Origin of the sequence: Pseudomonas sp. HMSC057H01, assembly GCF_001836405.1 — a bacterium.
Taxonomy (GTDB): Bacteria; Pseudomonadota; Gammaproteobacteria; order Pseudomonadales; family Pseudomonadaceae; genus Pseudomonas; species Pseudomonas aeruginosa.
On sequence record NZ_KV828379.1, the window covers coordinates 190,696 to 303,882 of the forward strand.

At 67.0% G+C, this 113,187-nt stretch carries 99 protein-coding genes (2 of these 99 cut by a window edge); 29 read left to right on the forward strand and 70 right to left on the reverse strand.

Translation table 11 applies throughout. The features are described from left to right. The 3 genes in view from HMPREF2581_RS01335 to HMPREF2581_RS01345 are tightly spaced (at most 10 nt apart) and all read right to left on the reverse strand, a layout consistent with a single transcriptional unit that may run on beyond the window. Positions 1-1,353, reverse strand: the 5' portion of a protein-coding gene (locus HMPREF2581_RS01335; RefSeq protein ID WP_003092447.1) for a GldG family protein. It extends 495 nt beyond the left edge of the window; 1,353 of the gene's 1,848 nt are visible here — the first part of the coding sequence; the start codon lies at positions 1,351-1,353; its stop codon lies beyond the left edge, outside the window. A 10-nt stretch (positions 1,354-1,363) separates the two neighbouring features. Beyond that, a complete protein-coding gene (locus tag HMPREF2581_RS01340) occupies positions 1,364-2,098 on the reverse strand; it encodes an ABC transporter permease (RefSeq protein ID WP_003092451.1) in 735 nt (244 codons plus the stop codon). Further along, positions 2,095-3,018, reverse strand: a complete 924-nt coding sequence (locus HMPREF2581_RS01345) for an ABC transporter ATP-binding protein (protein WP_003138001.1) — start codon at positions 3,016-3,018, stop codon at positions 2,095-2,097. Before HMPREF2581_RS01345 ends, HMPREF2581_RS01340 begins: the two co-directional genes overlap by 4 nt. 283 nt (positions 3,019-3,301) lie before the next feature. On the opposite strand from HMPREF2581_RS01345, the gene plsB reads away from it, so the two are divergent. From plsB to HMPREF2581_RS01360, 3 genes are all read left to right on the forward strand, one after another. Next, complete coding sequence (gene plsB, locus HMPREF2581_RS01350; protein WP_003092456.1) at positions 3,302-5,806, forward strand: glycerol-3-phosphate 1-O-acyltransferase PlsB; 2,505 nt, start codon at positions 3,302-3,304, stop codon at positions 5,804-5,806. 142 nt (positions 5,807-5,948) lie between these two features. Then, positions 5,949-6,347, forward strand: a complete 399-nt coding sequence (locus tag HMPREF2581_RS01355; RefSeq protein ID WP_003137983.1) for a YbaY family lipoprotein — start codon at positions 5,949-5,951, stop codon at positions 6,345-6,347. Between the two features lie 136 nt (positions 6,348-6,483). Then, on the forward strand, positions 6,484-7,164 hold the full coding sequence (locus HMPREF2581_RS01360; RefSeq protein WP_003092461.1) for a DUF4197 domain-containing protein: 681 nt from the start codon (positions 6,484-6,486) through the stop codon (positions 7,162-7,164). 40 nt (positions 7,165-7,204) lie between these two features. On the opposite strand, the gene mexK is transcribed toward HMPREF2581_RS01360, so the two are convergent. Both mexK and mexJ read right to left on the reverse strand, forming a co-directional pair. Then, positions 7,205-10,282, reverse strand: coding sequence for a multidrug efflux RND transporter permease subunit MexK (gene mexK / locus HMPREF2581_RS01365; protein ID WP_003137981.1), 3,078 nt, complete (start codon positions 10,280-10,282; stop codon positions 7,205-7,207). Positions 10,283-10,286: 4 nt separating this feature from the next. Then, positions 10,287-11,390, reverse strand: a complete 1,104-nt coding sequence (gene mexJ, locus HMPREF2581_RS01370; RefSeq protein WP_003129909.1) for a multidrug efflux RND transporter periplasmic adaptor subunit MexJ — start codon at positions 11,388-11,390, stop codon at positions 10,287-10,289. 95 nt (positions 11,391-11,485) lie between these two features. Between mexJ and mexL the strand changes: the two genes are divergently transcribed. After that, on the forward strand, positions 11,486-12,124 hold the full coding sequence (gene mexL / locus HMPREF2581_RS01375; RefSeq protein WP_003098648.1) for an efflux system transcriptional repressor MexL: 639 nt from the start codon (positions 11,486-11,488) through the stop codon (positions 12,122-12,124). Positions 12,125-12,130: 6 nt separating this feature from the next. On the opposite strand, the gene HMPREF2581_RS01380 is transcribed toward mexL, so the two are convergent. The 9 genes from HMPREF2581_RS01380 to ppc all read right to left on the reverse strand — a co-directional run bounded on the left by HMPREF2581_RS01380 (position 12,131) and on the right by ppc (position 21,409). Then, entirely contained in the window at positions 12,131-13,408 is a 1,278-nt protein-coding gene (locus HMPREF2581_RS01380) for a cytochrome P450 (protein WP_003137978.1), read from the reverse strand. Between the two features lie 28 nt (positions 13,409-13,436). Continuing rightward, positions 13,437-14,222 (reverse strand): class I SAM-dependent methyltransferase, encoded by a 786-nt coding sequence (locus tag HMPREF2581_RS01385; protein ID WP_003137977.1) that lies wholly within the window; start codon positions 14,220-14,222, stop codon positions 13,437-13,439. A 55-nt stretch (positions 14,223-14,277) separates the two neighbouring features. Continuing rightward, complete coding sequence (locus tag HMPREF2581_RS01390) at positions 14,278-14,973, reverse strand: extensin-like domain-containing protein (RefSeq protein WP_003137975.1); 696 nt, start codon at positions 14,971-14,973, stop codon at positions 14,278-14,280. A gap of 4 nt (positions 14,974-14,977) precedes the next feature. Continuing rightward, on the reverse strand, positions 14,978-15,802 hold the full coding sequence (locus HMPREF2581_RS01395) for an isocitrate lyase/PEP mutase family protein (protein ID WP_003129903.1): 825 nt from the start codon (positions 15,800-15,802) through the stop codon (positions 14,978-14,980). Between the two features lie 72 nt (positions 15,803-15,874). Beyond that, positions 15,875-16,741 (reverse strand): DUF72 domain-containing protein, encoded by an 867-nt coding sequence (locus HMPREF2581_RS01400; protein WP_003129902.1) that lies wholly within the window; start codon positions 16,739-16,741, stop codon positions 15,875-15,877. Between the two features lie 18 nt (positions 16,742-16,759). Further along, a complete protein-coding gene (locus HMPREF2581_RS01405; RefSeq protein WP_003098661.1) occupies positions 16,760-17,107 on the reverse strand; it encodes a hypothetical protein in 348 nt (115 codons plus the stop codon). A gap of 73 nt (positions 17,108-17,180) precedes the next feature. Next, the gene (gene tsaB, locus HMPREF2581_RS01410; protein ID WP_003092483.1) at positions 17,181-17,861 is read right to left on the reverse strand and encodes a tRNA (adenosine(37)-N6)-threonylcarbamoyltransferase complex dimerization subunit type 1 TsaB; all 681 of its coding nucleotides are present in this window, start codon (positions 17,859-17,861) and stop codon (positions 17,181-17,183) included. Positions 17,862-17,964: 103 nt separating this feature from the next. Further along, a complete protein-coding gene (gene adk, locus HMPREF2581_RS01415) occupies positions 17,965-18,612 on the reverse strand; it encodes an adenylate kinase (protein ID WP_003092485.1) in 648 nt (215 codons plus the stop codon). 160 nt (positions 18,613-18,772) lie between these two features. Next, a complete protein-coding gene (gene ppc / locus HMPREF2581_RS01420) occupies positions 18,773-21,409 on the reverse strand; it encodes a phosphoenolpyruvate carboxylase (protein WP_003137972.1) in 2,637 nt (878 codons plus the stop codon). Positions 21,410-21,616: 207 nt separating this feature from the next. Here ppc and HMPREF2581_RS01425 point away from each other — a divergent pair, with 207 nt between their 5' ends. Beyond that, positions 21,617-21,961 (forward strand): hypothetical protein, encoded by a 345-nt coding sequence (locus HMPREF2581_RS01425; protein ID WP_003092488.1) that lies wholly within the window; start codon positions 21,617-21,619, stop codon positions 21,959-21,961. Between the two features lie 8 nt (positions 21,962-21,969). Here HMPREF2581_RS01425 and cadR read toward each other — a convergent pair whose 3' ends face one another. Then, positions 21,970-22,440 (reverse strand): Cd(II)/Pb(II)-responsive transcriptional regulator, encoded by a 471-nt coding sequence (gene cadR / locus HMPREF2581_RS01430; protein ID WP_003092490.1) that lies wholly within the window; start codon positions 22,438-22,440, stop codon positions 21,970-21,972. A 113-nt stretch (positions 22,441-22,553) separates the two neighbouring features. Here cadR and HMPREF2581_RS01435 point away from each other — a divergent pair, with 113 nt between their 5' ends. The 3 genes from HMPREF2581_RS01435 to HMPREF2581_RS01445 all read left to right on the forward strand — a co-directional run bounded on the left by HMPREF2581_RS01435 (position 22,554) and on the right by HMPREF2581_RS01445 (position 26,422). Next, the gene (locus HMPREF2581_RS01435) at positions 22,554-24,782 is read left to right on the forward strand and encodes a heavy metal translocating P-type ATPase (protein WP_003137970.1); all 2,229 of its coding nucleotides are present in this window, start codon (positions 22,554-22,556) and stop codon (positions 24,780-24,782) included. 401 nt (positions 24,783-25,183) lie between these two features. Further along, entirely contained in the window at positions 25,184-25,588 is a 405-nt protein-coding gene (locus HMPREF2581_RS01440) for a DUF4398 domain-containing protein (RefSeq protein ID WP_003092495.1), read from the forward strand. 48 nt (positions 25,589-25,636) lie between these two features. Next, positions 25,637-26,422, forward strand: coding sequence for a lipotoxin F family OmpA-related lipoprotein LptF (locus HMPREF2581_RS01445; protein ID WP_003092499.1), 786 nt, complete (start codon positions 25,637-25,639; stop codon positions 26,420-26,422). Between the two features lie 75 nt (positions 26,423-26,497). On the opposite strand, the gene HMPREF2581_RS01450 is transcribed toward HMPREF2581_RS01445, so the two are convergent. From HMPREF2581_RS01450 to HMPREF2581_RS01535, 18 genes are all read right to left on the reverse strand, one after another. Beyond that, positions 26,498-27,019, reverse strand: coding sequence for an O-acetyl-ADP-ribose deacetylase (locus tag HMPREF2581_RS01450; RefSeq protein ID WP_003137969.1), 522 nt, complete (start codon positions 27,017-27,019; stop codon positions 26,498-26,500). Beyond that, positions 27,016-27,339, reverse strand: coding sequence for a PA3694 family proteiin (locus HMPREF2581_RS01455; RefSeq protein ID WP_003092509.1), 324 nt, complete (start codon positions 27,337-27,339; stop codon positions 27,016-27,018). Before HMPREF2581_RS01455 ends, HMPREF2581_RS01450 begins: the two co-directional genes overlap by 4 nt. Then, on the reverse strand, positions 27,336-28,241 hold the full coding sequence (locus HMPREF2581_RS01460; protein WP_003110625.1) for an alpha/beta hydrolase: 906 nt from the start codon (positions 28,239-28,241) through the stop codon (positions 27,336-27,338). The genes HMPREF2581_RS01455 and HMPREF2581_RS01460 overlap by 4 nt, the downstream gene beginning before the upstream one ends. Next, positions 28,238-28,984, reverse strand: a complete 747-nt coding sequence (locus HMPREF2581_RS01465; protein WP_003092512.1) for a TIGR00266 family protein — start codon at positions 28,982-28,984, stop codon at positions 28,238-28,240. The genes HMPREF2581_RS01460 and HMPREF2581_RS01465 overlap by 4 nt, the downstream gene beginning before the upstream one ends. Positions 28,985-29,052: 68 nt before the next feature. Then, a complete protein-coding gene (locus HMPREF2581_RS01470) occupies positions 29,053-30,348 on the reverse strand; it encodes a flavohemoglobin expression-modulating QEGLA motif protein (RefSeq protein WP_003092515.1) in 1,296 nt (431 codons plus the stop codon). Between the two features lie 8 nt (positions 30,349-30,356). Further along, positions 30,357-30,908 (reverse strand): hypothetical protein, encoded by a 552-nt coding sequence (locus HMPREF2581_RS01475; RefSeq protein ID WP_003137968.1) that lies wholly within the window; start codon positions 30,906-30,908, stop codon positions 30,357-30,359. Between the two features lie 96 nt (positions 30,909-31,004). After that, positions 31,005-31,718 carry a TetR/AcrR family transcriptional regulator gene (locus HMPREF2581_RS01480; protein ID WP_003092520.1) on the reverse strand — a complete coding sequence of 238 codons (714 nt, stop codon included), beginning with the start codon at positions 31,716-31,718 and terminating at the stop codon, positions 31,005-31,007. A 211-nt stretch (positions 31,719-31,929) separates the two neighbouring features. Further along, positions 31,930-33,435, reverse strand: a complete 1,506-nt coding sequence (gene lysS, locus HMPREF2581_RS01485; RefSeq protein WP_003092523.1) for a lysine--tRNA ligase — start codon at positions 33,433-33,435, stop codon at positions 31,930-31,932. Positions 33,436-33,615: 180 nt separating this feature from the next. Next, positions 33,616-34,711, reverse strand: a protein-coding gene (gene prfB / locus HMPREF2581_RS01490) for a peptide chain release factor 2 (protein ID WP_010895661.1) whose coding sequence is annotated in 2 segments (ribosomal slippage) — positions 33,616-34,638 and positions 34,640-34,711 — 1,095 coding nt in all. Because the reading frame shifts where the segments join, the coding sequence is not laid out codon by codon here. A gap of 122 nt (positions 34,712-34,833) precedes the next feature. Next, positions 34,834-35,877 carry a Wsp signal transduction system regulator diguanylate cyclase WspR gene (wspR, locus tag HMPREF2581_RS01495; protein ID WP_003092531.1) on the reverse strand — a complete coding sequence of 348 codons (1,044 nt, stop codon included), beginning with the start codon at positions 35,875-35,877 and terminating at the stop codon, positions 34,834-34,836. Positions 35,878-35,984: 107 nt separating this feature from the next. After that, positions 35,985-36,992: a Wsp signal transduction system protein-glutamate methylesterase WspF gene (gene wspF, locus HMPREF2581_RS01500; protein ID WP_003092534.1), complete on the reverse strand. Its 1,008-nt coding sequence runs from the start codon at positions 36,990-36,992 to the stop codon at positions 35,985-35,987. Further along, on the reverse strand, positions 36,989-39,298 hold the full coding sequence (wspE, locus tag HMPREF2581_RS01505; RefSeq protein WP_003137967.1) for a Wsp signal transduction system sensor histidine kinase WspE: 2,310 nt from the start codon (positions 39,296-39,298) through the stop codon (positions 36,989-36,991). The genes wspF and wspE overlap by 4 nt, the downstream gene beginning before the upstream one ends. Further along, positions 39,295-39,984, reverse strand: coding sequence for a chemotaxis protein CheW (locus HMPREF2581_RS01510; protein WP_003103738.1), 690 nt, complete (start codon positions 39,982-39,984; stop codon positions 39,295-39,297). Before HMPREF2581_RS01510 ends, wspE begins: the two co-directional genes overlap by 4 nt. After that, on the reverse strand, positions 39,977-41,245 hold the full coding sequence (locus HMPREF2581_RS01515; protein ID WP_003137966.1) for a CheR family methyltransferase: 1,269 nt from the start codon (positions 41,243-41,245) through the stop codon (positions 39,977-39,979). The genes HMPREF2581_RS01510 and HMPREF2581_RS01515 overlap by 8 nt, the downstream gene beginning before the upstream one ends. Continuing rightward, positions 41,242-41,757: a chemotaxis protein CheW gene (locus HMPREF2581_RS01520; protein WP_003137965.1), complete on the reverse strand. Its 516-nt coding sequence runs from the start codon at positions 41,755-41,757 to the stop codon at positions 41,242-41,244. The genes HMPREF2581_RS01515 and HMPREF2581_RS01520 overlap by 4 nt, the downstream gene beginning before the upstream one ends. A gap of 4 nt (positions 41,758-41,761) precedes the next feature. After that, positions 41,762-43,390, reverse strand: coding sequence for a Wsp signal transduction system chemoreceptor WspA (wspA, locus tag HMPREF2581_RS01525; RefSeq protein WP_003092544.1), 1,629 nt, complete (start codon positions 43,388-43,390; stop codon positions 41,762-41,764). Between the two features lie 266 nt (positions 43,391-43,656). Next, the gene (locus HMPREF2581_RS01530; RefSeq protein ID WP_003109626.1) at positions 43,657-45,276 is read right to left on the reverse strand and encodes an MFS transporter; all 1,620 of its coding nucleotides are present in this window, start codon (positions 45,274-45,276) and stop codon (positions 43,657-43,659) included. 108 nt (positions 45,277-45,384) lie between these two features. Beyond that, positions 45,385-47,058 (reverse strand): GMC family oxidoreductase, encoded by a 1,674-nt coding sequence (locus HMPREF2581_RS01535; protein WP_003137963.1) that lies wholly within the window; start codon positions 47,056-47,058, stop codon positions 45,385-45,387. A 171-nt stretch (positions 47,059-47,229) separates the two neighbouring features. On the opposite strand from HMPREF2581_RS01535, the gene HMPREF2581_RS01540 reads away from it, so the two are divergent. Beyond that, complete coding sequence (locus HMPREF2581_RS01540) at positions 47,230-48,135, forward strand: LysR family transcriptional regulator (protein ID WP_003092552.1); 906 nt, start codon at positions 47,230-47,232, stop codon at positions 48,133-48,135. Between the two features lie 36 nt (positions 48,136-48,171). Here HMPREF2581_RS01540 and HMPREF2581_RS01545 read toward each other — a convergent pair whose 3' ends face one another. Continuing rightward, the gene (locus HMPREF2581_RS01545; protein ID WP_003137961.1) at positions 48,172-48,867 is read right to left on the reverse strand and encodes a tellurite resistance TerB family protein; all 696 of its coding nucleotides are present in this window, start codon (positions 48,865-48,867) and stop codon (positions 48,172-48,174) included. 321 nt (positions 48,868-49,188) lie between these two features. Between HMPREF2581_RS01545 and HMPREF2581_RS01550 the strand changes: the two genes are divergently transcribed. The 3 genes from HMPREF2581_RS01550 (at position 49,189) to HMPREF2581_RS01560 (ending at position 52,940) form a co-directional block, all read left to right on the forward strand. Beyond that, entirely contained in the window at positions 49,189-51,051 is a 1,863-nt protein-coding gene (locus HMPREF2581_RS01550; RefSeq protein ID WP_003137959.1) for a flavin monoamine oxidase family protein, read from the forward strand. Positions 51,052-51,374: 323 nt separating this feature from the next. Further along, positions 51,375-52,016: a two-component system response regulator TtsR gene (locus tag HMPREF2581_RS01555; RefSeq protein ID WP_003092560.1), complete on the forward strand. Its 642-nt coding sequence runs from the start codon at positions 51,375-51,377 to the stop codon at positions 52,014-52,016. Positions 52,017-52,136: 120 nt separating this feature from the next. Further along, positions 52,137-52,940: a PA3715 family protein gene (locus HMPREF2581_RS01560; protein ID WP_003137956.1), complete on the forward strand. Its 804-nt coding sequence runs from the start codon at positions 52,137-52,139 to the stop codon at positions 52,938-52,940. A gap of 78 nt (positions 52,941-53,018) precedes the next feature. Here the strand turns inward: HMPREF2581_RS01560 and HMPREF2581_RS01565 are convergent, their stop codons facing one another. Continuing rightward, positions 53,019-54,725 (reverse strand): WG repeat-containing protein, encoded by a 1,707-nt coding sequence (locus HMPREF2581_RS01565; protein WP_003137954.1) that lies wholly within the window; start codon positions 54,723-54,725, stop codon positions 53,019-53,021. 210 nt (positions 54,726-54,935) lie between these two features. Here HMPREF2581_RS01565 and HMPREF2581_RS01570 point away from each other — a divergent pair, with 210 nt between their 5' ends. Next, on the forward strand, positions 54,936-55,277 hold the full coding sequence (locus HMPREF2581_RS01570) for an FKBP-type peptidyl-prolyl cis-trans isomerase (RefSeq protein ID WP_003092567.1): 342 nt from the start codon (positions 54,936-54,938) through the stop codon (positions 55,275-55,277). 86 nt (positions 55,278-55,363) lie between these two features. On the opposite strand, the gene HMPREF2581_RS01575 is transcribed toward HMPREF2581_RS01570, so the two are convergent. From HMPREF2581_RS01575 to HMPREF2581_RS01585, 3 genes are all read right to left on the reverse strand, one after another. Next, positions 55,364-56,605: an MFS transporter gene (locus HMPREF2581_RS01575; protein ID WP_003137952.1), complete on the reverse strand. Its 1,242-nt coding sequence runs from the start codon at positions 56,603-56,605 to the stop codon at positions 55,364-55,366. Between the two features lie 147 nt (positions 56,606-56,752). Beyond that, on the reverse strand, positions 56,753-56,914 hold the full coding sequence (gene armR / locus HMPREF2581_RS01580) for a MexR antirepressor ArmR (protein ID WP_003109634.1): 162 nt from the start codon (positions 56,912-56,914) through the stop codon (positions 56,753-56,755). 7 nt (positions 56,915-56,921) lie between these two features. Then, positions 56,922-57,347, reverse strand: coding sequence for a hypothetical protein (locus HMPREF2581_RS01585; RefSeq protein ID WP_003129878.1), 426 nt, complete (start codon positions 57,345-57,347; stop codon positions 56,922-56,924). A 202-nt stretch (positions 57,348-57,549) separates the two neighbouring features. Between HMPREF2581_RS01585 and nalC the strand changes: the two genes are divergently transcribed. Next, positions 57,550-58,191, forward strand: coding sequence for an efflux system transcriptional repressor NalC (gene nalC / locus HMPREF2581_RS01590; RefSeq protein ID WP_003137949.1), 642 nt, complete (start codon positions 57,550-57,552; stop codon positions 58,189-58,191). Positions 58,192-58,203: 12 nt separating this feature from the next. Here the strand turns inward: nalC and HMPREF2581_RS01595 are convergent, their stop codons facing one another. The 11 genes from HMPREF2581_RS01595 to HMPREF2581_RS01645 form a co-directional block, all read right to left on the reverse strand. Next, positions 58,204-58,554 (reverse strand): hypothetical protein, encoded by a 351-nt coding sequence (locus HMPREF2581_RS01595; RefSeq protein WP_003137947.1) that lies wholly within the window; start codon positions 58,552-58,554, stop codon positions 58,204-58,206. 187 nt (positions 58,555-58,741) lie between these two features. Continuing rightward, the gene (locus tag HMPREF2581_RS01600; RefSeq protein ID WP_003109636.1) at positions 58,742-59,848 is read right to left on the reverse strand and encodes an NADH:flavin oxidoreductase/NADH oxidase; all 1,107 of its coding nucleotides are present in this window, start codon (positions 59,846-59,848) and stop codon (positions 58,742-58,744) included. A 169-nt stretch (positions 59,849-60,017) separates the two neighbouring features. Next, positions 60,018-61,514, reverse strand: a complete 1,497-nt coding sequence (lasB, locus tag HMPREF2581_RS01605; RefSeq protein ID WP_003092588.1) for a M4 family elastase LasB — start codon at positions 61,512-61,514, stop codon at positions 60,018-60,020. Positions 61,515-61,800: 286 nt separating this feature from the next. Then, positions 61,801-63,516 (reverse strand): single-stranded-DNA-specific exonuclease RecJ, encoded by a 1,716-nt coding sequence (gene recJ, locus HMPREF2581_RS01610; RefSeq protein WP_003092592.1) that lies wholly within the window; start codon positions 63,514-63,516, stop codon positions 61,801-61,803. 43 nt (positions 63,517-63,559) lie between these two features. Next, on the reverse strand, positions 63,560-64,099 hold the full coding sequence (locus tag HMPREF2581_RS01615; RefSeq protein WP_003092594.1) for a YaeQ family protein: 540 nt from the start codon (positions 64,097-64,099) through the stop codon (positions 63,560-63,562). Between the two features lie 106 nt (positions 64,100-64,205). Beyond that, the gene (locus tag HMPREF2581_RS01620) at positions 64,206-64,898 is read right to left on the reverse strand and encodes a phospholipase D-like domain-containing protein (protein WP_003092598.1); all 693 of its coding nucleotides are present in this window, start codon (positions 64,896-64,898) and stop codon (positions 64,206-64,208) included. 18 nt (positions 64,899-64,916) lie between these two features. Then, a complete protein-coding gene (locus HMPREF2581_RS01625; protein WP_003137944.1) occupies positions 64,917-70,157 on the reverse strand; it encodes a DNA repair ATPase in 5,241 nt (1,746 codons plus the stop codon). Between the two features lie 149 nt (positions 70,158-70,306). Further along, positions 70,307-72,373 (reverse strand): flotillin family protein, encoded by a 2,067-nt coding sequence (locus HMPREF2581_RS01630; protein ID WP_003137942.1) that lies wholly within the window; start codon positions 72,371-72,373, stop codon positions 70,307-70,309. 35 nt (positions 72,374-72,408) lie between these two features. Further along, positions 72,409-73,050, reverse strand: coding sequence for an OB-fold-containig protein (locus tag HMPREF2581_RS01635; protein WP_003092607.1), 642 nt, complete (start codon positions 73,048-73,050; stop codon positions 72,409-72,411). A 55-nt stretch (positions 73,051-73,105) separates the two neighbouring features. Further along, positions 73,106-73,801, reverse strand: coding sequence for a PspA/IM30 family protein (locus HMPREF2581_RS01640; RefSeq protein ID WP_003137939.1), 696 nt, complete (start codon positions 73,799-73,801; stop codon positions 73,106-73,108). 14 nt (positions 73,802-73,815) lie between these two features. Next, on the reverse strand, positions 73,816-74,436 hold the full coding sequence (locus HMPREF2581_RS01645; RefSeq protein ID WP_003092612.1) for a biofilm formation regulator BacA: 621 nt from the start codon (positions 74,434-74,436) through the stop codon (positions 73,816-73,818). A 304-nt stretch (positions 74,437-74,740) separates the two neighbouring features. Here HMPREF2581_RS01645 and HMPREF2581_RS01650 point away from each other — a divergent pair, with 304 nt between their 5' ends. Then, positions 74,741-75,970, forward strand: a complete 1,230-nt coding sequence (locus HMPREF2581_RS01650) for a CaiB/BaiF CoA transferase family protein (protein ID WP_003137937.1) — start codon at positions 74,741-74,743, stop codon at positions 75,968-75,970. Positions 75,971-76,156: 186 nt separating this feature from the next. On the opposite strand, the gene HMPREF2581_RS01655 is transcribed toward HMPREF2581_RS01650, so the two are convergent. After that, positions 76,157-76,441, reverse strand: coding sequence for a DUF3509 domain-containing protein (locus HMPREF2581_RS01655; RefSeq protein WP_003092618.1), 285 nt, complete (start codon positions 76,439-76,441; stop codon positions 76,157-76,159). Between the two features lie 306 nt (positions 76,442-76,747). Here HMPREF2581_RS01655 and HMPREF2581_RS01660 point away from each other — a divergent pair, with 306 nt between their 5' ends. Then, positions 76,748-77,758, forward strand: a complete 1,011-nt coding sequence (locus HMPREF2581_RS01660) for a poly(ethylene terephthalate) hydrolase family protein (protein WP_016254282.1) — start codon at positions 76,748-76,750, stop codon at positions 77,756-77,758. Between the two features lie 53 nt (positions 77,759-77,811). Here the strand turns inward: HMPREF2581_RS01660 and thrC are convergent, their stop codons facing one another. The 4 genes from thrC to xerD all read right to left on the reverse strand — a co-directional run bounded on the left by thrC (position 77,812) and on the right by xerD (position 82,543). Then, positions 77,812-79,221 (reverse strand): threonine synthase, encoded by a 1,410-nt coding sequence (thrC, locus tag HMPREF2581_RS01665; protein WP_003092622.1) that lies wholly within the window; start codon positions 79,219-79,221, stop codon positions 77,812-77,814. Positions 79,222-79,273: 52 nt separating this feature from the next. Next, positions 79,274-80,578 carry a homoserine dehydrogenase gene (locus HMPREF2581_RS01670; protein WP_003100657.1) on the reverse strand — a complete coding sequence of 435 codons (1,305 nt, stop codon included), beginning with the start codon at positions 80,576-80,578 and terminating at the stop codon, positions 79,274-79,276. 213 nt (positions 80,579-80,791) lie between these two features. Beyond that, positions 80,792-81,520: a bifunctional protein-disulfide isomerase/oxidoreductase DsbC gene (gene dsbC, locus HMPREF2581_RS01675; RefSeq protein WP_003092626.1), complete on the reverse strand. Its 729-nt coding sequence runs from the start codon at positions 81,518-81,520 to the stop codon at positions 80,792-80,794. A gap of 126 nt (positions 81,521-81,646) precedes the next feature. Then, complete coding sequence (xerD, locus tag HMPREF2581_RS01680; protein ID WP_003092629.1) at positions 81,647-82,543, reverse strand: site-specific tyrosine recombinase XerD; 897 nt, start codon at positions 82,541-82,543, stop codon at positions 81,647-81,649. A gap of 214 nt (positions 82,544-82,757) precedes the next feature. On the opposite strand from xerD, the gene HMPREF2581_RS01685 reads away from it, so the two are divergent. After that, positions 82,758-84,593, forward strand: a complete 1,836-nt coding sequence (locus tag HMPREF2581_RS01685; protein ID WP_003137934.1) for a cation:proton antiporter — start codon at positions 82,758-82,760, stop codon at positions 84,591-84,593. Positions 84,594-84,705: 112 nt separating this feature from the next. Further along, on the forward strand, positions 84,706-85,392 hold the full coding sequence (locus HMPREF2581_RS01690; RefSeq protein ID WP_003092633.1) for a cyclic di-GMP-binding domain-containing protein, MshE-related: 687 nt from the start codon (positions 84,706-84,708) through the stop codon (positions 85,390-85,392). Between the two features lie 69 nt (positions 85,393-85,461). On the opposite strand, the gene HMPREF2581_RS01695 is transcribed toward HMPREF2581_RS01690, so the two are convergent. The 6 genes from HMPREF2581_RS01695 to ffh all read right to left on the reverse strand — a co-directional run bounded on the left by HMPREF2581_RS01695 (position 85,462) and on the right by ffh (position 89,573). Beyond that, complete coding sequence (locus tag HMPREF2581_RS01695; RefSeq protein ID WP_003092635.1) at positions 85,462-85,887, reverse strand: acyl-CoA thioesterase; 426 nt, start codon at positions 85,885-85,887, stop codon at positions 85,462-85,464. Positions 85,888-86,038: 151 nt separating this feature from the next. After that, positions 86,039-86,389 (reverse strand): 50S ribosomal protein L19, encoded by a 351-nt coding sequence (rplS, locus tag HMPREF2581_RS01700; RefSeq protein WP_003092637.1) that lies wholly within the window; start codon positions 86,387-86,389, stop codon positions 86,039-86,041. A gap of 41 nt (positions 86,390-86,430) precedes the next feature. Then, entirely contained in the window at positions 86,431-87,189 is a 759-nt protein-coding gene (gene trmD, locus HMPREF2581_RS01705) for a tRNA (guanosine(37)-N1)-methyltransferase TrmD (protein WP_003137931.1), read from the reverse strand. Positions 87,190-87,195: 6 nt separating this feature from the next. Further along, positions 87,196-87,723 (reverse strand): ribosome maturation factor RimM, encoded by a 528-nt coding sequence (gene rimM, locus HMPREF2581_RS01710; protein ID WP_003092640.1) that lies wholly within the window; start codon positions 87,721-87,723, stop codon positions 87,196-87,198. A gap of 15 nt (positions 87,724-87,738) precedes the next feature. Then, positions 87,739-87,990, reverse strand: a complete 252-nt coding sequence (gene rpsP / locus HMPREF2581_RS01715) for a 30S ribosomal protein S16 (RefSeq protein ID WP_003109644.1) — start codon at positions 87,988-87,990, stop codon at positions 87,739-87,741. Positions 87,991-88,199: 209 nt separating this feature from the next. Beyond that, positions 88,200-89,573, reverse strand: coding sequence for a signal recognition particle protein (gene ffh, locus HMPREF2581_RS01720; RefSeq protein ID WP_003092645.1), 1,374 nt, complete (start codon positions 89,571-89,573; stop codon positions 88,200-88,202). 300 nt (positions 89,574-89,873) lie between these two features. Here ffh and HMPREF2581_RS01725 point away from each other — a divergent pair, with 300 nt between their 5' ends. The 3 genes from HMPREF2581_RS01725 to HMPREF2581_RS01735 all read left to right on the forward strand — a co-directional run bounded on the left by HMPREF2581_RS01725 (position 89,874) and on the right by HMPREF2581_RS01735 (position 93,596). Continuing rightward, the gene (locus HMPREF2581_RS01725) at positions 89,874-90,674 is read left to right on the forward strand and encodes a cytochrome C assembly family protein (protein WP_003092649.1); all 801 of its coding nucleotides are present in this window, start codon (positions 89,874-89,876) and stop codon (positions 90,672-90,674) included. A gap of 12 nt (positions 90,675-90,686) precedes the next feature. Then, on the forward strand, positions 90,687-91,979 hold the full coding sequence (locus HMPREF2581_RS01730; RefSeq protein ID WP_003111904.1) for an HlyC/CorC family transporter: 1,293 nt from the start codon (positions 90,687-90,689) through the stop codon (positions 91,977-91,979). 303 nt (positions 91,980-92,282) lie between these two features. Beyond that, positions 92,283-93,596, forward strand: a complete 1,314-nt coding sequence (locus tag HMPREF2581_RS01735) for an MFS transporter (RefSeq protein WP_003092654.1) — start codon at positions 92,283-92,285, stop codon at positions 93,594-93,596. 7 nt (positions 93,597-93,603) lie between these two features. On the opposite strand, the gene HMPREF2581_RS01740 is transcribed toward HMPREF2581_RS01735, so the two are convergent. From HMPREF2581_RS01740 to HMPREF2581_RS01760, 5 genes are read right to left on the reverse strand one after another with little or no spacing between them, the layout of a single operon-like run. Further along, positions 93,604-94,353: an SGNH/GDSL hydrolase family protein gene (locus HMPREF2581_RS01740; protein WP_003137927.1), complete on the reverse strand. Its 750-nt coding sequence runs from the start codon at positions 94,351-94,353 to the stop codon at positions 93,604-93,606. Between the two features lies 1 nt (position 94,354). After that, positions 94,355-95,536 (reverse strand): formate-dependent phosphoribosylglycinamide formyltransferase, encoded by a 1,182-nt coding sequence (gene purT, locus HMPREF2581_RS01745; protein ID WP_003092658.1) that lies wholly within the window; start codon positions 95,534-95,536, stop codon positions 94,355-94,357. Positions 95,537-95,573: 37 nt separating this feature from the next. Then, positions 95,574-95,768 carry a DUF1289 domain-containing protein gene (locus HMPREF2581_RS01750; RefSeq protein WP_003092660.1) on the reverse strand — a complete coding sequence of 65 codons (195 nt, stop codon included), beginning with the start codon at positions 95,766-95,768 and terminating at the stop codon, positions 95,574-95,576. Then, entirely contained in the window at positions 95,765-96,289 is a 525-nt protein-coding gene (locus HMPREF2581_RS01755) for a gamma carbonic anhydrase family protein (RefSeq protein ID WP_003092662.1), read from the reverse strand. The genes HMPREF2581_RS01750 and HMPREF2581_RS01755 overlap by 4 nt, the downstream gene beginning before the upstream one ends. A 37-nt stretch (positions 96,290-96,326) precedes the next feature. Continuing rightward, positions 96,327-96,938: a CoA pyrophosphatase gene (locus tag HMPREF2581_RS01760; RefSeq protein WP_003092664.1), complete on the reverse strand. Its 612-nt coding sequence runs from the start codon at positions 96,936-96,938 to the stop codon at positions 96,327-96,329. A gap of 140 nt (positions 96,939-97,078) precedes the next feature. On the opposite strand from HMPREF2581_RS01760, the gene HMPREF2581_RS01765 reads away from it, so the two are divergent. From HMPREF2581_RS01765 to nagE, 7 genes are all read left to right on the forward strand, one after another. Next, a complete protein-coding gene (locus HMPREF2581_RS01765; protein WP_003092665.1) occupies positions 97,079-97,633 on the forward strand; it encodes an NUDIX hydrolase in 555 nt (184 codons plus the stop codon). 62 nt (positions 97,634-97,695) lie between these two features. Next, entirely contained in the window at positions 97,696-98,196 is a 501-nt protein-coding gene (locus HMPREF2581_RS01770) for a L,D-transpeptidase family protein (RefSeq protein WP_003092667.1), read from the forward strand. Between the two features lie 242 nt (positions 98,197-98,438). Further along, the gene (locus HMPREF2581_RS01775; protein WP_003092669.1) at positions 98,439-99,182 is read left to right on the forward strand and encodes a GntR family transcriptional regulator; all 744 of its coding nucleotides are present in this window, start codon (positions 98,439-98,441) and stop codon (positions 99,180-99,182) included. Positions 99,183-99,198: 16 nt separating this feature from the next. Next, positions 99,199-100,290, forward strand: coding sequence for an N-acetylglucosamine-6-phosphate deacetylase (nagA, locus tag HMPREF2581_RS01780; protein WP_003137924.1), 1,092 nt, complete (start codon positions 99,199-99,201; stop codon positions 100,288-100,290). Next, the gene (locus HMPREF2581_RS01785) at positions 100,287-101,309 is read left to right on the forward strand and encodes an SIS domain-containing protein (protein WP_003137922.1); all 1,023 of its coding nucleotides are present in this window, start codon (positions 100,287-100,289) and stop codon (positions 101,307-101,309) included. The genes nagA and HMPREF2581_RS01785 overlap by 4 nt, the downstream gene beginning before the upstream one ends. A gap of 16 nt (positions 101,310-101,325) precedes the next feature. Further along, the gene (gene ptsP, locus HMPREF2581_RS01790; RefSeq protein WP_003137920.1) at positions 101,326-103,854 is read left to right on the forward strand and encodes a phosphoenolpyruvate--protein phosphotransferase; all 2,529 of its coding nucleotides are present in this window, start codon (positions 101,326-101,328) and stop codon (positions 103,852-103,854) included. Between the two features lie 24 nt (positions 103,855-103,878). Next, entirely contained in the window at positions 103,879-105,591 is a 1,713-nt protein-coding gene (nagE, locus tag HMPREF2581_RS01795; protein ID WP_003104812.1) for an N-acetylglucosamine-specific PTS transporter subunit IIBC, read from the forward strand. A gap of 201 nt (positions 105,592-105,792) precedes the next feature. Here the strand turns inward: nagE and HMPREF2581_RS01800 are convergent, their stop codons facing one another. The 3 genes from HMPREF2581_RS01800 to purL form a co-directional block, all read right to left on the reverse strand. Next, positions 105,793-106,110: a YqfO family protein gene (locus tag HMPREF2581_RS01800; RefSeq protein WP_003092679.1), complete on the reverse strand. Its 318-nt coding sequence runs from the start codon at positions 106,108-106,110 to the stop codon at positions 105,793-105,795. A gap of 179 nt (positions 106,111-106,289) precedes the next feature. Continuing rightward, complete coding sequence (locus HMPREF2581_RS31505) at positions 106,290-106,568, reverse strand: CDGSH iron-sulfur domain-containing protein (RefSeq protein ID WP_003158782.1); 279 nt, start codon at positions 106,566-106,568, stop codon at positions 106,290-106,292. Positions 106,569-106,574: 6 nt separating this feature from the next. After that, the gene (gene purL, locus HMPREF2581_RS01805) at positions 106,575-110,471 is read right to left on the reverse strand and encodes a phosphoribosylformylglycinamidine synthase (RefSeq protein WP_003137917.1); all 3,897 of its coding nucleotides are present in this window, start codon (positions 110,469-110,471) and stop codon (positions 106,575-106,577) included. A gap of 286 nt (positions 110,472-110,757) precedes the next feature. Between purL and mltF the strand changes: the two genes are divergently transcribed. Next, entirely contained in the window at positions 110,758-112,227 is a 1,470-nt protein-coding gene (gene mltF / locus HMPREF2581_RS01810; protein WP_016254283.1) for a membrane-bound lytic murein transglycosylase MltF, read from the forward strand. A gap of 13 nt (positions 112,228-112,240) precedes the next feature. On the opposite strand, the gene HMPREF2581_RS01815 is transcribed toward mltF, so the two are convergent. Together HMPREF2581_RS01815 and HMPREF2581_RS01820 are read right to left on the reverse strand one after the other, a co-directional pair. After that, complete coding sequence (locus tag HMPREF2581_RS01815) at positions 112,241-112,825, reverse strand: DUF2239 family protein (protein ID WP_003137912.1); 585 nt, start codon at positions 112,823-112,825, stop codon at positions 112,241-112,243. 125 nt (positions 112,826-112,950) lie between these two features. Then, positions 112,951-113,187: the 3' portion of an aromatic amino acid transport family protein gene (locus tag HMPREF2581_RS01820; RefSeq protein WP_003092694.1), read on the reverse strand. It continues 1,020 nt past the right edge of the window; 237 of the gene's 1,257 nt are visible here — the last part of the coding sequence; its start codon lies beyond the right edge, outside the window — the gene reads right to left on this strand; it ends in the stop codon at positions 112,951-112,953.

A 113,187-nucleotide genomic window follows, 5' to 3' on the forward strand; every position in this document is an offset into this window, starting at 1 on the left:
CACCTGGACCCACATGCGATCGCTGAGCAGGTCGGTATCGGCCACGACGATGACATTGATGTTGCGCGCCTCCTTCAGGCCTTCGCGATGCCCCTCGATGCCCTCCGCGAAGGCACTCTTCGCCGGCCCCTGGATACGGGCGGCGAGAGTATGCCGCCGGCCGCTCGGGCGCAGCTCGCGCATCAGATCGCCGGGGTCGCGCAGCAGGCCGAAGCGCGAGGCATCGAACGGCATCGCCTGGGCCGAGCTTTGCAGCAAAGGCGTGAAGCTGGTGCTCGCTCCGGGGAGCCTTTCGAGGATGCCGGGCGTCGCCAGGGTCAGGCTTTCCAGGCCGGCAGTGGCGATGTCGTCCTGGTCCAGCGCCTCGCGCGGCAAGCTGAGCCAGGCCGGATGCCGGGCCGGACGCTGGTCCCGGCCAAGACTGATGGACATCGCATAGGCGCCGTCGCCGAGCACCTTGCCCGGCAGCAGGCGCAGCCCCCAGGCCTCGAACAGCGGCGCGAGGTCGGACGACTTGTCGCCATCCAGCGTAGCGGCGAAATCGCTGCCGCTGTCGGCCTCGCTGAAGGGGTCGACGAACGCCAGCAGCTTGCCCCCGCGCAGGACGAACTGGTCGATGGCGTATAGCGTCTGCTCGGGTAACTGCTTGGGATGCACCAGCAGCAGCACCGAGACCTCCGGCGGGATTTCCGTGGCATCGCTCTTGAGGCTGCGCAGGTCGAATTGCTGGCGGATTTCCTCCATGACCATCCACGGCGAGGTCGGCTGCCGGCTGGCCATGTCGAAGCCGCCATTGAGCGGCAGCGACGACATCAGGCCTACCACCGGCCGCTGCGGCTGTGCCAGGGTCTGCACCAGGCGGCTGATGTCGTATTCGAGGAACTCCTCCTGATCGAGCGGGAAGAAGGGTATGACCTGGACTCCGTCCAGGGCGTTGCTGCCGGCCAGGCCGAAGTACAGGTTGTCGCCGCCCTGCTGCAGGGGAATTCCTTGCAGGCCGAACTCGGTGGCCTTGTCCTCGTTCTCGGAGAACGGCTCGGGATCGATCACCTGCAGGCGAATCCTGCCGTTCGCCTCGCGCTCGTAGGCGCGCAGCAGTTCCTCGACGCGCCTGGCGTAGTTGCGCAGCGGCACCAGTTCCCGGGCACCGCTATCCGAATAGAAGAAGTACAGGTTGATCGGCTCGTCGAGGCCGGCCAGGATCCGCTTGGTGCCGGGGCTGATGGTGTAGAGCTTCTGCTCGGTCAGGTCGAGCCGCGCGCCGCTGAACAGCAGGCCGGAGACCATGTTGAAGGCCAGGAACGCCAGCGCGATCAGCAACAGCCCGGCGCCAGAGGACAACACGCGTTTCATCGACTCCCCCTCATTCGGCTTTCTTCAGGTCGACCGCCACCGCCGTGGCGGCCAGCCAGGCGACGATCAGGCTGACGAAATACAGCAGGTCGCGCAGGTCGATGACGCCCTTGCTGACGGCATCGAAGCGGGTCAGCAGGCTCAGCGAGGCCACCGCATCGAGCAACCACTGCGGCGCCCACTGGCTGAACGCATCGAGCACCAGCGGAAAGCCGCTGAGCATGAACAGGAAGCAGGCGGCCACGGCGAGGATGAAAGCGATCACCTGGTTCTTCGCCAGGGCCGACATGCACGAACCGATGGCCAGGTAGCCGCCGGCCAGCAGCCAACTGCCCAGATAGCCGGCGAGAATCGCACCGTTGTCCGGCTCGCCCAGGTAGTTCACCGTGAGCACCATGGGGAAGGTCAGCAGCAGCGCGATTCCGGCGAACGCCCAGGCGGCCAGGAACTTGCCGGCCACGGCTTCGAAGCGGGTCAGCGGCAGGGTCATCAGCAGCTCGATCGAGCCGGACTTGCGCTCCTCCGCCCACAGGCGCATGGCCAGCGCGGGAACCAGGAACAGGTAGAGCCAGGGATGGAAGGCGAAGAAGGAGGCCAGGTCGGCCTGGTTGCGTTCGTAGAAGTTGCCCAGGTAGAAGGTGAACACGCCCGCCAGGACCAGGAAGATCACGATGAACACATAGGCCAGCGGCGTGGCGAAATAACTCGCCAGCTCGCGCTTGAAGATCACCGGCAGTTGCTTCATGCCTCCGTCCCCCGGGTCAGGTTGCGGAATACCTCGTCGAGCCGGCCGCGCTCCACGTCCAGTTCGCGGATCCGCCAGCCGCGCTCGGCGACCAGCCCGCTGACCTGGGGAAAGATCACCGCGCCCGGCTGCGCCAGGACGGTCAGGCTGCCTTCGGCGGGGTTCTCCTCGATGCCCGCCACGCCCGGCAGCACCGCCAGCGCCACGGTATCCAGGGGGTCGTCGCTGTAGAGCGTCACCGCCTGGTGGTAGCGCGAGCGGCTGGCCAGCTCCAGCGGCGTGCTGTCCGCCAGCAGCCGCCCGCCGCCGATCACCAGGGCGCGGCTGCACAGCGCCGAGACTTCCTCGAGGATATGGGTGGAGATGATCACGATGCGCTCCTGCGCGAGGCCGCGGATCAGTTCGCGGACCTGGTGCTTCTGGTTCGGATCGAGCCCGTCGGTGGGCTCGTCGAGCACCAGCGCCCGCGGTTCGTGGAGGATCGCCTGGGCCAGGCCGACACGCCGGCGGAAGCCCTTGGAGAGGGTTTCGATGGTCTGCCGGCGCACCTCATCCAGTTCCAGCAGCCCCAGTGCCCGGGCGACCCGCTCGCGCTTGCCGGCACCACGGTAGCCACGGATCTCGGCGATGAAATCGAGGAAGCCCTGCACGGTCATTTCCGCGTAGCAGGGCGAACCTTCCGGGAGGTAGCCGATCAGCCGCTGCGCCTGCAGCGTGCGGCTGCGGATGTCGAAGCCGAAGATGCTCGCGGTGCCGGCGCTGGGCGCCAGGAAGCCGGTGAGCATCTTCATGGTGGTGGACTTGCCGGCGCCGTTCGGACCGAGGAAGCCCAGTACCTCCCCCGTCGCCACCTGGAAGGACAGGTCGTCCACCGCCACCCGCGAGCCGAAGCGTTTGCCGAGGTTTCTTGTTTCGATCATGGTCCCCTACCTGTTCCGGCGGCCGCCGCCATGTCCGGCCAGGGCCGCGAAAAACGCGCAGGGACTATAGCCGAAGCGCCCCGCCGCCTGGCAATACGGGGCATCGGGAGAACCTTGGCAAAACGTGACAGAACCCGAACGTTTGCCGAAGGTTCTACATTCGCAACCTGTTCGCCGCCGTTCGCCGTAGGACGCGTTGCGTTCTTTTGCGGCCCTCCGGGGATTGCGGCAAACTAGCCGCGCCCGTCACGCCGGGTCCCGATCAACTGCCAGTAGACACCGTATGCCCCGCTACCCTTTCCGCCGCTTTGGTTTTGGCGCCCTGCGCCGCCTGCTGTACCTCTGGGTACGCTCGGAAACCATCAACCAATCGGCCTTCACCCTGAAGATCGACCGCAGCAAGCCGGTGCTTTACGTGCTGCAGCAGCCTTCGGTCAGCGATCTCGCGGTGGTGGATACCGAATGCCGCAAGGCCGGGCTGCCGCGTCCGGTGATGCCGGTAGCGGTAGGCGACGCCATCGAGCCGGCGGCGTTCTTCTACCTGACGCCCGAACCCGACTGGCTGGGCCGCCAGGACAAGCGCGGCGCCTCGCCGACCCTGGTGCGCATGCTCGCCGCGGTCGGCCAGAACGGTCTCGACGACGCGCAGATCATTCCGGTCAGCGTGTTCTGGGGACAATCGCCGGACAGCGAATCGAGCCCCTGGAAGCTGCTGTTCGCCGACAACTGGGCGGTCACCGGGCGCCTGCGCAAGCTGGCGCGCATCCTGATTCTCGGACGCAAGACCCGCGTGCAGTTCTCCGCGCCGATCCACCTGCGCGAGCTGGTGGAACAGGGCAAGGGCCACGAACGCACGCTGCGCATGGTCAACCGTATCCTCCGGGTGCACTTCCGCAACCTGAAGACCGCGGTAATCGGTCCCGACCTGTCGCACCGCCGCAACCTGGTCAAGGGCCTGCTGCGCGCGCCGCTGGTACGCCAGGCGATCAACGAGGAATGCGAGAGCGAACGGATATCCCAGGAGAAGGCCGAAGGCATCGCGCTGCGCTACGCCAATGAAATCGCCTCGGACTTCTCCTATCCGGTGATCCGCTTCCTCGAAGTCATTCTCAGCTGGTTCTGGAACAAGCTGTACGAAGGGGTCAAGGTCAACCACATCGAGCGGGTGCAGGACGTGGCCCAGGGCAACGAGATCGTCTACGTGCCCTGCCACCGCAGCCACATCGACTACCTGCTGCTCTCCTACCTGCTGTTCCGCAACGGCCTGACCCCGCCGCACATCGCCGCCGGGATCAACCTGAACATGCCGGTGATCGGCTCGATCCTGCGCCGCGGCGGAGCCTTCTTCATGCGCCGCAGCTTCAAGGGCAACCAGCTCTACACCGCGGTGTTCAACGAGTACCTGCACACCCTGTTCTCCCGCGGCTTCTCCACCGAGTACTTCGTCGAGGGTGGCCGTTCGCGCACCGGGCGCATGCTCCACCCACGCACCGGCATGCTCGCCATCACCCTGCGCAGCTTCCTCCGAGACTCGCGCCGGCCGATCGTCTTCGTACCGGTCTACATCGGCTACGAACGCGTGCTGGAAGGCCGCACCTACCTCGGCGAACTGCGCGGCGCGACCAAGAAGAAGGAGTCGATCTTCGACCTGTTCAAGGTGGTCGGCGCCCTGAAACAGCGTTTCGGCCAGGTCTGGGTGAACTTCGGCGAGCCGATCCATCTCGACCAGTTCCTCGACCGCCACCAGCCCGACTGGCAGGACCAGGACCTCGGCCCGGAATACCGCCCCGACTGGCTGCCGCAGACCACCAACCTGCTGGCCAAGGACGTCGCTCGCCACCTCAACGACGCGGCGGCGATCAACCCGGTCAACCTGGTCGCCCTGGCGCTGCTCTCCACCAGCCGCCAGGCCCTCGACGAAAGCGCCCTGGCGCGAATCCTCGACCTCTACCTGGCGCTGCTGCGCAAGGTGCCCTACTCGCCCAGCGCGACCCTGCCGGACGGCGACGGCCAGGCCCTGATCGAGTACGTGAAGAGCATGAACCTGCTGGCCGAGCAGAAGGACGCGCTGGGCCGCATCCTCTATCTCGACGAACAGAACGCGGTGCTGGCGACCTACTACCGCAACAACGTCCTCCACGTCTTCGCCCTGCCGGCGCTGATCGCCAGCTTCTTCCAGAGCAACTCGCGGATCAGCCGCGAACAGTTGCTGCGCTTCGCCCGCGCGCTCTATCCCTACCTGCAGGCGGAACTGTTCATCCGCTGGAGCCTGGACGAACTCGACGCGGTGATCGACCAGTGGCTGGCGGCCCTGGTGGAGCAGGGCCTGCTGCGCCAGGAGAACGACACCTTCATCCGCCCGGCGCCAAGCTCGCGGCAATACGTGCTGCTGATCCTCCTCGCTCGTTCGGTGACCCAGACCCTGCAGCGCTTCTACATGGCCATCGCCCTGCTGCTCAACGCCGGGCAGAACGCCCTGACCGCCGAGGAACTGGAGAACCTCTGCACCGTGATGGCCCAGCGCCTGTCGATCCTGCATGGCCTGAACGCCCCGGAGTTCTTCGACAAGAGCCTGTTCCGCCACTTCATCCAGACCCTTCTCGACCTGCGTGTGCTGCGCAAGGACGAGGCCGGCAAACTGAGCTACCACGAACTGCTCGGCGAACTGGCCGAAGGCGCCGCCAAGCGCGTGCTGCCGGCGGAGATCCGCCTGTCGATCCGCCAGGTGGCGCTGGAGCGTCCCGCCGAGGAAGCCGCCGCCGAAAGCAACGACGCAGCCGCCAACTGAGACCCGGCGCCCGCCCTGCGAGGGGCGGGCGCCGCTCCGCTGAAATATCCTGCGACCTTTCCCTGTTCCGGCCCGGCAACCTATGCTGGTTTCCCGGGTCAGAGGCCCGCTCGTTTTTTGTTCCGTCTGAAAGGAGGCTCCCATGAAAAAACTGCCATTGCTGCTCGCCGCCAGCGTCCTCGCCGGCTGCGGTACCCAGCAATCGACTTCGAACGCCAGCTTCGAGGGTGAGGTCTTCTACCGCGAGCGTATCGCCCTGCCGCCCTCGGCGCGCCTGAGCGTGAGCCTGGAAGACGTGTCGCTGGCCGACGCCCCTTCGGTGCAGTTGGCCAGCCAGACCCGCGAGATCACCAGCCAGGTGCCGCTGGCGTTCCACCTGGAGTACGACCCGAAGCAGGTCAAGCCGGGCCACAGCTACGCGGTGAGCGCGCGCATCGAGCTGAACGGCCGCTTGCTGTTCATCAACACCACCCGCCACTCGGTGAAACTCGACGGCAGCGACCCGCAGCCCTATCGCGTGCAGGTCGAATCGGCGCGCTGAAGCACACCGCGGCAAGCCGCCGGTGCGAATCGGCGGTTCCCTCCAGTACACTCCACCTCCTATTCGCTACCGGTTGCCGATCCACCTCACGACGAGCGGCCGGATACCCCGTACGTTCCACATCAAGGACGCTGTCATGTTCCGACTCACTGCCCTCTGCGCCGGCCTGCTGCTCTCGGCCAACGCCCTCGCCCTGTCCCTCGCCGACCTGTCGCAGAACGACGCCTCCAGCGGCCTGAAGGACGCCCTGACCCAGGGCGCGCAGATCGCCGTCCGCCAGCTTGGCCAGCCGGGCGGCTTCAACAACAACCCGGACGTGCGCATCGAACTGCCCGGCAAGCTGGGCAAGGCGGCGAAGCTGATGAAGCAGTTCGGCATGGGCGCCCAGGTCGACCAGCTCGAGGCGAGCATGAACCGCGCCGCCGAGGCTGCCGTGCCGCAGGCCCAGGGCCTGCTGGTGGAGGCGGTGAAGAAGATGACCGTGGCCGACGCCAAGGGCATCCTCAAGGGCGGTGACGACGCCGCCACCGAATACCTGGACAAGTCCAGCCGCGAACAGCTGCGCGCGAAGTTCCTGCCGATCGTCAAGCAGGCCACCGACGAGGTCGGCCTGGTCAAGCAGTACAACGCCTTCGCCAGCCAGGCGGCGACCCTTGGGGTGGTCGATGCGAAGAGCGCCAACGTCGAGGGCTATGTCACCGAACAGGCCCTCGACGGGCTCTTCGAGATGATCGCCAAGCAGGAGAAGAGCATCCGCCAGAACCCGGCGGCGGCCGCCACCGGCCTGGCCAAGAAGGTCTTCGGCGCGGCCAGGTGAGTCGACGGACGGGGCGCGATCGCCCCGTCCCCTTCTCCCGTCAGGCCCGCGCCTCGTCCTTCTTCACACGGAACCAGGCGGCATAGAGCGCCGGCAGGAACAGCAGGGTGAGCACGGTGGCGACGATCAGCCCGCCCATGATCGCCACCGCCATCGGCCCGAAGAATACGCTGCGCGACAGCGGGATCATCGCCAGCACCGCCGCCAGCGCGGTCAGCACGATGGGCCGGAAACGCCGCACGGTAGCCTCGATGATGGCGTGCCAGCGATCCAGTCCATGGCTGATGTCCTGTTCGATCTGGTCCACCAGGATCACCGAGTTGCGCATGATCATGCCGGCCAGGGCGATGGTCCCGAGCATCGCCACGAAGCCGAACGGCTGGCGGAACAGCAGCAGGAACAGGGTCACGCCGATCAGGCCCAGCGGTGCGGTGAGGAATACCATCGCCATCCGCGAGAAGCTGCGCAACTGCACCATCAGCAGGCTCAACACCACCACGATGAACAGCGGCACGCCAGCGTTCACCGAACTCTGGCCCTTCGCCGCGTCCTCCACCGTTCCGCCCACCTCCAGCAGGTAGCCGTCCGGCAGCTCGGCGCGGATCGGTTCCAGGGTCGGGGCGATCTGCGCGACCAGGGTCGCCGGCAGCGAATCGTCGTAGATATCGGCGCGCACGGTGACCGTCGGCAGGCGGTTGCGGTGCCAGATGATCCCCTCTTCGAAACCGTATTCGAGCGTGGCGATCTGCGACAGCGCCACGCTCCGGCCATTCTCGGTCGGCACCGCCAGGCTCGGCAGCAACGACAGGTCGCGACGCTCCTGCTCGGTGCCGCGCAGGAGGATCTCGATCAGCTCGTTGTCTTCGCGGAAGAAGCTCACATGCGAACCGGTCAGCGCGCTCTGCAGGAACTGCGACAGGCTGGCGGTGCTCACCCCCAGGGCACGGGCGCGCTCCTGGTCGATGCTCAGGTACACCACCTTGCTCGGCTCTTCCCAATCCAGGTGCACATTCACCACGTGCGGGTTCTCGCGCATCCTGTCGGCGACCTTGCGCGCCAGTTCGCGAACCTGCGGGATGTCCTCGCCGGAAACCCGGAACTGCACCGGATAGCCCACCGGCGGCCCGTTCTCCAGGCGACTGATGCGGCTGCGCAGGTGCGGGAAGTCCTCGTTCATCCGCTCGATCAGCCACTTGCGCAGCGCCTCGCGGCTCTCCAGGTCCTTGGCCAGCACCACCACCTGGGCGAAGCTGGCCGCCGGCAACTGCTGGTCCAGCGGCAGGTAGAAGCGGGGCGAGCCGGTGCCGACGTAGGCCACGTAGTTGTCGATGCCGTCATGGCCCTGCAGCATTTTTTCCAGGCGCTGGACTTCCTCGCCGGTCGAGCGCAGCGAGGCGCCCTCGGCCAGCTTGATGTCCAGCAGCAGCTCCAGGCGCGCCGAGGGCGGGAAGAACTGCTGCGGCACCAGGCGGAACAGCAGCAGCGCGCCGACGAAGGCGGCGAGGGTCAGGACGATCACCGTCTTGCGGTAGCGCACGCACCACTCCACCAGACGCCGGAAGCGCTGGTAGAAGGCCGTTGCATAGGGATCGTAGCCGTCGGCGCTGCCGCCGTGCTTCTGCGCGTGCAGCCTGGCCAGGTCCGGCAGCAGCTTGGCCCCCAGGTAGGGAACGAAGACCACCGCGGCGAACCAGGAGACCACCAGGGCGATGGTCACCACCTGGAACAGCGAGCGGGTGTATTCGCCGGTGCCGGACTGCGCGGTGGCGATCGGCAGGAAGCCGGCGGCGGTGATCAGGGTGCCGGTGAGCATCGGGAAGGCGGTGCTGGTCCAGGCGAAGCTGGCCGCCTTGAGGCGGTCGTAGCCCTGCTCCATCTTCACCGCCATCATCTCCACCGCGATGATCGCGTCGTCCACCAGCAATCCCAGCGCCAGCACCAGGGCACCGAGGGAAATCTTGTGCAGGCCGATGCCGAAGTAATGCATGGCGGCGAAGGTCATCGCCAGCACCAGCGGGATCGACAGCGCCACCACCAGGCCTGTGCGCAGGCCGAGGGAGAAGAAGCTCACCAGCAGGACGATCACCAGCGCCTCGGCCAGCACCCGGATGAACTCGCCGACCCCAGTACGTACCGCCGCCGGCTGGTCGGACACCTTGCGCAGTTCCAGTCCGGCCGGCAGCGACTGCTGCAGGCGGGCGAACTCGGTTTCCAGGGCCTTACCCAGCACCAGGATGTCGCCGCCCGGCTTCATCGCTACCGCCAGGCCGATGGCGTCCTCGCCCATGAAGCGCATGCGCGGCGCCGGCGGATCGTTGAAGCCGCGGCGAACCTCGGCCACGTCGCCGATGCGGAAGGTGCGGTCGCCGACGCGGATGGGGAAGTCGCGGATCTCCTCCACCGAATCGAAACGCCCGGAAACGCGCAATTGCACGCGGTCGCTGGCGGTCTCGAAGAACCCGGAGGAGGCCACCGCGTTCTGTTCCTCCAGCGCCTTCTGCACCGCCGCCAGGGGCAGGCCGAGGGTGGCCAGCTTGGTGTTGGACAGGTCGATCCAGATCTTCTCGTCCTGCAGGCCGATCAGTTCGACCTTGCCGACGTTCCTGATCCGCTGCAATTGCAGTTGCAGGCGGTCGGCATAGTCCTTCATCACCGCATAGTCGAAGCCCTTGCCGGTGAGCGCATAGATGTTGCCGTAGGTGGTGCCGAACTCGTCGTTGAAGAACGGGCCCTGGATGCTTTGCGGCAAGGTGGCGCGAATGTCGCTGATCTTCTTGCGGATCTGGTACCAGAGTTCGGGGATCTCGCTGGAATGGATGTCCTCGCGGGCCATGAAGGTCACCTGCGAGACGCCGGGGCGGGAGAAGGACACGATGCGATCGTAGTCGCCGGTTTCCATCAGCTTCTTCTCGATACGCTCGGTGACCTGCCGGGCCACCTCTTCGGCGCTGGCACCCGACCAGTTGGTCTGCACCACCATGGCCTTGAAGGTGAACGGCGGGTCTTCGCTCTGCCCCAGCTTGCTGTAGGACAGCGCGCCAACCGCGCCAAGCAGGATCATCAGGTACAGGACGATCTGGCGATTCTGCAACGCCCAGGCGGAAAGGTTGAAGGACATGCGACTACTCCTTGGCCGCCAGTTTCACCGTGCGGTTGGCCCGGTCGATCGGACGCACCTGCTGCCCTTCGCGAAGCACCTGGACCCCGGTGGCCACTACCCAGTCGCCAGCCTTCAGGCCTTCGAGCACCGGCACCCGGTCCTCGGCATAGGGACCGGTGCGCACCGGCTGCCGGCGCAGGGTCGAGCTGCCCGGTTCGACCACCCAGACGAACGCCTGGCCGGCCTCTGCGGTCAGCGCCGACAAGGGAACCGATAACGGCACCGCCTCGGCGGCGGCGACGTAGACCCGGGCGCTCTGGCCCAGTTCGGCCGGAGTCGCGCGGTCGTCGAAGGCCACCCGGGCGGCGAAGGTACGCGATTGCGGATCGGCCGCGGGCGAGAGCTCGCGGATATGCCCGGCGAAGCGTCTGTCGCGTTGCGACCAGAGTTCGACCGACACCGGCTGGCCGATGCGGAAACGTTCGAAGCTGTGTTCCGGCAGGCCGATCAGCACCTCGCGCTCGCCGTCGGCGGCCAGGCTGAAGACCGTCTGCCCGGCCGCCACCACCTGGCCCACCTCGACGCGCCGGCTGGCGATCACGCCATCCTGGGGCGAGCGCAGCACGGCGTAGCCGGCCTGGTTGTCGGCGACGTTGAATTCGGCGCGGATCTGCTTCAACCGCGCCTCGCCGGCGCGGTAGCTGTTCTGGATGTTCTCGAACTGGGAATGGCTGACCAGGTTGCGGTCGAGCAAGGTGCGGTAGCGCCGGTACTCGGCGCGCACGGTCTGCAGGTTGGCCTCGGCGGCACTGACCTGGGCCCGCGCCGCCTCCAGTTGCAGGCGCACGTCCTGGGGATCGAGTTCGGCCAGGGGCTGGTCCTTCTTCACCCGCTCGCCGACTTCCACCAGCCGGCGGATGACCTTGCCGCCGATGCGGAAGGCCAGCTCAGGCTCGTGGCGGGCGCGGATCTCGCCGGGAAAGGCCTGGCTCACCTCCCCCGCCGGCTGGGGCTGGACGACGATCGCCGGACGCGCCGCGGCTGGCGGCGGCGTGCCGTTGCCGCAGGCGGCGAGGAACAGGGAGGAAAGCAGGGACAGGGCGACGAGCGGGATATGGCGGTACATGTGACACCTTCCGCAAACTGCGTTCGAGTTCTTATACTGGGCGGTATAGTAAAAATACAGAACCCATCAGTCCAGTATTTCAATTGTATAAGCGCATGTCAGAACCCACCTCCTCCGTCGGTCCCGGCCGGCCCAAGGACCCGGCCAAACGGGAAGCCATTCTCGAGGCGGCCAAGCGCCTGTTCCTCTGCAACGGCTACGACGGCAGCAGCATGGAAGCCATCGCCTCGGAAGCCGGCGTTTCCAAGCTCACCGTCTACAGCCACTTCACCGACAAGGAAACCCTGTTCAGCGAAGCGGTGAAGGCCAAGTGCGCCGAGCAGCTTCCCGCCCTGTACTTCCAGCTGGCCGAAGGCGCGCCGCTGGAAAAGGTCCTGCTGAATATCGCCCGCGGCTTCCACCGGCTGATCAACAGCCACGAGGCGATCGCCCTGACCCGCCTGATGGCCGCGCAGGCCGGGCAGAACCCCAAGCTTTCCGAGCTGTTCTTCGAGGCCGGGCCGAAGCAGGTGATCGACGAGATGGAACGCCTCCTCGAGCAGGCCCGCCGCAGCGGCAAGCTGGCGTTCCCGGACGCGCGACACGCCGCCGAACACTTCTTCATGCTGGTCAAGGGCTGCGCCAATTACCGTCTGTTGATCGGCTGCGCCGAACCGCTGGACGAGGCCGAAGGCGAGCGGCACGTGGAAGAAGTGGTGGCGCTGTTCCTGCGCGCCTTCGCCGCGGGCGGCTGACGCGGCTCAGGCGCGACGGCGGAAACGCACCCGCGCTCGCTGCGGACGCAGGGAAAACCAGCCGCGCGGCGCCAGGTCGCCGTCGTGCATGATGTCCCAGTGCTCGACCCAGTAGGCCAGCGCCGCCGCCAGATCGATCATCGCCATCGCGGTGCCGGGGCAAGCGCGGTCGCCGAGGCCGAAGGGGAAGTAGGCGCCACGCGGCCAGCGCGCCGGTTCGAGGAAGCGCTCGGGACGGAACTCCAGCGGCGCCTCGAACCAACGGGGATCGCGCTGGGTGATCCAGCTCGAGACCATGGTCACGTCGCCGCGCTTCAGCCGCTGGCCGAACACCTCGATGTCCGCCGTCACCTGCCGCGGCGCCAGGCCGTAGGCCGGCGGGTACAGGCGCAGGCACTCCTGCAGGACCGCCCTGAGCAGCGCGCAATCGCGCAGGTCGGCGACCGAGCGGATCGCCGTCCAATTCACTCCCGCCAGCTCGGCGCGTAGCCGCGCGAGCAACTCGGGACGCTGGGCCAGCAGCAACAGGCTCCAGGTCAGGGTCACTCCAGTGGACTGGTGGGACGCCATGAGCAGGGTGCAGAGTTCATCGCGTAGGTCCGCCAGCGGCCGCGGCGAGCGCTCCGCCACCTCGCCCACCGCCTCGCGCAACTGGCCCAGCGCCCAGCGCTTGCGCGGACACAGTTTGCTCGGGAACCAGTGGCCCAGCGGCAGGCCGGTGCTCATTTCCAGCAATGCCACCCGCGACAGCAGGCGCACCGCCTTGGCGATCCGATAGGCCGACGGTTGCAGGTCGACGTCGAACAGCGCGTGACCGCTGAGGGTGACGCTGAACGCAGCCATTTCCAGGTCGAGGTCGTATTCGCGCCCCTCCTCCACCCGCTCGCTCCACTCCGCGGCCAGGCGGCGAACCTCGCTGGCCGGCGGCGGCGCCAGGTGCGGCCGTACCTCCTTGCGCCGGGCCTGGGCGGGGGCGCCCTCACGCATCATGAAGCTGCGCCCGTTCCACTGTTTCAGCATGCACAGCGCCGGCTGCCAGCGTTGCAGGTCATCGCGGCGATCGACCATCAATTCCTGCACCGCCTGCGGATGGAACAGGCACCAGAGGCGCTGCGGGCCCATGCGGGCGACCGCGAGGTCCGGCTGCGCGACGTGCATCTTCTGCAACCAGGCCAGCGGATCGCGCTGCATCTCCAGCCAGTGGCGGGCGCCGGCACGCCCGTCGTTGGCCCAGGGCAGGTGCGCCAGGCGCCGGCGAATCGGACAATCGATGGTCTGCTGCATGCTCGCCGCCTCCCTGCGGTGTCGACACTCAGCCCTTGCCCAGGGCCTTCTTCGGATAGATGTCGTAGCGGCTGGACTTGCCTTCCAGGCTATAGCCGGGCTTGGGCCCTTCGATGATCGGCGCCTTGCGCGGGCGCTTCACCACCACCCGGTGGCTGGCCAGGGCCAGGGCCGCCTGCAACAGCGCCGGAGCGTCGAGATCGTCGCCCACCAGCGGCCGGAACAGACGCATTTCCTTCTTCACCAATGCGCTCTTGTCGCGATGGGGAAACATCGGGTCGAGGTAGACCACCTGCGGCGCCTCGCCGTCCCAGGCGCGCATCAGGTCCGCCGAGTTGCCGCCGAGCAGACGCATCCGCGCGGCGATCGGCGCCACGTCGGGATCGCGCCCGGCGCGCTCCAGGCCATCCTCGAGCAGGGCGGCGATCAGCGGCTGGCGCTCGACCAGGGTTACCTCGCAACCCAGGCTAGCGAGGACGAACCCATCCCGGCCCAGGCCGGCCGTGGCATCCAGGACGCGCGGGCGGATGCCTGGCTGGACGCCGACCGCCTTGGCGATCATCTGCCCGCTGCCGCCGCCGAACTTGCGCCGGTGGGCGCTGGCGCCTTCGACGAAATCGACCCGCACCGGACCGGGGGAGTCCGGCCCCAGTTGCAAGACCTGCAAGCCCTCCTCGCCGACCTGCACGGCGAACTCCGCCTCGTCGTCCGCCGCCAACGGCAGGCCGAGCCGCTCCGCCCAGCGCCGCGCAGCCTCGGCGCAATCGGCGGACAGGGCTTGGACATGCAGGCGAGGAGCGGTGGAATCGGTCATGGTCGGGCAATCGTCGTGGAAAGCGCGGATTTTGCCAGAGTTGGCCCGCGCGCGCTCACCGGCAGACCTTCCATAGGCCCATGTCGAGGTGGAAGTGATCCCGGTGGGCGGCATTGTAGTCGGGCCCCAGCACCGCATTGAAACTGGCGCAGGCGCCGTCCCGCACGCGGCGCAGGAAGCGCCCGTCGGCGCCCTGGTCGGCCCAGTCCGTGGCCAGGCGGATTCGCCTCCCGCCGGCCAGGCGGAAGCCGCTGATGTCCAGGGCATTGGCCGAAGCATGCTGGCTGCGCCGGCCGTTCTCGCGGTTGTAGACGTTGCGGCAGGCGAAGCTGCCGATATGCTCGACCCGCGTCAGCGGCTGGCCATAGATATCCAGGGCTGCCAGTTGCAGCACGTGGCGCTCGAACAATGCATAGCTCACTGCCAACGGGCAACTGGCGAGGAAGCTGCTGCTCAACTCCAATGCCGCCCCACGCACGCGCAGGCTGTTGCTCAACGGGCAGGTAGCCGATGGCGGATCGTCGGCGACCCGCTGGTAGCGCAGTTGCGAGGTGGCCAGGGCGGCGTCACAGAGGCTCCGGTCGTCGGCCAGCCGCCATAGCTTGTAGCGGGTCAGCAGGTTCGGCGGTTCGCGCACGTCCAGCGGCAGCCAGGGATTCCAGCGCGCCGGCAGATCGAGCCACTGGTAGCGCAGGGCGCCGACGGCCCCCGCCAGCAGCAGCAATGGCAGCAACCAGGCCAGGCGGCGCACGGGTTCAGCGGAACAGGTCGTTGATACGGTCGAAAGGCATCGCCGCACGGGTCGCTTCCAGGTCGCGCCGCGCCAGCGCCTGCGCCGCCTCATGGAAAGCGCCGAAGGCGACCCGGGCAAGGTTCGAGCCCAGGCTCACGCGCTTGACGCCGAGGGCTTCCAGCTCGTCCAGCGACAGCTCCAGGCGCGGCGAACCGACCAGTACGTTGACCGGCTTCGGTGCCACCGCTTCGAGCACCGCGACGATCTGTTCGCGGCGGTTCAAGCCAGGCGCGTAGAGCACATCGGCGCCGGCATCGGCATAGGCGCGCAGGCGCCGCAGGGTGTCGTCGAGATCCTCGCGACCATGCAGGAAATTCTCCGCGCGGGCGCAGAGGGTGAACGGGAATGGCAACGCACGGGCCGCCTCGACCGCGGCAGCGACCCGCTCCAGCGCGGCGGAGAACTCATAGATGGGCTGTCCGGCGCGCCCGCTGGCATCCTCTATGGAACCACCGACCAGGCCGGCCTCGGCGGCCAGGCGGATGGTCGTGGCGCAGTCTTGCGGAGCATCGCCGTAGCCGTTTTCCAGGTCGGCGGCGACCGGCAGATCGGTGGCGGCGACGATCGCCCGGGCGTTTTCCAGCGCCTCGGTCCGGCTCACCGCGCCTTCCGCATCGCGCCGGCCCAGAGAGAACGCCAGGCCGGCGCTGGTAGTGGCAAGGGCGTCGAAGCCGAGGCTGGCGAGCATCTTCGCCGAACCGGCATCCCAGGGATTGGGCAGGACCAGCATGCCGGGCCCCTGGTGCAGGTCGCGGAAACGTTCGGCGCGTTGGCGTTGGCTGGTCATGGCGGCGGGCTCCGTGGCGGGGAAAGGACTCCCTAGCCTAGGCGCAGGCCGGCGGAGCGTCGAGCGCCGCGCTCAGAGCAGGCCCAGTTGCTCCACTTCCGGGGCCGGGATCGGCTCGGGTAGCGCCGGCAAGCCTGGCAGGCGCTGGCCCAGCAGCGCATGGAAACGCTGGGCCTGCTGGGCCGCCAGGTGATTGTCGGGGGTATGCAGGAATACGTATGGAGTCAGGCCGGCCTCGATCCAGTCGGCCACCTTGTCGACCCAGGGCAAAAGGAACACCTCGTTGGCCGGCAGGTCGGGACCGCCGATGAAACGCACCTGTGGCGTATCGCTGAAGGCCGCCGGACGGATCGGCAGGCGCGGCTTCTTCGACTGGGCGTGGAGCACCGCCGGATCGTCCGAACGGCAACTGAACAGCGCCCGCGAATCCAGGCAGATGCGCTCCACGCCACGCTCGCGCAGGTGGCGGTTGAGCAGGCGCTCGTCCTCGCCTTTGTCGAAGAACGCCGGGTGGCGTACTTCCACGGCAATCCGTCGCGGACTCAGCTCATCGAGGAAATACAGCAGTTCGCCCAGGCGCTGCGGGGTGAACGCCGCCGACAGTTGCAGCCACAGCGGGCTGACCCTTTCGCCAAGCGGCGCCAGCAGTTCGAGGAAGTCGTCGGCGGCCCCGAGCCGTTCGCGCAGGTCGCCTTCGTGACTGATATCGCGGGGAAACTTGGCACAGAAGCGGAACCCCGCCGGCATCGTCTCGGCCCAGCGCCGCACGGTTTCCGCCGAAGGCCGGGCATAGAAGGTGGTATTGCCCTCGACCGCGTTGAAGATGCCGCCGTAGTGTCCGAGGTAGTCGGCGGAACGCAATTCGCGCGGATAAAAGCTGCCGCGCCAGGCCGCCTCGTTCCAGGATGGACAACCGAGGAAATAAGGAAGGGAAACCACGGGAGCGCGCGGAGCCGCTCAGGCGTAGAGGTCGAGGCCGAGGACATCCTCGGCGCCGGCGTCGATGTTGAGGCTGGCGGTGGAGTTGTAGCTGGCCAGGGCCATCGCCGCATGGCTGCTTACCGGGCGCTGGAACGCCAGCAGGTCGCGGGCGCTCACCGGCAGGCTGTCGCCGCCCGCCGAACTGGCCTGGACCTTGCGCGCCTGCGGCGCCTGCTCGAAGCCCTGGCTGCCGGAAACCGGCGCCGGCTGCTCGCGCCGCGCCTCGACCTCGCGCTGCACGTCGCGATACGGCGTGACCGCGGAGCCCGGTCGGGCGCTGCGCTCCAGCGGCAACGAAGAGGAAGAAAGTCCGTCGATACGCATGATCAAAACCCGGGGAAGTCTCCACACTCTAGCCAGCCCCGAAAGGCTTGGCAATTACCGCTACGCGGCATTTTCAGGGCGCTTTTTTCGGCGTCGCCACGTTGTCGCGCAGGTACACCGGCAGCGCCTGTTCCGCCTCCACGCCTTCGCCGCGCGCCCAGGCGAAGCCGGCCAGGCTGAGCAAGTCCTCGGCATGCGGCAGCAGGCTCGCGTCCAGCGCGGCCGGGCGCTGCGGCATGCGCTCGACGTAGCCCCAGCCGGTGCCGGCGCCGAACCAATCCGCGGCAGCGGCGTCCCACGGTACGGCGACCCGCTCGGGCGGCAGTACCGCTTCGCTGCCGGCCAGGCGCATCTCGCCCTGTTGCAACTGGTAGCAACCCCAGTAGACCTCGTCCATCCGCGCGTCGATGGCCGCGGCGACCCGCTCCGCACCCTGCTCGCGGTAGGCCCGCTGGGCCAGGATCGCCAGGTCGGAGACCGCCAGTACCGGGCGCTGCAGGGCGAAGGCCAGACCCTGGACCACGCCGATGGCGATGCGCACGCCGGTGAAGGCGCCCGGACCGCGCCCGAAGGCGATGGCGTCCACCGCGGACAGGGCGACGCCGGCCTCGTCGAGCAGGTCGCGGACCATCGGCAGCAGGCGCTGGGCGTGCAGGCGCGGGATCACCTCGTAGTGACTGAGCGCCCGCCCCTCGTGGAGCAGGGCGACGGAGCAGGCTTCGGTGGAGGTATCCAGGGCCAACAGAGTGGACATCGACGGTTCCGCGTGGTGAAAAAGACGCCGATTGTACCAGCCTTCTCCGCCCCGGAAACGCCGACGGCCCGCAAGCGGGCCGTCGGTGCTACAGCGCTGCGGATCAGCTCAGGGCCGAAAGCACTTTCGCGGTGATCTGCTCGACCGAGCCGACGCCGGCGATGCTGTGGTATTTCGGGGTGCCTTCGGCGGCCGACAGCTTCTGGTAGAAGTCGACCAGCGGCTTGGTCTGCGAATGGTAGACCGACAGGCGGTGACGCACGGTCTCTTCCTTGTCGTCCTCGCGCTGGATCAGCTCTTCGCCGGTAACGTCGTCCTTGCCGGCGACCTTCGGCGGGTTGTGCTCGGTGTGGTACACGCGGCCGGAGGCCGGATGCACGCGACGACCGGCGATACGCGACACGATCTCCTCGTCGTCGACGGCGATCTCGACCACATGGTCGATGGTCACGCCGGCGTCCTTCAGCGCTTCGGCCTGCGGGATGGTCCGCGGGAAGCCGTCGAACAGGAAGCCCTTGGCGCAATCGGCCTCGGTGATGCGTTCCTTGATCAGGGCGATGATGATGTCGTCGGATACCAGGCCGCCGCTGTCCATCACGCCTTTCACCTGCTGGCCGAGCGGGCTGCCGGCCTTGACTGCGGCGCGCAGCATGTCGCCGGTGGAGATCTGCGGAATGCCGAACTTCTCGGTGATGAACCGTGCCTGGGTGCCTTTGCCGGCACCGGGTGCCCCGAGCAGAATCACACGCATCGATATGCTCCTTAGAATTGGTAAGCGAAAGTCTGGATCCGCCTCGTGGGGCCAATCTCGTATTTGCAGGAAACGGCACTGTATGGCGCCGAAAAGGCTGTCCAAGATACACAGCGCCCCCCCACCGCACAAGACACCGAAAGTTGCCCCCCGCCTTCCCTCATCCGGTGTTGCGCAGTCCGGCGGCGACCCCCGCGACCGTCACCAGCAGCGCCTGCTCCAGGCCGCCGCAGGCGTCGCCCTGGCAGCGCCGCGAACGGGCCAGAAGCTCAGCCTGGAGCAGGTGCAGCGGGTCTAGATAGCTGTTGCGCACGCTGATCGACTCGCGGGTCTCGCTGGCGTGGGCGAGCAGCAGCGACTGCCCGGTCAGTCCCAGCACCACGCGCACCGCCTGCGACAATAGGTCGCGTAAACGACGCCCCAGCGGACGCAGCTCGAGCGGCACTAGACGTTCGTCGTAGAGCCGCGCGATATCCGCGTCGGCCTTGGCCAGGACCATTTCCAGCATGTCGATGCGGGTGGTGAAGAACGGCCATTGCTCGCGCATCTGCCCGAGCAGCGCGCCCTCGCCACGCTCGATGGCGTTCAGCAAGGCGGTCTCCCAGCCAAGCCATGCCGGCAGCATCAGGCGCGTCTGGGTCCAGGCGAAGATCCAGGGAATCGCCCGCAGGCTCTCCACCCCGCCTTCGCGGCGCTTGGCCGGGCGGCTGCCCAGCGGCAGACGGCCCAGTTCCTGCTCGGGCGTGGCCAGGCGGAAATACTCGACGAACTGCGGATCGTCGCGCACCACCCTGCGGTAGGCCAGCAGCGCGTCCTTCGCCAGGCGGTCCATCTGCGCGCGCCAGGCCGGCTCGGGAGCCGGCGGCGGCATCAGGGTCGCCTCCAGCACTGCGGCGAGGTAGAGATTGAGGTTCTGTTCGGCGATGTCCGGCAAGCCGAACTTGAAGCGGATCATCTCGCCCTGTTCGGTGACCCGGAAGCGCCCGGCCACCGAACCCGGTGGCTGCGACAGGATCGCCGCGTGGGCCGGCCCGCCGCCGCGGCCGACGGTGCCGCCGCGGCCATGGAAGAGCAGCAGCTCGACCTCTTGCTGGCGGCAGATCTCCACCAGTTTCTCCTGCGCCCGGTACTGCGCCCAGGCCGCCGTGAGAGTACCGGCGTCCCTGGCCGAATCGGAGTAGCCGATCATCACTTCCTGCACCCCGGAGAGCCGCGAACGGTAGCCCGGCAGCGTCAGCAGGCGCTCCATGCAGGGGCCGGCGTTGTCCAGGTCGTCGAGGGTCTCGAACAGCGGCACCACGCGCATCGGCCAGTCGACGCCGCTTTCCTTGAGCAGTAGTTGCACTGCCAGCACGTCGGACGGCTGGCCGGCCATCGAGATCACGTAGGAACCCAGCGACGCCGGTGGCGCGGCGGCGATCGCCCGACAGGTGGCGAGCACCTCGGCGGTATCCGCCGAAGGCTGGTAGTGCGCCGGCAGCAGGGGGCGGCGGCTGTTCAGTTCCTCGAGAAGGAATTCCAGGCGGGTCTTCTCGTCCCACTCGTCGTAGCTGCCCAGCTCCAGGTACTCGGTGATCTCGCTCAGCGCGGCGGCATGGCGGGCCGAGTCCTGGCGCACGTCCAGGCGTACCAGGAACAGGCCGAAGGTGGCGGCGCGGCGCAGGCAGTCGAGCAACGCGCCATCGGCGATCACGCCCATGCCGCAGGCGTGCAGCGACTCGTGGCACAGTTGCAGCGGCTCGACCAGGTCGCGGTTGTGCTCCAGGACGCCCTCCGCGGCCGGCACCTCGCCGGCCAGGGCCTGGTGGGTCCAGTTGCGGGTCACGCGCAGGCGCTCGCGCAATTGCTTGAGCAGGGCGCGATAGGGCTCGGCGCTATCGCCGACCCGCGCCAGCAGCTGCGGCGAGGCCTGCTGCATGGACAGCTCGGCGGCCAGTCGGTCGATATCGCGCAGGTACAGGTCGGCGGCCATCCAGCGCGCCAGCAGCAGGACCTCGCGGGTCACGCTGGCGGTAACGTTGGGATTGCCGTCGCGGTCGCCCCCCATCCAGGACGCGAAGCGCAGCGGCGCGGCGGTCAGCGGCAGGCGTTCGCCGGTGCTGCGCAGGAGTACCTCGTCGACGTGCCGAAGGACGTTCGGCAAGGCCTGCCAGAGAGAATGCTCGATCACCGCGAAGCCCCATTTCGCCTCGTCCACCGGGGTCGGCCGGACCTTGCGGATCTCGTCGGTATGCCAGGCCTCGGCCACCAGCCGCTGCAGGCGCTGCTGGATGCGACTGCGCTCCTCCGGCAGCAGGTCGGCATGGTCCTTGGCCGCCAGCTGCGCGGTGATCGCATCGTATTTCTGGATCAGCGTGCGCCGCGCCACCTCGGTGGGATGGGCGGTCAGCACCAGTTCGATCTCCAGCCCGGCGAGCTGGCGAGCCAGTTGCCCGGGGGCATGCCCGGCGTCCTTGAGACGCCCCAGCAGCTCTTCCAGCACCAGGTTCTCGAAGGGTTCCGGCTCGTTCGGCCGGCGCCGGCGGATACGGTGGTATTGCTCGGCGATATTGGCCAGGTTGAGGAACTGGTTGAAGGCCCGCGCCACCGGCAGCAGTTCGTCTTCCTCGAGCCCGTCGAGGGTAGCGGTGAGCTGCTGGGCGCCCTCCGCGGAACCGCGGCGGGCAGCCTTGGCGCCCTTGCGGATCAGCTCGATCTTGTCGAGGAACCGCGGGCCGTACTGCTCGCGGATGGTGTCGCCGAGCAATTCGCCCAGTTGGTGGACGTCCTCGCGCAGGCGCGCATCGATTTCCGGCATGACCTGTCTCCACTGCGGGTGGGAAACCAGCTTGGCTCAGGCGCCCCCGCGCTTACAAGCCCGCAGGGTGCCAGTACGGCGCCGCCGGGCCGGAAGCGAGGCTGCCGGCGCCGATCGGGTCTAGTCTGAAGGAAGTGCCCGCACCGAGGCACGGCCCCACGAGGGCACCCCCAACACGCCCGCCACGACCGGGCTGAAGAGGTCAGCATGAAGATCCGTGAGCTTGTCCGCCATTGGGAACACACCGCCAAGGGCCGCATGGCCCGCAACCACTACAGCATCCCGCTGGACGTCGAAAGCGCCGCGCGCCTCGCCGCGCTGCACGAGATGTATCCGCGGCGCAGCGTCGAGGAACTACTGGGCGAGCTGGTCGGCGCCGCCCTGGAAGAACTGGAGGCGAGCTTTCCCTACGTGAAGGGGAGTCAGGTGGTGGCCACCGACGAACAGGGCGATCCGCTCTATGAGGATGTCGGCCCTACCCCACGCTTCCTGTCGCTCTCGCGCAAGTACCTGCACGAACTGGTCGCGCAACAGGACACCTCCAGTCACTGAGCGCGACTTCAGCCATGCCGGCGGTGCACGCCGGGAACGTGCATGTGCCCGGCCTCGGCGCATTCCTCGGGGATAGGCGACAGCGGCGCGGGCTGCTCCAGTTCGCGGAGGATGCCGCAGGCCTGGCTGTTGCCGGCGACCGTACAGCGTGAGCCGAGATCCTGCAGTTGCTCGCGCAATGCCTGGAGTTCGGCGATGCGCACCTCGACGTGATGCAGGTGCTCGTCGATCAGCCGGTTGGCGGTGCCGCAATCCGCCTCGGGACGGTCGCGCAACGCCAGCAGGGTACGGATTTCCTCCTGGGTCATGTCCAGCGAGCGGCAGTGACGGATGAACGACAGGCGCTCGACATGCGCCAGGGTGTATTGCCGATAGTTGCCTTCGCTACGCGCGGGCTCGGGCAACAGGCCTTCGCGCTCGTAGTAGCGGATGGTCTCCACCGGGCAACCGGTTCTCTTCGCCAGCTCACCGATCTTCATGCCAACCCTCCTCCAATCGCCGACGCGGCTACCCGAATTGGCAGTACCGCTTGACTCTGTAGTTGCTACAGGGTGTGCAATCGCACCCAACACGTCAAACGGGAATTGTTTCCATGAGCCACGAACACGCCGACACTTGCTGTCACGGTCACGGTCACGGTCACGGACATGATCATGGGCACCGCCACGCGCCTCGCCCGGCGGTGGCCGCCATCGGAACCCTGGCCGGCAACGCCGAGTTGCGCTGGAGCGACCTGCGCATCGAAGCGATGGACTGCCCGACCGAGGAACGCCTGATCCGCGACGCCCTCGGTCGCCAGCCGGCAGTGGAGTCGCTGGAATTCAACCTGATGCAGCGCCTGCTGCGCGTCCAGCATCGCTTCGACAGCGTCGAGCCGCTGCAGAAGCTGATCGCCGGCCTCGGCATGCAGGCGGTGCCGCTGGATGCCGGCGAAAATACCGACGGCCCCTCGCAAGCGCCGGCGAAGCCCTGGTGGCCGCTGGCCCTGGCCGGCGCGATGGCGCTGGCCTCGGAGATCGTCGAATGGTTCGGCCTGGCGCCGGACTGGGTGGTCGCCGGCCTCGCCCTGCTGGCCATCCTCGGCGCCGGCCTGCCGACCTACCGCAAGGGCTGGATCGCACTGAAGAACCGCAACCTGAACATCAACGCCCTGATGAGTATCGCCGTGACCGGCGCCGTGCTCATCGGCCAGTGGCCGGAAGCGGCGATGGTCAGCGTGCTGTTCGCCATCGCCGAGTTGATCGAGGCGAAGTCCCTGGATCGCGCGCGCAACGCCATCCGCGGCCTGCTGCAACTGGCTCCGGAACAGGCCACCGTGCTGGTCGGCGGCGAATGGAAGGAACTGCCGGCCAAGCAAGTGGAACTGGAAGCCACCGTGCGCGTGAAGCCCGGCGAACGCATCGCCCTCGACGGCGAGGTGACCAGCGGCCGCTCCAGCGTCAACCAGGCGCCGATCACCGGCGAAAGCCTGCCGGTGGAGAAGGAGGTCGGCGAGCCGGTGTTCGCCGGCAGCATCAACGGCGAGGGCGCGCTGGAGTACCGCGTCACCCGCCGCGCCGACGACAGCACCCTGGCCCGGATCATCCACGCCGTGGAGGAAGCCCAGGGTTCCCGCGCACCGACCCAGCGTTTCGTCGACAGTTTCGCCCGCGTCTACACCCCGGTGGTATTCCTCATCGCCCTCGCCACCGCGGTGCTGCCGCCGCTGCTGTTCGGCGGCGCCTGGCTGGACTGGATCTACCGCGCCCTGGTGCTGCTGGTGATCGCTTGTCCCTGCGCGCTGGTGATCTCCACCCCGGTGACCATCGTCAGCGGCCTTTCCGCCGCGGCGCGCCTGGGTATCCTGATCAAGGGCGGGGTGTTCCTCGAACTCGGGCGCAAGCTGTCCTGGGTCGCCCTCGACAAGACCGGCACCATCACCCATGGCAAACCGCAACAGACCGACTACCTGCCGATCGCGGAGGCTGACGGGACGGATGCACGCCTGCTCGCCGCCAGCCTGGCCGCGCGTTCCGACCACCCGGTATCGCGCGCCGTGGCCAACGCAGCGGAAGAAGACGGCCTTGCCCTGGGCGTGGTCGAGGACCTCGCCGCCCTGCCGGGACGAGGCGTCAGCGGACGCATCGACGGCGTCCTCTACCACCTCGGCAACCATCGCCTGGTGGAGGAACTGGGCCTCTGCTCGCCGGCCCTGGAAGAGCGCCTGGACGCCCTGGAGCGCCAGGGCAAGACGGTCATCGCGCTGTGCGATCCGCAGCGCGTGCGGGCCCTGTTCGCCGTCGCAGACGGGGTCAAGGACAGCAGCCGCGAGGCGATCCGCGAGCTGCACGCGCTGGACGTGAAGACCCTGATGCTCACCGGCGACAACCCGCACACCGCAGCCGCCATCGCTGCCCAGGTAGGCATCGACGCAGCTCGCGGCAACCTCCTGCCGGAGGACAAGCTGCGTGAAGTGGAAGCGCGCCAGGCCGACGGCTCGCGGGTCGGCATGGTCGGCGACGGGATCAACGACGCGCCGGCCCTGGCCCGCGCCGACATCGGCTTCGCCATGGGCGCGGCGGGCACCGACACGGCCATCGAGACCGCCGGCGTCGCGCTGATGGACGACGACCTGCGCAAGTTGCCGCAATTCGTCCGGCTGTCGCGCACCACCCACGCGATCCTGGTCCAGAACATCACCCTGGCCCTGGGCATCAAGGCGGTGTTCCTCGCCCTTACCCTGGCCGGGGAAGGCACCCTGTGGATGGCGGTATTCGCCGACATGGGCGCCAGCCTGCTGGTGGTGTTCAACGGTCTGCGACTGTTGCGCAAGCGTTTCTGAAAGGCCCCACTGGCCTCCTCCAGCCCCACTCAGGTGGGGCTTTTTTCTGCCCTGGGAAAAGCACAAGCAGGCGATGGCATACCTGCTGGGAACGCTGCCGTGGTTGCCCGCTTCACGGTCGAAAGCCCCGTACGACGAGCTTTCATGACGAGCGACGGCGTTCCGCGACCACGCCGGAAGCCGACTGTTCAGTCAGAAAATTTCAGATTTTTTTTTGAACCCCTGAACCAGCGGGGGAGTCACTAAAAGTACATGGCCAATCGCCAAGCCCCTGAAACAGAGGCCTGGCAGAGGCTTGCTCAGTGAGCAGGAAGAAAAGACCGGAGGGCCGGAAACGCGCCCACGGTAATGGCCAGAGATGAAAGCCAAGGAATCAGCATCCCTGTCAGAGGAAATTTCCCATGGAGCAAAAAGCGATGAGCAAGCAACACACCGGTTCCCTGCGTGGCCTCAAGCTGGCCCTGCTGGCCGTAGGCAGCAGCCTGGTCCTGGCCGGCTGCGCCGGCAACCCGCCGACCGAGCAGTTCGCCGTGACCGAGTCCGCGGTGAATAACGCGGTAAGCGCCGGCGGCCCGGAATATGCCCCGGTCGAGATGAAGTCCGCCCAGGACAAGCTGAGCCAGGCGCGCATCGCCATGAACGACAAGGAATACGACCAGGCCAAGCGCCTGGCGCAGCAGGCCGAGTGGGACGCCCGGGTCGCCGAGCGCAAGACCCAGGCCGCCAAGGCGCAGAAAGCCGTGAAGGATGCCCAGCAGGGCGTCATGGAACTGCGTGAGGAAGGCATGCGCGATACGCAGCACTAAGCCGGATTCCGCCCTTCTTTCGTCGATTCGTGATTAAGGATGACCCCTATGCGTAAGTACATTGCCCTCCCCGCCGTATCCCTGCTGGCCCTGGCGCTGGCCGCCTGCTCCACGCCGCCGAACGCCAACCTGGAACAGGCCCGCAGCAACTTCTCCGCGCTGCAGTCGCAGCCCGACGCGACCAAGGTCGCGGCCCTGGAAACCAAGGACGCCGGCGACTGGCTGGCCAAGGCCGACAAGGCCTACCAGGATGGCGAAGACCAGCGCGACGTGGACCAACTGGCCTACCTGACCAACCAGCGCATCGAACTGGCCAAGCAGACCATCGTCCTGCGCAATGCCGAGGCGCAGCTGCAGAACGCCTCCGCCCAGCGCGCCCAGGCCCGCCTCGACGCGCGCACCGCGCAACTGGACAAGCTGCGCAGCCAGCTGAATGCCAAGCAGACCTCGCGCGGCACCATGGTGACTTTCGGCGACGTGCTGTTCGATCTCGACAAGTCCGACCTGAAGCCCGGCGCCATGCGCAACATCCAGCAACTGGCCGAGTTCCTCCAGCAGAACCCGGAGCGCCAGGTGATCGTAGAGGGCTACACCGATAGCACCGGTTCCGCCAACTACAACCAGCGCCTGTCCGAGCGTCGTGCCGACTCGGTGCGCATGGCCCTGCTCAGCCGCGGCATCAGCCCGGAACGCGTAGCCACCCGTGGCTACGGCAAGGAATATCCGGTGGCCAGCAACGGCACCAGCTCCGGCCGTGCCATGAACCGTCGGGTGGAAGTCACCATTTCCAACGACGCCAAGCCGGTCGCGCCACGCTCCTCCGTCAGCGGCTGATAAGCCCTACGGAAGCCCAAAAGCCCCGCCATCCGGCGGGGCTTTTTCATGGGCGGGGCTTGAGCTTTCCAGGTATCAGCGGGCCACAGGCCGCTCGCCGAGTAAGCGCTGGTAGCGCTCGGCCATCGAGCTATCGAAGGCAACCAGGACGATTTCCTCCAGGCTGCTGTGCGCCGGGCGTTGCCGGCAGACCTCTTCGACGGCGATGGCCGCGGCCTGCTCCAAGGGATAGCCGTAGATGCCGCAGCTGATGGCGGGGAACGCGACGCTGGCCGCCCCGGCCTGCTCGGCCAGAGCCAGGCTGCGCCGGTAGCAGCTGGCCAGCAGCTCCGCTTCGCCGTTGTCGCCGCCGCGCCAGACCGGGCCGACGGTGTGGATCACGTGGGCCGCCGGCAGACGGAACCCGCGGGTGATCTTCGCCTCGCCGGTCTTGCAACCGTGCAGCAGGCGGCAGGCCGACACCAGCTCGGCGCCGGCGGCGCGGTGGATGGCGCCGTCGACCCCGCCCCCACCGAGCAGCGAGGAGTTCGCCGCGTTGACGATGGCATCCACCGCAAGACGGGTGATGTCCCCCTGCCAGACGCGGACCTCGGTCATTTCACTTCCTGCGGGACTTCCTGTCCGGCGCAGCGCACGGCGTGCTTCCTGTTGTCCACCAGCACGCCGGAAAGGCCCTTCTGCTCGGTGTCGAACAGCACCAGGACGCCATCGATGCACTGCGCGACCTGCTTGGCCGGCTCCAGGGACAGCTTCACATCTTCGCCGGGCAGGCTCTTCAGCATGGTGAAGTCGGCCAGCAACAGGGCGTCCTGCGGCTTGGCGAAATGCAGGTAGCCGTAGTACCAGAGCACGCCGACGGTGACGAAGATGGTACCGATGCCGGTCAGGATGCAGGGGAGTACGTTACGGTCGCTCATGGATTGCCTTCGGGTTTCGCGGATTCGCGGTTCGGGATTTCGGCCAGCCGGCGCAGGCCGGTGAAGCCATGGGGATCGTCGAGGAAGCGCAGCATCACTTCCTGCCAGGTCGCTTCGGCGAAGGTCTGCACGTGGCCGCCTCGGGTCAGTTGCAGGACCTTCGGCGGCCGCGCCTGGCGGTACAGGGCGATGCCGTTCTCGAGGGGCACAATGGTATCGTCGATACTGTGAAAGAACAGCATGGGTGCGCCAGAAAGCCGCGCCACCGAATGGATGGCGCTGTCGTCGTCGGGCACCAGCCAGGACAGCGGCACCTGCAGCGGCCAGGTCAGCCAGGAACCGTCCAGCATGTGCCGGGCGATGCCGCGGTAGCTCGCCGGTACCCCGTCGAACACCAGCGCCTTGAACTGGCCCTGGCGCTGCGGATGCTCGACCAGGTAGTGGATCGCCAGCGCGCCGCCGAGACTCTGCCCCAGCAGCACGCGCTCGGTGCCCTTCACCTCCGGCGCCTGGTCGAGCCAGGCGAACGCCGCGTCGATGTCGCGGTAGACCTCCGGCAGTCCCGGCTCGCCCTCCGACTGGCCGTAGCCGCGATAGTCGAGCATCAGCACCTGGTAGCCCTCGGCGGGCAGCCACCAGGTGCCGCCGAGGTGCCAGGACAGGTTGCCGCCGTTGCCGTGCAGGTAGAGCACGGTGCCTTTCACCGGCACGCCTTTCTTCGCCGGCAGCCACCAGGCACGCAGGCGCACGCCGTCGGCGGTGGTCAGGGTGACGTCGCGGTACTCCAGCCCGGCGCGCGCCGGGGTGATCTGCACCACCGGCTCGGGATAGAACAGCAGCGAACTGCAACCACCGAGGAACAGCGCGCCGAGTACCAGCAGCGGGATCAGCAGGCGCTTCATCCGTTGTTGGTCCTTACCTCTTCGCGGGCGCGAAAGGTGGCGTCGTAGATGCGCCCGGCCAGGCGCGAGAACGGCAGGCTCTGCAGCCAGACGGTGCCGCTGCCCTTGAGGGTGGTCAGCAGCAATCCTTCGCCGCCGAACAGCATGCTCTTCAGGCCGCCGGCCAGTTGCACGTCGTAGTCGATGCCATCGGTGAAGGCCACCAGGCAACCGGTGTCGACCCGCAGCGTCTCGCCATTCAACTGGCGGCGGATCAGCGTACCGCCGGCGTGGACGAAGACCAGGCCATCGCCCTCGAGCTTCTGCAGGATGAAGCCCTCGCCGCCGAAGAAACCGGCGCCCAGGCGCTTGGCGAAGGCGATGCCGACCCGGGTGCCATAGGCCGCGCAGAGGAACGAGTCCTTCTGGCAGAACAGGCGCCCGCCGACATCGTCCAGGTCCACCGCCACCACGCTGCCCGGATAGGGCGCGGCAAAGGCCACGTGCTGCTTGCCCTGGCCTTCGTTGGTGAAGTGGGTCATGAACACCGACTCGCCACCGAGCTTGCGTTTGCCGGCGCTCCACAGCTTGCCCAGCAGGCTGCCGTCGGAGCCGTCGCCCATCCGCGCGGTGAAGCGGATGTCGCCGGTCATGTAGTTCATCGCCCCGGCCTCGGCGATCACGGTTTCCCCGGGATCGAGTTCGATCTCCACGGTCTGCATGGATTCGCCGAGGATGCGGTAGTCGAGTTCGTGGCTGGCCATCGCCGTTCTCCTTGCTTGCCGGCCGACCGCCCGCGCGCACCGGGAAAGACCGGCACGGCGGGGAACGGTCAGAGAATGTTTGCGTAGTCCGCTTCGATGCGGTCCAGGCTGAGGTGGTTGAGGAAGTTCGAGAAGCACATCCAGGCCGACAGCGCGTTGAGGTCGCGGAACTGCGGCGGCAGGTACTTCGGCGGCGCCACCAGGCCCTCGTCCACCAGTTGGCGCAGGGTGCGCATGTCTTCCAGGGTGGTCTTGCCGCAGAACAGCAGGGGGATCTGTTCGAGCTTGCCCTTGCGCACGGCGAGCTGGATGTAGTTGTAGATGAGGATGAAGCCCTTCAGGTAGGACAGGTCCTTGGTGAACGGCAGGCCATCCGGGGTCGAGCCGCGGAAGACCCGGCTGGCGTTCTGGTAGCTGTCCTCCAGGCTGTAGCCCTGCTCGCGATAGAAGTGGAACACGTCGAGGAAATCGGCGCCCTCCTCGGCCATGTGGATCGCCCGGGTGCGATTGGTCAGCTTGCGCAGGCGGGTCGGGTAGGAGGCGAAGGCGATCACCTCCATCAGGATCGCCAGGCCTTCCTGGGTCACGGTGGAGGACGGCGGCCCCTTGGCGAGGAAGGTGCAGATCGGCTGGCTCAGGCCGTTCAGGGTGGTGCCGACGTGCACCAGGCCCTCGTGGACCTCCAGCGCGCGCACGTCGCGCTCGTTGAACAGGGCGTCGGCGCGCACCTTGATGTAGTCGGCGCCGGCCGCCGCGTCGGCGACGATGCCGTCGGACTCGAACACGCGGATGGTGCCCTCCTCCTCGCCGAACACGGTGTTCAGCCGCGCCTGGAGGATCGGCACGACCTCCTTGGCGGTCAGGGTCTTGGGTTCGTCCTTGAGATCGCCGCGGTCGGCGATGTTGTTCAGGTAGTCGGAGAGCATCAGGCCGAGGTCGGCCAGGGTCGGATCACCGGCATGGAAGGCGTCCGAGGCCGAGCCGTAGAGTTCCTGGGAGATCAGCCCGAGGTCCGGGGTGCCGCGCGCCTCGAGCATGCGGATGACCATCCGGTATTCCTTGCACATCCGCCGCATGATCTGCCCGACCGGGTTGAACTGGCCCAACTGGCGGGTGATGTCGCGCTCGATGTTCTGGAATTCCTGCTTCTTGGCGCTGGCGTCGAAGGCCAGCGGGCGGCTGTCGTAGTAGCCGCGGTCGACCTTCGGCGCATGCTTGCCGCGGCCCTTGAGGAAGTCCTGGCGGATCCCGTCGTCCCATTTGATCGCATCCAGCACGCGGATCGGCGTCTGCGCCTCGACGATGCGATCGGACAGGGAGCGGATGATCTTCTGATAGTCGTTCTGCGCCTTGCGCTGGCTCATCGGCAATCTCATTGGGTGACCCGCTGGAAGCGGGCGGCCTCGACGAACACGTCGGAGTTGGCGGGATCGTTCAGGTAGTCGAAGACCTTCGCCAGCGGGCTGCGCACCAGCGCGCCCTTGCCCTGCTCGCTGTCGACGGTCTCGCCGTCGAGCTGGCCGGCGCCGAGGTCCTCGACGATGCGCTCGACGTCGAGGTTGTAGATCACCAGTTCGTCGCCGTCGGTGATCTCGAAGCCGGCGATGACGAAGTTGCCGCCCAGGCTCTTCGGCAGGCCGGCCGACAGGTACCAGCGCTTGCCCTGGTGGGAGACGGTGAAGCCGTAGTCCTCCAGGCTCTCGGTGTTGTCCTTGCTGTCCACGTAGCTGACCGCGCGGTAGACATTGCTGCCGGAACGGGTGATCTCCAGGAATTGTTCTTCCTTCCACTCGTTCTCGCGGCTCCAGGTCCCGAGCAGGTGGCTCGGCGCCGCCTCGCGCGGCGGTATCGGCTCCTTGAAGGTGACCAGGCAACCGCCCAACAGCAGGAAACTCAGGACCACCAGGCAACGCCAGGCTTTCATCACACGCTCCTTAGGAACCCTCCGCAACCTGCGACCGGCTGGCCGAGGGAAGGTTCGGGTATGAAAAACCCCGCCATGGCGGGGTTGACGCTCAGGTCACAGGCCCATGACCAGATTCAGGTACCGTCTGAGTATGGCGCGCATTTCGTCCACGGCCAGTTGCTCGACCCCGTCCACGAGGCCCTGATATTCCATCTGCAGAATAATCGACGTCAACACCTTGGCGTCCTGCTCGGGCTGCCCGGAACCGAGCACCTGGAAGAAATGCACGGCGCCGAGGGAGAGAATCCGCTGGTGGGCATCGGCCAGTTCGCGCAGGCGCGGGTTGAGCAACGCCTCCTGGCGGAAGGCCTGTTCGGCCAGCAGGTGCTCGCGGCGCTCGGTGAGCTGGACCTGGACATACTGCACGGCCAGCTCGACGATCCGTTCCACCAGCGAGCCACGGGCGCCGGGGTCGTCGGCCAGCACCGCGGCCATCTCCTGGAGGTCGCCCTCCACGCTGCTCCAGAACGCCGACAGCGCCTCTGCGTTGCGCTCGACGAAGAGGGCGAAGGTGTCGGTGATGAGATCGTCGATGTCCTTGAAGTAGTAGGTGGTGGCCGACAACGGCACCTGGGCCTCGGCGGCCACCGCGCGGTGGCGCACGGCCCGTACGCCGTCGCGGACGATCAGGCGCATGGCGGCATCGAGAATCGCCTGGCGCCGCTGCTCGCTGCCCTGGCGGCTGGCCTTGCGGCCCTGGTAACGAACGCTTTCGGCTACCGCGCTGGCGGCCTGCGCGGCGCTGTCTCTGGGAGCTACTCGGGACACGGTGTTTCCTCCGCTCGCGGACGATGGGGCATTGTTCGGACTTTTTCGCGTGGAATCAATCGGCCGCTACCGGGGAATCTCCGATCCCACCCGCACCTCCCGTGGTCAGCCGGCGGATCGGCGGCTATCGGCCCCTGGCCCGGCGGCCGGGACACCGCGCGGCCATGAAAAAACCGCCCGAAGGCGGCTTTTCCATGGACTGTTGCGGCGCTCAGGCCTGCGGGCGCATGTGCGGGAACAGGATCACGTCGCGGATCGACGGCGAGTTGGTCAGCAGCATCACCAGGCGGTCGATGCCGATGCCTTCGCCGGCGGTCGGCGGCATGCCGTATTCCAGGGCATTGATGAAGTCGGCGTCGTAGTGCATCGCCTCGTCGTCGCCGGCGTCCTTCTCCTTGACCTGCAACATGAAGCGCTCGGCCTGGTCCTCGGCGTCGTTCAGCTCGGAATAGGCATTGGCGATCTCGCGGCCGCCGATGAACAGCTCGAAGCGGTCGGTGACGCTCGGGTCTTCGTCGTTGCGGCGGGCCAGCGGCGAAACCTCGAAGGGGTAGCGGGTGATGAAGTGCGGCTGCTCCAGCTTGTGCTCCACCAGTTCCTCGAAAATCATCACCTGCAGCTTGCCCAGGCCTTCGTGGCCGAGGACCTTGGCGCCGGCCTTCTTGGCGATGGCCCGCGCCTTCTCGACGTCGTTGAGGTCGGCGGCGCTGATCTCCGGGTTGTACTTGAGGATCGAATCGAACACCGACAGGCGCACGAACGGCTCGCCGAAGTGGAAGACCTTGTCGCCGTAGGGCACGTCGGTGGTACCGAGTACCGCCTGGGCCAGTTCGCGGAACAGTTCCTCGGTCAGGTCCATGTTGTCTTCGTAGTCGGCGTAGGCCTGGTAGAACTCGAGCATGGTGAACTCGGGGTTGTGCCGGGTCGAGACGCCTTCGTTACGGAAGTTGCGGTTGATCTCGAAGACCTTCTCGAAACCGCCGACCACCAGGCGCTTGAGGTACAGCTCCGGGGCGATGCGCAGGAACATGGCCATGTCCAGCGCGTTGTGATGGGTCTCGAACGGCTTGGCCGCGGCACCGCCGGGGATGGTCTGCAGCATCGGGGTCTCCACTTCGAGGAAACCGCGCTCGCTGAGGAAACGGCGGATGTGGGCGATGACCTGGGAGCGCACGCGGAAGGTGTGGCGGGTTTCCTCGTTGACCATCAGGTCGACGTAGCGCTGGCGGTAGCGCTGCTCGGTGTCGGTCAGGCCATGGTGCTTGTCCGGCAGCGGACGCAGCGACTTGGTCAGCAGGCGCACGCTGGTCATGTCGACGTACAGGTCGCCCTTGCCCGAGCGGGCCAGCACGCCTTCGGCGCCGATGATGTCGCCCAGGTCCCAGGTCTTGATCTCGGCCAGGGTTTCTTCCGGCAGGGTCTTGCGGTTGACGTAGACCTGCAGGCGCTCGCTGCTGTCCTGGAGGACGATGAAGGAACCGCGGTTGAGCATGATCCGACCGGCCACCTTGACCGGGATCGCTGCGGCTTCCAGCTCTTCCTTGGTCTTGTCGGCGTACTGTTTCTGCAGGTCCGCGAAGTAGGCGTCGCGGCGGAAGTCGTTGGGGAAGGCGATGGCCCGGGCTTCGCGCACGGCGGCAAGTTTTTCCTTGCGCTGGGCGATCAGCTTGTTTTCTTCCTGTTGCAGTTCGTGCTGGTCGAGTTGTTGGTCGCTCATGGTCTTGGTGGTTCCTGGTTAGGCTCTCTTGCCTGTGGAAACGGATTGCGCAACAGGGGCGAAAAGCGTAGCGAACGCCGGCCAGGCAAGGCGGGAAATGGCGAGGACACGGAGTTCACGATCGTAAAAAACGAGCAGTCCGAACCATTTTCCAACGCGGCCTGGCCAGGCGCAGCAGCTTTACAGCCCCTGTTTGAGGCTGGCTTCGAGGTACTCGTCTAGATCGCCGTCGAGCACCTTGTCGCAGTCGCTGCGTTCGATACCGGTACGCAGGTCCTTGATCCGCGACTGGTCGAGCACGTAGGAGCGGATCTGGTGGCCCCAGCCGATGTCGGACTTGGAGTCCTCCAGGGCCTGGGACGCAGCGGTACGCTTCTGCATTTCCAGCTCGTACAACTTGGCCCGCAGCATCTTCATCGCGGTGTCCTTGTTGGCGTGCTGGGAGCGTTCGTTCTGGCACGCCACCACGGTATTGGTCGGCACGTGGGTGATCCGCACCGCCGAATCGGTGGTGTTCACGTGCTGACCGCCCGCGCCGGAGGAGCGGTAGGTATCGATGCGCAGGTCGGCCGGGTTGATCTCGATCTCGATGTTGTCGTCGATTTCCGGCGATACGAACACCGCGGTGAACGAGGTGTGGCGACGGTTGCCGGAGTCGAACGGACTCTTGCGCACCAGGCGGTGCACGCCGATCTCGGTGCGCAGCCAGCCGAACGCGTACTCGCCCTTGATGTGCACGGTGGCGCCCTTGATGCCGGCGACCTCGCCCTCGGACAGCTCGATGATAGTGGCGTCGAAGCCGTGCTTGTCGGCCCAGCGCAGGTACATGCGCAGCAGCATGTTGGCCCAGTCCTGGGCCTCGGTGCCGCCGGAGCCGGCCTGGATGTCCAGGTAGGCGTTGTTCGGGTCCATCTCGCCGCTGAACATGCGGCGGAACTCCAGCTTCTCGAGGATCTCGCGCAGACGCTCGACTTCGTTGGCAACGTCGTCGACGGCGCCCTCGTCGTCTTCCTCGACCGCCATGTCCAGCAGGTCGCGGGAATCGGCCAGGCCGCTGGTCAGGTCGTCCAGGGTTTCCACCACCTGCGCCAGCTGGGCGCGCTCGCGGCCGAGGTTCTGGGCGTATTCGGGGTTGTTCCAGACGTTGGGGTCTTCGAGCTCGCGGTTTACTTCGACCAGGCGATCATGCTTCTGATCGTAGTCAAAGATACCCCCGAATGGTCTGGGTGCGCTCGGAGAGGTCCTTGATGCTGTTGAGGATCGGGTTGATTTCCATGGCTGGCGCTCACTCGCGGGAAAACGTCGAAAAGCTGCGAAGTATACTGTACTTGCGCCCTGCGGGCAGTACGCCGGCCTCTATTTAATGCCGGCCGGCGACGCATGGCCGCCGCGCGCCACTCAGCCCGCCGGGGCTGGCGGCACCGGCTGTTCCATCAGGCCAACCTGGTTGCGGCCATTGTTCTTGGCCTGGTAGAGCGCCTGGTCGGCCATCTCGATGAGAACCCGGAAGGTCTGTCCGCCGCCGCCCGGCACCAGGGTGCTGACGCCGATGCTGACGGTCAGGTACGAGCCCGGGCGTGGCTGGTCGTGGCTGATCTGCAGGCTCTCCACCGTACGCCGGACCTTTTCCGCCAGCAGCCGCGCGCCGCCCGGCGAGGTGCCCGGCAGGACCATGGCGAACTCCTCGCCGCCATAGCGCGCCGCCAGGTCCGAGGAGCGACTGCAGCCCTCGCGGATGGCCCCGGCGACCTGGCGCAGGGCCTCGTCGCCGGCGACGTGGCCGAAGGTGTCGTTGTAGCTCTTGAAATAGTCCACGTCGATCATCAGCAGCGACAGTTGCGACTGCTCGCGCAGCGAGCGGCGCCACTCCATCTCCAGGTATTCGTCGAAGTGACGACGGTTGGAGAGCCCGGTCAGGCCGTCGGAGTTCATCAGCCGCTGCAGCACCAGGTTGGTCTCCAGCAACTGCTGCTGGCTCTCGCGCAGCGCCCGATAGGCCTCGTCGCGTTGCTGCAGGGCGATGTACGAACGCGAGTGGTAGCGGATCCGCGCCACCAGCTCGATGGCGTCCGGCAGCTTGACCAGGTAGTCGTTGGCGCCGGCGGCGAACGCCGCGCTCTTCACCGTCGGCTCTTCCTTGGTCGACAGGACGATGATCGGGATGTCGCGGGTCGCCGGGTTGCCGCGGTAGGCGGCGAGCAGCGTGAGGCCGTCGACGCCGGGCATCACCAGGTCCTGGAGGATCACCGTCGGCTTGATCTGGTTGGCCACCGCCACCGCCTGCTGCGGATCGGAACAGAAGTGGAAGTCGATGCCCGCCTCGCTCGCCAGCGAGCGACGCACAGCCTCTCCGATCATGGCCTGATCATCGACAAGCAGTACCATGACCGCGCCGTCCAGAGGGGCGCCCAGGTCGGTCTTGCTCTCATGAGGGTTGTGCATGTTTCTCTCCGGGACCGGGGCCCCTCGTATCAAATTGAATGCTGTTCCACGCACCGCCACGGCGGGCGCCGGCGCCTACCCTGGCGCCTGGCCGGACTCGCGCCCGGCTAATCGAATACCTCCGCCAGGCGCGGGGCGATCTTTTCCAGGGAAAGGATCTGCACCGCGGCATCGATCGCCGCCGCGGCCTTCGGCATCCCGTAGACCGCGCAACTGGCCTGGTCCTGGGCGATGGTGAGGAAGCCGCGCTCGCGCATCTGCTTGAGGCCCTGGGCGCCATCGCGGCCCATGCCGGTCAGCAGCACGCCCACGGCATCGCCACGCCAATAATTCGCCACGCTCTCGAAAAACACGTCGATGGACGGCCGGTAGACGAAAGAACGCGGTTCGGCGGTGTACACCAGCGAACCGTTGCGCAGCAGGCGGATGTGATTGTTGGTCCCCGCCAGCAGGATCTGCCCCGGTATCGGCGGCTCGCCATCGCGCGCCAGGCGCACCGGCAGCTTCGATTCGCTGGCCAGCCATTCGGCCATGCCGGCGGCGAATACCTCGTCGACATGCTGCACCAGCACCACCGCGGCATTGAAACTGGCCGGCAGTTGCTTGAGCAACACCGCGAGCGACGCCGGACCGCCAGCCGAGGCGCCGATCGCCACCAGACGCTGGCGCGCCCCGCCGGCCTTCGGCGGCACCACCTGGACCTTGCCACGGTTATCGCGCTGGCCGATCAGCCAGCCGACGTTCTGAATCTTGCGCAACAACGGCGCCGCCGCCGTTTGCGGGTTGCCGATGCCCAGCGCCGGCGTGTTCACCGCATCGAGCGCCCCATATCCCATCGCTTCGAAAACCCGGTGCACATTCTGCTCGATATCGACGGTAACAATCACGATCGCGCAAGGACTTTCCGCCATGATCCGACGAGTTGCCTCGACGCCGTCCATCACCGGCATGAGCAGGTCCATCAGCACCACGTCGGGCGTATCGGCGGCGCACTGGGTCACCGCCTCGGCACCGTTGCTGGCGACCCAGACGATCTGGTGCTGCGGCTCGAAGGCCAGCGCGCGGCGCAGCGCCTCGACGGCCAACGGCATGTCATTGACGATTCCGATCCTCAACCCTGTGCTTCTCCGATCAGGACGACGACGGCATCCAGCAAGGCCTCATCGTGGAAACTGGCCTTCGCCAGATAATAGTCGGCGCCGGCGTCGAGACCGCGCCGACGGTCCTCCTCACGATCCTTGTAGGACACCACCATCACCGGCAGCGACTGCAGGCGGCTGTCGCGACGCACCAGGGTGACCAGTTCGATACCGTCCATGCGCGGCATGTCGATATCGGTGATGAGCAGGTCGAAATGCTCCGAGCGCAGGGCGTTCCAGCCGTCCATGCCATCCACCGCCACTGCCACGTCGTAGCCGCGGCCGAGCAGGAGCTTGCGTTCCAGCTCACGCACCGTGAGCGAGTCGTCGACCACCAGGATGCGCTTGCGTTGCGCCCCGCCGGCCTGCCGCCGGCTGCGATCGATGCGCTCCAGGCGGCCGCTGCTGAGCAACTTGCCGACCGAATGCAGGAGGTCCTCGACGTCCAGGATCAGCACCGGCGAACCGTCGTCCAGCAAGGCGCCGGCGGAAACGTCGCGCACCTTGCCCAGGCGCGGATCGAGAGGCATCACCACCAGGGTACGCTCGCCGACGAAACGCTCCACGGCGACGCCGTAGACCGCATCGCGGTCGCGCACTACCACTACCGGGATAGCCCCTTCGGTGCGGCTGCTCTCGGGCCGCTGCAGCAGTTGCGCAGCCGAGACCAGGCCGACATGGCGACCCTCGTACCAGAAGTGCTGGCGCCCTTCGAGCTGGATGATCTCCTCCGCCTCCAGCTCGCACATGCGCTCGATGTGCGCCAGCGGAAAGGCGTAGGCCTCCTCGCCGATCTCCACCACCAGGCTGCGCACCACGGACAGGGTCAGCGGCACCTCGACGTGGAACAGCGTGCCCTGCCCCTGGCGTTGCTCCATGCGCACGCCGCCACGCAACTGGCGGACCATGTGCTGCACGGCGTCCAGTCCGACGCCGCGACCGGACACCTCGGTGACCTGCTCGCGCATGCTGAAGCCGGGCAGGAAGAGAAACGCCAGGAGTTCCTCCTCGCTCAATTGCGCCGCGGTCTCGGCGGTGGCGAACTGGCGATTGAGCACGGTCTCGCGCAGGCGCTGCAGATCGATGCCGCCGCCGTCGTCGCTCAGTTCCAGGACCAGCATGCCGGCGTGGTGGCGGGCGCGGATGGTGATCCTGCCCTCGGCCGGCTTGCCGGCGGCGAGGCGGGTTTCCGGCGCCTCGATACCGTGATCGACGGCATTGCGCAGCAGGTGGGTGAGCGGCGCTTCGAGTTTTTCCAGGACATCCCGGTCGACCTGGGTGCTTTCGCCCTCGACCAGCAGGCGCACCTGCTTGCCCAGCGAGCGGCCCAGGTCGCGAACCATCCGCGCCTGGCCGCTAAGGACGTCGGCGAACGGTCGCATCCGCGAGGCCAGCGCCGCGTCGTAGAGCACCTGGGCGCGCTGGCCGCCCTGCCAGGCGAACTCGTCGAGATCGGCGATGTGCTGCACCAGCATCTGCTGGCATTCGCCGATCAGTTGCCGCGCCTCGCCGAGCATGGCCTGGGCCTGCGGGTCGAGGGCGGTTTCCTGGACCGTCTCGCGTACCACGTCGAGCGCGCGGCTGGCGCTGGACTGCAGGCGACGCAGGCGTTGCAGGGAATCGGCCAGCGGCTTGATGCGCTGGAACTCCACCAGCGACTTGCTGGAGATATCCAGCAGCCGGTCCAGGCGCTCGGCGGTGACCCGCAGGACCCGGCTGCGGCGCTCCTCGGCCTGTTCGCCGCCCGCCTGCCCGGCGGGCTCCTCGTCGTTGTCGTCGCTGGCGGCCGCTGACGCCGCTGGCGGCGCCTCGGGGGCCGCTTCCGGCAGGCCGGGAGTCGTCGCCGGCAGCTCCGCGCGGGCCAGCGGCAGGCCGCTGCGCACCAGGCCTTCGAGGCGCTGCACCAGACCGTCGATCTCTTCCCGCCCGGCGTCTTCGGCCCAGCCTGCGTCGCCGGCGGGCGGGGTGCCGATACGCAGCAACAGGTCGCAGCCCTGGAGCAACGCATCGATATGTTCCGATTGCAGGAGCAGGCGTCCGTCCTGCGCCTCCACCAGGCAATCCTCCATGACGTGCGCCACGCGCACGCCGGCGTCCAGCCCGACGATCCGCGCCGCGCCTTTCAGCGAGTGCGCGGCGCGCATGCAGGCTTCCAGTTGGTCGGCCTGGGTCGGGCTGCGCTCCAACGCCATCAGGCCGGCGTTGAGCACCTGGGTCTGGGCCTCCGCCTCGAGCCGGAACAGCTCGAGCAGCGACGCGTCTCTCATCTGGTCCGGGGTCATGCCAGGCTCCGCGCTACGGCTTGCAGGAGAGGGCCTTCGTCGAGCAGGGTGATGCTCCGCTCACGCCATTGCAGCACGCCGGCCACGTGCCGGCGCGAGGCCTGGCCGTCGGCGTGGTTGGGCGGCAGTATCCGCGCCAGCGGAATCGCATGGATGCCGTCGACTTCCTCCACCGGCGCCACCACCGGACCGCCGGCGGCGGAAATGATCAGCATGCGCGGAACCACCCGGCGCTCGCTGACCGGCGCGGCGCCGGGTTCGAGATCCAGCAGTTCGCCGAGGGAAAGGCAGGCGACCAGCGCGCCGCGCACGTTGGTCACCCCTTGCAGGGCGCGCGAGCGCTGGTGCGGCAGGGAATGGATAGGATTCATCGGCGCCACTTCCACCAGGCTGCCGGTGGCCAGGCCGAACCACTCTTCGCCCAGGCGGAACACCAGGATCGAACGCGTCTCGCCGAGGTCGCTCTGTTCGCGCTGGCTGTCCATCGTTTCGGCGCTGTCGAGCTGGTCCTGGCGCAGGGCGATGCGGTCCAGCAAGTAGGTCGCCGCGGCAGCGTAAACCTCGCAGTTGCGGCAATGGACATGCTCGGCCAGGCGTTCGCAGGACTTGTCGCCATGCACGCCGATGCGGTTCCAGCAGTCATCCACCTGTTGGGTATCGAGCAAGGTCAGGCTCGCCTCAACCATCTTTGTTCACTCCACGGGCCGCACGTTGCTGCAGGCGCCGGGCGCCGGCATGGTCGCCGCGAGCGGCGAGCAGCGCCGCCAGGTGCGCCAGCGCCTCGGCGTGCTGCGGCTCCAGGTACAGGGCCTTGCGGTAGAAATCCTGGGCTTCCTGCTCCTGCCCGGCGACATCGCTGAGCAGCCCGAGCCAGTAGAAGACCGTGGCCGACGGCCCACGCGCGGCCAGTTGGCGCTCGCAGGCGGCGCGCGCCTCGCGGTGCTGGCCGGCATCCGCCAGGCGGGCGATTTCGTCGAACTCGCCGACGGGACTGGCGAGGGGCTGGCCGCTGGCTGGCGGAACCAGGCTGGACAGCCGCTGGCGCGGTTTCGCCGGTGGCGGCGGCGAAGGCCGAATACTCGCACGCTCCACGGCGGCGGCAACGACCGGGCGCGCTCCGTCGCTCACCGCTTTGGGCCGCGCGCCGCGGGGCGCCTCGCTGGTCCGGCGGAACACGAAAGACAGCGGCACGCCGATCGGCTGCATGCCATGCTGGCTGAGCAGGCTCGCCTCGGCTGGTCCGATGAACATCGCGCCGTCCGGCCGCAACAGGCGCTTGAGCACCTCGACCACCTCGCTCTGGGTCGGGCGGTCGAAATAGATCAGCAGGTTGCGACAGAACACGAAATCGTAGGGTGCCTCGCCCGCCAGTAGCCCGGGATCGAGCAAATTGCCGCAGCGGAAGCGCACCTTGCGGCGAACCTGCTCGGCCAACTGGTAGCCATCGGCAACCTCGCTGAAATGGCGGTCGCGAAACCCCAGTTCATCGCCGCGAAAGGAATTCCTGCCGTACACCCCGAGGCTGGCGCGCTCGATCACCCGAGCGCTGACGTCCAGGGCGTCGACCTCGAACAGGTACTCGGAGAGCCCGGCATCGAGCAAGGCCATGACGATGGAATACGGCTCCTCGCCGGTGGAACAGGGCAGGCTGAGGATCCTTAGCGCGCGTCCGCCGCCCAGGCTCGGCAGGCGCTCGAAGGCCAGCCTGGCGAGGGTGGTGAACGACTCCGGGTAGCGGAAGAACCAGGTCTCCGGCACCACCACCGCTTCGATCAGCGTCTGCACCTCGCCCGGCGAGCCGTTCAGGCGCATCCAGTATTCGTCCTCGTCGTGCAGCGCGAGGCCGCTCATGCGCTGGCGTACCGCGCGCTCGATCACCGCGCTGCCCACCGAGCTGGCATCCAGGCCGATCCTGCTCTTGAGCAGGCGTTCGAAGCGATCGTTCATGCCGCCCCCTCGCCGCACTCCGGCGGGAACAGCAGGGCGCGCACTTCGTCGGGCAGCAATGCCTCGACCCGCACCCATTGCACCAGTCCCCGTGGTCCTTCATAGACCGGGCCGAGATAGCGGGCCCCGCCGTTGTCCAGGCCATAGTCGCGGAACGCCGACGGTTCGCAGCGCAGGGTATCGGTGGCCTGTTCGAGGATCAGTCCGAGCCAGACCGGCTCTCGGTCCTGGCGGGCGCGGTATTCGACCAGCACGATGCGCGTGCTGGTGCGGGCCAGCGCCGCGCGGCCGAAGGCCATTGCGCAGAGGTCGAGCACCGGGACCAGGACGCCGCGATGGGAGAACACCCCGGCGACCCATTCCGGCGCCTCCGGAATGCGCTTCAGGCGCAGCAGCGGCAGCACTTCGACCACTTCGCGGGCATCCAGGGCATAGCGGTCGCCTTCCATGCGGAACAGCAGGAACAGCTTGCTGGTGCGTCGATGATCGCCGGTGGAGCGGGACACGGTCACAGCCTCAGACTTTGAAGCGGGATACGCCGTTGCGCAGCCCGTTCGCCACCAGGTTCAGCTCATCGATGGCGAAGCTGGCCTGGCGCAGCGACTCCACGGTCTGCCCGGTGGCCTCGCCCAGTTGCACCAGCGCCTGGTTGATCTGCTCGGCACCGGTCGCCTGGGCCTGCATGCCCTCGTTGACCATCTGCACCCGCGGCGCCAGCGCCTGCACCTGCTGGATGATCTGCGACAGTTGCTCGCCGACCTGGCCGACCTCGGCGATACCGCGGCGGACCTCCTCGGAGAACTTGTCCATGCCCATCACCCCGGCCGATACCGCCGACTGGATCTCGCGCACCATCTGCTCGATATCGTAGGTGGCGACCGCGGTCTGGTCCGCCAGCCGGCGCACCTCGGTGGCCACCACGGCGAACCCGCGGCCGTACTCGCCGGCCTTCTCCGCCTCGATGGCGGCGTTCAGCGAGAGCAGGTTGGTCTGGTCGGCGACCTTGACGATGGTGGTGACCACCTGGTTGATGTTGCCGGCCTTCTCGTTGAGGATCGCCAGCTTGGCGTTGACCAGGTCGGCCGCGCCCATCACGTGGTGCATGGTTTCCTCCATGCGCGCCAGGCCCAACTGGCCGGAACCGGCCAGGGTCGAAGTCTGCTCGGCGGCGCCGGAGACTTCGCTCATGGTCCGCACCAGGTCGCGCGAGGTGGCGGCGATCTCGCGAGAAGTGGCGCCGATCTCCGTGGTGGTCGCGGCGGTTTCGGTGGCGGTGGCCTGCTGCTGCTTGGAGGTCGCGGCGATCTCGGTGACCGAGGTGGTGACCTGCACCGAAGAACGCTGGGCCTGCGACACCAGGCCCTTGAGTTCCTCGGCCATGCCATTGAAACCGGTCTCGATGGCGCCGAACTCGTCGCGGCGGCCAAGGTTCAGGCGCGCGGTGAGGTCGCCGCCGGCCATCAGGTCGAGGCTGCGGACGATCTTCTGGATCGGCTGGGTGATCGCCCGCAACAGCAGGAACCCGCAGATGCCGGCTACCACCACCGCCAGCAACAGGGTCACCAGCATGCTCAGTTCGGCGTCGTCCACCGCGTTGACGATGTTCTCCGAGGCGCGATCGGCGATGTCCTTGTTCAGCTCGATCAGCTCGTTGAGGTACTTGCGACCGTCGCGCCAGTGCTCGGTCAACGGGCCGGCGACGAGCTTGCCGGCTTCTTCGAAGCGTTTCTCGCGATACAGCTCGAGCACCTTGTCGTGCTGCTCCAGGTAGGCCTTGCGCACACCCAGGAAACCGGCGAGCAGTTCGTGGTCGCGGGCCTCGTCCGGGTTCATGGTCTTCTGGTAGGAGGCGATCTGCTGGTCCAGGCGCTCCTCGCTGGCAAGGATGCTGTCAGCCTCGGCCTTGCTCAGCTCGTGGTCGTCGGTGACGCCGAACAGTTCCTGGGTCTGCAGGTAGTTGTCGGTCCACGAACTGCGTACCAGGGTGATGAAGTACATCCCCGGCATGGCGTCGTCCTGGACACGGTAGGCGCCCTTTTCCACCGTCAACATCTTCACGTACGCAGTAGCGGCCATCAGCAGCATGATCGCGATGATCACGGCGAAACTTGCCAGGATTCGCTGGCGAACAGTCCAGTTCTTCACATTTTTCCCCAAGACTCGAGTCCGGATTCGTTCCTGCCGCCACAACGGCCCGTCAATCGCGCGGACTGTATAGGCCGTCCCCGGCACCGGCAAGCAGCGCCATAGGGTTTTCCCGCTATTGTAGGCGCTGGAAAGGCGTTTTTTGACGCCAGAAGTGTGGCAGAAAGACAAAGAAAGAAAACTGGCAAGCCAGACTTTTCTGAGAAGACAGGCACATCACGGAGGGAATGAGCGCCCCGTCCCCATGCCGGGAACGGGGCGCGCTTTCACCGGTGGATATCGGTATGGCGGGTTTCGCGGAGGAACAGCAAGGCGCAGACCAGGCTGCCGCCGGTGATCAGCACCGGATACCAGAGGCCGTAGAAGATGTCGCCGGTGTACACCACCAGGGCGAACGAGACCGTGGGCAGGAAGCCGCCGAACCAGCCGTTGCCGATGTGGTACGGCAGGGACAGCGAGGAATAGCGGATGCGGGTCGGGAACAGTTCGACCATCAGCGCCGCCAGCGGGCCGTAGCAGAGGGTGGAGATCAGTACCAGGGCGAAGATGATGGCGATCACCATCGGCTTGTTCACCTGGCTACCGTCGGCCTGCTGCGGGTAGCCTGCCGCCTTCACCGCGGCCGCCATCGCTTCGGCGTCGAAGCCGGCGATCTCGGTTTCGCCGACCCGTATCCTGACGTCGCTGCCGGCGGGCGCCGCCACCGTCGAGTAGGGCAGGCCGGCCTTGACCAGGAAGGTCTTGACCTTGTCGCAGGGGCTGTCGAAGGTCGCCTTGCCCACCGGGTCGAACTGGAAGGTGCAGGTCGCCGGGTCGGCCACCACGCTGATCGGCGACTGCCGGCTGGCCTGGTCGATGGCCGGATTGGCGTAGTGGGTCAAGCCCTTGAACAGCGGGAAGTAGAACAGCGTGGCGAGCAGCAGGCCGGCCAGCAGCACCGGCTTGCGGCCGATGCGGTCGGACAGCCAGCCGGCGACGATGAAGAACGGCGCGCCAAGCACCAGGGCGACGATCAGCAGACCGTTGGCGGTGCCGCCATCGACCTTGAGCACCTGGGTGAGGAAGAACAGCACGTAGAACTGCGCCGTGTAGAAGGTCACCGCCTGGCCGGCATTGATGCTGAACAGCGCGGTCAGCACCACCTTGAGGTTGCCCCACTGGGTGAAGGACTCGCGCAGCGGCGCCTTGCTGACCTTGCCCTCCGCCTTCATCTTGAGGAACGCCGGCGACTCGCGCATGGACAGGCGGATCCAGGTGGAAATGCCCAGCAGGACGATGGACAGCAGGAATGGCAGGCGCCAGCCCCAGGTCTCGAACTCGTCGCCGGTCAACTGGCGGCAAGCCAGGATCACCAGCAGCGAGAGCAACAGGCCGAGGGTCGCGGTGGACTGGATCCAACTGGTGTAGCTACCGCGCTTGTTCGCCGGGGCGTGCTCGGCGACGTAGATCGCCGCGCCGCCGTACTCGCCGCCCAGGGCCAGGCCCTGGAGCATGCGCAAGGTGACCAGGATGATCGGCGCGGCGACACCGATCGAGGCATAGGTGGGCAGCAGGCCGACGGCGAAGGTCGACAGCCCCATCAGCAGGATGGTCACCAGGAAGGTGTACTTGCGCCCGATCATGTCGCCCAGGCGGCCGAACACCAGCGCGCCGAAGGGCCGCACCAGGAAGCCGGCGGCGAAGGCCATCAGGGCGAAGATGAAGGCGGTGGTGTCGTTGACGCCGGCGAAGAACTGCTTGCTGATCACCGCCGCCAGGGCGCCGTAGAGGAAGAAGTCGTACCACTCGAAGACCGTGCCCAGCGAGGAGGCGAAGATCACCTTGCGCTCCTCCTGGGGCGTGGTCGCAGGCACTGTGTAGGAAGGGGTCGTTGCGTACTCGGTCATTGCGGCTCTCCCGCCCCTTGTGGGGGCTCTTATTGTTGTCTGCCATTTCCGTTTTCAGCGTCGACCGCTGCGGCGCCGGGCGCCACGCGATACGGGGTGTAGCGATCCTCAGGCCTCCACCGCCTCCTTGCCGCCGGTAGCCATGGCGCTTTCGACGACCTGCGGCGCGGCCTCGCGGCGGCGCTCGGCGAGAATCATCTGCGCCGCCTTCTCGGCGATCACCAGCACCGGCGAACAGGTGTTGCCGGAGGTCAGGCTGGGCATGATCGAGGCATCGGCGATACGCAGGCCGGGGATTCCGTGCACCCTCAATTGCGCATCCACCACCGCTTGCGGCCCCTGGCCCATGCGGCAGGTGCCGGCAGGGTGGAAGATGGTGGTGCCGATCTCCGCCGCGGCGCGCTGCAGATCCTCTTCGCTGCGGTATTCCGGGCCGGGCTTGTACTCCTGCGGACGGAAGGCGGCCAGCGCCGGCGCGGCGGCGATGCGGCGGGTCAGGCGTATGGCGTCGGCAGCGACCTTCAGGTCGCGCGGATCGCTCAGGTAGTTGGGCTGGATCGACGGCGCCTCGCCCGGGTCGAGCGAGCGGATGCGCACCGTTCCCCGGCTGTGCGGACGCAGGTCGCAGACCGACGCGGTGAACGCCGGGAAGGCATGCAGCGGCTCGCCGAAGCGATCCAGCGAGAGCGGCTGGACGTGGTATTCGAGGTTGGCCGAGGGCTGCTGCGGATCGGAGCGGGCGAAGGCGCCCAGTTGGCTCGGCGCCATCGACAACGGCCCGCTGCGGCTCGCCAGGTAGCGCAGGCCCATGCCCAGCTTGCCCCATAGGCTGCCGGCGATCTGGTTGAGGGTGGGAACGCCGTCGACCTTGTAGATCATGCGCAGTTGCAGGTGATCCTGGAGGTTACCGCCGACCCCGGGCAACTCGTGGACGACCCCGGCACCGAGCCGCTCCAGCAGGTCCCGCGGGCCGATCCCGGAGCGTTGCAGCAGGCACGGCGAACCGATCGCGCCAGCGCTCAGGACGATCTCGCGGCGCGCCTCGAAGCGCTGCTCGCGGCCCTGCCAACGGACCGACAGGGCCCTGGCGCGGCCGTCCTCGAGGAGCACCCGCTGGACTTCGGCATGGGTCAGAACCGTCAGGTTGGCGCGCTGGGCGATGCCGCGCAGGAAGCCTTTCGAGGCATTCCAGCGCACCCCGCCGCGCTGGTTGACCTGGAAGTAGCCGCAGCCTTCGTTGTCGCCACCGTTGAAATCCTCGACGCTGGCGATTCCGGTCTGCGCCGCCGCCTGCTGGAAGGCATCGAGCAGCTTCCAGGAGAGCCGCTGGCGTTCTACCCGCCATTCGCCGCCGGCGCCGTGCATTTCGCTGGTCCCGGCGAAATGGTCCTCCATCCTGCGGAACAGCGGCAGCAGCTCTCTCCAGCTCCAGCCCGGATTGCCTTCGGCCACCCACTGGTCGTAGTCGCGGGCCTGGCCACGCATGTAGATCATGCCATTGATCGAGGAGCATCCTCCGAGCACCTTGCCGCGCGGGTACTTCAGGGAACGACCGTTGAGCCCGGGGACCTCGTCGGTGTCGAAGCACCAGTCGGTACGCGGGTTGCCGATGCAGTAGAGGTAGCCGACGGGAATGTGGATCCAGGGATAGTTGTCCGGACCGCCGGCTTCCAGCAGCAGGACACGGTTGGCAGGGTCGGCGGAAAGCCGGTTGGCCAGCAGGCAGCCGGCAGGTCCGGCGCCGACGATGAGGTAGTCGTAGGTATCCAGTACCTCGGGCATGGCGAGCCTCGTCTTGTCGTTCTTGTGATGGGCCGTCGGACCTGCGGATGACCGGCAAGTCTCGAACGGCTTGAGGCTAGTCGTTCATTCGCGATAAAAAAACAAACGTTTCGGGGCAGCTATTGTTCGTTTTCTAACAACGCCCCCTCGGCCCGGCAGAAGGCGCTCCCCATGTTCGACTGGAATGACCTGCGTTTCTTCCTCGAGTTGCAGCGCAGCGGTCGCCTGCTGACCGCCGCCAAGCGTCTCGGCACCACTCACGCCACGGTGGCCCGGCACATCGAGAACATCGAGCGCGACCTCGGCACCCAACTGTTCGCCCAGCACACCGGCGGCTACCAGTTGACTCCGGCCGGCCAGGCGCTGCTCAAGCACGCCGAGGCGATGGAGAACACCGCGCTGCTCGCCCAGGAAGAAATGAGCCAGAGCATCTCGCCGCTGGGGCAGATCCGCATCGGCGTCACCGAAGGCCTCGGCAGCGTCTTCCTCGCTCCGCGCCTGGCGCAATTGATGCGCCACTACCCGGGCCTGGAGGTCGAGCTGGTCTCGGTGCCGCGCTTCGTCAGCATCACCAACCGCGAAGCGGACATCGCCATCTCCCTAGACCGGCCGAGCGCCGACCTGGTGATCACCCGCCTGCTGACCCGCTATCGCCTGGCGTTGTTCGCCAGCCCCGCCTACCTGGAACAGGCGCCGCCGCTACGCGACCGCGACGACCTCGGCAGGCACCAGTGGATCGGCTACGTCGACGACCTGCTGTTCAGCCAGGAACTGATGTTCCACCACAGTTTCTGCCGCCACCCGCAGGTCGTGTTCCGCAGCACCAGCGTGGTCGCCCAGCAGCAGGCGGCACAGGCCGGCATCGGCCTGGCGATCCTGCCGCACTTCATGGGTAGCCGCGATCCGTTGCTGGTACCGGTGCTACCCGAGGAAAGCATCCAGCGCGAGTACTGGATGAGCACTCGGCGGGAGCTGCACCGCTCGGTGCGCCTGCGGGTGGTCTGGGACTTCCTGCTGGAGCTGTGCCAGCGCGAGCGGGAGGTTCTGCTCGGCCCTTCGGCGACGCCGCCGCCATGATGGCGGCGGTTATCCGCGGAGCGACGCTCCGCCGTCTCAGGCCAGGCGCTGCAGCGCCTGTCTGGCCTGGTTCTCCAGCTCCAGCTTGAACGACGGCTCCAGGCGCAGCTGCCGCGCCAGCTCCTCGAGGTAGGAGCGCTCCATGAAGCTTTCCTCGTCGACCATCAGCAGGCTGGCCAGGTACATCTCCGCGGCGATCTCCGGGGTGCTCGCGGCACGGGCGATCTCGGCCGGATCCAGCGGCTTGTTCAGCTCGCGCTCCAGCCAGCCCTGCACCTCGCGGTCGCTGGTCAGCTTGGCCACCTCGCCTTCGATCATCTGCCGTTCGCGCTCGTCGATGTGGCCGTCGGCCTTGGCCGCACCGACGATGGCCTGGAGGATCGCGTGGCTATGCACTTCGGCCTGGGCTTCCGGCAGGCGGTCGACGGTCTGCGGCTGCGCCTGCGGCGCGGCGCCGCTCTGTTGCTGCTGCCAGTTGTTGTAGGCCTTGTAGGCGATCACCCCGAGCGCGGCAAGGCCGCCGTAGGTGATCGCCTTGCCGCCGAACTTGCGCGCCTTCTTGTTTCCCAGCAGCAGGCCGATGGCGCCAGCCGCCAGGGCTCCGCCGCCGGCGCCGGAAAGCAGGCTGCCGAGCTGTCCGCCACCGCTGGCGCCGGGCTTGCCGCCGGTCTTGTTCTGCAACATTTCCTGCCCGGACTTGAGCAATTGGTCGAGCAAACCACGGGTATTCATGAGGAGCCTCCAGGACGTTCGGTAACAACCGGATTCGACCGACTCTAGCCCTTCGCGTCCGCGCTGCCCGCCGGGAGTTTGCTTCGAGATATTGCCGGCCTCCGCGGACACCGTGGCAAAGCGCGACGCATGTCACATTTCTCCAGATAGAGGCCTAGTGCCAGCAGAAAGCCCTTCGACGCGCCGGCATGGCCCTCTAAACTCCGCGCCCGCCCGCGACTGCGGGTCGGCGTCCGACGCCAGCCGCTCCGCGCGCATTCGCAACAGCAAACTGTGAACATGGCTCCCCCGAGCCACCCACTGCCTCGCAAAGGACTTCCCATGACCATCTCCCGCCGCGACTTCCTGAACGGCGTAGCCCTGACCATCGCCGCAGGCCTGACCCCCGCCGAGATCCTCCGCGCTGCCCCCGGCGGCCGCTACTATCCGCCCGCGCTCACCGGCCTGCGCGGTAGCCATCCGGGCGCCTTCGAAGTCGCACACCAGATGGGCTGGGAGAAGAAGACCTTCGATGTCGACCACCTGCCGATCGAAGAGGAATACGACCTGGTGGTGGTCGGCGGCGGCATCAGCGGCCTCGCCGCCGCCTGGTTCTATCGCGAACGGCACCCCGCGGCGCGCATCCTCGTCATCGAGAACCACGACGACTTCGGCGGCCATGCCAAGCGCAACGAATTCCAGGCCGGCGGGCGCACCATCCTCGGCTACGGCGGCAGCGAGTCGCTGCAATCGCCGAACGCCCTCTACAGCGAAGACGCCAAACACCTGCTGAAACGCCTGGGCGTCGAGCTCAAGCGCTTCGAGACAGCCTTCGACACCGACTTCTACCCCGGCCTGGGCCTGTCCCGCGCGGTGTTCTTCGACAAGGCCAGCTTCGGCGTGGACAAGCTGGTCAGCGGCGACCCGACGCCGATGGTTGCCGACGAGGTCCCCCGCGATCGTCTCAATGCCCGCTCCTGGCGCGCCTTCATCGGCGATTTCCCGCTGAGCCGCGAAGACCGGGAGGCGCTCATCGCGCTGTACGAATCACCTCGCGACTATCTTGCCGGCAAGAGCGTGGAAGAAAAGGAAACCTACCTGGCGAAGACCAGCTACCGCGACTACCTGCTCAAGAACGTCGGGCTCTCGGAAACCTCGGTGAAGTACTTCCAGGGCCGCAGCAACGACTTCTCTGCCCTCGGCGCCGACGCCCTGCCGGCGGCTGACGCATACGCCGCCGGCTTCCCCGGCTTCGACGCCCTCGGCCTGCCGCAACCCAGCGAGGAGGCCCAGGCGGAAATGGACGAGCCGTACATCTACCATTTCCCCGACGGCAACGCCTCGCTGGCTCGGCTCATGGTGCGCGACCTGATCCCCGCGGTGGCGCCGGGCCGAGGCATGGAGGACATCGTCATGGCCCGCTTCGACTACTCGAAGCTGGACCTCGCCGGGCATCCGGTGCGCCTGCGCCTGAACAGCACCGCCGTCAGCGTGCGCAACCGCGCCGGCGGCGTCGATGTCGGCTACAGCCGCGCCGGCCGCCTGCACCGGGTACGCGGCAAACACTGCGTGATGGCCTGCTACAACATGATGGTGCCGTACCTGCTGCGCGACCTCTCCGAGGAGCAGGCCCACGCGCTGAGCCAGAACGTCAAGTTCCCGCTGGTGTACACCAAGGTATTGCTGCGCAACTGGCAGGCCTGGAAGACCCTCGGCATCCACGAGATCTACGCGCCGACCCTGCCCTACTCGCGGATCAAGCTGGACTTCCCGGTCGACCTCGGCAGCTACCGGCACCCGCGCGACCCGCGGCAGCCGATCGGCGTGCACATGGTCTACGTGCCGACCACCCCGAACGCCGGCATGGACGCCCGCACCCAGGCTCGCGTAGGCCGCAGCAAGCTCTACGCGATGAGCTTCGAGCAACTGGAAAAGGACATCCGCGACCAGCTCCAGGCCATGCTCGGCCCGGCCGGCTTCGACCACCGTCGCGACATCACCGGCATCACCGTGAACCGCTGGTCGCACGGCTACTCCTACTTCATGAATACCCTCTACGACGACGAGGCGGAAAGCGAAGCGCTGATGGAACTGGCGCGAAGCAAGGTCGGCAATGTCACCATCGCCAACTCGGATGCGGCCTGGGATGCCTACGCCCATGCCGCCATCGACCAGGCGGTGCGGGCAGTCCGCGAATTGGGTTGAAGGACGGCGACGGCAGCGGGACCCGCGCTGCCGTCGCGCCCTTCCGATGTCCAGCAAGACTGACAGAAATGTACTGACAGAGATTTCAATCCCTACTCCACGAAAGCCGTTCAAAGACCCTATGTTTCTCGGCCTCCCCTCGAAATAACCTAGGGAAAACACATAGGAAATTTCCTACTAGCATTCAGAAAAGTCCTGATTAAACCGACAGACACCATCGCTAGAATTCGAGCCCGTCCGGAGCTGCCTCCTGGCGGATTATCCGCCTGTCGGCGTTGCCGGTAGCCGCTGCGGAAACCTCCACCTCGATCGGGTTCGATTTCATGAAAACACGCGTCATCCTCGTCGACGACCACGCCCTCACCCTGATCGGCATGCGCTATCTGCTGAGTGCGTACGACGACCTGCGGATCGTCGCCCAGGCCCAGGACGCCGATGGCTTGCTGGCGCAGCTCGAAGCGCACCCCTGCGACCTGCTGATCACCGACCTGATGATGCCCGGCAGCCAGCAGGCCGACGGCTTGCGCCTGGTGCAGAAGGTCCGGCGGCGCTATCCGGACCTGCCGATCATCGTCGTCACCATGCTCGGCAACCCGGCACTCGTTTCATCCCTGCTCAAGCTGGGCATTCACGGCCTGGTGAGCAAACGCGGCATGCTCGACGATCTGCCCAAGGCGATCCGCCACGCCGGCCGTCGACCATTCATCTCGCGCTCCATCGCACACCTGCTGGAAGTGGGCGAAGCCGAGCACGGCAAGCCGCTGGCCAGCCTCGAACAACTCACCCCGCGCGAAGTGGAAGTGCTGCGCCTGTACGGCAGCGGCCTGGCGGTCGGGGAAATCGCCATCCGACTGTGCCGCAGCAAGCAGACCATCAGCGCGCAAAAGAGCAGCGCCATGCGCAAGCTTGGCCTGGACAGCAATGCCGGACTCTTTATCTACATCCGGGAAAACGGCCTGGCCTGAGCAGCGCGGCCGCGATATGTCCGCCCCGCCAGCCCGCTTCGCAAGGTCCGCGCAGCAGCTAGAATGTCCCGCAGCGCCGGGCGTCTTCCGTGCCCGCCTCCGCCAAAGGACTCTTTTCACATGGACCGTAACCGCCGCCTCTCCGCCCGACTCTGCCTCCTGCTGCTGGGACTCGCCAGCCAGGCCGAAGCCCGCGAACCGCAGCCCTGCGCGTCGCGACTGCTTGACGCCGTAGCCAGGCAGGTCGGCCACGATGGCTGGATAGCCCCTTCGTACGAATCTTCCGGTCCGTTCCTCGCCGTGGCCTGCAAGCCCTGGCCGGACGACCCCGCGCAGACGGTGATCGCCATGGCCTACCTGGATCCGGGCGACACCGCCGTGGAAGGCGAACGCCACCCGCATCTGCTATTGGCCAAGGCCGACAGCCGCAGCGGCAGGCTGCTCGAACGCTACGACAGCGACTTCGAAGAAGACGCGTCCGTCGCCGTCGGCAGCGACAGCCTCTGGCTGGACACCGCGCGCTATCGCCTGAGCCCGACGGTGCGCGCCTTCGGCGTGGTATTCCATAGCGTGGCGCGTGGCGCCAGTTGTCCGGAAGCCGGCTTCGACAACCTGCTGACCCTGGTGGTGCCGGCCGGCGACGGCAAGCTGCGGCCGGTGCTCAATACCTACCTGGATCAGTGGAGGACGCTGAAAGGCTCGGTCTGCTCCGCCGAGCCCGGGTTCGAACAGGAAGTCTCGCACCTGACCCTGGAACTCGGCCGCGGACGCTCCAACGGCTTTGCCGACCTGGTCGTCACCTCGCGGGTCAGCGACGGCGAAACGGAGAACGGCAAACCCTTGCGCACGGTGAAGCGCACGCTGCGCTACGACGGCGAGCGCTACCCGTTCGAGGAGTATTCGGACTTCTGGCACCGCCAGTGAGGGAAGGCCGTGGCCACCAGCCACGGCGAAACAGCGGAACCGCGCGCCCGCCGCAAGGGGCGGACGCGCGCAGGGAACTCAGCTCTCGCTGGTTTCCTCGCTCTCTTCGGCGGGCGCCGGCTCCTGCTCCGGCTCGCCTTCGTCGCCCTGCTCGTCGTCCGACTGGCAATACGGCGTCGGGTCCTGCGGCCAGATCGCCTTGCCATTGCCGTCGAGCAACTGTTCGGCGCCGCAATCGGTGGTGGCCACGGTGAAGCGCGGCTTGCCGTTCAGGTCGTACAGTGCGCGCAAGGTTTCCGTCGCCTCGTCGCCAGTGCCGCTGACTTCGTAGCCCAGGATGTAACCCTGCTGCGGATTCACCTCCAGCTTCTGCCAGAGCGCCGGAACCAGCGTGCGTCCCTGGCGATCGAGCAACACGGTGTGGGCAGCGTTGTCCATACCGTCGAGAGCTTCCAGGAAACGACCGTCATACGCAGACTGGATGCTGATCAGTTCGCCCGGCTCCAGCAGCATCTTGCCGCTGCGGTCCATCAGGCCCACCACCGGCACCTGGCTTTCCGAACCCATGAAGCTGACGGTCTTCTGCGGCCCGCCCTTCTTCGCCACGACGAACAGGTCGTTGCCCAGCGCGCCGATCTGCGCATAACCCGGCTTCACCCACTCGCTGCCTTCGTCGAGGTTGAAGATGCCGAAGTCGGCGCTGAACAGGCCGGTGCTCACGCCGACGGCAGCCAGCCCGGGCACGTCGACGGTGTAGCCAAGCGCGGTGAGGCCGGCGCTGTCGGCCGAATCGTACTGCGGCTGCACCTTCCAGGCGCCGCTGCGATCGATCAGGCCGTACTTGCCCGACGAGCCATCTTCCATGCGCTGCTGGGCCAGCCCGCCCTGCTTGCCGAAGGCGCCGCAACCGGCGAACTGGGCGGCGATCACCACCTTGCCCTGGTAGTCGAGGTAGCCACAGGGGCTGTCGTACTTCTCGCGGAACGCCACCAGGCCGTTGGCCGGGGTGCCCAGGTAATCGTAGCTCTTGCCGTCACCGACCACGTCGCCCTTGGCATCCACCAGTTGGGAGCCCTTGCCGATGACGCTGGCGCTCATCACGCCGTCGTGGAGGTCGCCCAGGCTCTCGTAGGCCACGGCCTTCTGTTCGCCGGTGGCGAGGTTGATGATCCACTTCTCCTCGCCACGCTCGGCGCTGATCAAGCCGCCGTGTTCGGCGACGCTGCCGTTGACCAGGGTGGTGTCGTAGAGCGCCTCGGTGAGCTGCTTGCCCTTGGCATCGAGGATGCCGCGCTTGCCATCGATCTCGTAGATGATGAATTCGTTGGCACTGTTGGGGTAGATGTCGTCGAAACGCGGCGCCTGGACTTCCTTGCCCTGGCCGTCGACCACGCCGTACTTGCCGTCGCGGACGAAGCCATAGAGGTCGGGGGTGAGCAGCGACAGGGCTTCGCCGATATCGTCGCGCAACACCTTGCCGTCCTTCGCCTGGATCAGGTTCCAGCGCTCCTCGCGCGCCGCCATCAGGGTGCCCTGGTAGGCGCTGGCGACGATATTGTCGTAGTCGTTGTCGAACGGCACGAGCAGCTTGGCGTCCTGGTCGATCACCGCGCACTGGCCGTTGAGGCATAGCGGGATGCTCAGTGCAGCCATGCTCGGTGCGGCCGGTTGCGGCGCGACCGCCGCAGGCTTCGGCGCATCGTCGCCCTGGTTGCAGGCGCTGAGGAGCAAGGTGGAAACGGAGACGGCGAGGGTGTTGCGGCCGATACGCGACAGTCTTTGCATGCGGATATGTTCTCGTATGATCCCTGAGATATGTGTCCAGCCGCGATGCGCGCGACATCGCGGAACGCGGTAGCCTTCCCGGCGGAAAGGCGCGGGCATGATGCCCGTGCCGCGGACCGCCTGGCAATGCCCTGGTCCGCCGGCTCGGCGACAGGCGGCGCGCTTGCTGGCAGAATCGCGGCTTTCCGCAAACCGCGCAGGTACCGCCCCATGAACGACCGACTGCAAATCGAAGACCTCCTCCTGGGCGACGGCAAGGAGGTGGTGAAGGGTGCGCTGATCACCACCCAGTACAAGGGCACCCTGGAAGACGGCACGCTGTTCGACTCCTCCTACGAGCGCGGCCGGCCATTCCAGTGCGTGATCGGCACCGGACGAGTGATCAAGGGTTGGGACCAGGGCCTGATGGGCATGAAGGTCGGCGGCAAGCGACGGCTGTTCGTCCCTTCCCACCTGGCCTACGGCGAACGGCAGGTCGGCGCGCACATCAAGCCCCACTCCAACCTGCTGTTCGAGATCGAACTGCTGGAAGTGCTCACCCGCGACGACTGAGCCGAGGGACGGCGGCGGCCTCTGGCCGCCATGCGCAGGACGAATAGTCGCTCGACTATCCGCCCTGCACGAAGCCGGTTTCTCTTCTAATCCGCGGGGCGAGCCGCGGAACCCGTGGCAATGGCGCGAGGCAGGCCGTCCAGCGCACGCAGCAGGCAGAACCCCAGGACGGCCCCCGCCGCGCCCGCGACCAGCATCAGGCCGATCGCGCCCGACCAGTCGAAACGGCTGACGATCAGGCCGATCAGCAAGGGGCCGATCACCTGCCCCAGGTAGTTGCCCTGCATTACCCAGCCGATGGCCAGTGGCGTCAGCGAAGGCGTGGGCGAGGCCAGCGGCGCGGTCGCCAGCACGGTGGTGGGAAGCATGCCGGCGACCGCCGAGAAGACGAACCCCAGCGCAATCGCCAGGAGCCCCGGCGTCGCGGCATGGAAGAACGCCGCACCGGTGACTCCCATCAGGATCGCGGTGGTCGCCAGCAAGGCGCCGGGACGTATGCCGCGGGAAAGGATGAAGCCCGCCGCGACATTGCCCAGGGCGTTCGCCGCGACGATGGCCGCGCCGATGAGTCCCGCAGTCTCCAGGGCGACACCCAGGCGCTGCATGAGGAACACGGGGAGGAACGTCATCAGGGCGAAGAACTGCAGGTTGTAGGTGGTGAAGCCGAGCGCCAGCAGGGTGATCGCCGGAACCTTGAGCAACGTGCCAAGACCGGCCGGCCTCACGCCTGCCGCCCTGCGCCCATCGTCGGCAGGGACGCTGAGCGGCAGCAGCAGCGCCGCGACCAGTACCAGCAGTGCGCTCAGTTGCCAGTCGGCGCGCCAGTCCGCGAGCAGCGGCCCGAACAGCATCGAGAGGGCGATTCCGCCTGCCATGAAGGTGCTCCACAGACCGAACACCACGCTGCGCCGCGTCTCGCTGGTGATCCTGTGCAACACGGCGGGCGCCGCCACCACCACGATGAGGAAACCGAGCCCCTCGACGAAGCGAGTGGCGAGCAACCAGGCGAAGTCCTGCATCGACGCACCGAGCAGGCTCGCTCCGCCGAGAATCGCCAGTCCGCCGGTCAGCAGCCGGCGATCTCCCCAGCGACGCACCAGGAGGCCAGCGGCGATGCCGCCGAATACGCCGACGAACGGAAAGGCGGACATGATCCAGCTCAGCGCGGCGAGGTCGCCGCCGAAGCTCCGTTGCAGCGACGGCAGGGCGATGGTCGCCTTGCCGACATGCAGGGCGGCGGCGATGCCGGCGAAGATCACATTGGCAACTGCCAGCCATCGCGGGCTGGCCTGGGGGTGCGGACGAGCGGGAGTGGACGGGCTATCCATCGTTGCCTCCGGGCATGGAGTGGCGCCCGGCAAAGTCGCCAGACGCTCTGCGCGGATTCTGATAGCTCAAGTTAACTTGAGGTAAAGAGCCCAGGAATCAAACGATGTGTTCCATCGCCCGCACCAATGGCAATCCGGCACGCCCGCTCAGTAGAAGTGCTCGCCGTAGAGGTCCCAGGCATTGCGCCGGGCCGCCCGGCGCAGCTGCTCGGTGTAATCCCGCCGACCGACGGCGGATCGTCCCGAGGTGGCAGCGACAGCCTCGGTCTCGGTGCGGGACGGTTTGTTGCGCGGAGTGTTCAGGGACATGGCGGCGTCACCAGTTCATCCCCGTCGCCGGCCCGCTCAGCAGCGCCTTCGCCATGCCGCGGGCGGACGCCAGGTCCGGCGCCACGCTCACCGGCGGGCCGTAGACAGCCTGCAGCACCGGCGCCAGCTGCTGCAGGTCGGCGAGGTTGTCCGGCTGGCCGTTGGCACTGAGCAGGATGCCCCGGCAATGCTCGACGAAGCGCTGGCGATTTTCCTTGAGCCATAACACCAGGCGCTTGCGCGCTTGCTGGTCGCCTTCAGCTTCTTCCTGCGGGAGTGGCGGATAGACCAGGGCGAAATCGCACTCGACGGCCAGCAGCGCTTCGACCTCCTCCAACCAGCGCTCGACATCGGCCAGCTCGCGGGGCATCTCGCGGACCTGGACCAGGGGAAAGGCATCGATATCCAACAGGCTCTTAGCGGGGGCATTCATGGGGGACTCCTGCGGGGAGGCAAGGCGGAGGAATGAGCGGAAGTGCTTGCCAAAACAGTACTGTACGATACAGTTCTTAAATGACCAGCGTCAACCCTAACGAGAAACGCTCTCAGCAAACCGCCTGGAGGCTTGAACGGACCGTCCCGACGGCCCACCATGCGCACCTTCCGACCGCACCCCGCGAGGCCCGATACCGCCCATGAACGATGCGTCCCCCCGTCTGACCGAACGCGGCAGGCAACGCCGCCGCGCCATGCTCGACGCCGCCACCCAGGCCTTTCTCGAACACGGTTTCGAAGGCACCACCCTGGACATGGTGATTGAACGGGCCGGTGGTTCACGGGGAACCCTGTACAGCTCCTTCGGCGGCAAGGAAGGCCTGTTTGCCGCGGTGATCGCCCACATGATCGAGGAAATCTTCGACGACAGCGCCGATCAGCCGCGCCCCGCCGCCACGCTGAGCGCCACCCTCGAGCATTTCGGCCGGCGCTTCCTCACCAGCCTGCTCGATCCCCGCTGCCAGAGCCTCTATCGCCTGGTGGTGGCGGAATCTCCGCGGTTTCCGGCGATCGGCAAGTCCTTCTACGAGCAGGGGCCGCAGCAGAGCTACCTGCTGCTCAGCGAGCGACTGGTAGCGGTCGCCCCCCACATGGACGAGGAAACGCTCTACGCGGTGGCCTGCCAGTTTCTCGAGATGCTCAAGGCCGACCTGTTCCTCAAGGCCCTCAGCGTGGCCGACTTCCAGCCGACCATGGCACTGCTGGAAACCCGCCTCAAGCTGTCGGTGGACATCATCGCCTGCTACCTGGAACACCTGTCGCAGCGCCCCGCGCAGGGCTGAGCGACGCGCCGTTCAGGCGGAGGGCGGCAGCGCCTGGCCCGGCAGATCGGTGAGGTGGATCTCGGTGACCAGGGGTTCCTGGCGCGGCAGGGTGCGATCGAGCAGGGGCGAGAAACGCGACAGCGCGCCGATCAGGTCCCACTGGGTCTCCAGGGCGGCCCCCAGCTCCGAGAGTTCGTTCAGGACCCGATGACCGACCCGTTGCAGGCGTGGCTCTTCGCTCTGGCTGAGTTCCACCGAAAGGTGCGCCAGCATGGTGGTCATGTTGTTCATGTTGCGTGTCGCCAGGACCAGGATATTGGCCAGCAGGGCGACATCGCTGTCAGGCAGGGAGGCGTGGGGAGAACCGGCGGTAGCGTGCATGCGAGCATCCTTTCTCGAAGTGCGGTCCGGAGCGAACGTCGCGGGAGAATAGCATCATATTGCCATTACGCAATATCTCCCGCGAAACGCTCAGGATGATTTCCTGATGCCAGGCAGACCGCCAAGGGCGGCAAAGGTTTCCATCAGGTGGGCCGCCGGCGCCTCGCCGCGCCGACGGCCCGACGGCTCACTGCATTTCCAGGGATTTGCGCGGCGGCGTGCTGCGATGAGCGGCTCGCAGGTACTGCGGCGGCCAGGGCATCTGCTCGTTGCGCAGTTCGTCGGCGGCGTGCAACGGCCAGTACGGATCGCGCAGCAGTTCACGGGCAAGCAGGATCAGGTCGGCCTGGCCGGTGCGCAGGATATGCTCGGCCTGCACCGGCTCGGTGATCATGCCCACCGTTCCGCTGGCGATGCCGGCCTCCTTCTTCACCCGTTCGGCGAACTCGGTCTGGTAGCCCGGTCCTACCGGGATTTCCGCATTCGCTGCGGTACCGCCGGAAGACACGTCGATCAGGTCCACGCCCAGGTCCTTCAGGCGCCGGGCCAGTTCCACGGTCTCGTCGGGGTTCCAGCCATCCTCCACCCAGTCGGTGGCGGATAGCCGCACGAATAGCGGCAACTCTTCCGGCCAGGCCTTGCGCACCGCGGCGGTGACCTGCAGAAGCAGGCGGATGCGGTTCTCGAAGCAGCCGCCGTACTGGTCGCGACGCTGGTTCGACAGCGGCGAGAGGAACTGATGCAACAGGTAGCCGTGGGCCGCATGCACCTCCGCGACCTTGAAGCCGGCAGCCAGGGAGCGCTCGGTGGCGCGTACGAAGGCCTGCACCAGCGCCTCGATTTGCGCCTCGCTCAGAGCCTCGGGGGTCGTGTGCTGGGGATCGAACGGGATCGCCGACGGCGCCACCGGTATCCAGCCGCCCTGGCCTATCGGCACGCTGCCGTGCTTGCCCAGCCACGGCCGCCAGGTACTCGCCTTGCGCCCGGCGTGGGCCAGCTGGACCCCGGCGACCGCGCCCTGGGACTCGATGAAACGGGTGATGCGATGCAACGGCTCGACATGCGCGTCGCTCCAGATGCCGAGGTCGTCGGCGGTGATGCGCCCCTCGGGCAACACCGCGGTGGCTTCGACGATCACCAGGCCGGCGCCGCCCACCGCGCGACTGCCCAGGTGCACGAGATGCCAGTCGTTGGCCAGGCCCTCCTGCGCCGAATACTGGCACATGGGCGATACGGCGATGCGGTTGGGCAAGGTGATTTGACGCAGGCTAAGAGGCTCGAACAGCAGACTCATGGCAGGACTCCCGGTCGGTCTTGGAATAAATGCTCACACCTGAACTTTAGACCGGGTTCGCGGAGGCCAACGGCCTAAGCGACATAAAGCAGCCGTCCTCCTGGCGGAAGACGGCTTGAGCGGCCCCGGCCGGCATTCCTTCCTGGAGTGCCGGCCGGGGCCACCGAGCTTACAACGCGCTCGGGCAGGTCACGCCGACGGTGCTGAACGCCCGGGTGACGTCAGCCGCCGAGTAGTTGCGGTTCTGCGCCGAGCTAATCACTCCACAGGCACCGCTGTTGTAGTTGCTGGTGGCGGTCCAGTAGTAGCGGTTGGCGTCGACGAACACCTCGAAGGCCTTGCGGGTATCCCAGCCCGGCGAGTTGGCCAGCAGGTAGAACGCACGGTTGTACACGCCGCTGGAGTGGTGCACGTCGATACCGTTGTAGTACTGCGAGGCGTTGTCGATGGATCGCCCGTCGCGGCTGGGCTGGTCCATGTAGCGCAACGCACCGCTGCCCTTCTTGATGTCGTAGCCAATCAGGAAGTCGTTCTTGCCGCGCATGTAGAACTCGGCGGCCTCGCCGGCCATGTCGGAGAACGCCTCGTTCATTCCGCCGGATTGCCCGCGGTAGATCAGCCCGGAGTTCTGCTCGGTGAAGCCGTGGCTGACCTCGTGGGCCGCCACGTCCAGCGACACCAGCGGATAGAACATGGTGGCGCCGTCGCCGAAGAGCATCGCCGTGCCGTCCCAGTAGGCGTTCTCCACGCTGCGCCCGTAGTGCACCTTCATGTACAGCTTGTGGGTCAGCGGGCTGGTGCCGAACCAGTCCCGGTACAGGTTGAACACCACGCCGCCGAAGAAATGCGCGTCGTTCAGTGGCGAATAAGCGCCGTTGACCTGCTTGTAGGTGTTGGTCGGGCAGGCGAAGCGGAACGGCGTGGTCTTGCTGTCGTTGGTGCTGCCGTTCATGTCGACGGTGATGACGTTGCCGTCGTCCATCTCGCAGCGGTCGTTGACGATCAGCGGACCGTAGTCGCTACCGTAGGTGTACTTGCCGATCTTCTGGTTGCCACCGGGGCCGCCCGCCTCGGCGTGGGCCAGGCCTTCCCACTGATCGAGCACTTCACCGGTCTTGGCGTCGATGACGAAATGCGGCCGCGACAGTCCCTCGCCGGGAATCAGGTAGGAGACGTTGTAGACCAGTTGGGCGATGTTGTTCTCGCCCAGGCGGATCACCAGTTCCACTTTGTCATTCTCGGTCTTGCGGCCCTGGGCCTTCAGGCTCTTGGCCTGGGCCAGCACCTGCTCGGCGGATACCGCCGCGGTGGTGCTGCCCGGCAGGTCGGCGGCGATGTTGGCGACGAAATGGCCGCTGCGCCGCGCCGCCACGCTCTTGCCGGGACCCTTGACTTCGGTGATGGCTTCGCCGACCACCCGTACGCCGTTGTGGAATTGCTCGTAGCGGGTGACCTGCTTGCCGTTGGGCAGGGTCGTGCTGCGGATCGCTTTCAGTTCGTCGGCACCGCCGGCGCCGACCGCGGCTTGCAAGGTGACCGGGCCGGGCGCGCCCTGGGCAGCCTTGCTGGGGAGTTTGGACACGTCGATCAGGTCGGCGGCAAAAGCGGCCGGCGAAACACCCATGATCGCAACGAACAACAGGTCAAGCGTAGAAACCTTCTTCATCTTGTTCAGTTCTCCTGGTTTTTTCAGGCCGAAGTACTCGGCCGACGCTTACCGCCGCCTTGTGGGCTGATCGGAACAGCCGTATCAGTCCTTCGGGTAGAAGGAACTGCACTCCCCTGGCTCGGTCCCGTTTTCGACGGTGCTTTCGTGTACCAAAAAGAACCCGCGGCCAAACCTGCCAGAACTGGCAGGTAGCCTTGATTTCGCCGGAAATCTGTATGTTTTCGCTGGAATAGCTAGCAGAAAAGCAGGTGGCAGCTAGGTTGCCCCCAGCCCCGGGACGCGCTCAGCGAGGGGCCATGTGGACGATCATCAGTTGCACGCTTTCCTGGCCGCGGAATTCGTTGACGTCGAGCTTGTAGGCCAGCTCGGCCCAGCGCACGGTAGGGTTGGGCCACTGCTCGCGGTCGATGTTGAAGGCAATGCCATCCAGTTGCAGCGAGCCGCATTCGCTTTTCAGCACCAGCTTCAGGTGACGCTCGCCGACGATCCGCTGCTGCACCAGCTGGAACACCCCGTGGAACATCGGCTCGGGAAAGTGCTGGCCCCAGGGACCTGCCTGGCGCAACGCGCGCGCCAGCTCCAGGTGGAACTCCTGGATGCTCAACTGGCCATCGGAGAGCAGGCGCCCGGCCAGGTCCTCCTCGGCCAGTTGGCGGCGTACTTCGGCATCGAAGGCGGCGGAGAAAGCGCCGAAGTTTTCCTGCGGCAACGATAGTCCGGCAGCCATCGCGTGGCCGCCGAACTTGCTGATCAGCCCGGGATGACGGGCGGCTACCGCGTCCAGCGCGTCGCGGATGTGGAAGCCGGGAATCGACCGTGCCGAGCCTTTCAGGCTGCCGTCGCCGGCGTCGGCGAAGGCGATGGTCGGCCGGTGGTAACGCTCCTTCAGGCGCGAGGCGAGGATTCCGATCACGCCCTGGTGCCAGTCGGCGTCGAACAGGCACAAGCCGAACGGCAGTTGCTCCAGGCTCAGCTCCTTGAGCTGCGCCAGCGCCTCGCGCTGCATACCCTGCTCGATGGCCTTGCGGTCCTGGTTCAACTGGTCGAGCTGCACCGCCATGTCGCGGGCCAGCGCTTCGTCGTCGCAGAGCAGGCATTCGATGCCGAGAGACATGTCGTCGAGCCGACCCGCCGCGTTCAGGCGCGGACCGAGGATGAAACCCAGGTCGGTGGAGGTGATCCGTACCGGAGGCCGCCCGGCCACCTCCAGCAGCGCGCGCAAGCCCGGCCGGGCGCGGCCGGCGCGGATGCGCGCGAGGCCCTGGTGGACCAGGATGCGGTTGTTGGCATCGAGCGGCACCACATCGGCGACGCTGCCCAGCGCCACCAGGTCGAGCAGCTCGGCGAGGTTCGGTTCCTTCAGCCCGCGCCGGGCGAACCAGTCCAGCTCGCGCAGGCGCGCCCGCAACGCCAGCATCACATAGAAGATCACCCCGACCCCGGCCATGGCCTTGCTGGGGAATTCGCAGCCCGGCTGGTTGGGGTTGATGATCGCATCCGCCGCCGGCAGTTCCGGGCCAGGCAGGTGGTGGTCGGTGACCAGCACCTTGAGCCCCGCGGCTTTCGCCGCCTGGACGCCGTCCACGCTGGAGATACCGTTGTCCACCGTCACCAGCAGGTCGGGACGCTTCTCCAGGGCCACGCCGACGATCTCCGGGGTCAGGCCGTAGCCGTACTCGAAGCGGTTCGGCACCAGGTAATCGACCCAGGCCGCGCCGAGCATGCGCAGGGCCAGCACGCCGACGCTGCTGGCGGTGGCGCCGTCGGCGTCGAAGTCGCCGACGATGAGAATCCGCTGGCCGCCCTCCAGGGCATCCACCAGCAGCGCCACGCCCTCCTCGATGCCTTTCAGCCGCTGGAAGGGAATCAGCCGCGCCAGGCCCTTGTCCAGCTCCTCGGCGCAACGCACGCCACGAGCTGCGTACAGGCGTGCCAGCAATGGCGGAAGGTCGCCGAGATCGGGCAGGGTTTCGGGCAGGGGGCGGGGTTCGATACGCATCAGGTCACTCGTTCGGCTCGACGGAAGGAAACGGCGGCGGCGATCAACGCTCGCCCTGCAGCCATTCCAGCTGCAACTCGTGCTGGCCGTTCTCGTCGGTGACGAACAGGGTGCCCTCGCTGATCATCACGGTCCAGTTGATCGAACGCGGCAGGTCGCGGGACAGGCTCTCCAGGGGTTCCTGGGGCACTGCCGCGACGTTGATGTTCTTCAGGCTGCGCACGCTGTCCAGCACCTTGGTCTGCCAGACCCGCAGGTTGCCATAGGCGAGCAGGCTGAAGCGCTCGCAGCGACGCGAGCACCAGGTGATGCGCTCGGCGTCCGGCTGGCCGACTTCGATCCAGTGCAGGACCCGGCCGTCCAGGCTCTTTTCCCAGAGCGCCGGTTCGTCCACGTCCGACAGGCCACGCCCGAAGGCGATCTGCTCGCCGTACCACAGCACGTAGGCCAGCAAGCGCACGGCCAGGCGCTCCTCGGTCTCGGAGGGGTGCCGGGCCACGGTCAGGCGCAACGTCTCGTAGACCCCGCGGTCCAGGTCGGTGAGGGAAATATCGGCTTTATAGGGCGTGGATTGCAGGGCCATGGGAATACCGGCGTGGGAAGCGAAAGGGCGCAAGTCTAACCTGAAACCCGCCCGCGTGCGGTCCGCCGGCCGACCGCCTGCCCTGCCTTTCTCGCGTCGCTGCCGCTCAGCGCGGGGCGTAGCGGCCCCAGAGTTCCTCGAATTCGCGCCGATAGGCGCCGATCAGCACGGCGTCGTCGGTTACCAGCAGGTTCTCTTCGTTGTTGACGCTGGCGCTGCGGGTCCAGTTGAAACTGCCGTTGAGCAGCCAGGCGCCATCCACCAGGGCGAACTTGTGGTGCATGTGGAAGGGACTGTCGTCGATTCGCAGCGGCACGCCGGCCTCGCGCAGCGCATGGATGTCGCTGCCTTCGTCGAACTGCTTGTCATCGTCGCTGATGATCCGCACCGGAACACCGCGCCGATGGCAGGCCAGGATTTCCGCACTGAGCTGGTCGTCGGAGATGGTGAACACGCAGATGTCCAGGCTCTGCCTGGCCTGCCGGCACAGTTCGCGGATCTTCCGCCGACACTCCTCGCCGGGACTGAAATAGGCGCTGGCGCGGCTGCGCGGCGCCGCCGCGGTAACCTCCAGGGTGCGCACCACCTGCTCCAGCCACTTCAGGGCGGCTATCCGTTCGCCCTGCTCCTCCACGAGGACCAGCTCACGCACCAGGTCGAAGGCACGGTTGCGCAGGAAACGCACCTGGTCGGGCGCCAGCTCGCTGCCCAGTTGGCGCAGTTCGTCCCGTTCCTCGTTGCTCAGCTTCAGGTCGGCCAGGCTGTCGCGCAGCTGGCGGTCCAATCCGTCGAAGTCCATTTCCCGCTCCTCGTGTCCTCAGGGTTGATCGTTCTCCAGCGGCCTCTGCTCGCCGCCCAGCAACCGGCCCAGTTCGTCGAGGCGGCTGGATATCTCGTTGATGCGGTTGTGCGTGCGCAGGTCGACGTCGATCTTGCGGTCCATCACCTTGATCAGCGGCAGGAAACTGTCCTGCAGGCAGGCGGCAAGGCTCTCCAGCACCTGCTGCACGCCCGGCTGCGCAGGCGCCGTCACCTCGACGTTCAGCGCCGGCGCGCCCTGGCCGAGTTGGCGCAATCCAGCCAGCAACTCGTCCCAGGGCGCCGGTTGTACCGGCTGGGGTTCGCGAGCCAGGCCACGGACGCTTTCCACCAGATCGTTGAGCTGCGCCACCAGCCGTCCGCCGACGTCGGCGTCGCTGCCGCCCATGGACTTGTTGCGCAGGAAGTCACGCTTGATCTGCGCCCAGCGCTCGGCCTGCTCGGGGCTCTGGTTGCCGCGCAGTTCGGCGAGCTTCAGCAGGTTCTCCTCGGCTCCGGTGGTCAGCAGTTGCGACTCGCCCTGGTAGTGGTCGGCGATCAGTTGCAGCAGCTCGGCATCGTTCATCACCGCGGAGATCTTCTCCGCCATCTTGTTCATGTTGCGGTAGCTGCCCTGCAGCTTGAACGGCGGCTCGCTGCGGTACTGGTCGGCCTGGGCGGCGCTGGCGATGTACTGCTGGTTGACCTTGAGCACCACGTCGCGCACCTGCATGAGGCGTTGCAGGGTGCTGCTGATCTCGTTGATCTCGGCACCGCTGTAGCCGTGGGCCAGCTCGTTGCTGGAGAACGGCTTGCCCTCGGCCTTGGCGACGAAGCGATAGACGTCGGCCATGTCGCGGGTGGCCAGCGGCGCGAGAACCGGGTTGGAGGTCAGGGCGTTCTCGATGTAGCTGAGGGAGAACGCCTCCTGCATGCCGCTGAGGGTGTCGCCGAGGTTGTAGATGTCGGCGCGGTTGGCGAGCATGTCGGGAATGCGGAAGACCTCGCCGGACTCGGTGTAGGGGTTGCCCGCCATCACCACGCAGAACTTCCGCCCACGCATGTCGTAGGTCTTGGTCCGGCCCTTCCACACCCCTTCCACCCGGCGCGTGCCGTCGCAGAGGGAGATGAACTTCTGCAGGAACTCCGGATGGGTGTGCTGGATGTCATCGACATAGAGCATCACGTTGTTGCCCATCTCCAGCGCCAGGTTGAGCTTCTCCAGTTCCTGCCGCGAAGTCGCGTCCGGCGCCTGCCCGGGGTCGAGCGAGCGCACCTCGTGGCCGAGGGCAGGACCGTTGATCTTCATGAAGATCAGCCCCAGGCGGTGCGCCACGTACTCCATCAGGGTGGTCTTGCCGTAGCCTGGCGGGGAGATCAGCATCAGCAGGCCCATCAGGTCGGTGCGCTTGTTCTCGCCCACCGTCCCCATCTGCTTGGCCAGGTTGTCGCCGATGACACCCAGGTAGACGTCATTGATCAGCTTGTTGCGAACGAACGAGGACAGCGGTCGTGGCTTGAACTCGGCCAGGCGCAATGCCTCGCGTTCGCGCTCGACGATCTCCTGGCGCAGCGCCTGGTAGCGCCGCAAGCCTGGCAGGAACTGCTGGCGATGGCGACGCAGGCGGCCGAAGAAGTCGTCCACCGCCAGCGCCAGGCCGCGTTCGACGATGCGCGGATGCTCGCCCATCAGGCCGTCGACCTGGAAGCGCAGGTCGACCTCGGTGATCCGTTGTGGCATCTCCTCGTCCAGCAACGAGAGCGCCACCGCCTCGTCCAGGTAGGCCGCCAGCGGTTGGAACTCGGCGTCGCCACATAGTCCGCGCAGCCAGTTGCCGGCCAGTTCCCACTGGGCGGCGGGCCGCTCGCCGAGACGCCCCAGGGTCTGCCGGTAGTCGTCCCATAGACGCGCGCCTTGCAGGCGCAGCTTGAGTCCTTCCTGCAATTGCCGGGCATATTTGCTGAAGGTGAATTCGGGACGCTCGGCGGACAATTCCCAGACCAGGTACTCGGCCGCCTCGTCGATATGCTGCGGGTCCAGCGCGATAGGCTGTTCGGCGAGCAGCGCACGCATCGCCGAGGCCACTTCGCCGCGAAGGGCGAGCAGGCCGTCGTCACGACCGAACATCTGCTGGATGCTGCGGCTGCTGCGTGCCCGCTCGGGCCAGCCGGCGACTTCCCGCTCCTCGCGCCGGCGGCTCCAGAACAGGCTGGCGAAGGCCCTCGCCGAAGGCGCGTAACGCAGCAGTCCGGCACTCTCGCGCAATGGCAGCAGGCGAACCAGGATCGCCGCCGCATCGTGGTCGTGAATACCTTTCTCGTAGCCCTCCTTGTAGCGCGGCGCGGCGAAATCGCGGATCGCCCGCGCCAGCTCGTCCGGCTGCGCCAGCAGCGCCTGCAAGCGCTCCAGGCTGAAGCCATCGCGGCCCGCGTCGGCGGCGGCGAGCACTTCGCCGGCGAGATATTCGGCGCGGTACAGCGTCTCCGATTCGGACTCCAGGTTCACCTGCCAGAACCCGCGCAACTCATCGAGCCGCGGGTCCTGCAGCGGTTCGAGGAAATCGGTGCCGGTCAGGTGCAGGTACAGCGCGTCGCCTCGCGGCATCAGGGTCAGGTCGAGTTCCTGGGTGTTGACGCTGAAGCGGTGGCGCGGGCCCAGGCGAATGACGTCGCCGCCCTCCTCGAACAGCTCGCTCTTGTCGCGCAATGCGCGGACCGCCTGGTCGCGCGCGGCCTTCAGGCGCGCCTCGACGTCGTCGGCCTTGACGCTGTCCTTCAATTCGCGAAGACGTTCGGCCAGTTCGCGCAACTTGAGGATCAGCGGGTCGGCGGCGAAGAACGCGTTCAGTTCCTCCGCCTGGGTGAAGCGCGCGGTGCGTCGTTGCAGGCTGTCGAGGATTCGCCGGGCGGCGTCGAGCAATCCCTGGGCCTTGCGCTGGCGCTCGTCGAGCAGGGTCTGCTTGTGCGCCTCGAAGGTTTCCAGCAGCTCCTCGCGCTTGGCCAGGATGTCGCCGAGGAACTGCTCATGGTCGCCGAACTGGCTTTCCAGTTCCTCCAGTTGCACCAGCAGGCGTGACAGTTGCTCGTCGCAGCGCTCGGGGTCCTGGGCCTGGGCCAGGGCGTTGGTGATGCCCTGGCCGAAGAGTTTGAACTGGGCACCGAACTGGGCTACGGTCTCGCTCGAACCGAGCCCCTTGCGCCGCTGCTCGGCGCGCGCCTTGGCCTGGTTCAGGCGGGCGTAGATCTCCGAGATCGACTCGATGATGCGGGTCCGCTGGGTCGCGTCGTCGATGCGCAGCGAAGCCATCAGCGAGGACAGCATGTCGAGGTCGCCAGCCATCGCCTCCAGGGCCGCCAGCGGCTCGCCGAGCTGGGCCACGGTCTCGGCTTTCTGCGCCTCGCCATCGAGGCTCTGCAGGCGCTCCAGCAAGGGCTGCAGGGCCTGTTCGCTGGCGAGGAAGGTCGCAGTGGCGGCGGCCACCCGCTCGTGGGCCGCGAGCAGTTCGGCCTCCATGGCGTCGAGTCGCGCCACGTCGATGTAGCGGTACTCGCGGATGGTCAGCAGCAAGCCACGCTGGGCGGTGATGCCGTTGAGCCCGTCGACGAACTGCTGCACCCGGTCCCAGCCGTCGGGCAGCAAGCCGGAGAGCAGCGCCTTGTGCCGCTCCTCCGCGTCGACCATCGCCTGGGCCGACTGGCGGCGGATACTCTCGACCTTCTCGTATTCGTCGAGCACCAGCTCGGCGGTCGCCGCCACTTCGCGCAACAGCGGCGCCAAGCCGTCCAGTTGGTCGCTGCCGAGCCAGTGGTAGACGTCGAACAGGCGCTGGGTGTTCTGGCACAGCAGCGAGTAGCGCTGGATCGAAACTGCCGGAGTCTCGATCTCCCGGCACAGGTCGTAGAGGTCGGAGACGCCGCGCACCAGCTCGGCATTGCCGATCCGCCCGAGGAAACCGCTACGCGCCGGTTGGCGGGCCGCGTACTCCTCGGTGCAGAACGGCGTCTGCCAGACCTGCATCGGATGGATGCGGGTCGGTTCCTCGCCTTCGGCGGCGAAGATCACCATGCGTCCGTCCTCCAGGCGCGCGTAGCCGTGGCCGAACAGCGGATTCTGCAACTGGCGGTTGATCAGGTTGTAGGTGAGCAGCACGTTCCGCCCCTGCTCGGGATGGTAGAAAACGTACTGCACGTCCTCGCCGTTGGGCGAGCGTACCGAGCGCTTGAAGCGCATGCCTTCCATGGATTGCTCGAAGGTGCGGTACTCGCCGTTCTGCAGGTAGTAGCCGCCGGGGAAGATGATCCCGTGGTCCTCCGGCAACTGGATGCAGGCCAGGCCGATGGCGTCGATGCGCTCGACCTTGCCGGTCAGGCTGTTGAACACCAGGTAGCGCCACTGCTCTTCGCGATAGGGCAGGACCTTGAGCAGCAGCAGGCTGCCGAGGCGGGCGAATTCAACCTGCGCGTCGTCCAGCGACTGGGTCTTGTCCATCACCTCTTCGCGATAGATGCCCAGGCCGACCTCGGTGTTGTTCTCGACCTTGATGGTCAGGTCGCCACCGATGGTCTCGACGAACAGGGTGTCGAGGATGTTCAGGTGCGGGAAACGGCCCTCCACCACCATCTCGCGGGTAGCCCGCTGCCATTCGAAGTCGAACGGTGCCGGCAAGGCGATGTCGCGCTCGCCGCGGTTGTCGATGTAGCGGACTTCGCTGCCGTCGCTGGAGATCGACCAGCGGAACACGCGGATGTCGGTGATCCGCTCGCCGATCTGGAAGCTGGCCAGCAGCTTGCCGTCGCGGATCGCCAATTGCAGCAGGCGGGTGTTCTTGTAGTAGGTGTAAAGCTCGTTGAAGTCGTTGACGAAGCCCGGCGCGGCGAGAAAGCTGTCCCCCAGTGGCACAGGCTCCGCCTCGTAGCCTTCGCTGCCCTCCACCAGGCGGTAGAGGGAGAACACGTCGGCCACGCCGGTTTCCTTGCGCAGGCCGATGAACACGTTGTAGCCGAACAGCAGGCAATCGCCGACCTGGACGATATCGCGGGCGATGCAGTTGTTTTCGGTACGGATGCGGACCCGGCCGATCACATCCATCTGGCTGTCGCCGAACTCCTCCAGGCGACTGGCGTTGAGCCTTTCGGCGGTCTGCCGCAGGCGCTGGCCCTGCTCCAGCAGGCGCTTGTGCAGCACCTCGTAGGCGCCGCCCTCGGCAACGGCCTTGTCCAATACGTCCTGCGCGGGAGTTGCGGCTTGAGTGTCCGACATCCTGGTCTTCCTGGGTCTACGGCGGTCATCGATGGAAACCGGCCCGAGCGGCCTGCCCCGGGCGCAGCCAACAGGCCACGCCAGGGGCTGCGCCGCTCAAGGCGCGGGCGGAACGCCTCCGCAGTTGGCGGAGGAGGCTGCGGGTCGGCTCAGACTTCCGCCGCCGGCTCGTTCTCGTGGCCGCTCTTGCGTTCCGGCACCACCGCAGCGGCTGCGCCACGGCCGTTGAGCAGACGGGCGAGGACGTCCTGCACCACCGGGCTCTTGCCGACCACACCTTCGATGGCCTTGCCCACCGACAGCGACTTGGCGAAGGAGTTGAAGAAGTCGCCCTCGCCGCCGACGATCTCGATGTTCGCCTTGCCCAGCGCGGTGGCGAGCACCTCGGCCTGGTCCTTGGCGATGTCCTTGTTCGCGGCGATGGCCGCCATGGCCTCCTCGAAGCTCTTCTCCAGCTGCATGCGGAACTCTTCGTGCTGGCGAGCGCTGTCGCTGAGGGCATCCAGGGCGCCGAACTTCTTGCCAAGCCCCTCAGCCTCGGCATTCAGGCGCTGCAGCAGTACTTCCGCTTCCGCGCTGCCCTGGTCCTTGGTGGCCTTGGCCTTGGCCGCGCCGAGCTGCTCCTCGCCGCGCGCCTGGGCGCCGAGCTTCTCGGCCAGCACCTTGGCTTCGGCCAGGCCGTCCTTCTCCTTGGCTGCGGCCTGCGCCTCGAGCACCCGGGCGTCGGCCAGGCCGCGCTCCTCGTCGCCCCTGGCTTCGGCGATCAGTTGTTCGGCACGTACCCGCGCCGCTGCCAAGCCATCCTTTTCCTTAGCCGCAGCGGTGACTTCCAGCACCCGCGCATCGGCCAGGCCCGGCGCTGCGCGCTCGGCCTCGACGCCCTCGGCCAGACGCTTCTTCGCCTCGGCCTGCTTCGACGCCGCTTCCAGCTCGGCCTGCGCCATGGTGTTGATTTCCACCGCCTTGTGCTTGGAGCGGGCCTCGTCGGCTTCCGCCTGCTTGACCTGGCGTACCAGCTCCTGCTCGGCTTCCGCCTGGGCCTGCAGCAGGATCACCTGCTTGACCCGCTCGGCCTCGGAAACCTCGCGCACCTCCTTGATCCGCTCCTCCTCCTGGGCCACGGTCTTTTCCACCGCGACGCGCTCGCGAATCACATTGGCGATGTTCTTGCGCTGCTCTTCCAGCGCCTTTTCCTTCTCGATCTTCTGCAGCTCCACCTCACGCTCGCGGGCGACGATCTCCAGGTCCTTGGCGCGGGTGACCTTCTCCACCTCGATGACCACCGCGCGCTGGCGGTTCTGCTGCGCCACCTCGACCTCGCGCTGGTGGTTCTCGGTGCGCACGTCGATTTCCTGCTGCGCCTGGATCCGCGCCTGCTCGGCCTTCAGCCGCTCTTCTTCCTTGACCCGCGCGGTTTCCGCTTCCTCGCGGGCACGGATGGTCTCGATCTCGCGCTTCTGCCGGGCCTCGGCGTCAGCCTGCTGGCGCTCCAGGGCCAGGGCCGCCTCGCGGGTCTCGACGTTCTTCTTCTTGATCGCCAGCTCTTCGTTGCGCTCCAGTTCGTTGGTGATGACGTTCTGGGTGGCGGTCAGCTCGGTGATCTTGCGGATGCCCTCGGCATCGAGGATGTTGCTCGGGTCCAGCGAGTTCTTCGCGGTCTGCTCCAGGTAGTCGATGGCGACGTCTTCCAGGACGTAGCCGTTCAGGTCGTTGCCGATCACCTCGATGATGCGGTCACGGAAGTCCTGGCGATTCTCGAACAGCTGGACGAAGTCGAACTGCTTGCCGACGGTCTTCAGCGCCTCGGAGAACTTGGCATTGAACAGCTCGTTCACCGCCGAACGGTCGGAAGCACGGTCGACGCCGATGGCCTTGGCCACCTTGAGCACGTCGTCCTGGGTCTCGTTGACCCGCAGGTAGAAGGCAACGGTGATGTCCGCGCGCATGTTGTCGCGGCAGATCAGGCCGTCCTTGCCGCGCCGGTCGACCTCCAGGGTGATCAGCGAGATGCGCATGAACTCCTTCAGGTGGATCACCGGATAGACCAGCGCACCGGTGAAATGCACCTTGGGCGTCGACGACATGTCGTTGACGATCAGCGCGGTGCCTTGCGGGACCTTGATGTAGAAGGCCTTGAACAGGGCCAGCAGGCCCACGACCAGCAGAACGACCAGGCCCACTCCCAGCAGGAGGGGCATCAACGACGTCATATCCATAGCAGCAGTTCTCCTTGATTCTCACCGAGCCCGGGTCAGATACCGCGGAACTCTTCCTCGGTAACGACCCGATAGGCGTGCTCCGCCTCCAGGTACTCCAGCAGCACGACGCGATCGCCGCGCTTGAAGCCTTTGTTTTCTTCCGCACGAACTTTCAGGATCAGCCCGGCGCCGCCGTCTTCCAGCAACGCCTCGCCATGTTGCAGGGTGACCCGCCCGCTGCGCACCACCGCGACCTGGCCCAGCACCGACTTGCTGCTGGTGCTTTCCAGCTTGCGGAACAGCGGCCGCAACGGCCGGCACAGCGTGGCCGCCAGCGGCGCCGCCAGGAACAGCGCGCCCACCGCCACCACGGCGCCCAACGGGTAGCGCAGCCAGCCGAGCGACAATGCGCTGAGCAGCCACAACTGGACGAAGTAACAGAGGAACCAGGCGAAGAAGGACAGCAGGGTCAGCACCAGGGTGACCGGTACGCCGTTGAGTTTCAGCTTCGCCAGCAGCGCGGCGAGGCCTTCGGCCTGGCCGGCGCCATCGACGACCGACTCGGCGTCGAGATCGAGCACATCGATCTCGACCATGCCCAGGGCGACGATGCCCCAGTAGATGATCGCGAGGATCAGAAGAAAGCTGAACAGCACGGTCGGAAACGACAGCGCCGTCTGCAGGAAACCTTCCATTGTCGCTCTATCCCTGAAAAACGGGCCCGGACGCCTTCGCCGGGCCGCGGGCCTATCAGGCCTTGCCCTTTTCCTTCAGGCGCGCCAGCACGCCATCCACGCTGTTGCCCGAGGCCTTGATCCCGGCCGCGCGCAGCTTGGCGTCCAGCGCATCGTCCGGCGCCGCCGCGCTGGCCAGTTCGGCCGCGGCATCCATGGTCGCCGCGCGTTCGGCCTGGCGCTGCTTGATCCGCTCCAGGGAGTCCACCGCGGTCTGCAGCTTGCTCTTCGAGTTGCCGTAGCGCTGGGCAACGGCCATCTGCGCCTTCTGCACGCTCTCGGTGGCCTTGACCGTATCCACCTGTTGCTTGAGCTGGCGGATGTTGCCTTCGGCCTGGCTCACCGACTTGCGCAACTGGGCTACGCTGGCGGCGAATTCCGCGACCTGGGCACGCTCGCCCTCAAGCTGGTTCTCCAGGGTCGCGATCTTCTCCGCGACTTCCCGGGCCAGCTCCTCGTTGCCGGCCTCCAGTGCCTTGATCGCGTATTGCTCGTACTCGGCGACCTGGGCCGCGCCCTTCTCGACGCGCTCCTGGGCCAGGCGGTGGCGGGCCATGATCGAGGCCAGCGCTTCCCGCGACTTGCGCAGTTCGATGTCGGCGTCGCGGATCTCCTGGTCGAGGATGCGCAGCGCCTGGCTGTCGACGATCGCCTCGCCAACCTCGTTGGCTCCGCCGCGCAGGGCGCTCAGCAGCTTGCTCCATACCGTCATGATGGTGTCCTCCCTCAGGCCCGGGCTTTCAGGTAGCCGGCGTAGACTTCCGTGGCGCGGATCACGTTGCCGGCCAGGGTTTCGATTTCGTGCAGCACGCTGGCCAGCGACGAAGTCGTGCTCAACGCGCCGAACATGCTGTAGCAGCGCTCCTCGCCCGGCAGGTTGAGCAGGCCGATGCTCGACAGCGGGAACAGTTGCCGGCTGAGCAGGACCTCTTCGTTGAAGGCGGTCGCGTCGGTAACGTCGCTTTCCGGCCAGAGCAGCGCCTCGACGATGATCTGCTCGCCCTGGGGCGCGACGAACACCGGCAGGTCGCCGTATTCGCGCATGATCACATAGAGACTCGCTTCCGCCCCCTCGATCAGCTCGATCTGGGCCTCGCCGCTGCTGAACAGCTCGGTGCCGCTCAGGGCCTCGGCCAGCGAGCGAGCGTTCCATACCCGGGCTTCCGTCATGTCTTCCTCCTTCTCCAAATGAGCCGCTCCGGCAGCCGGGCGACGCAGCATCCGCTCGATGCCGGCGAGCGCCGCGGCGTTCTCCGGCAAGATCCAGACTTCCTTCTTCACCAGGCCCTGCTCGCGCAGGCGCTGGCGAAAGACACGCTGATAATGGGCTGATGATTTCCGTTGCATGGACTCACACTACGAGATCACATGTAAGATTTCAACAGCTCACATGTAATAAAATCCAACGCACGCGCATATCTACGCCGGGCCGGCCGGAGCATGGAAAAGAAACACGGGGAGGAAAGAGAGAAAGAAATGGCACGAGGGGCCTCCCTGGCTCGGTGTCTGGCGCGCTACATCCTGTATCGACTCCCGCATTAAACCCTCTATGCAAAAGGAATTGAAGGACCGCCGGGCATATCGGGAAAAAACGGGAAACGTCTCACCCTACCGCGGCACCCGCCCGCACCGCCGGCAAATGCTCTAGGCTATGCGCACACTGCAGCCTGACGGACACCGCATGGAACATTCGCCCAAACCGCTGGCCGGCCTGAAGGTGGTCGAGCTCGGCACCCTGATCGCCGGCCCTTTCGCCTCGCGGATCTGCGCCGAGTTCGGCGCCGAAGTGATCAAGATCGAGTCGCCCGACGGCGGCGACCCACTGCGCAAGTGGCGCAAGCTCTACGAAGGCACCTCGCTGTGGTGGTTCGTTCAGGCACGCAACAAGAAATCCCTGACCCTCAATCTCAAGCACGCCGAGGGCCAGGCGATCCTGAAACGCCTGCTCGGCGATGCCGACATCCTGATCGAGAACTTCCGCCCCGGCGTACTGGAAAAGCTCGGCCTGGGCTGGGATGTCCTCCACGCGCTGAACCCGCGCCTGGTGATGGTGCGCCTGTCGGGCTTCGGCCAGACCGGCCCCTACAAGGACCAGCCGGGCTTCGGCGCGGTCGGCGAGTCGATGGGCGGACTGCGCTACATTACCGGCTTCGAGGACCGCCCGCCGGTTCGCACCGGGATTTCCATCGGCGACTCGATCGCCGCCCTGTGGGGCGTGATCGGCGCGCTGATGGCGCTGCGACACCGCGAGGTCAACGGCGGAGAGGGTCAGATGGTCGACGTCGCCCTCTACGAGGCGATCTTCGCCATGATGGAAAGCATGGTTCCGGAATTCGACGTGTTCGGTTTCATCCGCGAGCGCACCGGCAACATCATGCCGGGCATCACCCCCTCCTCCATCCACACCAGCGCCGATGGCCGCCACGTACAGATCGGCGCCAACGGCGACGCGATCTTCCGCCGCTTCATGCAGGCCATCGGCCGCGACGACCTGGCCAGCGACCCGCGACTGGCCAGCAACGACGGGCGCGATGCGCGCCGCGACGAACTCTATGGGGTTATCGACCGCTGGGTCGCCTCGCAGCCCCTGGAGGAAGTGCTGGCGGTGCTGGCGCGAGCCGAAGTCCCGGCCAGCCGCATCTACTCCGCCGAAGACATGTTCCGCGATCCGCAATTCCTTGCCCGCGAGATGTTCCTCTCGGCACGCTTGCCGGACGGCAAGCCGTTCCGTATGCCTGGCATCGTGCCCAAGCTGTCCGCCACGCCAGGCTCGGCGGATTGGGTAGGCCCGGAACTGGGCGAGCATACCGATGCCCTGCTCGCCGACCTGGGCTACGACAGCGAGCGCATCGCCACCCTGCGCCGGGAAGGCGCCATCTGAACGGTACGCGGAGCCCTTCATCGGTGCTCCGCGGACAGAGCGGCCCCCTCTCCCCCTATCCAGCAAGGGAGAGGGGGTTATCCGCACGCTTCCACGAGCATGGCGCCATCCGGCAAGAGCCGCTGCACCGACGCGCGCCTTCGGCCTGACCGCCCGATGCGCAACGCGCCGTCGAACGAGACGGCGCTAGCGCGACGAATACAGCAGCACGTGATCCCGCTCGCGGAAGGTCGCCAGCACGTCTTCCTCCATCCGCCCGACCAGCACCTGCAATTCCCGGCGAATGGTCTGCACGGCATCCTCGAGATAGCTTTCGTCGTTCAACTGCACCTTGGCGATGACCCGCTGCAACAGGGTTTCCCCCTGCGGATCGACCAGCGTGACCACCCGTCCGCCATCGGGCCGGGGCTGGCTGAGGGTGAAGGGATGGGGAGCGAAGGCATCGGCCAGTCGTTGCTTCAGGCTGTCCAAATCAGGTCTCCTGTTTCGACGATAAGACTCGTCAAAGACCGAAAAAACGCGAATAGGGTTCGTCGATGCAAGCATTTACCGGACTAACGGCAGCATCTGGCGAAAGGCCACGAGCCGGCGCAAATAGCCATTCGAGCTGAGCCAGGCCAACGCAACGATCAGCCCGCTATAAGGAAAGCACCGGGAAAAACTCCAACCATCCCACCCTCGCGCAACGCCTTCACCTGCTTGAAATTGCAGTATCCGGCGCGTCCGTCAGGCAGTAACAACGAGACTTCCCCCTGCGTGTCGAACAGCGAGGATCTCATGACTGCCTTCGCATCCCCCCGCGGCGCCTGGCGCGCCTTCATCCTCGCGCTGGCATTCGCCGCCGGCACGGCACAGGGCTCACTACTGTTCGGCGCCGTCGGCCTGGCCAACGACCAGTACGCGCGTCCGGTCGCCGACACCGAGATCGCCAGCACCGCCGTGCTCGCCGATTGCCGTGGCTTCGTCGGGACCATCGCCAGGATCGTCCTGCTGGACGGCTCGATCCGCTGCAACGAGGCTTTCCCCTATGGCTTCGCCAGCCCGATCAGTACCAGCGTCTACTATCCGGCGGACATCGCCGCGTCCGACGCCAAGCTTCCGGTCATCACCTTCGTCGGCGGCATACTTTCCAACGCCGGCAACTATCACGAACTGATGAAGCTATGGGCCAGCCACGGCTTCATCGTGGTGATCTCTTCCGACTTCATCAACTCCTTCCCGCTGATGCACGCCCTCGGCATCCTCGAGGTCGCGAAACTGGACAGGGACCCGGCCTCGGCCCTGCATGGCCGGGCCGACTTTTCCCGGACGCTGGTCGCCGGGCACTCCGCCGGCGGCCAGGCCACGCTGCAGAGCGCCAGCCTCTCTGCACAAGCCCTGCAACTCATCGAGCCACGGTTGAAGCTGGTCGGCGCCCTGCCGATCGAGCCAGGCCCCCTGGCCATCGGTTCCACGGTAAAGACCCCGACCCTGCTGCTGACCGGACTGGCCGATGTGGTCGTGCCGCCGCTCAGTTGGCCGATCCTCTGGCAGGGCCCGTTGATCCGCGACGTGCCCGCCTGGGGCGCCACGGCCACCACGGCGACCCACTTCAGCCCGCTGCGACAGATCGAGTACAACGAGTTCGCCGGCATCAGCGTCGCCTGGGCGCTGTACCAGGGAAAGAACGATGCCCAGGCCCGCGACTATTTCGTCGGGCGCTACTACAAGCTGGCCAGCGACATCCAGTTCAACGATCCGCTGAGACTGCTCCGCCCCTCGCGCAACAAACTCGCCGCCGCCCTTTGAGAAGACATGAAAAAGCCCGCCATCAAGGCGGGCTTTTTCCTTTCACGACAGGCTCAGAGCGGCTTGCCGCGATTGCCGTGCTGGCTGACGAAAGCCTGTACCTTGGCCAGCTCGTTCGGCAATACGGTGCAGCGCTCCTCGCGCTCGAACAGGTCGGCGAGGTGCGCAGGCAGCGCCGGCGCCTGGCCGATGCCGGCCTTCTCCACCGCTTCGGGGAACTTGACCGGATGCGCAGTGCCCAGGGTCACCATCGGCACGCTCAGGCTGCGCCGGCATTCGCGTGCGGCACGCACGCCAATGGCGGTGTGCGGGTCGAGCAACTCGCCACAGGAGCGGTATACCTCGGCGATGGTCTCGCAGGTCTGCTCGTCGCTGACCGCCAGGGAGTCGAACAGCTTGCGCGCCTCGGTCCAGCGCTGGTCTTCCACCGACAGCTTGCCGCTGGCCTTGAAGGCATCCAGCAGTTCGGCGACGGCCTTGCCGTTGCGGCCGTGCAGGTCGAACAGCAGGCGTTCGAAGTTGGACGAGACCATGATATCCATCGACGGCGACAGCGAGGGATGCAGGGTGTCCTTGTCGTAGCGGTTGCCGCTCATGAAGCGGTGCAGGATGTCGTTGCGGTTGGTCGCGACGATCAGCTGGCTGACCGGCAGGCCCATGTTGCGCGCCAGGTAGCCGGCGAAGATGTCGCCGAAGTTGCCGGTCGGCACCGAGAACGCCACCGAGCGATGCGGCGCGCCGAGCTGCAGCGCGGCATGGAAGTAGTAGACGATCTGGGCCATGATCCGCGCCCAGTTGATCGAGTTCACCGCTACCAGGCGGGTACCCTTGAGGAAGCCCTGGTCGGCGAAGCTGGCCTTGACCATCTCCTGGCAGTCATCGAAGTTGCCTTCGATGGCGATGTTGTGGATGTTGTCGCCGAGGATGGTGGTCATCTGCCGGCGCTGCACCTCGGACACGCGGTTGTGCGGGTGCATGATGAAGATGTCGACGTTGTCGCAACGGCGGCAGCCTTCGATGGCCGCGGAGCCGGTATCGCCGGAGGTGGCCCCCATGATCACCACGCGCTCGCCGCGCTTGGCCAGCACATGGTCGAGCAGGCGGCCGAGCAGTTGCAGGGCGAAGTCCTTGAAGGCCAGGGTCGGGCCGTGGAACAGCTCCAGCACCCATTCGTTGCCGTTCAACTGGCGCAGCGGCGCCACTGCGTCATGGGCGAAGACGCCATAGGTTTCCTCGAGGATCTTCTTGAAGTCGGCATCGGCGATGCTGCCGGCGACGAACGGGCGCATCACCCGGAAGGCCAGCTCGTGGTAGGGCAGGCCGACCCAGGAGGCGATCTCCTCGAGGGTGAAGCGTGGCAGGTTTTCCGGGACGTAGAGGCCGCCGTCGCTGGCCAGGCCGGCGAGGAGGACATCTTCGAAGTTCAGGGCGGGCGCTTGGCCGCGGGTGCTGATGTAACGCATGTTCAAAACCTTCGCTGTTGACGCGGGCCCGCGAACGGCGCCCGGCGTTCGATCAATTCAGTTGTTCGACACGGATACGGACCACCGGCCCGGACACGCCTTCCAGCGCTTCCAGGGCGGCGATGGCATCGTTGATGCGTTGTTCGATGACCCGGTGGGTAACCAGGATCATCGGCACCAGGCCGTCCTGTTCCTCGGCCTCCTTCTGCATGATCGATTCGATGTTGATGCCGCGCTCGGACAGGATGGTGGCCACCTGGGCCAGTACGCCCGGGTGGTCTTTGGCCTGGATGCGCAGGTAGTAGGCGCTTTCGCAGGCTTCGATCGGCAGGATCGGGTGGTCGGACAGCGCGTCCGGCTGGAATGCCAGGTGCGGTACGCGGTTCTCCGGATCGGAGGTCATGGCGCGGACCACGTCGACGAGGTCGGCCACCACCGAGGAAGCGGTCGGCTCCATGCCGGCACCGGCGCCGTAGTAGAGGGTCGAGCCGACGGCGTCGCCGTTGACCATCACCGCGTTCATCACGCCGTTGACGTTGGCGATCAGGCGATCCGAGGGAATCAGGGTCGGGTGCACGCGCAGCTCGAAGCCGCTCTCGGTGCGACGCGCCACGCCCAGGTGCTTGATGCGATAGCCGAGGGCGTCGGCGTAGTTGACGTCGGCGCTGGTCAGTTTCGAGATGCCTTCGGTGTAGGCCTTGTCGAACTGCAGCGGAATGCCGAAGGCGATCGAGGCGAGGATGGTCAGCTTGTGGGCGGCGTCGATGCCTTCCACGTCGAAGGTCGGGTCGGCCTCGGCATAGCCCAGGGCCTGGGCCTCGGCGAGCACGTCGGGGAAGGTACGGCCCTTCTCGCGCATTTCGCTGAGGATGAAGTTGCCGGTACCGTTGATGATCCCGGCCAGCCAGTTGATGCGGTTAGCCGACAGCCCCTCGCGGATCGCCTTGATCACCGGGATGCCGCCGGCGACAGCGGCCTCGAAGGCGACGATCACGCCCTTCTCGCGGGCCTTGGCGAAGATCTCGTTGCCGTGCACGGCGATCAGCGCCTTGTTCGCGGTGACCACGTGCTTGCCGTTCTCGATGGCCTTGAGCACCAGCTCGTGGGCCAGGGTGTAGCCGCCGATCAACTCGACGACCACGTCGATCTCGGGATTGCACGCTACGTCGAAGATATCGGCGGTGATGGGGGTCGCACCGGTATCGCACTTCGGGTTCGGCCGGCGGGCGGCGATCTGCGCAACCTCGATACCGCGCCCGGCACGGCGGGCAATCTCCTCGGCGTTGCGTTTGAGTACATTGAAGGTACCGCCACCGACGGTCCCCAACCCACAGATGCCTACTTTGACCGGTTTCACGCTGGAACTCCCCATCTCACCTACGACGGCCGGACGCGCCGGCCTGCTATGGTTCCCCGATCGAATCGAGGTTGACGCGACCACTGTACGGGCCACGACACATCCTGGCGATGGATTCCGCCAGCGGGCGACGGAAATCGCCAATGATGAAAACAAAAGAGCCGCACATTACGAAGCGGCTCTTTATTAGTCAATTGTTCGGCAGACCCGGCGCTATTTGGCCTCCAGCGCCAGCTTGGCCAACTGCTTGGCCGGCTGGTAGCCGGGGAGCAACTGGCCGTTGGCGAGGACGATCGCCGGCGTTCCCTGCACCCCGACCATCTGGCCCATCTGGAACTGCTTGTCGACCGGGTTCTTGCACTCGGAAGACTTGATCTCCTTGCCGTTCATCATGGCGTCCATCGCCTTGGTCGGCTCCTTCGCACACCAGACCGCCTGCAGTTGCTTGTCGCCCGCCGACTGCGGCCCCTGCCGCGGGAACGCCATGTAGCGCACCTCGATCCCCTGCTCGGTCAGGTCCGGCACCTCGGCATGCAGCTTCTGGCAGTACGGGCAGGTGGTATCGGTGAACACCGTGATGTGCGCCTTGGCCTGGCCCTTGGCCGGATACACCACCATCTCGCTGGCGGGCACGCCGTTGATCGCCTTGGCGATCGCCTGGCTCTCGGCCTTCTCGGTCAGGTTGACCGGCTTGCCGTCCTTCACCTGGTAGAGGTAGCCCTGCATGACGAACTGGCCGTCGGCGCTGGCGTAGAGCACCCGGCCGCCCTTCAGCTGCACCTGGTAGAGCCCCTGCAGCGGGCTGCTGGCGATGGAGTCGATGGGCAGGTCCGGTTGCAGGGCCTGCAGGGTCTTGCGGATGTTCTGATCGGCATTGTCTGCCAGGGCCAGGGTACTCATCAGGCCGAGGGCGGCAGCAGCCAGAAAACGGGTCACGCGCATGTGTCACTCCTGTCGTGCGGTCGGCGAAGCCTACCATAGACCGCTATCCCGACGGGCCCGACGCTTGTCGCAGAACGCTACGAAAGCGCCTCTTTTCGGGTAGGTACGGATTTTTCGGACAAAGCGTCAGCCTCGCGGGTGGTGGCGTGCGTGCAGATCCTGGAGGCGGGCCCGGGCGATATGGGTATAGATCTGGGTGGTCGACAGGTCGCTGTGGCCGAGCAGCATCTGCACCACCCGCAGGTCGGCGCCATGGTTGAGCAGGTGGGTGGCGAAGGCGTGGCGCAGGGTGTGCGGCGAAATCGACGTACCGATCGCCGCCACCTGCGCGTGATGCTTGATGCGATGCCAGAAGGTCTGGCGGGTCATCTGTTCGCCGCGCAGGCTGGGGAACAGCACGTCGCTGGGCCGCCCGCCGAGCAGGTCGCCGCGCGCCTCGCGCAGGTAGCGTTCGAGCCAGCCGATGGCTTCCTCGCCGAGCGGCACCAGGCGCTCCTTGCTGCCCTTGCCGAAGACCTTGACCACGCCCTGGCGCAGGTTGACCTGCTCCAGGGTCAGGCCGACCAGTTCGCTGACCCGCAGGCCGCAGGCATACAGCACTTCGAGCATGGTGCGATCGCGCAGGCCCAGCGGGTCGTCGACTTCCGGCGCCGCCAGCAATGCCTCGACGTCCGCTTCGGAGAGGGATTTCGGCAACGGCTTGCCCAGTTGCGGCAGGTCCACCTGCAAGGTGGGATCCTCGGCGATCAGGCCATCGCGCAGGCAATAGCGGTAGAAGCCACGCAGGCCGGAGAGGAAGCGCGCGGTCGAGCGAGCCTTGTAGCCCTGTTCCAGGCGCCAGGCCAGGTGATCGAGGATGGCGTCGCGGCCGATGCCCTCCAGGCGCAGCCCGCGGCCATCGAGCCAGGCGTTGAACTGCTGGAGGTCGTTGCGATAAGCCTCGCGGGTGTTGTCGGCAAGGCCTTTTTCCAGCCACAGGGCATCGAGGAAACGGTCGATCAGGGGATGTTCGAGGGTACTCATGGATGAAGGCTGCGAACCAAATGAAAGCGCGGCTAGTCTTTCATAGCCTGGGCGCTATCGCGAGCGTTGGCCGTCATCGCCACGTAATGGTTAGTCAGGCCGGTCGACAGGAGGTCGGCCGGCTTCCCGTGCCCGCGGGAAAAAGCGGAGCCATGTGGCTCGATGGTTCGCCCCGGCTCAGGACGAGCGGAGCGACGCTGACAAGGAATCCTCGATGGACCAGAACGCTATCCTGCTCGCCCTCGGCGGCATCGGTGCCGCCGCCCTGCTCAGTCAATGGCTGGCCTGGCGCCTGCGCCTGCCAGCCATTCTTTTCCTGCTGCTGTCCGGGATCGTCGCCGGCCCCCTGCTCGGCTGGCTCGATCCGGACGAGATGTTCGGCCCCCTGCTGTTCCCACTGGTATCCCTGGCAGTGGCGCTGATCCTCTTCGAGGGCAGCCTGACCCTGCATTTCAGCGAATGGAAGGAAATCGGCACCGTGGTGCACCGAATGGTGACCATCGGCGCGCTCTCGACCTGGGGCGTGATCGCCCTGGCCGCCCACTACCTGCTCGACTTCAGCTGGGAAATGGCCCTGCTGTTCGGCACCCTGACCCTGGTCACCGGGCCCACGGTGATCGTCCCGATGCTGCGGGTGGTCCGGCCCAAGGCCGCGGTGGCGAACATCCTGCGCTGGGAAGGCATCGTCATCGATCCCATCGGCGCCCTGCTGGCAGTAGTGGTGTACAGCTTCATCATCTCCAGCGGCGAAGGCGAAGGCTGGCTGCACAGCCTGCAGACCTTCGGCGGGGTGATCCTCTGCGGCAGCCTGTTCGGCATCCTCGGCGGCTGGGCGCTGGGCATCGTCCTACGCCGCCACTGGCTGCCGGACTACCTGCACAACCTGGCGACGCTGGCCGCGGTGCTGGGCGTATTCATCGCCTCGAACCGGGTGATGCACGAATCCGGACTGCTCGCCGTCACCCTGATGGGCATGGGCCTGGCCAACATGAAGGGCGTCGACGTACGGCAGATCCTGCACTTCAAGGAAAACCTCAGCGTCCTGCTGATTTCCGGCCTGTTCATCCTCCTGGCCGCGCGCCTGGACATCAATGCCCTGCTCGGCCTGGGCCCGGCGGCGCTGCTGGTGCTGCTGCTGATCCAGTTCGTCGCCCGGCCGCTGAACGTGGCGCTGTCGACCTGGGGTTCGCCGCTGAGCTGGCGCGAGCGCGCCCTGCTCAGCTGGATCGCCCCGCGCGGGATCGTCGCCGCGGCGGTCTCGGCGATCTTCGCCATCCGCCTGAGCGCCGAAGGCCATGCCCAGGCGGCGCTGCTGGTGCCGCTGACCTTCCTGGTGATCATCGGCACGGTGGTTCTGCAAAGCGCCACCGCCCGCCCCCTGGCGCGCCTGCTGAAGGTCGCCGAGCCCTCGCCCAGCGGCTACCTGATCGTCGGCGCCAATCCGGTCGGGCGCGCCATCGGCAAGGCCCTGAAGAGCCTCGGCAGCCGCGTGCTGCTGACTGATTCGAGCTGGGAAAACATCCGCGCCGCCCGCATGGACAACCTGCCCACCTATTTCGGCAATCCCACCTCGCAGCACGCCGAAGCCCACCTCGACCTGGTCGGCATCGGGCATTTGCTGGGGGTTTCTCCGGCCGGCGAGCTGAACACCCTGGCGGCCATGCGCTTCCGCCACGAGTTCGGCCATCGCCAGTTGTTCGGCCTGCCGACCAGCCAGGAAGCCAAGCGTACCGACAAGCACCGCTCCAGCGACGAACACCGTGGCCGCCCGCTTGGCCAGCGACCGCTGACCTACGCGCAGTTCGCCAGCCTGCTGTCGCGCGGCGCCGAAATCCGCACCACCCTGCTCACCGACACCTTCGGCTGGAACGACTACCAGGCGCTGCACGGCGAGTCCGCGACCCTGCTGTTCGCCCGCGATCCGAACGGCAGGATGCACGTCGCCACGCCACAGTCCACGCTGGCGCCGGGCACCGGCTGGACGCTGCTGTCGCTGATCGAGGCGGAACCGTCAGTCAGCAAGTCGCAGGCCACGGAAATCGCCGACTAGACTTCAACGAACCGACGAAAGACCGTCGTCACCCTATCCAAGGTTGGGTGACAAACGAAGCCCACGAAGAGGATGATTGCATCTAGCCATCATCCTCTTTTTTCATCAGGCCATGACCATGTCCAATCAACAACATTCCCGCCTGGGCCAGATCCTGATCAACAAGGGGCTGATTAGCGCCGCCCAACTGGACGCCGCGATCCAGGCGCAGTTGAGCAACCACAAGCGCCTGGGCGAAACCCTGATCGAGCAGGGCCTGCTGAGCGAACGGCAACTGAAGAAGGCGCTGAAGAAGCAGACCAACCTGCGCCTGGCCGCGACCCTGGTCGCCGCCCTGCTCAGTCCGTTCCAGATGGCCAGCGCCGACATCCAGCGCATGCAGCCGCCAGCGGCCATGAGCCGCCAGGAATTGCCGAAGAACCTGCGTCCGCTGACCGACGTCGAGATGAGCAACGTCAACGCCCAGGGCCTCAACGAAAGCCTCGAGGGCCTGTTCCTGAAGGCCGAGGGCGGCGACGGCCTGGCCGCGGTGAAGCAACTGGCGAAGCTGGTGATGCCGGTGCTCGACAGCCTGGAGGCGGAAACCTCGATGAGCGACGTTCGCTACGAAACCGGCAAGACGCAAAGCACGCTCAACCCCGACGGCTCGGTCAACCTGCGCCTGCCGAGCAGTATCGGCGAGGTGCGCTTCGACAATATCCGCATTGCCGGCGCGCCGCGCGAGCAGACGTTCGGCAGTGTCAGCCTGCAACAGATCGACCTGTCCCAGGCTTCCCTGAAGATCAGCCTGCGGCCCTGATCCCAACCCAGGGCCGAATCGTCCGGGGATATGGAAAAGGCACCCGTGGGTGCCTTCTTTCCGCCTGGCTCAAGCCGCCTGGCTGGCCGGGAACCCCGGCAGGACCGGAACCGGCCGCTTTTCGTCGTCGATGGCGACGAAGCTGAACAGGCCGTGTATGGCCTTCTCGCGACCGTCGGCGTACATGCTTTCCAGGTACACCTCGACCTCCACCTTGAGGCTGGTGTTGCCGACCTTGACCACCCGGCCGACCAACTCGACGATCGAGCCCGCCGGGATCGGGTGGTTGAAGTCGATGCGATCGGTGGAAACGGTCACCAGCGGCAGGCGGCAGAAACGGGTCGCGGTGATGAACGAGACCTCGTCCATCCAGGCCAGCGCAGTCCCGCCGAACAGGGTGTTGTGGTGATTGGTGGTGGGCGGGAATACCGCCTTGGTCACACGGGTTTCGGAAAGCTCGGTGCGACGCAGGATTTCTTGCTCTCTGGGGGTCATGCCACGAATACCGGATGGAGTGGCTGCCTGGGTGCCGCGGATGTTGTACTGGTTATGCGCTGCCGTGGGCAGTAGGAAGCGCCGCCGGAAAGGCGAACGCCAGACATGAAAAAAGCAGCCCTCGGGCTGCTTTTCTCGGAGAAGAACCGGATTAGACCAGTTTTTCCTTGATGCGCGCGGCCTTGCCGGACAGGGCGCGGAGGTAGTACAGCTTGGCCTTGCGCACGTCGCCGCGACGCTTGACGCTCAGGCTGTCGACGATCGGGCTGTAGGTCTGGAAGGTACGTTCCACGCCCACGCCGTTGGAGATCTTGCGCACGGTGAAGGCGCTGTTCAGGCCACGGTTGCGCTTGGCGATGACGACGCCTTCGAAGGCCTGCAGACGCTGACGGTCGCCTTCCTTCACCTTGACCTGGACGATCACGGTGTCGCCGGGGGCGAACGCCGGGATCTCTTTGTTCATCTGTTCAGCTTCGATCTGCTGAATGATCTTGTTGGTCATGCTGTGCTCCTAAGACCGGCAATCGGCCAGCCATCGATACGTTAACTATCGTCCCGCTGACGGATGTATTCCGCCAGCAGCTTCTGCTCTTCTCCAGAAAGCGAGCGGCTATCCAGAAGATCGGCGCGTCGTTCCCAGGTCCGCCCAAGGGCCTGCTGCAAACGCCAACGCCGGATGTGTTCATGGTTGCCACTGAGCAACACTTCAGGAACACGTTTGTCCGCATACACCTCGGGTCGGGTGTAGTGCGGGCAGTCGAGCAGGCCATCCGTGAAGGAGTCCTCCTCGGCGGAATCTGCATGACCCAATGCACCGGGCAGCAACCGCGTCACTGCATCGACCAGCACCATGGCCGGCAACTCACCGCCGGACAGGACATAATCGCCGATCGACCATTCTTCATCGACGTGCTCTTCGATGAAGCGCTCGTCGATGCCTTCGTAGCGCCCGGCGATGAGGATCAACGCTTCCTCTTCGGCCAGTTCGCGTACGCCCGCCTGCGTCAGCTGGCGGCCTTGCGGCGAAAGGTAGATCACCTTCGCCTTCCTGCCCCCGGCGGCTTGCCTGGCATCCGCCAGCGCGCCCTCCAGAGGCTTGATCTTCATCACCATGCCAGGGCCACCGCCGAAGGGCCGGTCGTCCACCGTCTGGTGGCGGTCCTCGGTGTAGACCCGTGGATTCCAGCAGGTCAGCGTGAGCAACCCCTGCTTTACCGCACGGCTGGTGATGCCATAGTCACTGATCGCGCGGAACATCTCCGGAAAGATGCTGACGACGCCCACCCACAAACGCTTGTCCATGGATGATCAGAAGTCCGCGTCCCAGTCCACCCGCATCTCGCCAGCGGCCAGGTCGATCGACAGCACGCATTGCCCGGTGTAGGGCAACAGGCGCTCGCGGTCGTCCAGGCTGCCCGCGCAGGGCTTGACCACCATGACATCGTTGGCACCGGTTTCCAGCAGATGGTCGATCACGCCGAGCAACTGCCCGCCCTGGTCGATCACCTTCAGGCCTTCCAGCTGGTGCCAGTAGTACTCACCTTCCTCGAGAGAGGGCAACTCGCTACGCGGGATGCAGATCTCGTAACCGGTGAAGGTGCGGGCCTCTTCGCGATCGTCGAGCCCCTTGAGCTTGGCGGCCAGGACCTTGCCATGCAGGCGCCCCCTGACCAGCTCGGCCTGCCGAATCTCGCCGTCGCGCCGGAGCGTCCAGCGGCGATAGTCCAGCAGGTTGTCCAACGGGTCGGTAAAGGAATACACCTTCACCTCACCGCGGATGCCGTACACCGAAACGATCTTGCCGATCACGACCAGGTCGTCGGCGGGTGTCGGCATTTCACTCATGACGGCTTAGGCGTTTGCCTTGGCAGCGTCCTTGAGCAGCTGAGCAACGCGCTCAGACGGCTGTGCACCCTGGGCGAGCCAGTAGGTAGCACGCTCCTGGTCGACGGACAGACGCACTTCGCCACCAGTCGCAACCGGGTTGAAGAAACCGATGCGCTCGACGAAGCGACCATCGCGCGCATTGCGGCTGTTGGTCACGGTCAGGTGGTAGAAGGGGCGCTTTTTGGAGCCGCCACGAGCAAGACGGATGGTTACCATGTGAACTTCGTTCCTGTAGTCGGTGCTTGCAAAATGAATGCACGCTGGGCCCACGGCCCGAAAGGCCGCATATTCTAAGGATTATCGGGGAATTTGCAAATCTCTTTTTCGGCCACCCATCGGCCGGCGCGGAGAGCGCGAGAAGCGCGCGGTCCGCCCGCCGGCCGACGGCGCGGAACCGCCGGCGTGGCCAGCGGCCGCGCGTCCGATCAAAGCTTGGGCATGCCCCCCGGGAACATGCTGCCCATGCCTCGCATCATCTTGGCCATGCCGCCCTTGGCGGTGACCTTCTTCATCATCTTCTGCATCTGCTTGTGCTGCTTGATCAGCCGGCCAACGTCCTGCACCTGGGTACCGGAGCCAAGGGCGATGCGGCGCTTGCGCGAGCCGCTGATCATTTCCGGATCGCGCCGTTCGCCGGGCGTCATCGAGTTGATGATCGCCTCCATCTGCTTGAACTGTTTCTCCGCAGCGCCCTGGGCATTGCCCATCTGCGCCAGGTTGACCCCGCCGAGCATCGGCAGCTTGTCCATGAGCCCGCCGAGGCCGCCCATGTTCTTCATCTGTTGCAACTGGTCGCGGAAGTCTTCCAGGTCGAAGCCCTTGCCCTTCTTGATCTTCTTCGCCAGCTTCTCGGCCTTGTCGCGGTCGAGGTTCTGCTCGGCCTGTTCGATCAGGCTGAGCACGTCGCCCATGCCGAGGATGCGCGAGGCCACGCGGTCGGGATGGAACGGATCGAGCGCTTCGCTCTTTTCGCCCATGCCGAGGAACTTGATCGGCTTGCCGGTGATGGCCCGCACCGAGAGCGCGGCACCGCCACGCGCGTCGCCGTCGACCTTGGTCAGGACCACGCCGGTCAGCGGCAAGGCGTCATTGAAGGCCTTGGCGGTGTTGGCGGCGTCCTGGCCGGTCATGGCATCGACCACGAACAGGGTTTCCGCCGGCTTGATCGCCGCGTGCACCTGCTTGATCTCGTCCATCATGTCGGCATCGATGTGCAGGCGGCCTGCGGTATCGACGATCACCACGTCGATGAACTTCAGCCTCGCCTCGCGGATCGCCGCCTCGGCGATGGCCACCGGCTTCTGGCTGACGTCGGAAGGGAAGAAGGTTACGCCGACCTCGCCCGCCAGGGTTTCCAGCTGCTTGATCGCGGCGGGACGGTAGACGTCGGCGGAAACCACCATCACCGACTTCTTCTTCCGTTCCTTAAGGAAGCGCGCCAGCTTGCCCGCGGTGGTGGTCTTGCCCGCGCCCTGCAGGCCGGCCATCAGGATCACCGCCGGCGGCGCGACGCTCAGCGCCAGGTCCTCGTTGGCCGCCCCCATCAACTCCTCGAGTTCGGCGCGGACGATCTTCACGAACGCCTGTCCCGGGGTCAGGCTCTTCGAGACCTCGGTGCCGACGGCGCGCTCCTTGACCTTGTTGACGAAGTCCTTGACCACCGGCAGGGCCACGTCGGCCTCGAGCAGGGCCATGCGCACTTCGCGCAGAGTGTCCTTGATGTTGTCCTCGGTCAGCTTGGCCTTGCCGGTGACATGGCGAAGCGTCTGCGAGAGGCGGTCTGTAAGGTTTTCGAACATGCGCGATCCTTCCACGGGGGTTGCGGCAAGCGGCGGATTATAACCAAGAGCGCGTCGCGGGACACGCGATGAAAGACGGAGTGTGTGTCCGGCGACGACCGGAGGCCAGCCTCAAGTCCTTGATTTGCCGATGCGTTCCGTCTTTGCCGAAGCGACCGCCGGACCATGAGGTCGCGGCGCCCGCGGCAGGCGGTCCGCCAACCCGGCCACAGGTACGAGAGAACTGTTCGCAACGGCTTTCTCGCGACGCTCGATCTATGCCAAACTCCCATCCTTTCGGGCCCGCGATTACAAGGACTTATGCATCCCCTGCTGCCCAGCCTCATCGCTGCTGTTCTCTATCTCGGCACCGCCGCCTACCAGGGTGCCTGTGTGTCCAAGCGCACCGCGCCGGGCAAACCCCTGCTGCTCCTGTTCGGACTCCTGGCACTGGTCGCCCACGCCTTCAGCCTCTACCAGCAATTGCTGACCCCGGCCGGCCTGGTGCTGGACTTCTTCAACGCCGCCAGCCTGATCGCCGCCGCGGTAATCCTCCTGACCCTGCTGGCGACCTTGCGGATACCGGTGGAGAACCTGCTCCTCCTTCTATTCCCGCTGGGCGCCCTCACCACCCTGCTGGCGGTACTCATCCCCCACGGCACCGTCGAGCCGATCAACGAACAACCAGGCATCCTGGCCCACATCCTGCTCTCGATCCTGGCCTACGGCCTGCTCACCATCGCGGTGTTCCAGGCGCTCTTGCTGCTGCTCCAGGATTACCGCCTCAAGCACAAGCATCCGTCCGGGCTGATCCGCAACTTCCCGCCCCTGCAAACCATGGAAAGCCTGCTGTTCGGCTTCCTCTGGGGTGGCTGGTCGCTGCTTTCGCTGTCGCTGCTGTCCGGATGGCTGTTCGTCGACAACCTGTTCGCCCAGCACCTGGCGCACAAGACCATCCTGTCCTGCTTCGCCTGGGTGGTCTTCGCCGTGCTCCTCTGGGGTCGCCACCAGCTCGGCTGGCGGGGCCACAAGGCGATCCGCTGGACCCTGGCCGGTTTCTGCCTGTTGATGTTGGCGTACTTCGGCAGCAAGCTGGTGCGGGAATTCATCCTGCACATCTGATGGGCCTCCTTCATGGATGAGCTGCACCCCGGGTACCTGGTCGGCCTGCTGGTTCTCCTGGTCGCCTGCTCGGCGTTCTTCTCCTGCGTCGAGACCGCCCTGCTCAACCTCGACCGTTACCGCCTGCGCCTACAGGCCAAGCAAGGCCTGCGCGGGGCCCGGCGCAGCAGTTGGCTGCTGCTGCACGACGACCGCCTGCGCGGCACCCTGTTGTTCGGCCGCACCCTGGTCAACGTCAGCGCCGCCGCCCTGGCCAGTTGGGCCGCGCTGCGCCACTGGGGCGTCATCGGCCTGGCCGTCGCCATCCCCGGCATGACCCTGCTCCTGCTGCTGTTCGGCGCCCTGCTGCCGCGCCGCTACGGCGCCCTTCGCTCGGAACGCGTCGCCCTGCCGCTCAGCCTGCCGCTCCTGATCCTGCAGCGCCTGTGCTGGCCCCTGCTGTGGCTGCTGACCCTGCTAAGCAACGCGCTGCTGCGCCTGCTCGGCGTCGCCGCGGCGGAACAGGACGACAGCGGACGCAGCCGCGACGAAGAGGCCCTGCATCCGGCCGACAACCCCCAGGCCAGCGAGGTCAACCGGCATGACATGCTGCTCGGCCTGCTGGACCTGGAGAAGGTCACGGTCAACGACCTGATGATCCCGCGCAACGAAATCGAAGGCATCGACCTCGACGACGAACTCGAGGTCATCGTCGAGCAACTGCGCACCACCAGCCACACCCGCCTGCCGGTCTACCGCGACGACGTCAACCAGATCGAAGGGGTCGTGCACATGCGCCAGATCGCGCGCCTGCTGACCCAGGGCCGCCTGACCAAGGAGAATCTCCGCCAGGCCTGCATGGAGCCGTATTTCGTGCCGGAAAGCACGCCGCTGTCGACCCAGCTGGTGAACTTCCAGAAGGAGAAGCGCCGTATCGGCGTGGTGGTCGACGAATATGGCGAGGTGATCGGCATCGTCACGCTGGAGGACATCCTCGAAGAGATCGTCGGCGACTTCAACGACCTCGACAGCCTCGACAACCCGGATATCCAGGCCCAGGAAGACGGCAGCTTCGTCATCGACGGCAGCGCCAACCTGCGCGAGCTGAACAAGTCGCTTGGCTGGCAATTGCCCTGCGACGGCCCGAAGACTCTCAACGGCCTGGTCACCGAAGCCCTGGAGCAGATCCCCGATTGCGCGGTGTGCCTGCGCATCGGCCCCTACTGCCTGGAAATCCAGCAGTCGGCGGAAAACCGTGTGAAAAGCGTGCGCGCCTGGCATCCCCGCGCGCTGACCCCGCTGGTCGAAAGCGACGCCAGCGTCTGATCCGGGATTGCCGAACCCGCCCTGCGGCGCTCTATAATCGACCCCAGCTTATCCAGCCCTGCCGCCGGTTCCGCCGCTACCCGCAGCCCGAGCCCCGGCCAGTCACCCGCCAGTCCCGCCTGCCCGCCCGGCCCCGATGCCGACGGTACCAGCCGGCGCACGGCGCGCAGCCCCATCCTCCCTGCGCGACCGATCTCGTCCGCCCCACCCGGGCGCCGCGCCGCCGCATCGGCGCACTGGCCATAACCATCCGGCCGCACGGAAGCACTCCGTCGTGCCCCGACTGCCAGGGACCTTCCCACCATGACCGCCGCCACCCTCGCCGCCGACGCCGCTCCGGAACCGGCCAACTCGACCACCCGGGTCGCAGTCGCCAGCTTCATCGGCACCGCCATCGAATTCTACGATTTCTACGTCTATGCCACTGCCGCCGCCCTGGTGATCGGTCCGGTATTCTTCCCGCAGACATCCGGCACCGCGCAGATGCTCAGCGCCTTCCTCACCTTCGGTATCGCCTTCCTCGCTCGCCCGCTGGGCTCGGCGCTGTTCGGCCACTTCGGCGACCGCATCGGGCGCAAGTCAACCCTGGTCGCCTCGCTGCTGCTGATGGGGGTATCCACCACCCTGATCGGCGTCCTCCCCGGCTACGACAGCATCGGCTACTGGGCGCCGTTGCTGCTCTGCGTGCTGCGCTTCGGCCAGGGCCTCGGCCTCGGCGGCGAGTGGGGCGGCGCCGCGCTGCTGGCCACGGAGAACGCGCCGGCCGGCAAGCGCGCCTGGTTCGGCATGTTTCCCCAGCTCGGCCCGTCGATCGGCTTCCTCGCCGCCAACGGCCTGTTCCTGGCCCTGGCGATGCTACTCAGCGAGGAGCAGTTCCGTGACTGGGGCTGGCGGATCCCGTTCCTGCTCAGCGCGGCGCTGGTCGTGGTCGGCCTCTACGTACGCCTGAAGCTGGCGGAAACCCCGGTGTTCGCCAAGGCCATGGCCAAGCACGAGAGGGTCCGCCTGCCGATCGCCGAGCTGTTCGCCCAGCACTGGCGGCCGACCCTGCTCGGCGCCCTGGCGATGGTGGTGTGTTATGCGCTGTTCTATATCTCCACGGTGTTCTCGCTGAGCTACGGGGTGGCCAGCCTCGGCTTCAGCCGCGAGGAGTTCCTTGGTCTGCTGTGCCTCGCGGTGCTCTTCATGGCCGCCGCCACGCCGCTGTCGGCCTGGCTCAGCGACCGCTTCGGACGCAAGCCGGTACTGCTGCTCGGCAGCCTGGCGGCGATCGCCTCCGGCTTCGCCATGGAGCCGCTGCTCAGCCAGGGCTCGACGTTCAGCGTCGCCCTGTTCCTCTGCATCGAGCTGTTCCTGATGGGGGTCACCTTCGCCCCGATGGGCGCGCTGCTGCCGGAAATATTCCCCACCCACGTGCGCTACACCGGCGCGTCGGCGGCCTACAACCTGGGCGGCATTCTCGGCGCCTCGGTGGCGCCCTATATCGCCCAGAAGCTGGTCGGCATCGGCGGCCTGGGCTGGGTCGGCGGCTACGTCTCCGCAGCGGCGCTGCTCAGCCTGCTGGCGGTGCTGTGCCTGAAGGAAACCCGCGACAACGACCTCGGCGCAGTGTCCTGAGTCTCGCTCAGGCTACCGCGGCGCCGCCCTTCTCCCTCGCCGCCAACCAGTCGGCGAGGGCCCCGGCCCAGACCTGGTAGCCCAGCTGCGACGGATGAAAGCCGTCGATGGCCAGGTAGTCCGGAAGCAGGTCCAGCGAGATCGGACAGTAGCCGGCGCCGGTCGCGCCAGCGAGATCGCGCAGCGCCTCGTCGAGCAGCCGCCCGCGCCATCCCAGCAGGGCCCGCAGCAACCCGGGCAAGGCGGAAAAATGCCGCAGCGGCGGCACCGCGGTGCAAGTCACCTGCGCGCCGGCCGCCTGGAAGCCGTCGATCAGGGCCGCGCAGTCGGCACGCCAGCGTTCGAGGGAGCGCAGGCTGGTGGTGTCATTGACGCCGAAGACCAGGATCACCTGGTCGAAGAAACGTCCCGCCACCTGCGGTAGCAGGCGTTCGCGCGCCTCGCCGCTGGTGATGCCGTTCTCGCCCAGCGCCTGCCAGGCCACCGGGCGGCGCAGACGCTCGCCCAGCGCCGCGGCCAGGCGGCCGGCCAGGGCGTAGTCCAGGCAACTGGCGCCGACCCCGGCCACTGTCGACTCACCGAACAACAGCAAGCGCAGCGGCTCTTCGGCACCGGACCCACCGACCAGCCCTTCGCGAGGTCCCGCCGCGGGCGCCAGGCGCAAGGCTCGGCGGCGGGTGCGGATAGCCAGCGGCACCGCCAGCGGCAGCAACGGCAGAGCCGCCGCCCACCAGGCCAGCGTTGCCAGCCGGCGCATCTCAGAGTTCGACGCGAACCGCCTGGGCGGCCCGGGTCGCCTTGGCGCGAGCGGCGTCGATCGACTCGTCGCGCGCCAGGGCCACGCCCATCCGCCGCTGGCCATCCACTTCCGGCTTGCCGAACAGGCGTAGCGCCGTATCCGCCTCGCTCAGCGCGGCGCCGAGGTTGGCGAAAGCGACCTGCCGGGACTTGCCTTCCACCAGGATCACCGCCGAGGCCGACGGGCCAAGCTGGCGGATCACCGGGATCGGCAGGCCGAGGATCGCCCGCGCGTGCAGCGCGAACTCGGAAAGATCCTGGGAAATCAGGGTCACCAGGCCGGTATCGTGCGGTCGCGGCGACACCTCGCTGAACCACACCTGGTCGCCCTTGACGAACAGTTCGACGCCGAACAGCCCGCGTCCGCCGAGGGCCTCGGTCACTGCCCGGGCGACCCGCTCGGACTCGGCCAGGGCCTGCGCGCTCATCGCCTGCGGCTGCCAGGACTCGTGGTAGTCACCCTTGACCTGGCGGTGACCGATCGGCGCGCAGAAAGTGGTGCCGTCGACGTGGCGCACGGTGAGCAGGGTGATTTCGTAGTCGAAATCGATGAAGCCCTCGACGATCACCCGGCCCTTGCCGGCGCGCCCGCCTTCCTGGGCATAGTCCCAGGCCGCCTGCAGGTCGTCGGGGCCTTTCAGGACGCTCTGGCCCTTGCCAGACGAACTCATGATCGGCTTCACCACGCAGGGGTAGCCGACGCGCTCGACGCCACGGCGGTAGTCCTCGAAGGTATCGGCGAAGTGATAGGGCGAGGTCGGCAAGCCGAGCTCCTCGGCAGCCAGCCGGCGGATACCCTCGCGGTTCATGGTCAGTTGCGCGGCGCGGGCGGTGGGCACCACGGTGTAGCCTTCGGCCTCCAGCTCGACCAGGGTCGCGGTGGCGATGGCCTCGATCTCCGGCACGATGTAGTGCGGCTTCTCCTGCTCGATCACCGCGCGCAGGGCGGCACCGTCGAGCATGCTGATCACGTGGCTGCGATGTGCCACCTGCATGGCCGGCGCGTTGCCATAGCGATCGACGGCGATCACTTCGCAACCCAGGCGTTGCAGCTCGATGGCGACTTCCTTGCCCAGCTCGCCGGAGCCACAGAGAAGGACGCGGGTCGCGCTCGGCGACAGGGGGGTACCGATACGGGTCATGGAAGAACCTCGGAAATGAAAGAAAACGGAATCCGCTTCAGGCGGAACCGCTGACCAGCCCTTGCGCCTTGGCGCGCTCGAAACAGCGACCGAGCACCTCGCGGCGCTCGTCGTTGCTCATCAGGCCCCAGCGGGTGATCTCGGCCGCCGTGCGCTGGCAGCCGATGCAGATGTCCTGCTCGTCCAGCGCGCAGACATGCACGCAGGGCGAAGCCACCGGTCGCTCGTTCACGCCGGGTCCTCGACGAGGTCGCGGGCGTAACGGCGGGCATTGTGCACATAGTGGGCGGCGCTGGCCTCGAGCATCTTCTTCTGCGGCTCGCTCAGCTCGCGCACTACCTTGCCCGGCGAGCCCATCACCAGCGAGCCGTCGGGAATCTCCTTGCCCTCGGGAATCAGCGCGTTGGCGCCGATGATGCAGTACTTGCCGATCTTCGCCCCATTGAGGATCACCGCGTTGATCCCCACCAGGCTGTAGTCGCCCACGCTGCAACCATGCAGCATGGCGTTGTGGCCGACGGTGACGCCCTTGCCGAGGGTCAGCGGATAGCCCATGTCGGTGTGCATCACCGAGCCGTCCTGGACGTTGCTGTGCTCGCCGATATGGATCAGCTCGTTGTCGCCGCGCAGCACCGCGCCAAACCAGACGCTGGCGCCGGCATCCAGGCGAACCTTGCCGATCACCGCTGCGCTGGGCGCGATCCAGCTGTCGGGATGGGTTTCGACGCGGGCATCGCCCAGGCGGTATTTCATCGCGATCTCCTCATGGCCGGGGTCTGCGCCCCGTCGGTCAACTCAGTTTGATGAACGAAGCCGGCGGCGTGTGCAGGTCGATGGGGTCGTCGTACAGCAGGTTGACCAGCTCCACCACCATGATGGCCGTCAGGCCCCAGATCTTGAACTCGCCGAAGCGATAGCTGGGCACGTACCAGCTGCGGCCGAAGTAGTCGATACGGTGGGTGACCTCGCGCGGGTCGTCGCGAAAGAAACTCAGCGGCACGTTGAACACCGCGGCGATCTCGCCGTCGTTGGGCTGGTACTCGACGAAGTCGGGAATGAAGGCGACATAGGGAGTGACCTCGATACCATGCCGCGAGACCAGGGTGCTCAGCGGCCCGACCACTTCCACCAGGCCCGGCGGCAAGGCGATCTCCTCCTCCGCCTCGCGCAGGGCGGTGCGCACCAGGTCGGCGTCTTCCGGGTCGCGCCGCCCGCCGGGGAAGGCGACCTCGCCGCCATGGGTAGACAAACCGGCGGCGCGCAGGGTCAGCACCAGCTCCGGATCGTCGCTGCGGGTGATGGGCACCAGCACGGCCGCTTGGGGGAAGCGCTGGTCGGTATCCAGTTGGCGGGGGCGGTGCGCCTCGATGCGTTGGCGCAGCTCGTCGAGCGTGCAGTTCATACTGCCGGGGTTTCCGAGGTCTTGTCGTTTCCCCGAGATCATGGCACGAAAGCCCCGGCCAGCCCACCCCTCCCGCACGGGGCCTTGTCGCCTCCCGGCCAGCCGAGCAAGATAGGCCTTTCCCCGAAGAAGAACCTGGCATGAAATTCTGCAGCCTGTGCGGCGCCACGGTGGTCCAGCGCATCCCGGACGGCGACAACCGCCTGCGCTACGTCTGCGACGCCTGCCACACCGTGCACTACCAGAACCCGCGTATCGTCGCCGGCAGCCTGCCGGTGTGGGACGGCCAGGTCCTGCTCTGCCGTCGCGCCATTGCGCCGCGCCTGGGCTACTGGACGCTGCCGGCCGGCTTCATGGAGAACGGCGAGACCCTCGCCCAGGCGGCGGCCCGCGAGACAGAGGAAGAAGCCAACGCGCGGATCGGCGACCTGCAGCTCTATACCCTTTTCGACCTGCCGCACATCAGCCAGGTCTACCTGTTCTTCCGCGCCGAGCTGCTCGACCTGGATTTCTCCGCCGGCGATGAAAGCCTGGAGGTGCGGCTTTTCGACGAAGCGGAGATTCCCTGGTCGGAGCTGGCTTTTCCGACCATCGGCCGTACCTTAGAATGCTACTTCAGCGACCGCCGCGAAGGCTGCTTCCCGGTGCGCAACGAAGCCATTGCACCTATGCTGGCTTCCTATAAGAAAGACTGAACGCCAAACACTCGAACACCGCCGCCGTTGCGGCTCAAGGGAACATCGGGGATTTCACTTCCATGCGCTGGTTGCTTGCTTTGCTGTGCTTGACCTTCGCCAGTCTGACCCAGGCCAATGCCGCGCCGAGCCTGGAAGGCAAGGTGGACAAGGTCCTGGTGCTCAAGTCCGAGCGAAAACTGCTGCTCCTCAACAAAGGCAACGTCCTGAAAAGCTACCGTGTCTCGCTGGGCAAGCGCCCGACCGGCCCGAAGCTGGCCGAAGGCGACAACCGCACCCCGGAAGGCTTCTACTGGATCGACTGGCGCAAGACCAGCAACAACTACAACCTCTCCATGCACATTTCCTACCCCAACGCCCGCGACGTGGCCAAGGCCCGGGAAAAGGGCCTGCCGGCCGGTGGCATGATCATGATCCACGGCACCCCGCTGGATGACGAATACCCGGAGTGGTACTTCTCCACCCTGGACTGGACCAATGGCTGTATCGCCATGAACAATACCGACATGCGCGAAGTCTGGAGCGTGGTGAAAGACGGCACGCTGATCGAGATCCGCCCCTGACAGAACCAGGCTGATACCACTCGTCAGCCGTCAGCCACACCAGGAACGCCGCCGCGAGATTTTCCGGCGGCGTTTTCTTTTATCCGTCAAACCCTTGCATCCCTTACTCAGGCCAAGTCAATCGACGGGACGGCTGGCTGACGCGTGCGCGACGAACAACTGGCATTGACGTGGTATTCAAGTGGTATTAGTTTTCCCAGCATTACCGGGCGACAACAACACAATCCGCATCGGAACCTCTCATGAAGACAGCCCACGACCTGCTCCTGGCCCTGCGTCCCGACGAGGCGCAACCCACCCCCCTCTATCTGCAGCTGGCGCGCAATCTCGAGAGCGCGATCCATGCCGGCCAGTGGAAAGCGGAGGAAGCGCTGCCCTCCGAACGCAACCTCAGCGAAACCCTGAACATTTCCCGCGTCACCGCGCGCAAGGCCCTCGAAGTACTCTTCGAGCAGGGGCTGATCCGCCGCAACCAGGGCTCCGGCACCTTCATTACGCCGCGTCTCGAACAACCGCTGTCGCGTCTCTCCAGCTTCAGCGAGATGCTCCGCCTGAAAGGCTTCACCCCCGGCTCCACCTGGCTGGAGCGCGGCATCGCCCTGCCCACCCACGACGAACTGATCCGCCTCGGCCTCTCGCCGACCGAGAAGGTCGCGCGCATGAAGCGCCTGCGCAAGGCCGACGGCACGGTGATGGCGATCGAGAACAGCACCCTGCCGGCACGCCTGCTGCCGGATCCGACGGCGGTCGGCGATTCCCTCTACGAATACCTGGACGGCATCGGTCGCCCGGTGGTCCGCGCCCTCCAGCACGTGCGCGCGATCAACGCCTCCGCGTCCGATGCCGCGCTGGTCGGCATCGCGCCGGGCACCGCGATGCTGCTGATGACCCGGATCGGCTACCTCGAGGACAACACCCCGATAGAGCTGACCGACACCTACTGCCGCAACGACTACTACGACTTCGTCGCCGAACTGCGACGCTGACCGACACGGAGCCGCCATGCTCGAAGGCAACATCCTCACCCCGCAAGGCTGGATCCTCGGCCGCCTGCACATCCAGGACGGGCGTATCCAGCGGATCGAAGGCGAGCCCTGCGATCCGGCCAGCAACGCCGATCCGTACCTGCTGCCAGGCTTCATCGACCTGCATGTGCACGGCGGCGGCGGCCGCGACATCATGGAAGGCGGCGACGCCTTCGCCACCATCGCCCGCACCCACCGGCGCTTCGGCACGACCTCGCTGCTGGCCACCACCATGACTGCACCGCGCGAGGAGATCGCCGACATCCTCAGCCAGCTCGGCGATTACTGCCGCCGCTCGCTGGAGGGCGGTTCACGGATACTCGGCGTGCACCTGGAAGGCCCCTACATCAACTCCGGCAAGCTCGGCGCGCAGCCCAACTTCGCCCATGCCGCGGTGCTCGAGGAAGTCGAGGACTACCTGCGCCGCGCGCCGATCCGGGTAATCACCATCGCCCCCGAGATCGCCGGACACCGGCCGCTGATCCGCGCCCTCGCCGAGCGCGGCGTACGCCTGCAGATCGGCCATACCCTGGGCAGCTACGAGGATGGCGTGGCCGCACTGGAAGCCGGCGCCAGCAGCTTCACCCACCTCTACAACGCGATGACCGGCCTGCACCACCGCGAACCGGGTATCGTCGGCGCGGCCCTGGCCCACGCACGCTACGCCGAGCTGATCCCCGACCTGCTGCATGTCCATCCCGGCGCCATCAGGGTGGCCCTGCGTTCGATCCCGTGCCTGTACTGCGTGACCGACTCCACCGCCGCCGCCGGCATGCCCGACGGCCAGTACAAGCTCGGCAGCCACACGGTGACCAAGTGCCTGGGCGGCGTGCGCCTGCCCGACGGCACCCTGGCCGGCAGCACCCTGACCATGGACCAGGCGCTGCGCAACCTGGTGAAGATCGGCCTGCCCCTGGCCGAAGCCTCGCAACGCCTTTCGCAATTCCCCGCCGATTACCTCGGCCTCGCCGAGCGCGGCCGCCTGGCGCCCGCAGCCTGGGCCGATGTGGTGCGCCTGGATCGCTCCCTGGAACTCGACGCCGTGATGGTGGAAGGAGAACTCGAATGACTTCGCTGATGCTCGAGGAAGCGCTCTCCGCCGCCGCGGTGGCGAGCCGTCAACTGGCCGTGCTCGACGCCTGCCTGCCGGCGCTTGGCCAGCGTCTGCGGGAGGTCGATCCGAACCTGGCACTGACTGTCGCGCGCGGCAGCTCCGACCATGCCGCCAGCTACTTCGCCTACCTGGCCATGCAGCACGCCGGCTTGCCGGTGGCCTCGCTGCCCATGTCGGTAGTGACCCTGAACCGCTCGCCACTGCGTGTCGCCGGGCAGGCCGTCTTCGCTTTCTCGCAGTCCGGGCAGAGCCCCGATCTCGTGGACAGCCTGCGCATCCTGCGCGAACGCGGCGCCCTGGGCATCGCCCTGGTGAATGCCGAGGATTCGCCGCTGGAAGCCGCCAGCGAATTCGTCGTGCCGCTCTGCGCCGGCGCCGAGCGCAGCGTCGCAGCGACCAAGAGCTTCATCGCCACGCTCAGCGCCAGCGCCCGCCTGCTCGCCCACTGGCAGCGCGACAATGCCCTGCTGGCCGCAGGCCAGGGCCTGGCGGCCGGGCTGGAGCAGGCCGCCAGGCTCGACTGGTCGCCGGCCATCGAGGCCCTGCGCGACTGCCAGCGGCTGATGGTGATCGGTCGCGGCGCCGGCTACGCCATCGCCCAGGAGGCCGCGCTGAAATTCAAGGAAACCTCGGCGATCCAGGCCGAGGCCTTCAGCAGCGCCGAGGTCCGCCATGGACCGATGGCGCTGGTCGAGGAGCGCTATCCGCTGCTGGTGTTCGCTCCCCGCGGCCCGGAGCAGGAAGGCCTGCTGGCGATCGCCGAGGATATGCGCCAGCGCGGTGCGCAGGTATTGCTCGCCGCCCCGGACGACATCGCCGAACGCGACCTGCCGCTGCAGCGCGCCGCGCATCCGGCGCTCGATCCGATCCTGGCGATCCAGAGTTTCTACGTCATGGCCGCCGGCCTGGCCGAAGCCCGCGGCATGGACCCGGACCAGCCACGGCACCTGAGCAAAGTCACCCGAACCCACTGAGCCTGAGCGCGCGCCCATGAACAACAAGAATCTCGCCCTCAAAGCGCCCCTGAGCGGCCCCGTGATGCCGCTCAACCGAGTACCCGACCCGGTGTTTTCCAGCGGCACCCTGGGCGAAGGCATCGCCATCGACCCACTCAACGACTGCCTGCACGCGCCCTGCGCCGGGCTGGTCAGCCACCTGGCGCGAACCCGCCACGCGCTCAGCCTGCGCGCCGACAACGGTGCCGAGTTGCTGCTGCACGTCGGCCTCGACACCGTACAGCTGCAAGGCGAGGGCTTCGAAGCGCTGGTCGAGGAAGGTGCGCGGGTGATCGAGGGCCAGCCGCTGCTGCGCTTCGACCTGGACCGCGTCGCCCGCGGCAGCCGCAGTCTGATCACGGTGATGATCCTGACCAACGGCGACGGCTTCCAGGTACGCCCGCTGACCACCAACCCGGTGGAGGTCGGCGCGCCGCTCCTGCAACTGAGTCCGGAGAAGGCCGAGCAACGTCCGGCCAATCCCGCGCCTGGCGAAGGCTCCGCGCAGCGCCAGGTTCGCGGGCGGGCGCGGGTCGCCCATCATGGCGGTCTGCACGCACGCCCGGCAGCGCTGCTACGCAAGACCGCGCAGGGCTTTTCCAGCCAGGCCGAACTGCACTTCGCCGGGCAAGTGGCCAGCGTCGACAGCCTGGTCGGTATCATGGGCCTGGGGGTCGCCGAACAGGACGAGGTAGAGGTGATCTGTCGCGGCGAAGACAGCGAGGCGGCCCTCGGCGCCCTGCTCGCGGCCCTCGCCAGCGCCACCGCGGGGGCTCCGAAGGAGGCTCCGCGCGCCATCGCCCCGGGCGAGGCGGCGCGACCTGCGGCTGTCGCCGGTACCCTGGCCGGCGTCTGCGCTTCGCCCGGCCTGGCCAGCGGTCCCCTGGCGCGGCTCGGCGCCATCAGCCTGCCGGCGGATGACGGCCGGCATCGTCCCGAGGAACAGCACCTCGCCCTGGACCAGGCCCTGCAACGGGTGCGCGACGACGTACAGGGGAGCCTGCAGCAGGCCAGGCTGGGCGGCGACGAGAACGAAGCGGCGATCTTTTCCGCGCATCTCGCGCTGCTGGAAGACCCGGGTCTGCTGGACGCCGCCGACATGCTGATCGACCAGGGCGTCGGCGCCGCCCACGCCTGGCACCGGGCGATCCAGGCCCAGTGCGAGATTCTCCAGGCGCTGGGCAACCTGCTGCTGGCCGAGCGCGCCAACGACCTGCGCGACCTGGAAAAACGCGTGCTGCGGGTACTGCTCGGCGACACCGCGCCGTTGCGGGTGCCTGCTGGCGCCATCGTCGCCGCCCGGGAGATCACCCCCTCCGACCTCGCGCCGCTGGTGGATGCCGGCGCGGCTGGCCTGTGCATGGCCGAAGGCGGCGCCACCTCCCACGTGGCCATCCTCGCCCGCAGCAAAGGCCTGCCGTGCCTGGTGGCGCTCGGCGCCGGGCTGCTGGAGCTGGAGGAAGGCCGGCAGGTGGTGCTGGACGCCGGCCAGGGCCGGCTGGAACTCAGCCCCGACGCTCGACGCCTGGAGCAGGTCGCCTTGCAAGTGGCGCAGCGCGAGGAACAACGCCGCCGCCAGCAGGCCGATGCGCAGCGCGAGGCGCTCACCCGCGACGGCCGGCGCATCGAGATCGGCGCCAACGTCGCCTCGCCGCGCGAGGCCGCCGAAGCCTTCGCCAACGGCGCCGACGGGGTCGGCCTGCTACGCACCGAGTTTCTCTTTCTCGAGCGCCGCGCCGCGCCCGACGAAGAGGAGCAGCGCAACGCCTACCAGGAGGTTCTGGACGCCATGGGCCAGCGCAAGGTGATCATCCGCACCATCGATGTCGGCGGCGACAAGCACCTCGACTACCTGCCGCTGCCGGTGGAAGAAAACCCTGCGCTGGGCCTGCGCGGCATCCGCCTCGGCCAGGCGCGCCCGGAACTGCTCGACCAGCAGTTGCGCGCGCTGCTCAGGGTCGAACCGCTGGAACGCTGCCGGATACTGCTGCCGATGGTCAGCGAGGTCGACGAACTGCGCGCCATCCGTGGCCGCCTCGGCGAGCTGGCCACGCAATTGGGGATCGAGCGCCTGCCCGAACTCGGGGTGATGATCGAGGTGCCCTCCGCCGCCCTGCTCGCCGATCAACTGGCCGAACACGCCGACTTCCTCTCCATCGGCACCAACGACCTGTCGCAGTATGCCCTGGCCATGGACCGTTGCCACGCCGGCCTGGCCGACCGCATCGACGCCCTGCACCCGGCGCTGCTGCGACTGATCGCCCAGACCTGCGCCGGAGCAGCCCGCCACGGCCGCTGGGTCGGCGTCTGCGGTGCGCTGGCCTCGGACCCGCTGGCGACACCGGTACTGGTCGGCCTCGGGGTCGAGGAATTGTCCGTCGGGCCGAACCTGGTCGGCGAGATCAAGACCCGGGTGCGCCAGCTCGACGCCGCCGAATGCCGCCGCCACGCCCAGGCGCTGCTGGACCTGGGCAGCGCCCGGGCGGTGCGCGACGCCTGCCTGCAACACTGGCCGCTGGCCTGACAAGAACAATCGGAGACCACCGCCATGCCCCCGTTCCTGATCGAAAGCCTGCAACGCCTGGGCCGCGCCCTGATGCTGCCGATCGCGATCCTGCCGATCGCCGGCCTGCTGCTGCGCCTGGGCGACGTCGACCTGCTCGACATTCCGCTGGTCCACGACGCCGGCAAGGCGATCTTCGCCAACCTGGCGCTGATCTTCGCCATCGGCATCGCCGTCGGTTTCGCTCGCGACAACAACGGCACCGCCGGCCTGGCCGGCGCCATCGGCTACCTGGTGATGATCTCGGTGCTCAAGGTGATCGATCCGGGCATCGACATGGGCGTGCTCTCCGGCATCATCAGCGGCCTGGTGGCTGGCGCCCTGTATAACCGCTTCAAGGACGTGAAGCTGCCGGAATACCTGGCGTTCTTCGGCGGCCGCCGCTTCGTGCCGATCGCCACCGGGATCAGCGCGGTCTGCCTGGGCCTGCTGTTCGGGGTGATCTGGCCACCGCTGCAACAGGGCATCAACGGCCTCGGCCAACTCATGCTGGAAAGCGGCAGCTTCGGCGCCTTCGCCTTCGGCGTGCTGAACCGCCTGCTGATCGTCACTGGGTTGCACCACATCCTCAACAACCTGGTGTGGTTCGTCTTCGGCAGCTTCACCGACCCGGAAACCGGGCGCGTCGTCACCGGCGACCTGGCGCGTTATTTCGCCGGCGACCCGAAGGGCGGCCAGTTCATGGCCGGGATGTTCCCGGTGATGATGTTCGGCCTGCCCGCCGCCTGCCTGGCGATGTACCGCAACGCCCGTCCGGAGCGGCGCAAGCTGATCGGCGGGCTGCTCCTGTCGATGGCCTTGACCGCCTTCCTCACCGGCGTCACCGAGCCGGTGGAGTTCGCCTTCATGTTCCTCGCGCCGCTGCTCTACCTGCTGCATGCGCTGCTCACCGGCCTGTCCATGGCCCTCACCGACCTGCTCGACATCCGCCTCGGCTTCACCTTCTCCGGTGGCGCCATCGACCTCGCCCTGGGCTGGGGCCGCTCCACCCACGGCTGGATGCTCTGGCCGCTGGGCCTGCTCTATGCCGGCATCTATTACCTGGTGTTCGACTTCTGCATCCGCCGCTTCAACCTGAAGACCCCGGGCCGCGAAGACGACGCGAGCAGCGAATCGGGCGACAACGCCGAAGCCGAGCGCGCCCCGGCATTCATCCGCGCCTTGGGTGGCGCAGCCAACCTCGAAGTGGTGGACGCCTGCACCACGCGCCTGCGTCTGCGCCTGGTCGACCGCGACAAGGCCTCGGACGCCCAGCTCAAGGCCCTCGGTGCGATGGCCGTGGTACGTCCGGGCAAGGCCGGCAGCCTGCAGGTGGTGGTCGGCCCACAGGCCGACAGCATCGCCGACGAGATCCGCCGCGCCCTGCCCTTCGATACGCAACCGGGCGAAGCCGTACCGCCGCTGGGCAGTCCGCACACAGCCGAAGAGGTGGTGGCGATGCAGGCCACCGTCGACGCCGCCGAAGCCCAGGCCTGGCTCGGCGCCCTCGGCGGCGCCGGCAACCTGCGCGAGGTACGGGACGTCGCACTGACCCGCCTGCGGGTCAGCGTGGCGGACGAACGCAAGCTGGCCACCGAGCAACTGCGTCGTCTCGGCGGACAGGGCGTCAGTTCCCTCGCCGGCGGCATCTGCCATATCCTGGTGGGCCCCCGCGCCGCGGCCCTGAGCCAGGCCCTGCAACCGCTGCTGCGGCGCTGACGGCAGGAGGGCTGGACCCCGGCCAATCGGCGGATAACCGCCAAGCGGTTATCCGCCCTACGCCACAGCTCCCACGCTCGGGTTCGATAATCGCGAGACGGTTGTTCGCGCCACGCCACAGCCCCGGGTCGGGCTCTCCCCGTGAGGCGGATAACGAAAAAGGCGGCCACTGGCCGCCCTTCTTGCTTGTCCGAGGAAAACTCAGAAGACCATGTCGGTCAGGCGCCAGACCTCGTAGGCCGGGGTCTCATAGGGATGCGCCGCCTTCAGCGCCTTGACGCTGGCGTGGATGAGCTCGTCGGCCACCACCAGCTCCACTTTCCACTCCGCCACGTGCTCGACCTGGCCGACCTGGCCCAGGTAGGGTTGGCTACCGTCCAGGGGCCGGAACTGGCCCTGGCCAAGGGACTGCCAGCAGCAACTGTCGTACGCCCCGATGCGCCCGCCACCCGCGGCAAACACCGCTTGCTTGACGACATCCAGATGGCTCTCAGGCACATAGAAACACAGCTTGTACATCGTTTTCTCCGCACGAATCGAATGCTGCACGAGGCGGTCGGTGGTTGTGCGACTGCCGACGCCAAATAATGGCACTTTGCCTTGACATGATGAATATTTGACGCTGTCTTTACGACAGATAAGCGCAACATTTGTTCGCCCGTCACAACACCTTCGTGCGGGCGTTCACAGATTTACGTTCAGCCGCGGAAACGCCGCCACCTGGCCTTCAGCCCGGAGGCGGAAGGCGCATGGCTACCGTCGCAATACGGCAGGTCGGCAGAGCGCCCGCAGCGGCACAACAGCAACAGGCGCTCGCGGGTCGCGTGGAGCGTCAGGCCGTTGCGGCAGTCGGCGGGACAGTCGGGAAGCGAAGCCGAAGCCCCGCAGGTACAGAGCCGCAAGGTGTCGCCGGGAGAGACCCGGCGAACCTCGGGAAGAAGGTCGGGCGACGAGCTGGAGTCCGCATCGCCCGCCATGCCGGATCAGTCCACCCAGACCCGGGCGTTGCGGAACATGCGCAGCCAGCCGCCGTCTTCCTGCCAGTCGTCCGGACGCCAGGAATTCTGCACGGCGCGGAACACCCGCTCGGGGTGCGGCATCATGATGGTGACCCGGCCGTCGCGGCTGCTCAGCCCGGTGATGCCGCGCGGCGACCCGTTGGGGTTGGCCGGGTAGGCTTCGGTGACCTTGCCGTGGTTGTCGACGAAACGCAGCGACACGCAGCCGGAAAGGTCGGCCTCGAGCAACGCTTCCTCCGACTCGAACTCCGCATGGCCTTCGCCATGGGCGATGGCGATCGGCAGGCGCGAACCGGCCATGCCCTGCAGGAAGATCGACGACGACTCCTGCACCTGGACCATCGCCACCCGCGCCTCGAACTGCTCGGAACGGTTGCGCACGAAGTGCGGCCAGAACTCGGTGCCGGGAATCAGCTCGTGCAGGTTGGACATCATCTGGCAGCCGTTGCAGACGCCGAGGGCGAAGCTGTCCTTGCGCGCGAAGAAGGCCTGGAAGCCGTCGCGGGCGCGGGCGTTGAAGAGGATCGACTTGGCCCAGCCCTCGCCGGCGCCGAGCACGTCGCCGTAGGAGAAGCCACCGCAGGCCACCAGGCCCTTGAAGGCGTCCAGGTCGACCCGCCCGGCGAGGATGTCGCTCATGTGCACGTCGATCGCGGCGAAGCCGGCGCGGTCGAACGCCGCGGCCATCTCCACCTGGCCGTTGACGCCCTGCTCGCGGAGGATCGCCACTTTCGGCCGCACGCCCTTCTTGATGTAGGGCGCGGCGATGTCATCGTTGACGTCGTAGCTGAGCTTGATCGACAGCCCGGGGTTGTCTTCGTCCAGCAACGCGTCGAACTCCTGCTCGGCGCAGTCGGCGTTGTCGCGCAGACGCTGGATCTGGTAGCTGGTCTCGCTCCAGATGCGTTGCAGGATGCGGCGCTGGGCGCTGTAGACGGTCTCGCCGTTGTAGTTCAGGTTGATCTCGTAGCCGTTGACCGGCTGGCCGATCACCGCCACGCAGTCGTCGAGACCGGCGGCGCTGAACTGCGCGAGGACTTCCGGAGTGGCGCCCTCGCGAACCTGGATCACCGCGCCCAGTTCCTCGCTGAACAACACGGCCGCCAGCTCTTCGCGGCTATCGGCCAGGGCATCGAGGTTCAGCTCGACGCCGCAGTGACCGGCGAAGGCCATCTCCAGCACGCTGGTGATCAGGCCGCCGTCGGAACGGTCGTGGTAGGCGAGGATATGGCCGTCGGCATTGAGCCCCTGGATCACCGCGAAGAAGGCTTTCAGGTCCTCGGCGTCGTCGACGTCCGGCACGGCGCGGCCGAGCTTGCCGTGGACCTGGGCCAGGATCGAGCCGCCGAGACGGTTCTTGCCGCGGCCGAGATCGATCAGGATCAGGTCGGTCTCGCCCTTGTCCAGGCGCAGTTGCGGGGTCAGGCTCTGGCGCACGTCGGCGACCGGAGCGAAGCCGGTGACGATCAGCGAGACCGGAGAAGTGACGCTCTTGTCCTCGCCATTGTCCTGCCAGCGGGTCTTCATGGACATCGAGTCCTTGCCCACCGGGATGGTGATGCCCAGTTCCGGACACAGTTCCATGCCCACGGCCTTGACCGTGTCATACAGGCGCGCGTCCTCGCCGGGGTGGCCGGCGGCGGCCATCCAGTTGGCGGAAAGCTTGATGTCGGACAGCTTGCCGATACGCGCGGCAGCCAGGTTGGTGACCGTCTCGCCGATGGCCATGCGTCCGGAAGCCGGGGCGTCCAGCAGCGCCAGCGGGGTGCGCTCGCCCATCGCCATGGCCTCGCCGGTGTAGACGTCGAAGCTGGTGGCGGTGACGGCGCAGTCGGCCACCGGCACCTGCCAGGGCCCGACCATCTGGTCGCGGGCCACCAGCCCGGTGATGGTGCGGTCGCCGATGGTGATCAGGAAGCTCTTGCTGGCCACGGCGGGATGGCGCAGGACGCGCTCGACGCTTTCCTGCAGCTCCAGCCCGGCGGCGTCGAAATCGTCACCCAGCTCGGCCTCGCGGGTGACCGCGCGGTGCATGCGCGGCGCCTTGCCGAGCAGGACTTCCAGCGGCATGTCCACCGGCTTGTTGTCGAAATGGCTGTCGGCGACGGTCAGCTGGCGCTGCTCGATGGCCTCGCCGACCACCGCGAACGGGCAGCGCTCGCGCTCGCAGATGGCCTTGAAGGTCTCGAAGTCGGCGGCGTCCACCGACAGCACGTAGCGCTCCTGCGACTCGTTGCACCAGATTTCCAGCGGGCTCATGCCCGGCTCGTCGTTGGGCACCGCGCGCAGCTCGAAGCGACCGCCGCGGCCGCCGTCGTTGATCAGTTCCGGCAGGGCGTTGGACAGGCCGCCGGCACCGACGTCATGGATGAAGCTGATCGGGTTGCGCTCGCCGAGCTGCCAGCAGCGGTCGATCACTTCCTGGCAACGTCGCTCCATTTCCGGGTTGTCGCGCTGCACCGAGGCGAAGTCGAGGTCGGCGGAGCTGGCGCCGGTGGCCATCGAAGAGGCGGCGCCGCCGCCCAGGCCGATCAGCATGGCCGGGCCGCCAAGGACGATGAGCTTGGCGCCGACGCTGATCTCGCCCTTCTGCACGTGTTCGTCGCGAATGTTGCCCATGCCGCCGGCGAGCATGATCGGCTTGTGGTAGCCGCGCACTTCCTCGCCGTGAGGGGTAGCGATCTTCTGCTCGAAGGTACGGAAGTAGCCGGTCAGCGCCGGACGGCCGAACTCGTTGTTGAACGCGGCGCCGCCCAGCGGGCCCTCGACCATGATGTCCAGCGCGGTGACGATGCGCTCGGGCTTGCCGTAGGGCACTTCCCAGGGCTGTTCGAAACCGGGGATCTGCAGGTTGGACACGGTGAAGCCGGTCAGGCCGGCCTTCGGCTTGGCGCCGCGGCCGGTGGCGCCCTCGTCGCGGATCTCGCCGCCGGAACCGGTGGAGGCACCGGGGAACGGCGCGATGGCGGTCGGGTGGTTGTGGGTCTCCACCTTCATCAGGATCTGCACCGGCTCGCGGCTGGCGGCGTATTCGCGGGTCTGCGGATCGGGGAAGAAACGCCCGGCGACATGGCCGACGATGACCGCGGCGTTGTCCTTGTATGCGGACAGCACGCCTTCGCGGTTCATCTCGTAGGTGTTCTTGATCATGCCGAACAGGCTCTTGTCCTGGGCCTGCCCGTCGATGTCCCAACTGGCATTGAAGATCTTGTGCCGGCAATGCTCGGAGTTGGCCTGGGCGAACATCATCAGCTCGACGTCGTGCGGGTTGCGCCCCAGTTCGCCGAAGCTCTTCAGCAGGTAGTCGATCTCGTCCTCGGCCAGGGCCAGGCCCAGCTCGACGTTGGCCTTCTCCAGCGCGGCGCGACCGCCGCCAAGCACGTCGACGGCGGTGAGCGGGCGGGGCTGCGCATGGCTGAACAGCTCGGCGGCGCCTTCCAGGCGGTCCAGCACCAGTTGGGTCATGCGGTCATGCAGGCGGGCGGCGACCTGTTGGGCGTCGCTCTCAGACAGTTCGCCCTGCACATAGTAGGCAATGCCGCGCTCCAGCCGGTCGATCTTCGCCAGGCCGCAGTTGCGGGCGATGTCGGAGGCCTTGCTCGACCACGGCGAGATGGTGCCGAAGCGCGGCACCACCAGGAACAGCCGGCCGCTGGGCTCCTGCACCGGCACGCTCGGGCCGTATTTCAGCAGCCGCGCCAGCACCTGCTCCTCGTCGGCGGTGAGCGCGCCGGTGACGTCGGCGAAATGCGCGAACTCAGCGTACAGCCCGGTAACGGCAGGTACGTGCTGGGTCAGTTGCTCGAGCAGTTTGCCGTGGCGGAAAGCGGAAAGGGCGGGAGCGCCGCGCAGGATCAGCATTGTCGGAACAGCCTCTGGAGACGGGAAGGTGTGGGGGCCGGCCGGGCCGGCCCGCAGAGGCCGTGCATTCTACCGTAAAGCACCGTCCGGCGGCACCCGCGCCGATGGCTATCGCATAGCCCTCCATCGGATCCGCGGCGGCCCGCTTCGAAGCACTTCGAGAACGGCGCCGCAGCGCTCTGCGACGGGGCAAGCGAAACGGCGGACGAACGGTATCCCGGCGATAGCAGAGAAGGTCCCGGCTGTCGAGATATGGCGCCGTCTCGCCTTTGCGTATACTGCGCCGATGTTTGCCCTGACCGCGTACCGCTTACGTTGCGCCGCCTGGCTGTTGGCGACCGGCATCTTTCTGCTGCTTGCGGGCTGTAGCGAGGCGAAAGCCCCTACCGCCCTGGAGCGCGTGCAGAAGGAGGGCGTACTGCGCGTGATCACCCGCAACAGCCCGGCCACCTACTTCCAGGACCGCAACGGCGAAACCGGCTTCGAATACGAACTGGCCAAGCGCTTCGCCGAGCGTCTCGGCGTCGAGCTGAAGATCGAGACCGCCGACAACCTCGACGACCTCTATGCCCAGCTTTCCCGCGAGGGCGGCCCGGCGCTCGCCGCGGCCGGCCTGACCCCGGGACGCGAAGACGACGCCAGCGTGCGCTACTCGCACACCTACCTCGACGTCACCCCGCAGATAATCTACCGCAACGGCCAGCAGCGCCCGACCCGCCCGGAAGACCTGGTCGGCAAGCGCATCATGGTGCTCAAGGGCAGCAGCCACGCGGAGCAGCTCGCCGAGCTGAAGAAGCAGTATCCCGAACTGAAGTACGAAGAATCCGATGCTGTCGAAGTGGTCGACCTGTTGCGCATGGTCGACGTCGGCGACATCGACCTGACCCTGGTCGACTCCAACGAACTGGCGATGAACCAGGTGTACTTCCCCAACGTCCGCGTCGCCTTCGACTTCGGCGAAGCCCGCGGGCTGGCCTGGGCCTTGCCGGGGGGCGACGACAGCCTGATGAACGAGGTCAACGCGTTCCTCGACCAGGCCAAGAAGGAAGGGCTGCTGCAACGCCTGAAGGACCGTTACTACGGGCATGTCGACGTACTCGGCTACGTCGGCGCCTACACCTTCGCCCAGCACCTGCAGCAACGCCTGCCGCGCTACGAAAGCCACTTCAAGCAGAGCGGCAAGCAGTTGGATACCGACTGGCGCCTGCTCGCCGCCATCGGCTACCAGGAATCGCTGTGGCAGCCCGGCGCCACCTCCAAGACCGGCGTGCGCGGCCTGATGATGCTGACCAACCGCACCGCCCAGGCGATGGGGGTGTCCAACCGGCTCGACCCGAAGCAGAGCATCCAGGGCGGCAGCAAGTATTTCGTGCAGATCCGCAGCGAACTGCCCGAGAGCATCAAGGAACCGGACCGCAGCTGGTTCGCCCTGGCCGCCTACAACATCGGCGGCGCGCACCTGGAAGACGCGCGCAAGATGGCCGAGAAGGAAGGCCTCAACCCGAACAAGTGGCTGGACGTGAAGAAGATGCTGCCGCGCCTGGCGCAGAAGCAGTGGTACGCCAAGACCCGCTACGGCTATGCGCGCGGCGGCGAGACCGTGCACTTCGTACAGAACGTGCGGCGCTACTACGACATCCTCACCTGGGTGACCCAGCCGCAGATGGAAGGCAGCCAGATCGCCGAGAGCGGGTTGCACCTGCCCGGCGTGAACAAGACGCGCCCGGAAGAAGACAGCGGCGACGAGAAACTCTAGCCGCCCCCTCCCCTCAGGATTCTCCGTCGCTTGCCAGCCAGGCGGCGTGCTCGCGCACATCGGTCGGCCAGCCGGCGATCCGCTCGGCGAAGCCCTCGCGATCCCCGGCGAACAGCGCCCGCGTCGCCTCCTCGAAGCCCGGCAGGTCGCCGGCCATCGCATTCATGAAATGGTAGGCGCGCTCTTGCGCCTGCCGCGCACGCCCGGACTGGCTGCGGCGCGCCTCCTCGACCAGCTTGCGCAGCGCCACCGAGGCGCCCCCGGGCTGCGCGGCGAGCCATTCCCAGTGGCGCGGCAGCAAGGTCACCTCGCGCGCCACCACGCCCAGCTTCGGCCGCCCGCGCCCGCGCGGCGCGGCCTCCTCCGCCGGTTGCCGCTCGCCTGCGCCGACCAGGCGCGCCAGCAGGTCCTCGCGGGAACCGCGGATATCGAGATCGACGGAGCGCCCAGTGGCATTGTCGAACACCAGCAGCGGCCCGGCAGCACCGCCGGCGACCGCTTGCTTCAAGGCCAGCGCAACCTCCGGCAGCGCCGCCGTCAGCAGCCGGCGCGTGCCGTCGAAGCAGGTGAAGGATCGGATGTATGGATCATTGGCCATGACAGGCTCCCATGGATAGTACGCCCGAATAATACCCGGATATAAATAGAGCGACAATATTATCCGGATAAAATAAATCCCATGAAAAAGGCCGCCTAATGGCGGCCTCTTCCGGCAGCGATGACCTACCAGCCGGCCGGCAGCAGGTTCATGGCGCTGCAAATGGCGTAGGCGGCGCTGGCCAGGTAGATCGTCACGATCACCGCCTGGATCGCCGGATGGGCGATCCAGCCGCATTTCCAGGCCGGCTCGAAGTCGCCGTTCCTGCGCGCCGAGCGCAGCATCAGGATTGGCATGATCGAGAGAATCACCCCGCTGAAGGCCCCGGCGAAGTACAGCGCGTTGACGAAGCCGACCAGCCC

Bases quoted from the DNA above. Each gene is read 5' to 3' on its own strand.
- HMPREF2581_RS01785 (WP_003137922.1), top strand. From the start codon at position 100,287: ATGACTTCGCTGATGCTCGAGGAAGCGCTCTCCGCCGCCGCGGTGGCG.
- HMPREF2581_RS01345 (WP_003138001.1), bottom strand. From the start codon at position 3,018: ATGATCGAAACAAGAAACCTCGGCAAACGCTTCGGCTCGCGGGTGGCG.
- rplS (WP_003092637.1), bottom strand. From the start codon at position 86,389: ATGACCAACAAGATCATTCAGCAGATCGAAGCTGAACAGATGAACAAA.
- mltF (WP_016254283.1), top strand. From the start codon at position 110,758: ATGTTTGCCCTGACCGCGTACCGCTTACGTTGCGCCGCCTGGCTGTTG.
- rpsP (WP_003109644.1), bottom strand. From the start codon at position 87,990: ATGGTAACCATCCGTCTTGCTCGTGGCGGCTCCAAAAAGCGCCCCTTC.
- HMPREF2581_RS01630 (WP_003137942.1), bottom strand. From the start codon at position 72,373: ATGGATATGACGTCGTTGATGCCCCTCCTGCTGGGAGTGGGCCTGGTC.
- HMPREF2581_RS01740 (WP_003137927.1), bottom strand. From the start codon at position 94,353: ATGCGCCGGCTGGCAACGCTGGCCTGGTGGGCGGCGGCTCTGCCGTTG.
- ffh (WP_003092645.1), bottom strand. From the start codon at position 89,573: ATGTTCGAAAACCTTACAGACCGCCTCTCGCAGACGCTTCGCCATGTC.
- ptsP (WP_003137920.1), top strand. From the start codon at position 101,326: ATGAACAACAAGAATCTCGCCCTCAAAGCGCCCCTGAGCGGCCCCGTG.
- HMPREF2581_RS01515 (WP_003137966.1), bottom strand. From the start codon at position 41,245: ATGAACGATCGCTTCGAACGCCTGCTCAAGAGCAGGATCGGCCTGGAT.
- HMPREF2581_RS01570 (WP_003092567.1), top strand. From the start codon at position 54,936: ATGAACGACCGACTGCAAATCGAAGACCTCCTCCTGGGCGACGGCAAG.
- purL (WP_003137917.1), bottom strand. From the start codon at position 110,471: ATGCTGATCCTGCGCGGCGCTCCCGCCCTTTCCGCTTTCCGCCACGGC.
- HMPREF2581_RS01470 (WP_003092515.1), bottom strand. From the start codon at position 30,348: ATGAGCCAGCGCAAGGCGCAGAACGACTATCAGAAGATCATCCGCTCC.
- HMPREF2581_RS01460 (WP_003110625.1), bottom strand. From the start codon at position 28,241: ATGAAGCGCCTGCTGATCCCGCTGCTGGTACTCGGCGCGCTGTTCCTC.
- trmD (WP_003137931.1), bottom strand. From the start codon at position 87,189: ATGGACAAGCGTTTGTGGGTGGGCGTCGTCAGCATCTTTCCGGAGATG.
- HMPREF2581_RS01775 (WP_003092669.1), top strand. From the start codon at position 98,439: ATGAAGACAGCCCACGACCTGCTCCTGGCCCTGCGTCCCGACGAGGCG.
- recJ (WP_003092592.1), bottom strand. From the start codon at position 63,516: ATGCGTATCGAACCCCGCCCCCTGCCCGAAACCCTGCCCGATCTCGGC.
- HMPREF2581_RS01725 (WP_003092649.1), top strand. From the start codon at position 89,874: ATGCATCCCCTGCTGCCCAGCCTCATCGCTGCTGTTCTCTATCTCGGC.
- HMPREF2581_RS01760 (WP_003092664.1), bottom strand. From the start codon at position 96,938: ATGAACTGCACGCTCGACGAGCTGCGCCAACGCATCGAGGCGCACCGC.
- HMPREF2581_RS01450 (WP_003137969.1), bottom strand. From the start codon at position 27,019: ATGACCGAGGTCCGCGTCTGGCAGGGGGACATCACCCGTCTTGCGGTG.
- HMPREF2581_RS01730 (WP_003111904.1), top strand. From the start codon at position 90,687: ATGGATGAGCTGCACCCCGGGTACCTGGTCGGCCTGCTGGTTCTCCTG.
- HMPREF2581_RS01405 (WP_003098661.1), bottom strand. From the start codon at position 17,107: ATGCGTATCGACGGACTTTCTTCCTCTTCGTTGCCGCTGGAGCGCAGC.
- armR (WP_003109634.1), bottom strand. From the start codon at position 56,914: ATGTCCCTGAACACTCCGCGCAACAAACCGTCCCGCACCGAGACCGAG.
- mexL (WP_003098648.1), top strand. From the start codon at position 11,486: ATGTCAGAACCCACCTCCTCCGTCGGTCCCGGCCGGCCCAAGGACCCG.
- HMPREF2581_RS01635 (WP_003092607.1), bottom strand. From the start codon at position 73,050: ATGGAAGGTTTCCTGCAGACGGCGCTGTCGTTTCCGACCGTGCTGTTC.
- HMPREF2581_RS01560 (WP_003137956.1), top strand. From the start codon at position 52,137: ATGGACCGTAACCGCCGCCTCTCCGCCCGACTCTGCCTCCTGCTGCTG.
- HMPREF2581_RS01435 (WP_003137970.1), top strand. From the start codon at position 22,554: ATGAGCCACGAACACGCCGACACTTGCTGTCACGGTCACGGTCACGGT.
- HMPREF2581_RS01770 (WP_003092667.1), top strand. From the start codon at position 97,696: ATGCGCTGGTTGCTTGCTTTGCTGTGCTTGACCTTCGCCAGTCTGACC.
- wspE (WP_003137967.1), bottom strand. From the start codon at position 39,298: ATGACCCCGGACCAGATGAGAGACGCGTCGCTGCTCGAGCTGTTCCGG.
- HMPREF2581_RS01650 (WP_003137937.1), top strand. From the start codon at position 74,741: ATGCGCACACTGCAGCCTGACGGACACCGCATGGAACATTCGCCCAAA.
- HMPREF2581_RS01585 (WP_003129878.1), bottom strand. From the start codon at position 57,347: ATGAATGCCCCCGCTAAGAGCCTGTTGGATATCGATGCCTTTCCCCTG.
- nagE (WP_003104812.1), top strand. From the start codon at position 103,879: ATGCCCCCGTTCCTGATCGAAAGCCTGCAACGCCTGGGCCGCGCCCTG.
- HMPREF2581_RS01355 (WP_003137983.1), top strand. From the start codon at position 5,949: ATGAAAAAACTGCCATTGCTGCTCGCCGCCAGCGTCCTCGCCGGCTGC.
- HMPREF2581_RS01575 (WP_003137952.1), bottom strand. From the start codon at position 56,605: ATGGATAGCCCGTCCACTCCCGCTCGTCCGCACCCCCAGGCCAGCCCG.
- cadR (WP_003092490.1), bottom strand. From the start codon at position 22,440: ATGAAGATCGGTGAGCTGGCGAAGAGAACCGGTTGCCCGGTGGAGACC.
- ppc (WP_003137972.1), bottom strand. From the start codon at position 21,409: ATGCCGGAAATCGATGCGCGCCTGCGCGAGGACGTCCACCAACTGGGC.
- mexJ (WP_003129909.1), bottom strand. From the start codon at position 11,390: ATGTACCGCCATATCCCGCTCGTCGCCCTGTCCCTGCTTTCCTCCCTG.
- mexK (WP_003137981.1), bottom strand. From the start codon at position 10,282: ATGTCCTTCAACCTTTCCGCCTGGGCGTTGCAGAATCGCCAGATCGTC.
- HMPREF2581_RS01640 (WP_003137939.1), bottom strand. From the start codon at position 73,801: ATGACGGTATGGAGCAAGCTGCTGAGCGCCCTGCGCGGCGGAGCCAAC.
- tsaB (WP_003092483.1), bottom strand. From the start codon at position 17,861: ATGTCCACTCTGTTGGCCCTGGATACCTCCACCGAAGCCTGCTCCGTC.
- HMPREF2581_RS01385 (WP_003137977.1), bottom strand. From the start codon at position 14,222: ATGACCGATTCCACCGCTCCTCGCCTGCATGTCCAAGCCCTGTCCGCC.
- HMPREF2581_RS01695 (WP_003092635.1), bottom strand. From the start codon at position 85,887: ATGACCCCCAGAGAGCAAGAAATCCTGCGTCGCACCGAGCTTTCCGAA.
- HMPREF2581_RS01615 (WP_003092594.1), bottom strand. From the start codon at position 64,099: ATGGCCCTGCAATCCACGCCCTATAAAGCCGATATTTCCCTCACCGAC.
- HMPREF2581_RS01565 (WP_003137954.1), bottom strand. From the start codon at position 54,725: ATGCAAAGACTGTCGCGTATCGGCCGCAACACCCTCGCCGTCTCCGTT.
- HMPREF2581_RS01660 (WP_016254282.1), top strand. From the start codon at position 76,748: ATGACTGCCTTCGCATCCCCCCGCGGCGCCTGGCGCGCCTTCATCCTC.
- HMPREF2581_RS31505 (WP_003158782.1), bottom strand. From the start codon at position 106,568: ATGGCGGGCGATGCGGACTCCAGCTCGTCGCCCGACCTTCTTCCCGAG.
- HMPREF2581_RS01535 (WP_003137963.1), bottom strand. From the start codon at position 47,058: ATGCCCGAGGTACTGGATACCTACGACTACCTCATCGTCGGCGCCGGA.
- HMPREF2581_RS01465 (WP_003092512.1), bottom strand. From the start codon at position 28,984: ATGGCCAGCCACGAACTCGACTACCGCATCCTCGGCGAATCCATGCAG.
- HMPREF2581_RS01445 (WP_003092499.1), top strand. From the start codon at position 25,637: ATGCGTAAGTACATTGCCCTCCCCGCCGTATCCCTGCTGGCCCTGGCG.
- dsbC (WP_003092626.1), bottom strand. From the start codon at position 81,520: ATGCGCGTGACCCGTTTTCTGGCTGCTGCCGCCCTCGGCCTGATGAGT.
- lasB (WP_003092588.1), bottom strand. From the start codon at position 61,514: ATGAAGAAGGTTTCTACGCTTGACCTGTTGTTCGTTGCGATCATGGGT.
- lysS (WP_003092523.1), bottom strand. From the start codon at position 33,435: ATGAGCGACCAACAACTCGACCAGCACGAACTGCAACAGGAAGAAAAC.
- HMPREF2581_RS01510 (WP_003103738.1), bottom strand. From the start codon at position 39,984: ATGGTTGAGGCGAGCCTGACCTTGCTCGATACCCAACAGGTGGATGAC.
- HMPREF2581_RS01735 (WP_003092654.1), top strand. From the start codon at position 92,283: ATGACCGCCGCCACCCTCGCCGCCGACGCCGCTCCGGAACCGGCCAAC.
- nagA (WP_003137924.1), top strand. From the start codon at position 99,199: ATGCTCGAAGGCAACATCCTCACCCCGCAAGGCTGGATCCTCGGCCGC.
- HMPREF2581_RS01540 (WP_003092552.1), top strand. From the start codon at position 47,230: ATGTTCGACTGGAATGACCTGCGTTTCTTCCTCGAGTTGCAGCGCAGC.
- plsB (WP_003092456.1), top strand. From the start codon at position 3,302: ATGCCCCGCTACCCTTTCCGCCGCTTTGGTTTTGGCGCCCTGCGCCGC.
- HMPREF2581_RS01595 (WP_003137947.1), bottom strand. From the start codon at position 58,554: ATGCACGCTACCGCCGGTTCTCCCCACGCCTCCCTGCCTGACAGCGAT.
- HMPREF2581_RS01645 (WP_003092612.1), bottom strand. From the start codon at position 74,436: ATGCAACGGAAATCATCAGCCCATTATCAGCGTGTCTTTCGCCAGCGC.
- HMPREF2581_RS01550 (WP_003137959.1), top strand. From the start codon at position 49,189: ATGACCATCTCCCGCCGCGACTTCCTGAACGGCGTAGCCCTGACCATC.
- nalC (WP_003137949.1), top strand. From the start codon at position 57,550: ATGAACGATGCGTCCCCCCGTCTGACCGAACGCGGCAGGCAACGCCGC.
- HMPREF2581_RS01545 (WP_003137961.1), bottom strand. From the start codon at position 48,867: ATGAATACCCGTGGTTTGCTCGACCAATTGCTCAAGTCCGGGCAGGAA.
- HMPREF2581_RS01620 (WP_003092598.1), bottom strand. From the start codon at position 64,898: ATGGACTTCGACGGATTGGACCGCCAGCTGCGCGACAGCCTGGCCGAC.
- HMPREF2581_RS01425 (WP_003092488.1), top strand. From the start codon at position 21,617: ATGAAGATCCGTGAGCTTGTCCGCCATTGGGAACACACCGCCAAGGGC.
- HMPREF2581_RS01685 (WP_003137934.1), top strand. From the start codon at position 82,758: ATGGACCAGAACGCTATCCTGCTCGCCCTCGGCGGCATCGGTGCCGCC.
- thrC (WP_003092622.1), bottom strand. From the start codon at position 79,221: ATGCGTTACATCAGCACCCGCGGCCAAGCGCCCGCCCTGAACTTCGAA.
- HMPREF2581_RS01395 (WP_003129903.1), bottom strand. From the start codon at position 15,802: ATGACCAGCCAACGCCAACGCGCCGAACGTTTCCGCGACCTGCACCAG.
- HMPREF2581_RS01815 (WP_003137912.1), bottom strand. From the start codon at position 112,825: ATGGCCAATGATCCATACATCCGATCCTTCACCTGCTTCGACGGCACG.
- HMPREF2581_RS01690 (WP_003092633.1), top strand. From the start codon at position 84,706: ATGACCATGTCCAATCAACAACATTCCCGCCTGGGCCAGATCCTGATC.
- HMPREF2581_RS01340 (WP_003092451.1), bottom strand. From the start codon at position 2,098: ATGAAGCAACTGCCGGTGATCTTCAAGCGCGAGCTGGCGAGTTATTTC.
- xerD (WP_003092629.1), bottom strand. From the start codon at position 82,543: ATGAGTACCCTCGAACATCCCCTGATCGACCGTTTCCTCGATGCCCTG.
- HMPREF2581_RS01380 (WP_003137978.1), bottom strand. From the start codon at position 13,408: ATGCAGCAGACCATCGATTGTCCGATTCGCCGGCGCCTGGCGCACCTG.
- rimM (WP_003092640.1), bottom strand. From the start codon at position 87,723: ATGCCGACACCCGCCGACGACCTGGTCGTGATCGGCAAGATCGTTTCG.
- HMPREF2581_RS01530 (WP_003109626.1), bottom strand. From the start codon at position 45,276: ATGACCGAGTACGCAACGACCCCTTCCTACACAGTGCCTGCGACCACG.
- HMPREF2581_RS01625 (WP_003137944.1), bottom strand. From the start codon at position 70,157: ATGTCGGACACTCAAGCCGCAACTCCCGCGCAGGACGTATTGGACAAG.
- purT (WP_003092658.1), bottom strand. From the start codon at position 95,536: ATGACCCGTATCGGTACCCCCCTGTCGCCGAGCGCGACCCGCGTCCTT.
- adk (WP_003092485.1), bottom strand. From the start codon at position 18,612: ATGCGTGTGATTCTGCTCGGGGCACCCGGTGCCGGCAAAGGCACCCAG.
- HMPREF2581_RS01360 (WP_003092461.1), top strand. From the start codon at position 6,484: ATGTTCCGACTCACTGCCCTCTGCGCCGGCCTGCTGCTCTCGGCCAAC.
- HMPREF2581_RS01765 (WP_003092665.1), top strand. From the start codon at position 97,079: ATGAAATTCTGCAGCCTGTGCGGCGCCACGGTGGTCCAGCGCATCCCG.
- HMPREF2581_RS01800 (WP_003092679.1), bottom strand. From the start codon at position 106,110: ATGTACAAGCTGTGTTTCTATGTGCCTGAGAGCCATCTGGATGTCGTC.
- HMPREF2581_RS01600 (WP_003109636.1), bottom strand. From the start codon at position 59,848: ATGAGTCTGCTGTTCGAGCCTCTTAGCCTGCGTCAAATCACCTTGCCC.
- HMPREF2581_RS01475 (WP_003137968.1), bottom strand. From the start codon at position 30,908: ATGAAAGCCTGGCGTTGCCTGGTGGTCCTGAGTTTCCTGCTGTTGGGC.
- HMPREF2581_RS01455 (WP_003092509.1), bottom strand. From the start codon at position 27,339: ATGAGCGACCGTAACGTACTCCCCTGCATCCTGACCGGCATCGGTACC.
- HMPREF2581_RS01440 (WP_003092495.1), top strand. From the start codon at position 25,184: ATGGAGCAAAAAGCGATGAGCAAGCAACACACCGGTTCCCTGCGTGGC.
- HMPREF2581_RS01555 (WP_003092560.1), top strand. From the start codon at position 51,375: ATGAAAACACGCGTCATCCTCGTCGACGACCACGCCCTCACCCTGATC.
- HMPREF2581_RS01755 (WP_003092662.1), bottom strand. From the start codon at position 96,289: ATGAAATACCGCCTGGGCGATGCCCGCGTCGAAACCCATCCCGACAGC.
- wspR (WP_003092531.1), bottom strand. From the start codon at position 35,877: ATGCACAACCCTCATGAGAGCAAGACCGACCTGGGCGCCCCTCTGGAC.